Source organism: Enterobacter sp. kpr-6, assembly GCF_900116015.1.
Classification (GTDB): domain Bacteria; phylum Pseudomonadota; class Gammaproteobacteria; order Enterobacterales; family Enterobacteriaceae; genus Enterobacter_D.
The window spans coordinates 1-114,555 of record NZ_FOYH01000003.1 but is presented as its reverse complement, the minus strand read 5'-3'; the positions used below and the strand labels follow the sequence as shown (position 1 = coordinate 114,555).

103 protein-coding genes and 3 pseudogenes (1 of these 106 only partly in view) are annotated in these 114,555 nt (G+C 55.0%); 44 read left to right on the top strand and 62 right to left on the bottom strand.

Annotated elements, in window-relative coordinates:
• Positions 1-120, bottom strand: partial view of a 7-bladed beta-propeller protein YncE gene (locus BM373_RS09510; RefSeq protein WP_090461199.1) — the start only. 942 nt of this gene lie to the left of the window's left edge; the window shows 120 of its 1,062 coding nt (coding positions 1-120); the start codon lies at positions 118-120; its stop codon lies off the left edge, out of view.
• Between the two features lie 269 nt (positions 121-389).
• On the opposite strand from BM373_RS09510, the gene pqqU reads away from it, so the two are divergent.
• Positions 390-2,498, top strand: a complete 2,109-nt coding sequence (pqqU, locus tag BM373_RS09505) for a TonB-dependent receptor PqqU (RefSeq protein ID WP_090461198.1) — start codon at positions 390-392, stop codon at positions 2,496-2,498.
• A gap of 246 nt (positions 2,499-2,744) precedes the next feature.
• Here pqqU and BM373_RS09500 read toward each other — a convergent pair whose 3' ends face one another.
• The 4 genes from BM373_RS09500 to BM373_RS09485 all read right to left on the bottom strand — a co-directional run bounded on the left by BM373_RS09500 (position 2,745) and on the right by BM373_RS09485 (position 7,170).
• On the bottom strand, positions 2,745-4,385 hold the full coding sequence (locus tag BM373_RS09500) for a methyl-accepting chemotaxis protein (protein ID WP_090461197.1): 1,641 nt from the start codon (positions 4,383-4,385) through the stop codon (positions 2,745-2,747).
• A 194-nt stretch (positions 4,386-4,579) separates the two neighbouring features.
• Complete coding sequence (locus BM373_RS09495; RefSeq protein WP_090461196.1) at positions 4,580-5,239, bottom strand: GntR family transcriptional regulator; 660 nt, start codon at positions 5,237-5,239, stop codon at positions 4,580-4,582.
• Between the two features lie 253 nt (positions 5,240-5,492).
• Positions 5,493-6,530, bottom strand: coding sequence for an NADP-dependent oxidoreductase (locus BM373_RS09490; RefSeq protein WP_090461195.1), 1,038 nt, complete (start codon positions 6,528-6,530; stop codon positions 5,493-5,495).
• A gap of 64 nt (positions 6,531-6,594) precedes the next feature.
• A complete protein-coding gene (locus BM373_RS09485) occupies positions 6,595-7,170 on the bottom strand; it encodes a helix-turn-helix domain-containing protein (protein WP_090461194.1) in 576 nt (191 codons plus the stop codon).
• A 37-nt stretch (positions 7,171-7,207) separates the two neighbouring features.
• Here BM373_RS09485 and BM373_RS09480 point away from each other — a divergent pair, with 37 nt between their 5' ends.
• The 4 genes from BM373_RS09480 to BM373_RS09465 all read left to right on the top strand — a co-directional run bounded on the left by BM373_RS09480 (position 7,208) and on the right by BM373_RS09465 (position 8,876).
• On the top strand, positions 7,208-7,726 hold the full coding sequence (locus BM373_RS09480; protein WP_090461193.1) for a GNAT family N-acetyltransferase: 519 nt from the start codon (positions 7,208-7,210) through the stop codon (positions 7,724-7,726).
• The gene (locus BM373_RS09475) at positions 7,723-8,172 is read left to right on the top strand and encodes a DMT family transporter (RefSeq protein WP_090461192.1); all 450 of its coding nucleotides are present in this window, start codon (positions 7,723-7,725) and stop codon (positions 8,170-8,172) included. The genes BM373_RS09480 and BM373_RS09475 overlap by 4 nt, the downstream gene beginning before the upstream one ends.
• Before the next feature lie 102 nt (positions 8,173-8,274).
• Positions 8,275-8,496 (top strand): type II toxin-antitoxin system prevent-host-death family antitoxin, encoded by a 222-nt coding sequence (locus tag BM373_RS09470; RefSeq protein ID WP_090461191.1) that lies wholly within the window; start codon positions 8,275-8,277, stop codon positions 8,494-8,496.
• A complete protein-coding gene (locus BM373_RS09465) occupies positions 8,493-8,876 on the top strand; it encodes a type II toxin-antitoxin system death-on-curing family toxin (RefSeq protein WP_090461190.1) in 384 nt (127 codons plus the stop codon). Before BM373_RS09470 ends, BM373_RS09465 begins: the two co-directional genes overlap by 4 nt.
• Before the next feature lie 21 nt (positions 8,877-8,897).
• Here BM373_RS09465 and BM373_RS09460 read toward each other — a convergent pair whose 3' ends face one another.
• On the bottom strand, positions 8,898-9,131 hold the full coding sequence (locus tag BM373_RS09460; protein ID WP_090461189.1) for a DUF2526 family protein: 234 nt from the start codon (positions 9,129-9,131) through the stop codon (positions 8,898-8,900).
• A gap of 9 nt (positions 9,132-9,140) precedes the next feature.
• Entirely contained in the window at positions 9,141-10,736 is a 1,596-nt protein-coding gene (locus BM373_RS09455) for an ABC transporter substrate-binding protein (protein WP_090461188.1), read from the bottom strand.
• Positions 10,737-11,016: 280 nt separating this feature from the next.
• On the opposite strand from BM373_RS09455, the gene BM373_RS09450 reads away from it, so the two are divergent.
• Genes BM373_RS09450 through BM373_RS09440 form a run of 3 tightly spaced genes read left to right on the top strand, consistent with a single transcriptional unit; the run spans position 11,017 to position 17,561 of the window.
• Positions 11,017-12,408: an SrfA family protein gene (locus BM373_RS09450; RefSeq protein WP_090461187.1), complete on the top strand. Its 1,392-nt coding sequence runs from the start codon at positions 11,017-11,019 to the stop codon at positions 12,406-12,408.
• Between the two features lie 3 nt (positions 12,409-12,411).
• The gene (locus BM373_RS09445; RefSeq protein WP_090461186.1) at positions 12,412-15,390 is read left to right on the top strand and encodes a virulence factor SrfB; all 2,979 of its coding nucleotides are present in this window, start codon (positions 12,412-12,414) and stop codon (positions 15,388-15,390) included.
• Positions 15,387-17,561 (top strand): virulence factor SrfC family protein, encoded by a 2,175-nt coding sequence (locus tag BM373_RS09440; protein ID WP_090461185.1) that lies wholly within the window; start codon positions 15,387-15,389, stop codon positions 17,559-17,561. The genes BM373_RS09445 and BM373_RS09440 overlap by 4 nt, the downstream gene beginning before the upstream one ends.
• A gap of 124 nt (positions 17,562-17,685) precedes the next feature.
• Here BM373_RS09440 and BM373_RS09435 read toward each other — a convergent pair whose 3' ends face one another.
• Together BM373_RS09435 and BM373_RS09430 are read right to left on the bottom strand one after the other, a co-directional pair.
• A complete protein-coding gene (locus tag BM373_RS09435; protein WP_090461184.1) occupies positions 17,686-18,918 on the bottom strand; it encodes a putative acyl-CoA thioester hydrolase in 1,233 nt (410 codons plus the stop codon).
• 100 nt (positions 18,919-19,018) lie between these two features.
• Positions 19,019-19,192, bottom strand: a complete 174-nt coding sequence (locus tag BM373_RS09430) for a GhoT/OrtT family toxin (RefSeq protein ID WP_072568518.1) — start codon at positions 19,190-19,192, stop codon at positions 19,019-19,021.
• Between the two features lie 93 nt (positions 19,193-19,285).
• On the opposite strand from BM373_RS09430, the gene BM373_RS09425 reads away from it, so the two are divergent.
• Complete coding sequence (locus BM373_RS09425) at positions 19,286-19,960, top strand: hypothetical protein (protein ID WP_090461183.1); 675 nt, start codon at positions 19,286-19,288, stop codon at positions 19,958-19,960.
• Here BM373_RS09425 and BM373_RS09420 read toward each other — a convergent pair.
• From BM373_RS09420 to ydcS, 6 genes are all read right to left on the bottom strand, one after another.
• On the bottom strand, positions 19,957-20,130 hold the full coding sequence (locus BM373_RS09420; RefSeq protein ID WP_090461182.1) for a GhoT/OrtT family toxin: 174 nt from the start codon (positions 20,128-20,130) through the stop codon (positions 19,957-19,959). The genes BM373_RS09425 and BM373_RS09420 overlap by 4 nt on opposite strands.
• A 279-nt stretch (positions 20,131-20,409) precedes the next feature.
• Positions 20,410-21,834, bottom strand: coding sequence for an aminobutyraldehyde dehydrogenase (patD, locus tag BM373_RS09415; RefSeq protein ID WP_090461181.1), 1,425 nt, complete (start codon positions 21,832-21,834; stop codon positions 20,410-20,412).
• Between the two features lie 22 nt (positions 21,835-21,856).
• Positions 21,857-22,651, bottom strand: coding sequence for an ABC transporter permease (locus BM373_RS09410; RefSeq protein WP_090461180.1), 795 nt, complete (start codon positions 22,649-22,651; stop codon positions 21,857-21,859).
• The gene (locus BM373_RS09405) at positions 22,641-23,582 is read right to left on the bottom strand and encodes an ABC transporter permease (RefSeq protein WP_090461179.1); all 942 of its coding nucleotides are present in this window, start codon (positions 23,580-23,582) and stop codon (positions 22,641-22,643) included. Before BM373_RS09405 ends, BM373_RS09410 begins: the two co-directional genes overlap by 11 nt.
• A 1-nt stretch (position 23,583) precedes the next feature.
• Positions 23,584-24,597: an ABC transporter ATP-binding protein gene (locus BM373_RS09400; RefSeq protein ID WP_090461178.1), complete on the bottom strand. Its 1,014-nt coding sequence runs from the start codon at positions 24,595-24,597 to the stop codon at positions 23,584-23,586.
• Positions 24,598-24,600: 3 nt separating this feature from the next.
• The gene (ydcS, locus tag BM373_RS09395; RefSeq protein WP_090461177.1) at positions 24,601-25,746 is read right to left on the bottom strand and encodes a putative ABC transporter substrate-binding protein YdcS; all 1,146 of its coding nucleotides are present in this window, start codon (positions 25,744-25,746) and stop codon (positions 24,601-24,603) included.
• Positions 25,747-26,220: 474 nt separating this feature from the next.
• On the opposite strand from ydcS, the gene BM373_RS09390 reads away from it, so the two are divergent.
• On the top strand, positions 26,221-26,700 hold the full coding sequence (locus BM373_RS09390) for a DUF2778 domain-containing protein (RefSeq protein ID WP_090461176.1): 480 nt from the start codon (positions 26,221-26,223) through the stop codon (positions 26,698-26,700).
• Positions 26,700-26,966 carry a hypothetical protein gene (locus tag BM373_RS09385; protein ID WP_090461175.1) on the top strand — a complete coding sequence of 89 codons (267 nt, stop codon included), beginning with the start codon at positions 26,700-26,702 and terminating at the stop codon, positions 26,964-26,966. The genes BM373_RS09390 and BM373_RS09385 overlap by 1 nt, the downstream gene beginning before the upstream one ends.
• 61 nt (positions 26,967-27,027) lie before the next feature.
• Here the strand turns inward: BM373_RS09385 and BM373_RS09380 are convergent, their stop codons facing one another.
• The 3 genes from BM373_RS09380 to BM373_RS09370 form a co-directional block, all read right to left on the bottom strand.
• On the bottom strand, positions 27,028-28,437 hold the full coding sequence (locus BM373_RS09380) for an aminotransferase-like domain-containing protein (protein ID WP_090461174.1): 1,410 nt from the start codon (positions 28,435-28,437) through the stop codon (positions 27,028-27,030).
• An 80-nt stretch (positions 28,438-28,517) separates the two neighbouring features.
• Positions 28,518-28,802 (bottom strand): NadS family protein, encoded by a 285-nt coding sequence (gene nadS, locus BM373_RS09375; RefSeq protein ID WP_090461173.1) that lies wholly within the window; start codon positions 28,800-28,802, stop codon positions 28,518-28,520.
• A gap of 1 nt (position 28,803) precedes the next feature.
• Positions 28,804-29,136: a type II toxin-antitoxin system RelE/ParE family toxin gene (locus BM373_RS09370; protein WP_090461172.1), complete on the bottom strand. Its 333-nt coding sequence runs from the start codon at positions 29,134-29,136 to the stop codon at positions 28,804-28,806.
• Between the two features lie 261 nt (positions 29,137-29,397).
• Here BM373_RS09370 and BM373_RS09365 point away from each other — a divergent pair, with 261 nt between their 5' ends.
• The 3 genes from BM373_RS09365 to BM373_RS09355 are packed head-to-tail and all read left to right on the top strand — an operon-like array spanning position 29,398 to position 31,921.
• Entirely contained in the window at positions 29,398-30,783 is a 1,386-nt protein-coding gene (locus BM373_RS09365) for a cytochrome ubiquinol oxidase subunit I (RefSeq protein WP_090461171.1), read from the top strand.
• Positions 30,783-31,793, top strand: a complete 1,011-nt coding sequence (gene cydB, locus BM373_RS09360; RefSeq protein ID WP_090461170.1) for a cytochrome d ubiquinol oxidase subunit II — start codon at positions 30,783-30,785, stop codon at positions 31,791-31,793. Before BM373_RS09365 ends, cydB begins: the two co-directional genes overlap by 1 nt.
• Positions 31,793-31,921 (top strand): DUF2474 domain-containing protein, encoded by a 129-nt coding sequence (locus BM373_RS09355; RefSeq protein ID WP_090461169.1) that lies wholly within the window; start codon positions 31,793-31,795, stop codon positions 31,919-31,921. The genes cydB and BM373_RS09355 overlap by 1 nt, the downstream gene beginning before the upstream one ends.
• A gap of 92 nt (positions 31,922-32,013) precedes the next feature.
• Here the strand turns inward: BM373_RS09355 and BM373_RS09350 are convergent, their stop codons facing one another.
• Together BM373_RS09350 and BM373_RS09345 are read right to left on the bottom strand one after the other, a co-directional pair.
• The gene (locus BM373_RS09350; RefSeq protein WP_090461168.1) at positions 32,014-33,978 is read right to left on the bottom strand and encodes a peptidase U32 family protein; all 1,965 of its coding nucleotides are present in this window, start codon (positions 33,976-33,978) and stop codon (positions 32,014-32,016) included.
• A gap of 73 nt (positions 33,979-34,051) precedes the next feature.
• Positions 34,052-34,588 (bottom strand): helix-turn-helix domain-containing protein, encoded by a 537-nt coding sequence (locus BM373_RS09345; RefSeq protein ID WP_090461167.1) that lies wholly within the window; start codon positions 34,586-34,588, stop codon positions 34,052-34,054.
• Positions 34,589-34,679: 91 nt separating this feature from the next.
• Here BM373_RS09345 and BM373_RS09340 point away from each other — a divergent pair, with 91 nt between their 5' ends.
• The gene (locus BM373_RS09340; RefSeq protein WP_090461166.1) at positions 34,680-35,846 is read left to right on the top strand and encodes a benzoate/H(+) symporter BenE family transporter; all 1,167 of its coding nucleotides are present in this window, start codon (positions 34,680-34,682) and stop codon (positions 35,844-35,846) included.
• On the opposite strand, the gene BM373_RS09335 is transcribed toward BM373_RS09340, so the two are convergent.
• Positions 35,826-36,698, bottom strand: coding sequence for a helix-turn-helix domain-containing protein (locus BM373_RS09335; RefSeq protein ID WP_090461165.1), 873 nt, complete (start codon positions 36,696-36,698; stop codon positions 35,826-35,828). The two genes, BM373_RS09340 and BM373_RS09335, sit on opposite strands and share 21 nt — an antisense overlap.
• Before the next feature lie 183 nt (positions 36,699-36,881).
• On the opposite strand from BM373_RS09335, the gene BM373_RS09330 reads away from it, so the two are divergent.
• Positions 36,882-37,808 (top strand): DMT family transporter, encoded by a 927-nt coding sequence (locus BM373_RS09330; RefSeq protein ID WP_090461164.1) that lies wholly within the window; start codon positions 36,882-36,884, stop codon positions 37,806-37,808.
• Here BM373_RS09330 and BM373_RS09325 read toward each other — a convergent pair whose 3' ends face one another.
• Together BM373_RS09325 and BM373_RS09320 are read right to left on the bottom strand one after the other, a co-directional pair.
• Positions 37,809-38,477 (bottom strand): DUF3313 domain-containing protein, encoded by a 669-nt coding sequence (locus BM373_RS09325; protein ID WP_090461163.1) that lies wholly within the window; start codon positions 38,475-38,477, stop codon positions 37,809-37,811. It abuts the gene before it with no gap.
• A gap of 133 nt (positions 38,478-38,610) precedes the next feature.
• Positions 38,611-40,206, bottom strand: a complete 1,596-nt coding sequence (locus BM373_RS09320) for an ABC transporter substrate-binding protein (protein ID WP_090461162.1) — start codon at positions 40,204-40,206, stop codon at positions 38,611-38,613.
• Between the two features lie 114 nt (positions 40,207-40,320).
• Here BM373_RS09320 and pepT point away from each other — a divergent pair, with 114 nt between their 5' ends.
• The gene (gene pepT, locus BM373_RS09315) at positions 40,321-41,550 is read left to right on the top strand and encodes a peptidase T (protein WP_090461161.1); all 1,230 of its coding nucleotides are present in this window, start codon (positions 40,321-40,323) and stop codon (positions 41,548-41,550) included.
• On the opposite strand, the gene tehB is transcribed toward pepT, so the two are convergent.
• Together tehB and tehA are read right to left on the bottom strand one after the other, a co-directional pair.
• A complete protein-coding gene (gene tehB / locus BM373_RS09310) occupies positions 41,547-42,143 on the bottom strand; it encodes a tellurite resistance methyltransferase TehB (RefSeq protein ID WP_090461160.1) in 597 nt (198 codons plus the stop codon). The genes pepT and tehB overlap by 4 nt on opposite strands.
• The gene (gene tehA / locus BM373_RS09305; RefSeq protein WP_090461159.1) at positions 42,140-43,144 is read right to left on the bottom strand and encodes a dicarboxylate transporter/tellurite-resistance protein TehA; all 1,005 of its coding nucleotides are present in this window, start codon (positions 43,142-43,144) and stop codon (positions 42,140-42,142) included. Before tehA ends, tehB begins: the two co-directional genes overlap by 4 nt.
• A 112-nt stretch (positions 43,145-43,256) precedes the next feature.
• Here tehA and ydcK point away from each other — a divergent pair, with 112 nt between their 5' ends.
• Positions 43,257-44,237 carry a YdcK family protein gene (gene ydcK, locus BM373_RS09300; protein WP_090461158.1) on the top strand — a complete coding sequence of 327 codons (981 nt, stop codon included), beginning with the start codon at positions 43,257-43,259 and terminating at the stop codon, positions 44,235-44,237.
• On the opposite strand, the gene rimL is transcribed toward ydcK, so the two are convergent.
• From rimL to BM373_RS09280, 4 genes are all read right to left on the bottom strand, one after another.
• Positions 44,229-44,771: a 50S ribosomal protein L7/L12-serine acetyltransferase gene (gene rimL / locus BM373_RS09295; protein WP_090461157.1), complete on the bottom strand. Its 543-nt coding sequence runs from the start codon at positions 44,769-44,771 to the stop codon at positions 44,229-44,231. The genes ydcK and rimL overlap by 9 nt on opposite strands.
• A 105-nt stretch (positions 44,772-44,876) precedes the next feature.
• Positions 44,877-46,532, bottom strand: a complete 1,656-nt coding sequence (locus tag BM373_RS09290; protein ID WP_090461156.1) for a glucan biosynthesis protein D — start codon at positions 46,530-46,532, stop codon at positions 44,877-44,879.
• A gap of 232 nt (positions 46,533-46,764) precedes the next feature.
• Positions 46,765-47,544: a transporter substrate-binding domain-containing protein gene (locus BM373_RS09285; RefSeq protein WP_090461155.1), complete on the bottom strand. Its 780-nt coding sequence runs from the start codon at positions 47,542-47,544 to the stop codon at positions 46,765-46,767.
• Positions 47,545-47,556: 12 nt separating this feature from the next.
• Positions 47,557-48,726, bottom strand: coding sequence for a pyridoxal phosphate-dependent aminotransferase (locus BM373_RS09280; protein WP_090461603.1), 1,170 nt, complete (start codon positions 48,724-48,726; stop codon positions 47,557-47,559).
• A 112-nt stretch (positions 48,727-48,838) separates the two neighbouring features.
• Here BM373_RS09280 and BM373_RS09275 point away from each other — a divergent pair, with 112 nt between their 5' ends.
• The gene (locus tag BM373_RS09275; protein WP_090461154.1) at positions 48,839-49,690 is read left to right on the top strand and encodes a LysR substrate-binding domain-containing protein; all 852 of its coding nucleotides are present in this window, start codon (positions 48,839-48,841) and stop codon (positions 49,688-49,690) included.
• Here BM373_RS09275 and BM373_RS09270 read toward each other — a convergent pair.
• Entirely contained in the window at positions 49,677-51,182 is a 1,506-nt protein-coding gene (locus BM373_RS09270) for a carboxylesterase/lipase family protein (RefSeq protein WP_090461153.1), read from the bottom strand. The two genes, BM373_RS09275 and BM373_RS09270, sit on opposite strands and share 14 nt — an antisense overlap.
• A gap of 36 nt (positions 51,183-51,218) precedes the next feature.
• Positions 51,219-52,562, bottom strand: coding sequence for a 2-oxoadipate dioxygenase/decarboxylase HglS (locus BM373_RS09265; protein ID WP_090461152.1), 1,344 nt, complete (start codon positions 52,560-52,562; stop codon positions 51,219-51,221).
• 303 nt (positions 52,563-52,865) lie between these two features.
• On the opposite strand from BM373_RS09265, the gene BM373_RS09260 reads away from it, so the two are divergent.
• The 3 genes from BM373_RS09260 (at position 52,866) to BM373_RS09250 (ending at position 58,872) form a co-directional block, all read left to right on the top strand.
• Complete coding sequence (locus BM373_RS09260; RefSeq protein ID WP_090461151.1) at positions 52,866-53,789, top strand: LysR substrate-binding domain-containing protein; 924 nt, start codon at positions 52,866-52,868, stop codon at positions 53,787-53,789.
• Between the two features lie 126 nt (positions 53,790-53,915).
• The gene (locus BM373_RS09255) at positions 53,916-56,216 is read left to right on the top strand and encodes an FdhF/YdeP family oxidoreductase (protein ID WP_090461150.1); all 2,301 of its coding nucleotides are present in this window, start codon (positions 53,916-53,918) and stop codon (positions 56,214-56,216) included.
• A 286-nt stretch (positions 56,217-56,502) separates the two neighbouring features.
• Complete coding sequence (locus BM373_RS09250; protein ID WP_090461149.1) at positions 56,503-58,872, top strand: membrane-bound PQQ-dependent dehydrogenase, glucose/quinate/shikimate family; 2,370 nt, start codon at positions 56,503-56,505, stop codon at positions 58,870-58,872.
• 177 nt (positions 58,873-59,049) lie between these two features.
• Here the strand turns inward: BM373_RS09250 and BM373_RS09245 are convergent, their stop codons facing one another.
• The 5 genes from BM373_RS09245 to BM373_RS09225 form a co-directional block, all read right to left on the bottom strand.
• Positions 59,050-60,741 carry a methyl-accepting chemotaxis protein gene (locus BM373_RS09245; protein ID WP_090461148.1) on the bottom strand — a complete coding sequence of 564 codons (1,692 nt, stop codon included), beginning with the start codon at positions 60,739-60,741 and terminating at the stop codon, positions 59,050-59,052.
• Positions 60,742-60,896: 155 nt separating this feature from the next.
• On the bottom strand, positions 60,897-62,015 hold the full coding sequence (locus tag BM373_RS09240; RefSeq protein ID WP_090461147.1) for an S-(hydroxymethyl)glutathione dehydrogenase/class III alcohol dehydrogenase: 1,119 nt from the start codon (positions 62,013-62,015) through the stop codon (positions 60,897-60,899).
• Positions 62,016-62,046: 31 nt separating this feature from the next.
• On the bottom strand, positions 62,047-62,322 hold the full coding sequence (locus tag BM373_RS09235; RefSeq protein WP_090461146.1) for a metal/formaldehyde-sensitive transcriptional repressor: 276 nt from the start codon (positions 62,320-62,322) through the stop codon (positions 62,047-62,049).
• An 89-nt stretch (positions 62,323-62,411) separates the two neighbouring features.
• Positions 62,412-62,885 (bottom strand): hypothetical protein, encoded by a 474-nt coding sequence (locus tag BM373_RS09230; protein WP_090461145.1) that lies wholly within the window; start codon positions 62,883-62,885, stop codon positions 62,412-62,414.
• A 246-nt stretch (positions 62,886-63,131) separates the two neighbouring features.
• Positions 63,132-63,863 carry an SDR family NAD(P)-dependent oxidoreductase gene (locus BM373_RS09225; protein ID WP_090461144.1) on the bottom strand — a complete coding sequence of 244 codons (732 nt, stop codon included), beginning with the start codon at positions 63,861-63,863 and terminating at the stop codon, positions 63,132-63,134.
• Between the two features lie 99 nt (positions 63,864-63,962).
• Here BM373_RS09225 and BM373_RS09220 point away from each other — a divergent pair, with 99 nt between their 5' ends.
• A complete protein-coding gene (locus BM373_RS09220; protein WP_090461143.1) occupies positions 63,963-64,343 on the top strand; it encodes a winged helix-turn-helix transcriptional regulator in 381 nt (126 codons plus the stop codon).
• 117 nt (positions 64,344-64,460) lie between these two features.
• Positions 64,461-65,537, top strand: a complete 1,077-nt coding sequence (locus BM373_RS09215) for a mechanosensitive ion channel family protein (protein ID WP_090461142.1) — start codon at positions 64,461-64,463, stop codon at positions 65,535-65,537.
• 147 nt (positions 65,538-65,684) lie between these two features.
• Here BM373_RS09215 and BM373_RS09210 read toward each other — a convergent pair whose 3' ends face one another.
• The 4 genes from BM373_RS09210 to cybB form a co-directional block, all read right to left on the bottom strand.
• Positions 65,685-66,218, bottom strand: a complete 534-nt coding sequence (locus BM373_RS09210; RefSeq protein WP_090461141.1) for a hypothetical protein — start codon at positions 66,216-66,218, stop codon at positions 65,685-65,687.
• Positions 66,219-66,357: 139 nt separating this feature from the next.
• The gene (locus BM373_RS09205) at positions 66,358-66,654 is read right to left on the bottom strand and encodes a hypothetical protein (protein ID WP_090461140.1); all 297 of its coding nucleotides are present in this window, start codon (positions 66,652-66,654) and stop codon (positions 66,358-66,360) included.
• Positions 66,655-66,840: 186 nt separating this feature from the next.
• Positions 66,841-68,166, bottom strand: a complete 1,326-nt coding sequence (locus BM373_RS09200) for an MFS transporter (protein WP_090461139.1) — start codon at positions 68,164-68,166, stop codon at positions 66,841-66,843.
• Between the two features lie 195 nt (positions 68,167-68,361).
• Positions 68,362-68,892 carry a cytochrome b561 gene (gene cybB, locus BM373_RS09195; RefSeq protein WP_090461138.1) on the bottom strand — a complete coding sequence of 177 codons (531 nt, stop codon included), beginning with the start codon at positions 68,890-68,892 and terminating at the stop codon, positions 68,362-68,364.
• A 100-nt stretch (positions 68,893-68,992) separates the two neighbouring features.
• Between cybB and BM373_RS09190 the strand changes: the two genes are divergently transcribed.
• The gene (locus tag BM373_RS09190; protein WP_090461137.1) at positions 68,993-69,919 is read left to right on the top strand and encodes an alpha/beta hydrolase; all 927 of its coding nucleotides are present in this window, start codon (positions 68,993-68,995) and stop codon (positions 69,917-69,919) included.
• 173 nt (positions 69,920-70,092) lie between these two features.
• On the opposite strand, the gene aldA is transcribed toward BM373_RS09190, so the two are convergent.
• Together aldA and BM373_RS09180 are read right to left on the bottom strand one after the other, a co-directional pair.
• Entirely contained in the window at positions 70,093-71,508 is a 1,416-nt protein-coding gene (aldA, locus tag BM373_RS09185) for an aldehyde dehydrogenase (protein ID WP_090461136.1), read from the bottom strand.
• 223 nt (positions 71,509-71,731) lie between these two features.
• Positions 71,732-72,535: a YdcF family protein gene (locus BM373_RS09180; RefSeq protein WP_090461135.1), complete on the bottom strand. Its 804-nt coding sequence runs from the start codon at positions 72,533-72,535 to the stop codon at positions 71,732-71,734.
• A gap of 300 nt (positions 72,536-72,835) precedes the next feature.
• Here BM373_RS09180 and BM373_RS09175 point away from each other — a divergent pair, with 300 nt between their 5' ends.
• The 3 genes from BM373_RS09175 to BM373_RS09165 are packed head-to-tail and all read left to right on the top strand — an operon-like array spanning position 72,836 to position 76,996.
• The gene (locus tag BM373_RS09175; protein ID WP_090461134.1) at positions 72,836-74,491 is read left to right on the top strand and encodes an MFS transporter; all 1,656 of its coding nucleotides are present in this window, start codon (positions 72,836-72,838) and stop codon (positions 74,489-74,491) included.
• A 46-nt stretch (positions 74,492-74,537) separates the two neighbouring features.
• The gene (locus BM373_RS09170) at positions 74,538-75,620 is read left to right on the top strand and encodes an HlyD family secretion protein (RefSeq protein ID WP_090461133.1); all 1,083 of its coding nucleotides are present in this window, start codon (positions 74,538-74,540) and stop codon (positions 75,618-75,620) included.
• Positions 75,617-76,996, top strand: coding sequence for an efflux transporter outer membrane subunit (locus BM373_RS09165; protein WP_090461132.1), 1,380 nt, complete (start codon positions 75,617-75,619; stop codon positions 76,994-76,996). The genes BM373_RS09170 and BM373_RS09165 overlap by 4 nt, the downstream gene beginning before the upstream one ends.
• A gap of 354 nt (positions 76,997-77,350) precedes the next feature.
• Here the strand turns inward: BM373_RS09165 and hrpA are convergent, their stop codons facing one another.
• The gene (gene hrpA / locus BM373_RS09155) at positions 77,351-81,253 is read right to left on the bottom strand and encodes an ATP-dependent RNA helicase HrpA (protein ID WP_090461130.1); all 3,903 of its coding nucleotides are present in this window, start codon (positions 81,251-81,253) and stop codon (positions 77,351-77,353) included.
• Between the two features lie 202 nt (positions 81,254-81,455).
• On the opposite strand from hrpA, the gene azoR reads away from it, so the two are divergent.
• Positions 81,456-82,061, top strand: coding sequence for an FMN-dependent NADH-azoreductase (azoR, locus tag BM373_RS09150; protein WP_090461129.1), 606 nt, complete (start codon positions 81,456-81,458; stop codon positions 82,059-82,061).
• A gap of 50 nt (positions 82,062-82,111) precedes the next feature.
• On the opposite strand, the gene BM373_RS09145 is transcribed toward azoR, so the two are convergent.
• The 3 genes from BM373_RS09145 to BM373_RS09135 form a co-directional block, all read right to left on the bottom strand.
• Entirely contained in the window at positions 82,112-82,978 is an 867-nt protein-coding gene (locus tag BM373_RS09145; protein ID WP_090461128.1) for an aldo/keto reductase family oxidoreductase, read from the bottom strand.
• A gap of 154 nt (positions 82,979-83,132) precedes the next feature.
• Positions 83,133-83,315 carry a YnbE family lipoprotein gene (locus tag BM373_RS09140; protein WP_090461127.1) on the bottom strand — a complete coding sequence of 61 codons (183 nt, stop codon included), beginning with the start codon at positions 83,313-83,315 and terminating at the stop codon, positions 83,133-83,135.
• Entirely contained in the window at positions 83,312-85,951 is a 2,640-nt protein-coding gene (locus BM373_RS09135) for a YdbH family protein (RefSeq protein ID WP_090461126.1), read from the bottom strand. The genes BM373_RS09140 and BM373_RS09135 overlap by 4 nt, the downstream gene beginning before the upstream one ends.
• 209 nt (positions 85,952-86,160) lie before the next feature.
• Here BM373_RS09135 and BM373_RS09130 point away from each other — a divergent pair, with 209 nt between their 5' ends.
• Both BM373_RS09130 and hslJ read left to right on the top strand, forming a co-directional pair.
• Positions 86,161-87,150 (top strand): 2-hydroxyacid dehydrogenase, encoded by a 990-nt coding sequence (locus BM373_RS09130; protein WP_090461125.1) that lies wholly within the window; start codon positions 86,161-86,163, stop codon positions 87,148-87,150.
• An 86-nt stretch (positions 87,151-87,236) separates the two neighbouring features.
• Complete coding sequence (gene hslJ, locus BM373_RS09125; protein WP_090461124.1) at positions 87,237-87,659, top strand: heat shock protein HslJ; 423 nt, start codon at positions 87,237-87,239, stop codon at positions 87,657-87,659.
• 8 nt (positions 87,660-87,667) lie between these two features.
• Here hslJ and BM373_RS09120 read toward each other — a convergent pair whose 3' ends face one another.
• Both BM373_RS09120 and zinT read right to left on the bottom strand, forming a co-directional pair.
• On the bottom strand, positions 87,668-87,934 hold the full coding sequence (locus tag BM373_RS09120) for a putative hemolysin (RefSeq protein ID WP_090461123.1): 267 nt from the start codon (positions 87,932-87,934) through the stop codon (positions 87,668-87,670).
• A gap of 170 nt (positions 87,935-88,104) precedes the next feature.
• A complete protein-coding gene (gene zinT, locus BM373_RS09115; protein WP_090461122.1) occupies positions 88,105-88,755 on the bottom strand; it encodes a metal-binding protein ZinT in 651 nt (216 codons plus the stop codon).
• A 323-nt stretch (positions 88,756-89,078) separates the two neighbouring features.
• Between zinT and BM373_RS09110 the strand changes: the two genes are divergently transcribed.
• A complete protein-coding gene (locus tag BM373_RS09110; protein WP_256214614.1) occupies positions 89,079-89,432 on the top strand; it encodes an anti-adapter protein iraM in 354 nt (117 codons plus the stop codon).
• 122 nt (positions 89,433-89,554) lie between these two features.
• Here BM373_RS09110 and BM373_RS09105 read toward each other — a convergent pair whose 3' ends face one another.
• Positions 89,555-89,875, bottom strand: a complete 321-nt coding sequence (locus tag BM373_RS09105; protein WP_090461121.1) for an energy transducer TonB — start codon at positions 89,873-89,875, stop codon at positions 89,555-89,557.
• Positions 89,876-90,178: 303 nt separating this feature from the next.
• Between BM373_RS09105 and nifJ the strand changes: the two genes are divergently transcribed.
• Positions 90,179-93,703 carry a pyruvate:ferredoxin (flavodoxin) oxidoreductase gene (gene nifJ / locus BM373_RS09100; protein ID WP_090461120.1) on the top strand — a complete coding sequence of 1,175 codons (3,525 nt, stop codon included), beginning with the start codon at positions 90,179-90,181 and terminating at the stop codon, positions 93,701-93,703.
• A 159-nt stretch (positions 93,704-93,862) separates the two neighbouring features.
• Positions 93,863-94,075, top strand: a complete 213-nt coding sequence (locus BM373_RS09095; RefSeq protein ID WP_090461119.1) for a KTSC domain-containing protein — start codon at positions 93,863-93,865, stop codon at positions 94,073-94,075.
• A gap of 15 nt (positions 94,076-94,090) precedes the next feature.
• On the opposite strand, the gene BM373_RS09090 is transcribed toward BM373_RS09095, so the two are convergent.
• Positions 94,091-94,975, bottom strand: a complete 885-nt coding sequence (locus BM373_RS09090; protein WP_090461118.1) for an SDR family oxidoreductase — start codon at positions 94,973-94,975, stop codon at positions 94,091-94,093.
• A gap of 125 nt (positions 94,976-95,100) precedes the next feature.
• On the opposite strand from BM373_RS09090, the gene BM373_RS09085 reads away from it, so the two are divergent.
• The 4 genes from BM373_RS09085 (at position 95,101) to BM373_RS09070 (ending at position 99,075) form a co-directional block, all read left to right on the top strand.
• Positions 95,101-96,012: an AraC family transcriptional regulator gene (locus tag BM373_RS09085; protein WP_090461117.1), complete on the top strand. Its 912-nt coding sequence runs from the start codon at positions 95,101-95,103 to the stop codon at positions 96,010-96,012.
• A 241-nt stretch (positions 96,013-96,253) separates the two neighbouring features.
• The gene (locus BM373_RS09080) at positions 96,254-97,237 is read left to right on the top strand and encodes a DUF1852 domain-containing protein (RefSeq protein ID WP_090461116.1); all 984 of its coding nucleotides are present in this window, start codon (positions 96,254-96,256) and stop codon (positions 97,235-97,237) included.
• 27 nt (positions 97,238-97,264) lie between these two features.
• A complete protein-coding gene (locus BM373_RS09075) occupies positions 97,265-98,296 on the top strand; it encodes a methionine synthase (RefSeq protein ID WP_090461115.1) in 1,032 nt (343 codons plus the stop codon).
• Positions 98,297-98,493: 197 nt separating this feature from the next.
• Positions 98,494-99,075, top strand: a complete 582-nt coding sequence (locus BM373_RS09070) for a DUF4142 domain-containing protein (RefSeq protein WP_090461114.1) — start codon at positions 98,494-98,496, stop codon at positions 99,073-99,075.
• A gap of 81 nt (positions 99,076-99,156) precedes the next feature.
• Here the strand turns inward: BM373_RS09070 and BM373_RS09065 are convergent, their stop codons facing one another.
• The 8 genes from BM373_RS09065 to BM373_RS09030 all read right to left on the bottom strand — a co-directional run bounded on the left by BM373_RS09065 (position 99,157) and on the right by BM373_RS09030 (position 106,795).
• The gene (locus BM373_RS09065) at positions 99,157-101,085 is read right to left on the bottom strand and encodes a putative bifunctional diguanylate cyclase/phosphodiesterase (protein WP_090461113.1); all 1,929 of its coding nucleotides are present in this window, start codon (positions 101,083-101,085) and stop codon (positions 99,157-99,159) included.
• An 18-nt stretch (positions 101,086-101,103) separates the two neighbouring features.
• Complete coding sequence (locus tag BM373_RS09060) at positions 101,104-101,598, bottom strand: putative pterin-binding protein (RefSeq protein ID WP_090461112.1); 495 nt, start codon at positions 101,596-101,598, stop codon at positions 101,104-101,106.
• 463 nt (positions 101,599-102,061) lie between these two features.
• Positions 102,062-102,952, bottom strand: a complete 891-nt coding sequence (locus BM373_RS09055) for an NAD(P)/FAD-dependent oxidoreductase (RefSeq protein WP_090461111.1) — start codon at positions 102,950-102,952, stop codon at positions 102,062-102,064.
• Positions 102,942-103,394: an Rrf2 family transcriptional regulator gene (locus BM373_RS09050; RefSeq protein ID WP_090461110.1), complete on the bottom strand. Its 453-nt coding sequence runs from the start codon at positions 103,392-103,394 to the stop codon at positions 102,942-102,944. Before BM373_RS09050 ends, BM373_RS09055 begins: the two co-directional genes overlap by 11 nt.
• A gap of 64 nt (positions 103,395-103,458) precedes the next feature.
• Entirely contained in the window at positions 103,459-104,730 is a 1,272-nt protein-coding gene (locus BM373_RS09045) for a Y-family DNA polymerase (protein ID WP_090461109.1), read from the bottom strand.
• A 2-nt stretch (positions 104,731-104,732) separates the two neighbouring features.
• Positions 104,733-105,152: a translesion error-prone DNA polymerase V autoproteolytic subunit gene (locus BM373_RS09040; protein ID WP_090461108.1), complete on the bottom strand. Its 420-nt coding sequence runs from the start codon at positions 105,150-105,152 to the stop codon at positions 104,733-104,735.
• 237 nt (positions 105,153-105,389) lie between these two features.
• A complete protein-coding gene (locus BM373_RS09035; RefSeq protein WP_090461107.1) occupies positions 105,390-105,623 on the bottom strand; it encodes a hypothetical protein in 234 nt (77 codons plus the stop codon).
• Positions 105,624-105,880: 257 nt separating this feature from the next.
• Positions 105,881-106,795: a LysR substrate-binding domain-containing protein gene (locus BM373_RS09030; protein WP_090461106.1), complete on the bottom strand. Its 915-nt coding sequence runs from the start codon at positions 106,793-106,795 to the stop codon at positions 105,881-105,883.
• Between the two features lie 175 nt (positions 106,796-106,970).
• On the opposite strand from BM373_RS09030, the gene BM373_RS09025 reads away from it, so the two are divergent.
• The gene (locus BM373_RS09025) at positions 106,971-107,747 is read left to right on the top strand and encodes an SDR family NAD(P)-dependent oxidoreductase (RefSeq protein ID WP_090461105.1); all 777 of its coding nucleotides are present in this window, start codon (positions 106,971-106,973) and stop codon (positions 107,745-107,747) included.
• Between the two features lie 832 nt (positions 107,748-108,579).
• On the top strand, positions 108,580-108,972 hold the full coding sequence (locus BM373_RS09015) for a cell envelope integrity TolA C-terminal domain-containing protein (RefSeq protein WP_256214613.1): 393 nt from the start codon (positions 108,580-108,582) through the stop codon (positions 108,970-108,972).
• Positions 108,973-109,205: 233 nt separating this feature from the next.
• On the opposite strand, the gene BM373_RS09010 is transcribed toward BM373_RS09015, so the two are convergent.
• Positions 109,206-109,535, bottom strand: coding sequence for a hypothetical protein (locus BM373_RS09010; RefSeq protein WP_256214612.1), 330 nt, complete (start codon positions 109,533-109,535; stop codon positions 109,206-109,208).
• 279 nt (positions 109,536-109,814) lie between these two features.
• Here BM373_RS09010 and BM373_RS09005 point away from each other — a divergent pair, with 279 nt between their 5' ends.
• Together BM373_RS09005 and BM373_RS21950 are read left to right on the top strand one after the other, a co-directional pair.
• Positions 109,815-110,093, top strand: coding sequence for a hypothetical protein (locus tag BM373_RS09005; protein ID WP_090461102.1), 279 nt, complete (start codon positions 109,815-109,817; stop codon positions 110,091-110,093).
• A 171-nt stretch (positions 110,094-110,264) separates the two neighbouring features.
• A pseudogene (locus BM373_RS21950) lies at positions 110,265-110,429 on the top strand (site-specific integrase); the annotation flags it as partial.
• A gap of 288 nt (positions 110,430-110,717) precedes the next feature.
• On the opposite strand, the pseudogene BM373_RS21945 reads toward BM373_RS21950, so the two are convergent.
• A pseudogene (locus BM373_RS21945) lies at positions 110,718-110,831 on the bottom strand (helix-turn-helix domain-containing protein); the annotation flags it as partial.
• A gap of 33 nt (positions 110,832-110,864) precedes the next feature.
• A pseudogene (locus BM373_RS21940) lies at positions 110,865-110,936 on the bottom strand (hypothetical protein); the annotation flags it as partial.
• 312 nt (positions 110,937-111,248) lie between these two features.
• Between BM373_RS21940 and BM373_RS08990 the strand changes: the two are divergent.
• Both BM373_RS08990 and BM373_RS08985 read left to right on the top strand, forming a co-directional pair.
• The gene (locus tag BM373_RS08990) at positions 111,249-112,592 is read left to right on the top strand and encodes a DarT ssDNA thymidine ADP-ribosyltransferase family protein (RefSeq protein WP_090461101.1); all 1,344 of its coding nucleotides are present in this window, start codon (positions 111,249-111,251) and stop codon (positions 112,590-112,592) included.
• Positions 112,586-113,716, top strand: coding sequence for a macro domain-containing protein (locus BM373_RS08985; protein ID WP_090461100.1), 1,131 nt, complete (start codon positions 112,586-112,588; stop codon positions 113,714-113,716). Before BM373_RS08990 ends, BM373_RS08985 begins: the two co-directional genes overlap by 7 nt.
• 116 nt (positions 113,717-113,832) lie before the next feature.
• Here BM373_RS08985 and umuC read toward each other — a convergent pair.
• The coding region (gene umuC / locus BM373_RS08980; protein ID WP_143102641.1) for a translesion error-prone DNA polymerase V subunit UmuC at positions 113,833-114,555 on the bottom strand (723 nt) is incomplete at its 5' end.

Below are 114,555 nucleotides of genomic sequence, written 5' to 3'. Positions count from 1 at the left end.
ACCAACCGGCTGACGCAGCATTTCTTCAGCGGCGCTTGCATTAAAAGTACCGGCCAGAAGCAGTGAACCGAGGAACAGTGAACCACGCAGGCGCGGTGAGCTTAAATGACGTAAAAACATGACGACTCCCTTTGAGAACAAATGTATTGCTGCTTCACATCGCATCCAGCTAAGCGGAGTCCGGCTCCGCCTTTTTGTTATAGATGAGAATAGTAATCATTAATTTGTTAAATTGGGAGCATTTCTTGCTGAATCGGCTTTCATCTCCATAATTTCTCCTTACGACGGTTAACACATTGTGCCGTTTACGTTTTCAAATAATTTACATTACGGGTAACATGTCGCCACATGTTCCATTTGGTTCGTTTTTTAATTAACCGGTTCCACTCATGAAAATACCTTTTGCAGGCACGGCTACACTGCCCCTGATTCTGCTGCCAACGGCCTTTACGCCTGCGTTTGCTGCTGATGAACAGACCATGATTGTCAGCGCGACACCCACCACGATTTCTGAACTCGATACACCCGCCGCGGTCAGCGTGGTTCAGGGCCAGGATATGCGCCAGGCCACGCCGCGCGTGAATCTTTCTGAATCCCTCACCAGCGTGCCGGGTTTGCAGGTCCAGAATCGCCAGAACTATGCCCAGGATTTACAGCTTTCTATGCGCGGATTTGGTTCGCGCTCCACGTACGGCGTGCGCGGCATCCGTATGTATGTGGACGGTATTCCGGCCACCATGCCTGACGGCCAGGGCCAGACGTCTAACATCGACATTAATAGCGTTGAGAGTGTGGAAGTGCTGCGCGGGCCGTTCTTCGCGCTGTACGGCAATGCTTCCGGTGGTGTGCTGAACGTCACCACCGAAACCGGGCGTGAACCTGCCACGATTGAAGCCAGTAGCTATTACGGCAGTTTTGGTAGCTGGCGCTACGGCATGAAAGCTACCGGTGCAGTGGGCGATGGCACGAACGCGGGCGATGTGGATTACAGCGTCTCCACCAGTCGTTTTGCCACCCACGGCTATCGCGATCACAGCGGCGCGCGTAAAAATCTCGCCAACGCCAAACTCGGCGTGCGCATTGATGACGTCAGTAAACTGAGCCTGATTTTTAACAGCGTGGATATCAAAGCTAACGATCCGGGCGGTCTTTCTGAAAGCGAGTGGAAAGACAACCCGCGCCAGTCACCGCGCGCCGATCAGTACAATACGCGCAAAACCATCAAGCAGACGCAGGCCGGACTGCGCTATGAGCGCCAGCTCAGCGAGCACGACGACATGAGCGTGATGATGTACGCCGGTGAGCGCGAAACCACGCAGTACCAGTCGATTCCGCGCGCGCCGCAGCTCAATCCTACCCATGCAGGCGGCGTGATCGACCTCTCCCGTCACTATCAGGGCATTGATACCCGCTGGACGCACCGGGGCGAACTGCTCGTGCCGATGACCTTCACCACCGGTCTGAACTACGAAAACATGAGCGAAAACCGTAAGGGTTACGAGAATTTCGTGATGTCCGGCACCACGCCTGCGTATGGTCAGAAAGGCAATTTACGCCGTGATGAGCGTAACCTGATGTGGAACCTCGATCCGTATCTGCAAACCAACTGGCAGTTGACCGACAAACTGTCGCTCGATGCGGGCGTGCGCTACAGCTCGGTGTGGTTTGACTCAAACGATCATTACGTGACCGCCGCCAACGGCAATGACAGTGGTGAAGCGAGCTATCACAAATGGTTGCCTGCCGGATCGCTGAAATATGCGGTGACCGATGCATGGAATCTGTATGTGGCGGGCGGGCGCGGGTTTGAAACCCCGACCATCAACGAACTTTCCTACCGTTCCGGCGGGCAAAGCGGACTGAACTTTGCGCTGCAACCGTCCACCAATACCACCTGGGAAGTGGGCAGCAAAACCCGCGTCGGCAACGGCCTGTTCACCGCAGCGCTGTTCCAGACCGATACGGATAATGAGATCGTGACCGATGCCAGCAGCGGCGGGCGTACGACCTATAAAAACGCCGGTAAAACCCGTCGTCAGGGCGCGGAGCTGTCACTCGATCAACAGTTTGCCGGGAACTGGCACGCTAAAGCCGCGTGGACCTATCTGGATGCCACCTACCGCACCAACGTCTGTAACGACGGCGATTGTAACGGCAACCGTATGCCGGGCATCGCCCGCAATATGGGCTTTGCCTCACTCGGCTGGCAGCCGGAAACTGGCTGGTATGCAGGCACCGACGTGCGCTATATGAGCGATATCCAGGCCGATGACGAAAACAGCGCCAAAGCGCCGTCTTACACGGTGGTTGGCCTGAACACGGGTTACAAACTCAACTACGGCAACTGGAATATGGACCTGTTTGGTCGCGTTGATAACCTGTTTGACCGCGAATATGTTGGCTCGGTGATCGTTAATGAGTCTAACGGCCGCTACTACGAACCGGCTCCGGGGCGTAATTACGGTGTGGGTCTGTCGGTGGCGTATCGCTTCGAGTGAGTTGAGAGATCGACACCCTCACCCCGGCCCTCTCCCTTAGGGAGAGGGAGAAACCAGGCCCGTGCACAATCTTGAGGGAGAGGGAGAAAACCGCGTCCGCGCATGATCTGTCCCCTCTCCCTCAGGGAGAGGGAGAAATCGGGCCCGTGCACAATCTTGAGGGCGAGGGAGAAAACCGCTTCCGCGCACGATCTGTCCCCTCACCCTTAGGGAGAGGGTTAGGGTGAGGGTAAAAAGCGCCCTCCATTAAAACGTCGTCCACCCCTCGTCCGTCACCGCAGCCTGAGTACGAACCGGGGGTGCCGAACGCACCACCGCTGCCGGGCGCTTCGCCCCATCCCGATCCAGACGGAACGCCGCCACCAGTTCTTCCAGTAGCCGCGCCTGTTCCTCCAGCGATCCCGCAGCATGCGTCGATGCGCCCACCAGCGAGGCATTTTGCTGTGTGGTGCTGTCGAGTTCGCTCACCGCGCGGGAAATCTGCTCGATCCCCCGGCTTTGTTCCTCCGACGCAGACGAAATCTCGCCCATGATGTCATTCACCCGCGTTACTGAATGCACCACCTGCTCCATCGTTTCCCCGGCTTTTGTCACCAGCGTGCTGCCCGCACTGATGCGCGATACCGATTCAGCAATCAGCTGCTCGATATCTTTTGCCGCCTGCGAACTGCGCTGTGACAGACTGCGCACCTCACTGGCGACGACCGCAAAACCGCGACCCTGTTCACCTGCCCGCGCCGCTTCCACGGCTGCGTTAAGCGCCAGAATATTGGTCTGGAAAGCAATACTGTTAATCACCGCGGTAATGTCGGCGATTTTCTGCGAACTGCTGGAAATATCATTCATGGTGTTAACCACATCACGCATTACATTGCCGCCCAGCCCGGCGGTTTGCGAGGCTTCTGCCGCCAGTTTGCTGGCATGACGGGCGTTATCGGCGTTGTTTTTAACCGTGGCGGTCAACTCCTCCATACTCGCTGCCGTTTGTACCACCGCGGCAGCCTGCTCTTCGGTACGCGACGAGAGATCGGTATTGCCGTCGGCGATTTCACTGGCCGCCTGCGACACCTGCACGACGCTGTTGCGCACCTCGAAAATCATCTCCCGCAGGCGGCTATTCATTTTGCCCATCGCCCCGGTGAGCCGGCCCAGTTCATCGTTGCTGTTGGCGTGAATGTCTGAACTCAAATCGCCGCTGGCAATGCGCTCCGCCAGCGCCAGGTTGTAATTAACCGGACGGGTGATCTGGCGGATCACCCACCACGACACCAGAATCCCAATCAAAATGGCAATCCCGCCGATGGCACCGGCCAGCGTGCTGGAGCGATACGCCAGCTCATCGTTGTGCGCTTTTACCAGAGTGATAATTTGTTTAATCGACGCGCTGCTTTTATCGCCCGCGACTTTCACATGATCTTCCGCCACTTTCAGCTTTTGCTCGGCCGACGCGTACACCGCACTGTCACGAGCTTCCCCGCCCTTCTGTAGCGCCAGCAGTTCCGTGGTGGCCGCCTGCATTTCGCTGACACCGCTCTGGAAATCCTGAAGCGAAGCATCAATGGCGGTAATAATTTCCGCTTCCTGTGCTGTCCAGTTGAGCGTATTGGCGGAGTCCGTTAACTCTGCCGCGTGGCGCACATAGTTCGCTAAGGTCTGCCCGGATTTTTCATCAGCGGTGTAGAAAAACTTCAGGCGGTTAATTTTCGCCTGGAAAATTTCAATATTGATGTTGTAGATAAGATTGGTTTTTTCGTAAACGCTGCGTATTTCCTGAAAACGGAGCACGCTCATGACGGTCGCAACCGCCACCAGAAACAGCACCAGGCCAAATCCTACTGACAGCTTTTTACTGATTTTAATATTGCGTAATTGCTGGCTTAAGAACATCCCGAACTCCTTGCTAACCCAAAATGTTAGCGCCTGACAGCGCGCAGTCAGGTTATCGGCAAGGGATTTTGTTCATTCAGCACAACGGGAAAGGAAATGTCAGAAACGTGACGACGGTGCTTCCCCGACGCAAATTTGTCTGGAAAAGCACCCACTGAAAAGAGGTTATATTTATTAACCTGCGTAATTATCACTTAGCTGTCGAATTGCGGCAGCATAATAACTGCCCCGGTATCGATCATATTAATAATTGCCTGTTGACTGGCTTCACAATCTCCTCTTTCCAGGGCATTTAATAAATCATCATATGCATGCTGACCACGAGAGAGATCGTGAGAATCAGGATATAAATAATTAAAGCACGGGCCAATGCGCACCCAGAGTTGTTCAATCAACGCCGTTAATGTGGGCATTTGCGCATATTCATAAACGCGAAAGCGAAAAGACCGATTCGCCTGCAGAATCTGCTCAACATTACCGCTATTACGCGCTTCCTGATAAGAAGTATTTAATAACCGCAGATCGTTTAACTTTTCTGGCGTCATGGCAGCGCAGGCAACGCTTGCCGCCATGCCTTCCAGTTGCTTTCTTATCTGATTGATTTCTGTGTATCTTTCCCGTGTAACTTCCGGGACCAAAAACGCCTGGGCGGGGGTTGCATGTAAGGCACCCGCAGAAACCAGGCGCAAAAGCGCTTCCCTGACGGGAGTGATACTGGTTCCAAGCTGATCGGCAATTTCTTTAGTGATTAATCTTGCGCCTGGCTTAAGCGCGCCCACGATTAATGCACTTTTTAAACTCACTTCGACCTGCATAGTGAGGCTCATTCTTTGCGCTTTTTCCAAATCAAGCATATTCCTGTCCTGTCCCATACTTAATTATTTACAGCCCGCTGACAAAGTTAATTCCCTAATACAGATAGGATATATTATGTATTACTATGCCTGGTATGGAATGATCAAAATCGTGCTATATCAAAAAGTCATTACTTATGCACGTAAGTGGCTGTTGCGTGAGAGCATAACAGCGTGTTGTATGATTTAATTAAAGCTGTTTTTCCGAAAGTTGCACGAATTTTGATGGCGGCATTGACCGCCATCAACAATATCACTTGTCTCCGGCGACCCGGATAACCACCTTGCCGAAGTTTTTCCCTTCCAGCAGGCCAATGAAGGTTTCTGGCGCGTTTTCCAGACCGTCAGTGATGTGTTCGCGATACTGAATTTTGCCCTCTTTCACCCACGGCACCATCTCGTTGCGGAATTCATCAATGCGATGACCGTAATCCATGCCAATGATAAAGCCCTGCACCCGCATCCTTTTTTTCAGGATGGTGCCCATCAGCAACGACAGACGGTCCGGACCGTCGGGCAGATCGGTCGCGTTATAGCCGCTGACCAGCCCGCACACCGGAATACGCGCCGAGGTGTTGAGCAGCGGCAGAACCGCGTCAAATACCGCGCCGCCGACGTTTTCATAATAGATATCGATGCCTTTCGGGCAGGCCTGTTTTAGCTGTTCAGCAAAATCGTCTGCGCGGTGATCGATACAGGCATCAAAGCCCAGTTTCTCAACCGCGTAACGGCATTTTTCCTCACCGCCCGCCACGCCAACCACGCGGCAGCCTTTAATCTTACCGATCTGCCCCACCGTCGCCCCGACAGGCCCGGTTGCCGCAGCTACCACCAGCGTCTCACCCGATTTCGGTTCACCGATGTCCAGCAGCCCCATGTAGGCGGTAAAGCCCGGCATCCCGAGGATACCAAGCGCCCAGGAAGGATGCTCCGGGTTGGCGTCGAGCTTCACCAGCCCTTCGCCATCGGAGAGCGCGTAATCCTGCCAGCCGCTGTAGCTCACCACCCAGTCGCCTTCGGTATAATCAGGGTGCGAGGATTTTTCAACGCGGCTGACTGTGCCGCCGCACATCACGTCACCGATTTCCACCGGCGCGGAATAGGATTCTGCATCGCTCATGCGCCCGCGCATATACGGATCGAGGGAGAGGTAAACAGTGCGCAGCAAAAGCTGGCCTTTTTCGGGGGTAGGAACGTCTGATTCTTCTAAGCGAAAATTGTCGGCAACCGGTGCGCCGTGCGGACGTGATGCCAGCACCCAGCGGCGGTTGCGTTGCGGATCTTGACTCATAGCCTTCTCCTGTCAGTTAAACATCCATTAATATTAGAGCCTTAACCGCGATCCTGCTTTTACATTATGAGCCTGAATGATTCAGCCGCACCACCAGGTAGAGACAGGGCTCGTGACTCTCGTTGATAAAACGGCAGTCGTTAGGCGGGCCCAGCTCCAGACAATCCCCGGCTTTCATTTCATGGCGGGTATCCCCTTCCATAAAGACCAGTTCGCCCTGTTGCAGCCAGATAAGCTGTCTGGCCAGCGCATAAGATGAGGCGGGCATGGGAATATCGCTGCCCGGTGGCAGTTCGACCTGCACCAGGTCGATAGGCAGATCCGAGCGTGGCGACACGTGCCGCCGAAGATAATGGGTTTGCGGATCGCGCCACAGCGGCTGGTCGGCAAAACGCAGCAGCTTGCCTTCCTGCATTTCCGCCCGCGCAATGAGCGTGGACATGCTGATGCCAAACGCCCCGGCAATCCGCGCCAGCAACGCCGCCGTCGGACTGCTCTCTCCGCGTTCGATTTTGTGGATCATCGCCCGCGACACACCCGCCCGCCCGGCCAGATCGCTTAACGACCAGCTCCGCGACTCCCGCTCCACACGGATCCGCACGCCGATCCGTTGATTTATGTTGTCTGATATAGTATCCATATTGTAATACTATAGTGAACAATTCTGAGGTTCAACCATGACCATTCGTTTTGCCTGTAAAGAAGATTGTGTGGAGATTGCGGAAATCTACAACCATGCGGTGCTGCATACTGCGGCCATCTGGAACGATAAAACCGTTGATGTTGATAACCGTATCGCGTGGTTCGAAGCGCGGCAGATGGTGGGATATCCGGTGCTGGTCAGCGAAGAAAACGGTGCCATTACCGGGTATGCGTCCTTTGGCGACTGGCGCGCGTTTGAGGGGTTCCGCCATACGGTTGAGCACTCGGTCTACGTTCACCCGGATCATCAGGGCAAAGGTCTGGGACAGGCATTAATGATTGAACTGATTTCCGAAGCAAAACGCATCGGCAAACACGTGATGGTGGCCGGGATCGAAGCGCAAAATCAGGCGTCCATTCATCTGCATCAAAAACTGGGCTTTACCATCACCGCGCAGATGCCGCAGGTGGGGACCAAATTTGGTCGCTGGCTGGATCTGACTTTTATGCAGCTTCAACTGGATGACCGCCGCGAGCCGGACGCCCTGCCATGAATCAGTCGCTGACGCTGGTGTTTCTCGTGGCGGCAGGCATCGGGCTGGTAGTGCAAAACACGCTGATGGTGCGCATCACGCAAAGCGCTTCAACGGTGTTGATCGCTATGCTGCTCAATTCGCTGGTCGGCATCGTGCTGTTCGTTTCTATCCTGCTGATTAAATACGGGCTGGCAGGTTTCGGTGAACTGGCCGCGACGGTGCGCTGGTGGACGCTGATCCCCGGCCTTCTGGGATCGTTTTTTGTTTTTGCCAGCATCAGCGGCTATCAGTACGTGGGAGCGGCGACCACCATTGCGGTGCTGGTCGCCAGCCAGTTAATCGGCGGGCTGGTGATGGATATCGTAAAAAGCCAGGGTGTGCCGCTGCGGGCGCTGATTGGCCCGGTCTGCGGCGCACTGCTGTTGGTAATTGGCGCATGGCTGGTCGCCAGACGATCGTTTTAATTTAAAAAAATGATTACGTGTATTTTGTGACGACTGCGTGGACCAGAAATCATATCAGGACATATAATGCGTACATGTTTAATGTACCTGTAAGGTGTACCTGTGAAAACCCTCGCTCTGACCGAAGCACGCAAAAACCTGTTCGCCCTTTCCGCTGAAGCGGCTGCGGGTGAAACCGTAATTATGACTCGTCGTGATGGCAATGATGTCGCTCTGGTGAGTGCTAAAGAGCTGGCAGAACTTCGCCAGATACGCAACCAACAAAAAATTGACCGTCTGCTGGGCAAGCATCATGCATTAATGGTGGAGCTTGCTGACCGATGAGTTTTTATTCCCTTGCGCCGGAGTTGGTGATCCAGCTCCATGACGCCATTCTGTCAACCACCCATGGTCTGCCGGGCATTAAAGATCCCGAACTGGTGGACGCGGTGTGTGCCAGGGTACTGAATCTCACCCATTACGAAGGGGAAAACGACGTTTATAACCTAGCGGCGATGTATTTAATTGCTATCGCCCGCGGGCACGTCTTTAACGACGCCAATAAACGTACTGCTGCGGCTTCTGCGCTGCTGTTTTTATCTGAAAATGGTATAGAAATAGCAGATTCAATGCCGCTCGCTGATGCCACTGTTCAGGCTGCACAGGGATTGATGTCGGTGGAAGAAGTTGCGCAAGTATTGCGCCAGCTACCCCACGCAAGATGAGCAGCCAGCGCATATTTTAAATCACAGAATAGTGCCGCCTTTGGTGAGTTGCTCGCGGCGCGCTTCCGACTGTTCCTTGTGGTGATGCGTGCTGTGGGCAATGGCGATGCGCAGACGTTGCTGTTGTGCGTAACGATCTTCACGGCTGAGTGCCTGATCGTCGCTAAGCTCCACCAGCAACTCATTCATATGTGCAATCACATACTCGTTAATCGCTGCGTCAACCTTTGCAATCACCTCATCCAGATGCGACATACCTGCTCCTTAATTAATTTTGGCTTTTGAAAAATCACTGCCCATCAGGCTGACACTATAACCGCTCACATTGCTGCGGGTGGCATAAAATGTTTTGCCGTTAGCCAGCGTCAGCCATGGTGCCTGCTGGTAAAACACTTCCTGCGCCTGTTCGTAAAGTTTGGCGCGATCGGCAGGCACGCTGGTCAGTTTCGCTTTCTGCACCAGATCGTTGTAATCCTTGTTGCACCAGCGCGCGGCGTTGGAGCCGGTTTTGATGCTGTTACAGCCGAGCAGCACGTCGGCAAAGTTATCCGGGTCGCCGTTGTCCGACATCCAGCCAAACAGCGCGGTATCGTGCTCGCCTTTACGCATCCCGGAGAGGTACTCGCCCCACTCGTAAGAGACAATTTTTGCCTTCACGCCGACTTTCGCCCAGTCGCTCTGGATCATCTCAGCGATGCGCTTCGAGTTCGGGTTGTACGGACGCTGCACCGGCATCGACCAGAGTGTCACTTCAGTCCCGCTGGCAAGCCCGGCCTGTTTTAACAGCGCTTTGGCTTTCTCAGGATCGTACTCGTAATCTTTCAGATCTTTATTAAAGCCGAGCATATTCGGCGGCAGCGGCGATTTGGCCACCGTACCGGAGCCCAGGAACACCGCATTCACAATCGCTTTTTTATCGGTGGCGTAGTTCAGCGCCTGACGTACCAGCACGTTATCAAACGGCTTTTTCTCGGTATTAAACGCCAGATAGCCGACGTTCAGCGCATCCACGGAATGCAGGGTCAGATCTTTATTCTTTTTGATCTCCTCAAACTGCACCGGGGCCGGAGCCGGGATCACCTGGCATTCGTTGGTTTGCAGCTTCGCCAGACGCGTCTGCACGTTCGGGGTGATGGAGAAAATAAGGTGTTTGGTCGGCACCTCGCCGTCCCAGTAGTTCGGGTTGGCGATATAGCGGATCAGCGAATCCACTTTGTATTGCTGCAACGCATACGGCCCGGTACCAATCGGCCAGTTATCGACGTTTTCCGGGTTGCCTTTTTTCATCATCGCGTCAGCGTATTCCGCTGAGAGGATCGAGGCGAAATCCATCCCCCAGTCGGCAAGAAACGCAGCGTTCGGCTCATTCAGCACAAACTGGACGTGGTAATCATCAACCTTCTTCACCTCTTTAATCAGCTTATCGAGGCCCACATCATTGAAATACTCGTAGTTCCCCTGCGACACCTTGTGATACGGGTGATTCGCGTCTTTCTGGCGCATCACCGAGAACACCACGTCGTCGGCGTTAAAATCACGCGTCGGCTTGAAGTATTTGTTGCTGTTGAACTTCACCCCCTGACGCAGGGTAAAGGTGTACGTTTTGCCATCCGGGGAGATGGTCCACTCGGTAGCCAGCGATGGCACCGGGGTATTCTTCACTGGATCGAAATTAATCAGGCGGTTATAGAGCACCTGCGAGCTGGCGACGAACGTGGGGCCGGAGCTGGCAATCTGCGGGTTGAAGGACTCAGGCGACGCTTCAGAGCAGTAAATCAGCGTGTCGTTAGATGCCGCAAAGGCGCTTGCCGGTAAGAGTGTGCTCAGCGCCAGCGCGAGCAGGGTTTTCCCTGTAGACATGGTGATACCTTATGCTTTTTTATGTGTAGCTATGATCTCAGCACAGCATCCCGAAACTGGCAAATAACGAATCACTATCAGGTTATGCAAAAGCAGTTGTTTTCGCTGCGAAAGTAAACAGTGGCGCGCTTTTAATTTGCCTTAAGTCTTTTTCTTCCCGTCAAGAACAAAAACCCTGGTCAATACGACGAGAATTCAACGCTTTTGCGCTCTCTTCCACCGTTTGCTTGTAAGGCCATTGCGTAAAGTAGACGCGTGAAGAAGTCTATGGGATGAAAACGTGGCAAAAACTCTCTTGCGCAGCGGCGATCTGGATGATTTTCAGGCAGTTGGCGGCGGCGGTCAGGCCGTATTTGATTCGGCACTGCAAATTCGTGAAGCATTACGTCTGCGCAAACAGCAGGCGATGGTGGATTGTCTGGCAATTCCGCAGGTCAATGATGACGGCGATCGTGTGGACTGGTACTCGCCGGTCGACGGCCCGGCCATCTCCTGGAAAGCCGCCGATGAGGACGCCCGTTTTCGCGCCCTGCGTTACCTTGAAAGCACGCTCGACAGCGCGGCAAGTTTAAGCCGTAAAAGCCTGCAATCGGGAAAAACGGCGCAACAGCTGTTTGGTTCATTGCTGGCAAAAGCGCTGCAATTCCCCGGCAGCAACCATGTGTTTCTGGTGGATGGCAAACCGGTGATCACCTTCTGGGGCTTCGTCAATCTGAACGAAAGCGCCCGCGATGATGTGCTCGCCTGCCTGCGTGAAGAGAAAGTCCCGGAACCGGTAATCGAGATGATTCCAGAGCCGGAACCCGCGCCTGAAGAAGAAGAGGTGCCGCCTGCCATCACGTTCAGCAAAGCTGACGAACCGCTGATTGCCGCCGCGCCCGTGATTAAAACCGAGGATCACGTGGAGGCGGTGTATGAAAAACCGCAGCCTGCTGCCGCCCCGCGCCCGGAAGCGCCTGCGGCCGTCGTGGTCCCCGCTCCGGCCCCTGTCACACCTGCGCCCGCGCGTAAAAAACGCCCGGCTGCGCTCTGGGCACTGCCTGTGGCAGCCGTGGTGATTGCCGCCGTTGCCGGGCCTGTTCTCTGGCAACAACAGCAAACTCGCGCCCCGCAGCCGCAGCCGCAGCCGCAGCCAGCCGTCGCGGTCGCAGCCCCGGTTGCTGTCGCGCAACAGCCAGCGGCCCCTGCGCCGGTGCTCGCCGCGACGCTGCCGCTGCATCAGGCGGAAGTGGTCACCGCGAAAGCCGAAGTGGAAAAGCCTGCCCCGGCGGTCATTACCGCGATCCCGAAAGATGCGCTGGTCATGGATGCCCTCCAGGTAAAAACGGGCAATACACGTTTTCTTAATGGCAACTGGCGCGTGATGCTCGATATTAAAGACAACGCCACCGGCAAGCCGCCGACCCTGCGCTTCCAGATCCAGAATAATAAAGGCACAGCCCGACTGGTTCATGGTGATAACATCACCTGCCGCGCGGATCTCTTCTCCGGTCTGCACCAGACTGGCGAGCTGATGATTAAAAGCCGTGGCAATGCCCGTTGCAGCGATGGCTCCCGCTACCCGATGCCGGAAATCACCTGCACGGCGGGCAGCAATGACGTTGCACAATGTACCGCCCGTTACGACGCCAGGATTGTCGTGCCGGTGACGTTCAGAAAAACAGGTGCCTGATTTATGCTGGTGAATCTTTGCGACTACAAACAGAGCGTGACGCTGATTGCCAACAGCGGCGTGCAGTTTCTTGACTTCGGCCTGACGCCACAGGTGTCGGCTCACAACGGGCGCTTTGTGCGTAAAACCGCCAACGGCCCGCTGCTGCGCCTTGATTACGATCTGGCGAGCGAGCGCTTTACCCTCCCCGCCAGCAACGGCGGTCAGCCAGAAGTGGTCAAGCCGGAATCAACCATCGGGCTGATGCAGTCCCTCGCCGTCCTCGACGGCATCTGGCTGCCAATCCCCTTCCTGCGCTTTAACCCGCCGCGCACCTTTGTTGAAGGGCCGGATAACTGGGCGCGGGTGCAGATCCGTAAACTGAATACGCCAGACAGCGCGGGCAATACGCACCGCGTGACGCTGGCCCTCGACAGCCAGATCAACGACCTGTCACCTGCGGCCCTCTCGCCGATGGAAAACGACATCCTCAACGGCACGCGCTTTTCGCTCGCCTGGCGCGACGATGAAGTGGCGGATTTTCTCGACCAGACGTGGATTGACGGCTGGCTGCGCGAAGTCTTTATGCAGCACGTCCAGAACGAAGGCCGCAGCGAACGTGAAATCGCCCAGGCCCTGCGCGGCTTTGAGTACCAGGCACACTGGCTCAACCTGCTGACGCTGCTCGGCGAACAGCTCACCGTGCCGGAAGTGAAAATCGTCACTCACACCCTGAGCACCCCCGCCATTCCGGTGGATTTAATTCTTGATGTCGGCAACACCCACACCTGTGGGGTGATCATCGAAGATCACGGCGATGCCAACGACGGCCTGCGCCAGACTGCCGAACTTCAGGTGCGCTCGCTCAGCGAACCACAGTTTTTAAACGAGCCGCTGTTTACCAGCCGGCTTGAGTTCTCCGAAGCGCGCTTCGGCAAACAGCATTTTTCGGTGGAAAGCGGGCGCGAAGACGCGTTCGTCTGGCCGTCGATTGTGCGCGTGGGCGACGAAGCCCGCAGCCTGGCGATGCAGCGTCTGGGCACCGAAGGCAACAGCGGCATCTCAAGCCCGCGCCGTTATCTGTGGGATGAAACCCCGGTGCTCCAGGACTGGCGCTTCAGCCAGATGAACAGCAAATCCCAGCGCGAACCGCTGGCGACCGCCTTCCCGCTGATGAATCTGATGAACGACGACGGCCAGCCGCTCTACACCCTGCCGCTCGACGAACGTTTGCCGGTCTTTTCCCCGCAGTACAGCCGCAGCACGCTGATGACCCATATGCTGTGTGAACTGCTGGCGCAGGCGCTTGGGCAGATCAACAGCGTGGCGACGCGTCTGCGTCTCGGCTTCCCGGCTTCTCCGCGCCAGTTGCGCACCATTATCCTGACCCTGCCCTCGGCGATGCCGAAGCAGGAGCGCGAGATTTTCCGCCGCCGGATGTTTGAAGCCATCGCCCTGGTATGGAAAGCGATGGGCTGGCACCCGCAGGATGATGATTTCGCCAGCCGTAAACAGCAGGATAAAAGCGTCGTTCCCGTGCCGCGCATTCAGATGGAGTGGGACGAAGCCAGTTGTGGTCAACTGGTGTGGCTTTATAACGAAGCGATTTCCCATTTTGCCGGGCAGACCGAAAACTTCTTCGCCTCCCTCGCCCGTCCGGATCGCACCCCTGCACCGGGTGAACCGCCCGGACGTGCGCTGCGCGTGGCGTCGATTGACATCGGTGGCGGCACCACCGACATGGCGATCACCCATTATCAACTGGATGACGGCACCGGCAGCAACGTCAAAATCACCCCGCATCTGCTGTTCCGCGAGGGCTTTAAAGTCGCGGGCGACGACATTCTGTTAGATGTGATCCAGCGCTGCGTGCTGCCTGCGCTGCAAACCCAGTTGCAAAAATCGGGCATTACCGACGCCGCCGCACTGATGGCGACACTGTTTGGCGACTCCGGCCGCATCGACACCCAGGCGGTATTGCGTCAGCAAACCACCCTGCAACTCTTTATGCCGGTAGGCCACGCGATCCTCGCGGCGTGGGAATCGAGCGACATTAACGATCCGCTGGCCGGGCTGCACGCCACCTTTGGCGAACTGCTGAAACAGCAGCCGACCCGCAACGTGATGAATTACTTAAAGCAGGCGATCGATCCGGCCCTGCCGCCGGGATCGCCGGAATTTGATATTTTCGCCGTGCCGCTGCAGGTTAATTTCAGCGAGTTGCAGGCCGGGATGCTGTCCGGGCAGTTTACGCTCACCGCCCCGCTGCACGCGGTGTGCGAGGCAATCTCTCACTACTGCTGCGATGTGTTGTTGATCACCGGGCGTCCGGGCTGTCTGCCGGGTGTGCAGGCGCTGATCCGTCATTTACAGCCGGTTCCGGTCAACCGCATGGTGTGGCTGGATAAATACCGGGTGCACGAGTGGTATCCGTTCAGTCAGCAGGGGCGTATCGGCAATCCGAAATCCACCGCCGCCGTGGGCGCGATGCTGTGCAGCCTGGCGCTGGATCTGCGCCTGCCGCGCTTTAATTTCAAAGCCGCGGATATCGGCGCGTACTCCACCGTGCGCTATCTCGGCGTGCTGGATAACACCGTTAATACCCTGCGCGACGAAAATATCTGGTATCAGGATATCGATTTAGACAAGCCGGGCGCGAAGCTCGATGCCCGTCTGCACTTCCCGCTGCGCGGTAACGTTACGCTCGGTTTCCGTCAGTTAGCGAACGCCCGCTGGCCCGCCACGCCGCTCTATACGCTGAGCATTAACTCACCGGAACTGGCGAAAGCCATTGCGGGCGACGGCGTGCTTAACGTCCGCCTGCAATTCACCGGCGGCAGCAAAGCGCATGGCCCGGAAGCCTTTAAACTCAGCGATGCCTGGCTTACCGACGGCACCCCGGTGGACGCCGACGCACTGACGTTTAAACTCAATACGCTGGCCGATCGTCGTCACAGCGGCAGCCACTACTGGATCGACAGCGGGAGTGTGTACCTGAAATGAAAGCCCCAATAAAAACCACTCAGGCCTTAACCGCATGGGTGAACGAAACACGCCAGCACGCCCCGCTGCTGGATGATGACGCCGACGCCCTGCTGGCGCGGCTTTCCGCCATTTCCGCGCAGGAAACCGCGCTGATTCAGGCGACCGATTCCCCCTGCACGGTGGCGCTGTACGGGCACGCGCAGGCGGCCAAAGCGCACCTGATTGCCGCGCTGTGCAGCAGCGGTAATGGCCGGGTGAACGTCAGACCCGGCGAGAAAACGCTCGACTACTTTACCCATATCAATCCTGGTCACGCGCTGACGGGCATGGCGCTGCGTTTTAGCTGCCAGAGTCCGGCGCTGGACGACGCTTTCCCGCTGCGTCTGCACATTCTTTCCGAAGCGGAACTGGTTCAGGTGTTTATCGCCCATGCGCAGACCCTGACCGATCTGCGTCCGGTTGAGAAAAGCGTGATTGAAGATCGCCTGACCCAGTGGCGCGCCCTGCGTCAGCCGCAGCAGGTGCCGGGGATCACCGGAGAAGAAGTGGGCGCAATCGCCCGCTTCTGGCGCGCGACCGTGCCTGCCGCGCGTCAGCAACTGGACGATGGACTCTGGTATCAGTTTATCGCCCTGCTGCCGTCGCTCGATTTGCGTGCCCGCGCCAGCGCCTGGTCGCTGTTATGGGGCGAGCAACAGGAACTGACATCCCAGTGGCTGTCGCTTGCGCACACCCTGCATCAGACCGGCAATGCCCGCACGCTGGCTGCGCCGCTGAGTCTGCTGATTGATAATTTCGCCCTGCCGACCGAAGGCTTTTTAACGCCGATGCCGCCCAACAGCGCCGGGCTTCAGGGCGAAGTGGTGGTGCATCCGTGGGCGCAGGATCAGCTTCAGAATGCGGTCAGCATTCCGCTGGAGACGCTGGCGCTGATCGCCCGTGAACTGGTGCTGCCAACCGAAGACAGCGTGCTGGAAAACGTTGACGTGGTGGATATACCGACGCCCGCCCTCGATGCCACACCGGGGCTGGCCAACAGCAAATGCCGCTGGCTGCTGGAGAATTATCGCCAGCAATTGCAGCCGGATGTGCTGATGATTTGTAACGCCGCGCCCGCCCGCAGCGAAACCGCCCGCACCGCCCGCGCGCTGCTCAACTGGGTGAAAGAAACCCAGTCAGGCCAGGAAACCGCGCTGCCGGGGCTGGTCTGGGCCATCACTCCGCAGGATGCGCGCTTTACCGGGGCGCAAAATATGGATGAAACCGTGCAGCAACTGGTCGGTAAACCGGGCCAGTACTGGGGCACGCTACAGGCGCTGGACGCGGGCAGCCTGCAACGGCTGATCGAGTGGCTGTCGCAGGCCACCGCGCCGTCTGTGCGTACCCTGCGTCTGAAAGCGCTGCGCGATCGCCATCACCAGCAACTGCGCGATCTGATGCAGACCTGGCTTGCACCGCTGAAAGAGACGCCGGAAGCGCAGCGCACGCGCGCCGAAGGGGTGATCCGCGAATTGCAGACTCAGGCGAGCCGCCACGGGGAACTGCTCGACGGCCTGCTGCCGGACATCAAACAATTTGACGCCATCTGGAAAGTACAGCAGCCGCGTGAGGAAAAGGTCAGCGGTCTGTTTAGCGAAGCGATCGATCTCTTTGCTGAGGTGGGCGGCAGCGCCGAATCCCTTCCGGCGGCGCGGGATACCGGTCATCAGGCGCAGGCGATGTGGGTCAACCATCTGCGTCAGTGGAGTCGTAATGACGCCAACGCCGAGCGTTTAGGCTTAAGCAGCGCCGCGCTGCGCCAGGTGGCGGATATTCTGATTGTGACGGGCTATCGCCTGAATCTGGCGGAGCAGTTGCAGCAGGTGATGCAGCGCGATACTGCCTGTGCCGCACAGCTTCACGCGGCGGTGGGGAATTTTATTGCCTGGCTTGGGTATGCGACGCTGCCGGAAGATCAACGTCCGGCCAGCCGCATTCAGAAAGGGCGGGCGATTTTCAGCGCCAGCGCCCCTGCCGCTTCCGATGCCCGCCTGACGCGCCTCGGCGAACAGCCTGTGCACGCCGCCACGCGCTACGTGTACGACTGGCTGGTGGCGCTCTATACGCGCAGCAATGAAAACATCGGCTATCAGCACCCGCTCGACGTGCCGGTGGCGATGCGTAAAAAGCTGTTGAAGCTGGTGCCGTAAGGTGACTTCACCCTCACCCCGGCCCTCTCCCTGAGGGAGAGGGAGGTTTTAGTCCCCTCTCCCTCAGGGAGAGGGTGGTTTTAGTCCCCTCTCCCTGAGGGAGAGGGTTAGGGTGAGGGGAAAATCACCGCTCCCACAACCGATTAAACGCCGTATCATTCAACACCCGATTCCCCTGCGCGTTCGCCTTATACGGACGTGAGGTGGTGGCTGCCGCGCCCCATGGCGAGAGGCTGTCATACCCGGCATCAATCGTACTGTGCGCAATCAACGCCTGCCCGTTCGCCGTGTTGCCTGGGATGTACCCGGTTTTCCCTGCCCCTTGATCCCACGCCCGGCCCAGTTTCGCCTTAAAGGTGCCGTGATAACCGCTGTCGGTGGTAAAGCGGCTGTTCAGCACCAGAAAACCATACGGGTTATCCGGCAGCGTATTAGGCGCGAGCACGTAGGCTTCATGCGATCCGCGCGTGGAGACGGTGTGGAACTGTACGGTGTCAAACACCACGTTGGCGCGGCCAAAAACATAATCCACATCGCCTTCGATATAGCTGTCTTTGACCAGCACACGGCTGATGCGATCGGTTACCGCCTGATTTTCGCGGTTGCTGGTATTGAGATACGCCGTATCCTGACGCCCAATCAGCCGCACGTTTTCCAGTTGCACGCGATCGCCGTCGGTGCGCAGCGCCACGCCCTGATGCGTGCCGCCATCGACGGTATCAAGCAGCGCATTTACCACGCTCAGATTCGCAAGCTGGAAATCATTGCTCTGCGACCAGACCACCGCCGCGCAGTTAGTGCCAATTAGCTGTGTGGTTTTACTGGCGCACTGAGAATAGAGATACCAGGCGGGATCGCCGTCGCGGTACTGGTGCGCCGGATTCACCGCCTGGCGATAACGCGCGGGGGAGAACTGCGAATCAAGCGCCATTTCCAGGCGCACATCGTCAGGTTTGCTGCCTGCACCCACAATCGTAATGGGCGGCGCATCGGCGGGAATGTACACCGTGCCGGTGTAAACGCCGGGTTCAATGCGGATATATATGCGCGAGCGATCGTGTGCCTGACGAAGCGCAGCGTTAACCGCCTGCTGTACCGTGGTCCACGCGCTATTGGGCCCTACACGCCAGGGCGTACCGGCATTCAGTTTGATCGATTCAGGTTGCCACGGCCCGTCCGGAGCGGCGATTAACCCGCCCCTGGCGAAATAATTTTCTTGGGTATAGGGTGCGGCTTCCTGCGCCGTTAGCACCGGTCGCGTCGCGGTACCCGGCGCACCATTGCCCGTCGCACAGCCCTGTAACACCATTGGCATACAGAGCACTGCCGCCAGGCCCAACCCGTTCTTACCTGTCATATCCCCTCCAGATTTTTAAAACCAGAGGGCTGATAATAGTGGAACGTCGTTTTGATTAAAGACTAAGCGATCACGCTTTTGACACAGGCCGTTGAATCCCTTAGAAAAGGGAAATCAGCAGCGCGACGGGGAAGCTCATCGGCCAGGTCGAACCGACCAGAAAAGCGCTGAGAAAACGGATGCGTTTGCGATCTTTCGATAAAAACCAGGTGATCAGCGCGCTGATAGCGGCCATCACAGCGTAGAAAGCCAACATTTTTTGATAAAGCGTCATGCCTGCGAGTCACTCATTAAGGATAAAACGCGCGCAATATGCATGGTTTATTGATATTAATCAAGTTTTGCGGTTAAAACAGGAGCGTTTTCCATGACAGACAGCCTTAACCGGCTCTATGACGACACCAACCTCCGCACCCGTTCAGCATGGGCTGCGCATCCTGATACCGGGGCACGGCGCACGACTGAGCGGTATGCCAAAGACAAGTTCGCTCTGGCAACCGGGATCACCCCGACGGTAACGCCCGCCATCGCCGCGCTGTTGCAGGATCTGTATGCGCTAACCGGTGACGATCCGCTGGCGGATGTGATGCCGCTGACCTCGCTACATTTTACCTTTCTGGCTATCTCAGGCCCGATTTACCCGGACAGGGTGCCGCCCGTCGACATTGCCAGCCTGACCGATGCGTTTGCGGCGATTACGCCGCTTGAGGTAACGATTGGTGATTTGCGCCTCGTCGCGCTTCCCGATCAGCTTTTACTGGCGGGAACGCCGGATGCCGCGAGTCTCGCCAGCCGGGAAGCCTTCGTCACCGCCCTGCTCGCCAGCCCCTGGGCCGATGCGCTGGCGAAGCGCTACGCAGGCACCCCGCTGCCGCCTCCGTTCTGGCACAGCACGCTGTTGCGTTATGACACTGAACGCATGCCGCCATCTCTGCGGGAGTTTTTTGCATCGCGGGAACACGCCCGCTTTGGCGAGGTGAATGCGCCACTGAAACTGGCGATGGTCAATTACAACTGGAGTGATGCAACGGCGGTGGCTTAAAAAAGCGAGACCAGCAGCGCCATGGGGAAACTCATCGGCCAGGTCAGCCCGACCAGAATGGCCGCTACCAGCCGTACCCAGAGTTTGTCTTTGGTGAGAAACCAGGTGATGACGCCGCAAATGACCGCCATCACCATGTAGAAAATCAGTAACTTCAGATACAGAGTCATTATGGAATGCGCTCCCTGCGCGGTAAATCGGGTATGTTTTCACCCTCACCCTGGCCCTCTCCCTGAGGGAGAGGGGACGGATCGAGCGCGGGCTTGCCCTTCTCCCTCTGGGAGAGGGAACAGATCGAGCGCGGACCCGCCTTTCCCCCTCTCCCCAGGGGAGAGGGAACAGAGCGAGCACGAACCCGCCTTTCCCCCTCTCCCCAGGGGAGAGGGCCGGGGTGAGGGGAAACATTATCCCCGCATTCCCCTTTCACCGGGGCGATACCCGTCACACCCTCAGTGCTTGATCATGACATGGCGCACCACGGTGTAATCCTCCAGCCCGAACACCGACATGTCCTTCCCGTAGCCTGAGAGTTTTTGCCCGCCGTGCGGCATTTCGCTGACCAGCATAAAGTGGGTGTTAACCCAGGTGCAGCCGTACTGCAAACGCGCGCTCATGCGGTGCGCGCGGCCCACGTCTTTGGTCCATACCGACGACGCCAGGCCATATTGCGAATCGTTGGCCCAGGCCAGCACCTGATCCTCGTCGTCAAACAGCGTCACGCTGACCACCGGGCCGAACACTTCGCGCTGCACTATCGCGTCTTCCTGCTTCGCGCCCGCCAGCAGCGTCGGCTGGTAATAGTACCCTGCGCCGTCGTGCTTATTTCCTCCGGTGATCACCTTGATATGCGGCAGCGCTTTGGCGTTCTCCACCGCGCTGGCGACACGCTCCAGATGTGCGGCGGAACTGAGCGGCCCCAGTTCGGTAGATTCATCGTCCGGTGAGCCGATCTTCAGGCTGGCTACCGCCGCGCCGAGTTTTTCCACCAGCGCATCGTAAACACCTTTTTGCGCGTAAATACGGCAGGCAGCGGTACAGTCCTGCCCGGCGTTGTAGTAGCCGAAGGTGCGCACGCCCTCCACCACCGCGTCGAGATCCGCATCGTCAAACACAATCACCGGCGCTTTGCCGCCGAGTTCCATATGGGTGCGTTTCACCGACGACGCGGTATGGGCGATGATGTGCTCGCCGGTGGCAATCGATCCGGTTAGCGACACCATGCGCACTTTTTCATGCCCGGTCAGCGGATCGCCCACGGTTTTACCGCGCCCGAACAGCACATTGAGTACCCCCGCCGGGAAAATGTCTTTAGCCAGTTCCGCCAGTTTGAACGCGGTGAGCGGCGTGATTTCAGAGGGTTTAATCACCACACAGTTGCCCGCCGCCAGCGCAGGCGCGAGCTTCCAGGCCGCCATCATCAGCGGGTAGTTCCAGGGGGCGATAGAGGCCACTACGCCCACCGGATCGCGGCGGATCATCGAGGTGTGCCCTTCGAGATATTCTCCGGCGGCAAGGCCGTTGAGCGTGCGCGCTGCCCCCGCAAAGAAGCGGAACACGTCGACCACCGCCGGGATCTCATCGTTTAACGCACAGTGCAGCGGTTTGCCGCAGTTGAGTGATTCCAGCCTGGCGAATTCTTCCGCGTTGTCTTCAATCGCCTGCGCGAGTTTCAGCAGCGCTTCGGCGCGGGCTTTCGGCGTGGTCTGGCCCCATTCAGCAAAGGCGCTGTCAGCCGCGCACACGGCGGCATCCACCTGCGCGGCAGAGGCTTCCGCAATCTCAAGCAACACCTCGCCGGTCGCCGGATTATAAACCGTCTGCATCTCGCCTTCGCCGTTTACCAGTTCACCATTAATTAACAGTTGATGTTGCATAGCGTTGTCCTTTAAAGGTCAGTTATTTCCCGGTTTCGCCCTCGCGGGTGAGCCACCAGGCCCCCAGAATCGGCAGCATTGTCACCAGCATGACCAGCAGCGCCACCACGTTGGTCACCGGCACGTCGCGCGGGCGACCTAACTGGTTAAGCAACCACAGCGGCAGCGTACGTTCATGCCCGGCGGTAAAGGTAGTGACGATGATTTCGTCAAACGACAGCGCAAACGCCAGCATCCCGCCCGCCAGCAGCGCCGAGCTTAAATTCGGCAGCACCACATAGCGGAAGGTCTGCCAGCCGTTCGCACCCAAATCCATTGAGGCTTCCACCAGACTCCATGACGTGCGCCGGAAGCGGGCGATCACGTTGTTAAACACCACCACCACGCAAAAGGTCGCGTGACCGATCACGATGGTTAAAAATCCCGGTTCCAGATTCACCGTTTTAAATGCCGTCAGTAATGCCAGCCCGGTGATAATCCCCGGCAGCGCAATCGGCAGTAACAGCAGCAGCGAAATGGCGTTTTTGCCAAAAAAATCGCTGCGCCATAATGCCGCTGCAGCAAGCGTGCCAAGTATCAGGGCAATAACCGTGGCCAGCGCCGCAATTTTAAGTGACAACGTCACGGCGTCGAGGATATCCCCGCGCGAGGCCGCTACGCTGAACCAGTGCAGCGTCAGGCCTTTCGGTGGAAAGCTGAATGCCGCGTCCTCGGTATTAAAAGCATAGATGGCAATAATCGCGAGGGGGAAATGCAGAAAGATCACCCCGCCCCAGGCGGCGATTTTCAGGAACCAGGGTGCGCGTTCAGAGTGCATCGAATGCTCCCAGACGTTTCACGAACGCCAGATAAAGTGCAATCAAAACAATGGGCACCAGCGTGAACGCCGCCGCCATCGGCATGTTGCCAATCGCCCCCTGCTGGGAATAAACCATATTGCCGATGTAATACCCCGGCGGGCCTATCAGTTGCGGCACGATAAAGTCGCCGAGCGTCAGTGAAAAAGTGAAAATCGATCCGGCGGCAATGCCCGGAATGGCCAGCGGCAGCACCACGTAGCGGAAGGTCTGGCGCGGTTTTGCGCCTAAATCCGCCGAGGCCTGTAACAGCGACGCCGGTAAACGCTCCAGCGCCGCCTGCACCGGCAGGATCATGAACGGAAGCCAGATATAAACGAACACCAGAAAACGCCCGACGCCAGAAGTAGAGAGCGTACTGCCGCCCACCGCAGGAAGCGTAAGAAACGCCGCCAGCAGCGGCTGCAATCCCATGTGATTCAGGAACCACTGCGCCACGCCGTCTTTTGCCAGCAGCAGCGTCCAGGCGTAGGCTTTGACGATATAGCTCGCCCACATCGGCAGCATCACCGCGATGTAGAAAAAGGCTTTCATCTTGCCGCTGGTGTAGCGCGCCATAAACCACGCCATCGGAAACGCCAGAATCGCGCTGGCGATGGTCACCGCAATCGCCATGGTCAGGGTGCGCAAAATGATGTCGTAGTTGGCCGGGTTAAACAGCGCCTTAAGATTTGCCAGCGTCAGATCTGGCGTCACTGACATGGTGAAATCGTCGAAGGTGTAAAACCCCTGCCATAACAGCGTCAGCAGCGATCCGAAATAAACCACGCCAAACCACATCAGCGGCGGCACCAGCAGTAAAAACAGGCCCAGTTTTGGCCTGCGCCAGAACAGTCCCGACAGGCGCGAAAGCCTGCCTGCTGGCGGGAGGTGGGAGAGGCTCATCGTCATCTCACCCCTCGCTCGTCAACGGCACCATCGCGGCGCGTGACCAGGCGGCCTGCACCGTCTGACCGGGTTGCAGCAGCGGCGGCAGATGCGCGTCGGACAAATTGGCCTGACTGACCAGCAGCTTTTCGCCACCGGGCAGCTTCAGCTCAAACCGCGTAGCCGCGCCCTGATACTGCACCGCCTGCACCACGCCCTGCACCTGCACTTCACCCGCCTCGTTCAGCCGGATATGTTCCGGGCGCAGGGAGTAGATGCCCTGCATTCCGCACAGCGTGCCGGAAAGTTCAGCGCTAAAAACGTTGGAGGTGCCGACGAAGCCCGCGACAAACGGCGTGCGCGGGCGCAGATAGAGTTCGCGCGGGGTGTCGATCTGCTCAATTTTCCCGTTGTTGAACACCGCCACCCTGTCGGACATCGACAACGCTTCGCCCTGATCGTGGGTGACGAAAATAAAGGTGATGCCCAGATCCTGTTGCAGTTTTTTCAGCTCGAACTGCATCTGCTCGCGCAGCTTGAGATCCAGTGCGCCGAGTGGTTCGTCGAGCAACAGGACGCGCGGCTCGTTAACCAGCGCGCGGGCGATCGCCACCCGCTGACGCTGGCCGCCGGAAAGCTGCGACGGCTTACGCGTGTGCACAAATCCGAGCGCCACCTTTTCCAGCGCCTCGCGGGCGCGGGCATGACGCTGTTTTTTATCGACGCCTTTCACCATCAGCCCGTAGGCGACGTTATCCAGAATCGACATGTGCGGGAACAGCGCGTAATCCTGAAAAACGGTATTAACGTCGCGCTCCCACGGCGGCAGCCCGCTGGCTTCTTTATCGAAGATGCGGATCGTCCCGCCGGAAAGCTGTTCAAACCCGGCAATCAGCCGCAGGCAGGTGGTTTTGCCGGAGCCGGACGGCCCCAGCATCGAGAAAAATTCCCCGTCATTCACCGCCAGACTGACGCCATCCACGGCACGCACATCGCCATACCAGCGCGACACGTCCTGAAACTCTACGGCAAAGGTCATAGATTAGCGGCCACCCATAATCGCGATGTAATCCTGCGTCCACCGGCTGTACGGCACGAACTTCCCGCCCTCGGCTACCGGAGTTTTCCAGAAGGCGATCTTGTCAAAGAAGCCGTAACCGTTGGTGTCGCAGCCTTTTTCACCCAGTAAGGTGCTGGCTTTACAGCCTTCCGGCACCACAGGCAGCGATCCGAACCAGGCCGCCACGTCGCCCTGCACTTTTGGCGTCAGCGACCAGTTCATCCATTTGTAGGCGCAGTTCGGGTGTTTAGCGTCGGCGTGCAGCATGGTGGTGTCAGCCCAGCCGGTGACGCCCTCTTTCGGGAAGACGGTGGCAACCGGCTGATTTTCGCCCTTTAGCGCATTCGCCTGATACGGCCAGGCGCTGGAGGCCACTACGCCCTCGTTTTTGAAATCGCTCATCTGCACGGTGGTGTCGTGCCAGTAGCGGTGGATCAGCCCGTGCTGATCGCGCAGTACTTTCAGCACCGCCTGGTACTGTTCTTCCGTGAGCTGGTAGGGATCGTTAATGCCGAGATTCGGCTGGGTGGCTTTGACATACAGCGCGGCGTCAGCGATATAAATCGGCCCGTCGTAAGCCTGCACGCGGCCCTGATTGCTTTTGCCGTCCGGCAGATCCTGTTTTTCGAAGATTACTTTCCAGCTATCGGGCGCGGTGGGGAAGGTTTTGGTGTTGTACATCAACAGGTTCGGCCCCCACTGGTACGGTGTGCCGTAGACTTTACCGCCCACATTAAACCAGTCGCCCTTTTCCATGCGCGGATCGACGCTTTTCCAGTTTTCAATCAGCGCGGTGTTAATCGGCTGGACGCGCTTGCCCATGATCAGGCGCAGCGAGGCGTCACCGGAGGCGGTAACCAGATCGTAACCGCCTTTCGCCATCAGGCTGACCATTTCATCGGAGGTGGCGGCGGTTTTCACATTCACCGCGCAGCCGGTCTCTTTTTCGAACTGCGTTACCCAGTCGTATTGTTTGTCGGTCTGACCGCGCTCGATATACCCCGGCCAGGCGATAATATCCAGCCGCCCTTCGCCTTTGCCAATGGACGTTAGCGGTTCAGCGGCGTGTGCAGCCACCAGAGTCATGCCGAGCGAACACAGGCAGCCTCGGGCAAATTTATTGCTCATACGGTTTACTCCTGTCGCAAAGAAATGAGCGGCTGCCGTGCCGTAAAAATATCTCCTTTAATAAAGGTAGATTGCGCTTCAAAGCGGCAGAAAAATTTTGCTCAGGTTGTGACAGACTGCGCATTACCCTCTTTCGGAGTATAGACAAGGGGTTACGAACGTAGAGTTAGTTTGTGTTGCTATTCATATTTCATATGAATAGTGGAAATAAAGCCAGGGTAAACAATAACGAGAATAGGCCACATATTGATTTCTCATCATTTCTCTTATCGTTGAAATATTGATAGTGGTTATTTTTATTTTAAAACAGAGAAATCTCATTAATTGATTAATAATTTACATAGCACAAAATGGATAGCACCTCCCGGTAAAAGCCCCTATTAATTCACGTTTTTATATTCACAACTTCACACCATAGCAATTTTTTACACTGCTTAAACAACCTTCGCGGGAACATTCTCAAGGATTGTAATAATGTTAACATGCAGCTTTCATTTAAATGGCGGGCAAATGTCAACCCTAAACTGTCCGGGAGTGGGCTTTTTTCCCGCTTATTCAGGAAAGGCTGGGATGCATAGAAATAATCCAGATTCGATTAGCCAAAGTAAAAAGGGGCCGTTACCACCTGGAAGATATTACATTGTCAGCCGACCCCGTGGCGGACTGGGTTCTCGCTGGCATGATATGATTAAAGAGCTTGAAAGCGGCTCAAATCGTGACTTTTGGTTTGCCCTCTATCGCGATGATGGGCAATTAGATGACTTTACCTTTATTAAAGATGTCAGGCGCGGGGCCTTTCGCCTTCATCCCGCCGGGACGTCAGGAATTAGTGAAGGCTGTATTACGCTTTACAGTCACGCGCATTACAGAACCTTACTCCACGCACTATTGAACACGGCCCCGGTATCAATTAGGCCAGGACTAAAAGCATTCGGAATCATACAGGTAAATTGATGAAAGCAAAAACAGCTGTAGTAATATGGTTGAGCGAGCTGGCTCTACTGGTTGTGGTTTATTCTTTTTATTGTGCAATTGCACCTGATATTTGGCTTTACGATATATATACCGAACATTATGGTTTTGTCACTGAAGTTGAGTGGTATGATTGCTACATAATGGCTCTTATGATCCTGTCTGTCACAACGACCACCCTTTTGATCGCCGGGATTGCGTTTTATTTTCACCGAAATAATACAAGATCTTTGCCGGTCAATAAGTGACGCTTATTACACCATTAAAAAAGAGAACGGGATATTCAAAGAATAAGAATATCCCGTTTAATTAATTCAGTTCGTTGTAAATCAACTCACCCAGCAATTTCACCGCCTGTTCTTCGCGATGGCCCCAGCCCCACGAGGTGTTGAAACGGAAAAACGGTACCCAGGCGTCAGAGGTGGAAAACATCTTCCCTGGTGCGATGCTGATGTGGTGCGCCAGCGCCTGTTCACACAGCGCCCCGGCGTCGAGCGGTGCGGGCAGTTCAATCCATAAAAAATAGCCGCTGTCGCTGTGATGGATCTTCACTTCCGGCGGCAGATGGCGCAGTAGCGCCTGCCATGCCAGTTGTTTACGCTCGGCCAGCGCGCGGCGCAGACGCCTGAGATGGGCGTCGTAACGCTGGGTGGAGAGGTAATCCACCAGCGCAAGCTGCATCGGGGAACTGGTCGAGAGCGTGCTCATCAGTTGCAGTTGCTGAATGCGGCGGGCGTGTTTTCCGGCGGCGACCCAGCCGATGCGGAACCCGGCGACCAGGCATTTTGAGAATGACGAGCAGTGCAGCGTCATATCCTGGGTGTCCCAGGCTTTGGCGGGCAGCGGTTTTTCCCGCCCGTAATAGAGTTCGCTGTAGACGTCATCCTCAATCAGCGTGACGTTGTGCGCCGCCAGTAACGCCACCAGCCGCTCCTTTTTCGCCGCACTCAGGGTAAAGCCGAGCGGATTCTGGCTGTTGGTCATCAGCCAGCAGGCTTTGACCGGATACTCATTCAGCGCCTGGGCCAGCGCGTCCAGATCGATGCCTTCGGTGACGTCGGTTGCCACCGACAGCGCTTTTAATTTAAGCCTCTCCAGCGCCTGTAATGCGCCATAGAAACAGGGATTCTCAACAATTACCCAGTCGCCCGGCTCGGTCACCGCCTGTAAACTGAGGTTTAACGCCTCCAGCGCCCCGGCGGTGATCACGATCTCATCCGGCGAAATGGTCATCCCCTGCTGGGCATAGCGCCGGGCGATGGCGTGACGCAGCGCGGCATTGCCCGGCGGCAGATTTTCAATCACGCTCATCGCGGTGGCGGTTTTGCTGATGTTGGCTAACGAGCGGTTAAGCTGCTGCTGGGGAAAGAGATGCGGATCGGGGAATGCCGAACCAAACGGCAGCACGCGGGCGTCACAACTGGCCTGCAAAATCTCAAAAATGGTGGTGTTGATGTCGACCGCTTCATCGCGCATCACCTGCGCGGGCGGTGCGGGCTGACGCTCAACCGGGCGCGGCGCGACAAAATAGCCGGATTGGGGACGGGCAATGATCCGCCCCTGGCTTTCCAGTAACTGATAGGCGTGGCCGACGGTCATAAAGCTCATCCCGCTGTGCCGCACCTGCTCGCGCAACGACGGCAGCCGGTCCCCTGCCTGCCACACGCCCCGGTCAATCTGCTCCATGATTTGCTGCGCCAGCCGCTGGTATTTTTTCATCGTCATTTTTCGTTTGTCGGGCGGGATTAGGAAAACAAAAGCCCGCATAAGCGGGCGCGGTTAATCTTAAGCATCGGGCTTTAGTGCTCAGCCAGTTCACGGTAAAACGCAGGATTTGCCTGGATGGCGGCGAGGACTTTTGCCGCAAGGCCGGTGGGATTACGTCTTTTAGACTCCCAGCTTTTGATCGTATCAACGCTGGTTCCCAGCGCTTTTGCCATTTCGCTTTGTGAGACATTGAGATGTTTTCGGATAGCCTTAACATCAGCAATTTTAAAGCGTGTGACGCGGGGTGATACTTTAGTCCCATTTTTGATATCAACTGCCTCTTCAAGCGAGGTTTTTAACTCATCAAAAAAATTCATGTCATACCTCATCTTTCAGTAACCGGGTCAGTTTTTTAAGCTCTGCCTTTTCTGCATCGCTCAGGCTGTCTTTGACGTTTTTGGGATAAGCCATAATCAGCCAGATGATCTCTTTTGTCGCCAGAAAATAAATTACTCTGGCCCCGCCGCTTTTTCCCTGTGTGCCTGTTGCCATCCGGATTTTTCTCAGACCGCCTGTATTCTGGATTAGATCGCCTTTATCGGGGGTTTCAATCAGCTCCCGTTGTAGTTCCTTTAGATCATCATCCGTGGCTATCTGCTTTATCTGGCGCGTGAACATGGGCGTTTCAATAAATTCTGTCGCATGATTCAAAACTGACCTCCTTGTCTGGTGACAGAGTACACCTCAACGAGTACTAAGTACACTTTATATAATATCCGTGCCCGTTTCTCGCACTTACATTTCCTTAACCTAAACTTACCCTAGCCTCACATTGGCCGCTTACTATATCAGTTAAATGCAATCTGCCATAAATCTTAAACTGTTATCATAAAATATCGGGGATCTGCGTCTGCACGTTTGTTGCCCGGCTCATTACCATTAACACTAACAGCGGTATATCAGAGGGTGTGTATGTTTGGTCTTGATGCGTTTCACCTGGCGAGGATCCAGTTCGCCTTCACGGTTTCTTTTCATATTATTTTCCCGGCGATCACCATCGGCCTTGCCAGCTATCTGGCGGTGCTGGAGGGATTGTGGGTCAAAACCCGCAATCCGGTGTGGCGCTCGCTGTACCATTTCTGGTCGAAAATTTTCGCCGTGAATTTTGGGATGGGGGTGGTTTCAGGCCTGGTAATGGCCTATCAGTTTGGGACCAACTGGAGCGGATTTTCCCAGTTTGCGGGCAGTATTACCGGCCCGCTGCTGACCTATGAAGTGCTGACGGCGTTTTTCCTCGAAGCCGGATTCCTCGGTGTGATGCTGTTTGGCTGGAACAAAGTCGGTCCCGGCCTGCACTTTTTTGCCACCTGTATGGTGGCGCTCGGCACGCTGATGTCCACCTTCTGGATCCTTGCCTCTAATAGCTGGATGCACACCCCGCAGGGCTTTGAGATCCACAACGGCCAGGTGATCCCGGTGGACTGGTTCGCCGTTATTTTTAACCCGTCCTTCCCCTACCGCCTGCTGCACATGACCATTGCGGCGTTTCTCAGTAGCGCGCTGTTTGTCGGCGCATCGGCGGCCTGGCATCTGCTGCGCGGCAATAATTCGCCCGCCATTCGCACCATGTTCTCAATGGCGTTGTGGATGACGCTAATCGTCGCGCCGATTCAGGCGATGATCGGCGATATGCACGGCCTGAATACCCTTGAGCATCAGCCGGCGAAAATCGCCGCCATCGAAGGCCACTGGGAAAATAAACCGGGTGAAGCCACGCCGCTGCTGCTGTTCGGCATTCCCGATATGGAAGAAGAACGTACCCGTTACGGGCTGGAAATCCCGGCGCTCGGCAGCCTGATCCTGACCCACAGTTTCGATAAGCAGGTACCCGCGCTCAAAGAGTTCCCGAAAGAAAATCGGCCCAATTCCACCATTGTGTTCTGGTCGTTCCGCATCATGGTGGCGATGGGATTACTGATGATGCTGCTTGGCGTGGTGGCGCTGTGGCTGCGCTATAAACAGCGGCTGTACCAGTCGCGGCCCTTCCTGCATTTTGCGCTGTGGATGGGTCCGGCGGGGTTAATTGCGATCCTTGCGGGATGGGTGACAACGGAGGTCGGGCGGCAACCGTGGGTGGTTTACGGGCTGCAACGCACCATCGATGCCGTCTCCGGCCACGGTGATTTGCAGATGAGCATTAGCCTGCTGACCTTCTTTGTGGTCTACACCTCGGTGTTTGGCGTCGGCTACAGCTACATGGTGCGGCTGATTAAAGCCGGTCCACAGCCGCTGGATGAAATCCCTACGGATGGCCGCCCCGCTCGTCCTCTCTCCGCCACCCACGAGGAGTTCAAATAATGGGTATCGATTTGTCGGTAATCTGGTTTGTGATCATCGTCTTCGCCACGCTGATGTACATCGTGATGGACGGGTTTGATCTTGGCATCGGCATTTTGTTCCCGCTGGTGCGCGATGAAGACGACCGCGACGTGATGGTTAACAGCGTCGCCCCGGTATGGGACGGCAACGAAACCTGGCTGGTGCTCGGCGGTGCGGGGCTGTTTGGCGCGTTTCCGCTGGCCTACGCGGTGATCATCGATGCGCTGACCATTCCGTTAACGCTGATGCTGATCGGGCTGATTTTTCGCGGCGTGGCCTTTGAATTCCGCTTTAAAGCCACGCCCGCGCACCGTCCGTTCTGGGACAAGGCGTTTCTCGGCGGCTCGATCCTCGCCACGTTCACGCAGGGCGTGGTCGTGGGCGCGGTGATTAACGGCTTCCCGGTGGCGGATCGCACTTTCAACGGCGGGCCGCTGGACTGGCTGACCCCGTTTAACCTGTTCTGCGGCGTGGGTCTGGTGGTGGCGTATGCCCTGCTCGGCGCAAGCTGGCTGGTGATGAAAAGCGCGGGCGAATTACAGCAAAAAATGCGCCGGGCGGCGAAGCAGTTGCTGGTCACGCTGTTTGTGGTGACGGTGGCGATCAGCCTCTGGACACCACTGGCGCACCCGGCGATTGCCGAGCGCTGGTTCAGTCTGCCGAACATCTTCTTCCTGCTGCCAGTGCCGGTGCTGGTGGTGGTGCTGAGCGTCTGGCAGTGGCGCAGCCTGAATAATATGGATCACCACTCGTGGCCGTTTGTGCAGACGTTAGGGCTGATTTTCCTGGGCTTTAGCGGGCTTGGGATCAGCATCTGGCCGCATATTATTCCGCCGTCAGTCACGCTGTGGCAGGCAGCGGCCCCGCCGCAAAGCCAGGGCTTTATGCTGGTCGGCGCGCTGCTGATCATCCCGGTGATTTTGATGTACACCTTCTGGAGCTACTACGTGTTCCGTGGAAAAGTTAAGCCAGGCGAGGGGTATCACTGATGCGACAACCTTTGTGGAAGCGACTGTTATGGATGGTGGTGATCTGGGGCGGCAGCGTGCTGGCGCTGGGGGTAGTGAGTATGGGGTTCCGGCTGCTGATGAATGCAGCGGGGTTTAAGTCGCACTGAGTTTTACCCTCACCCTAACCCTCTCCCTGAGGGAGAGGGGACTAAAACCTCCCTCTCCCTCAGGGAGAGGGCCGGGGTGAGGGTTAAAACACTTATGCCCCTTTACGCTTCGGCAGCGTCTTCAGCAAATCCTCCGGACTCACCGACGCCACCACACTCCCCGCGTGCGGCATCTTCAGAATGTGGTTTTTGATTTTCCCCACCACGTGCATTTCACACGGGCGGCAGTCGAATTTCAGGGTCAGCACTTCATCCCCGTGCACCAGTTGCATCGGCGTCGCCTTCCAGCTTTTAATCGAGCCTTTCGCCTGTTTCGGGCACAAATTAAACGCAAAACGCAGGCAGTGTTTGGTGATCATCACCGGCACATCGCCCTTCTCTTCGTGCGCTTCATAAGCCGCGTCAATGAGCTGCACGCCATACTGATGGTAAAACTCGCGCGCTTTGGCATTGTAAACGTTCGCCAGGAACGACAGATGCGTTTCCGGGTAGACCGGCGCGGGCACTGACACCGCTTTACGGCTACCGCGCTCATACTGGTCAAGGCGCGCGGCATCGAGTAACTCCACCGTATCGCGGCGGAACTGATTAAGCAGGCTGTTCGGCACAAACAGCGCGCCCGGCAAATTCACCTGAATGTCGCGGGCGTAGTACAGCGACTGACCGAGCTTCGCAAGGCCGTCGTGTAACTGGTTCAGGGCTTTTTCCGCGTTGTTGGCTTCATCAAACTGACCGTCGAGCGTATGGGTGACGCTGATGCCGTCTTCACAGGTCAGGGTCAGGATCAACTGTTCCTGCCAGCCGCCGAGTTCAATATCCACCCCGATGCGGCGCTCGCTGGAGGTTTTGGTCAGCGCCTGCTGCCAGTTGTGATCGAGGTTGCGGTTCAGCGCCTGGTGTGGCTTCACTTTGTACAGATCGGCAGGCATTTCATTCGGGAAGACGCGGTAACGGTTTTCGGCGGTTTTCTCCACCGTATTGGCACGGAAACCGACGATTTCGCGTTTGATCATCACGTTCAGCCCGTCACCGTTCGCCAGCGGCTCGGTCACTTCCACATCCAGATGATCTTTACCGACGCGCAGCACTTCGCCCACCGGCAGACCGATAAATTTCGGCGAATCAAACGCGCCAATATCGGTTTTACGCGCATTCACGAAGTAATCCGTGCTGCCGCGATGGAAGGTTTTGTCGGTAGACGGAATAAAGAAATGCTCGGTGCGCCCGGCGGAGGAACGCGCCAGGTCGCCGCGATCTTCGATAATGGCATCGAGCATCTGGCGGTAATGAGCGGTGATGTTCTTCACATAGCTCATGTCTTTATAGCGCCCTTCGATTTTGAAGGAGCGCACGCCCGCGTCAATCAGCGCCGCCAGGTTTGCGGTCTGGTCGTTGTCTTTCATCGACAGGAGGTGTTTTTCATACGACACCACCCGGCCCTGATCGTCTTTTAAAGTGTACGGCAGGCGGCAAGCCTGCGAGCAGTCGCCCCGGTTGGCGCTGCGCCCGGTCTGGGCGTGGGAAATGTAGCACTGGCCGGAATACGCCACGCACAGCGCGCCGTGGATAAAGAATTCGATGGTGGAATCGGTGGCGGCGTGAATGTCATGGATCTGCTGCAAGTTCAGCTCACGGGCGAGAACGATTTGCGAGAAACCCACGTCCGAGAGAAATTTGGCTTTCTCGACGCTGCGGATATCACACTGGGTACTGGCGTGCAGTTCAATCGGCGGGATATCCAGTTGCAGAATCCCCATATCCTGCACGATCAGCGCATCCACGCCGGTCTGATAAAGATCGGTAATCAGCTTTTGCGCGGGTTCAAGTTCGTCGTCATGCAGAATGGTGTTCAGCGTCACGAACACTTTCGCGCCAAAGCGATGGGCGAACGGCACCAGATTTGCGATATCCGCCAGGCTGTTGCTGGCGTTGTGACGCGCACCAAAACCGGGGCCGCCAATATAGACCGCATCCGCGCCGTGCAAAATGGCTTCGCGAGCGATGTCGGTATCACGGGCAGGGCTCAAAAGTTCAAGATGATGGGGTTGCAGGCGCATAGGGTCTTATTATCCATGAGGAGCAAAATGGCGGCTATTGTAGTGATATCGGGCCGCAGACCAAAACACTTTCTCACCGCACGCTGGCGGGATAATGGATAAGCGAATGAAACTGCACGGTTTGCCCGCTGCTGTTGCGATAGGCATGGGGTTTGTCACCCGCGAAACGCACGCCGCTGTCTGCCACCAGCGTTTGCCACTGCCCGTCAATACACATATCAAGCTGGCCTGAAATCACAATCACATGTTCGATCACGCCCGCTTCGTGCGGGGTGGATTCACTTTGCGCACCGGGAGCCAGAGTGATGGAAAAGAGATCGAAGTGCAGTTGCGTATCCCACGGGAACAGCGGCGTGATGACCATCGCCTGCTGGTCGGGATCGTAGGGTTGCGGTGCGGCATCCGGGGCGGCAATAAACGTAGAGAACGGCACGTTCAGCCCGGTGGCGATTTTCCACAGCGTCGCCACTGTCGGACTGGATTCGTTGCGCTCGATCTGCCCAAGCATCGCCTTCGATACCCCTGTTTCTTCTGCCAGACGCGACAAACTCCAGCCGCGCCCCTGGCGCAGGGTTTTTAACGTCGCGGCTAAATAGTGTGCCAGTTCCATTTTCTCTCCCGTATCGGCAATGCGTTCTTTCTTGTGCGTTATAGCGCCCAGTGATACTTTCCCTGAACGTTATAACGCACAAGGAGCAACAATGCGCCTCTCTTCTGTACCCTTTCCCACCGCGCTTGCGGGCTTTGTCGCCGTGCTGGTGGGCTACGCCAGTTCCGCTGCCCTGATCTGGCAGGCGGCCTCCGGCGTCGGGGCAAGCAGCGCGCAAATCGCGTGCTGGATGACGGCGCTGGGGCTGGCGATGGGCGTCAGTACGCTCGCGCTGACGCTCTGGTACCGCGTGCCGGTGCTCACCGCCTGGTCCACGCCCGGTGCGGCATTGCTGGCGACCAGTCTGCACGGTGCCACCCTCAATGAGGCGGTAGGCGTGTTTATCTTCGCCAACGCGCTGATTGTGCTCTGCGGCGTCACCGGGCTATTCGCCCGCCTGATGAAAATCATTCCGCATTCGCTGGCGGCGGCGATGCTGGCGGGTATCTTACTGCGTTTTGGTCTGCAAGCCTTTACCCATTTGGATGGGGATTTTCTTATCAGCGGCAGTATGTTACTCGCATGGGTACTGTGTAAAGCGTGGCTGCCGCGCTACGCCATTGTCGCCACTCTGATTGTGGGGGCGCTCGCAGCGTGGCTTACAGGTGACGTTGTCACGCATAATCTGGCGTTCAACGTCGTGATGCCAGAATTCACCGCGCCGCACTTTACCTTCACCACCCTGATTAGTGTCGGCGTTCCGTTTTTCCTCGTGACCATGGCCTCACAGAATGCGCCGGGCGTGGCAACGATGCAGGCGGCGGGTTTTCATGTGGCCGTTTCACCGCTGATGATATTTACCGGCGCGCTGGCGCTACTGTTTTCCGTGTTCGGGGTCTATTCCATCTGCATTGCCGCGATCACCGCCGCCATTTGCCAAAGCCCGGATGCGCACCCGGACGCCAGCAAGCGCTGGCTCGCCGCCGCTGCCGCCGGGGTGTTTTACCTGCTTGCCGGGATTTTTGGTGGTTCGATAACCGCGCTGATGGCGGCGCTGCCGTTAAGCTGGATCCAGACGCTGGCGGGGCTGGCGCTGCTCGGCACCATTAGCGGCAGCCTGCATCAGGCGCTGGTCAATGAACGCGAGCGCGATGCGGCGATTGTCACCTTTCTGGTCACGGCCAGCGGCGTGACGCTACTCGGCGTCGGGTCGGCATTCTGGGGGTTGGTTGCCGGGGGAATTTGCTATGCCGTGTTTTCAGGTGCGCGACGGGCGTAACTGCGAGGGCGTCATGCCCTTCACGCTTTTAAAACGGTTGCTGAAATGGCTGGCAGAGTTGAAGCCGCAGGCCAGCGCGATTTCGGTCAGCGACAGCGTGCTGTGGCGCACCAGTTGCTCCGCCTGCGCCATCCGGCGCTGCATCACATACTGATGAGGGGCCAGGCCCATCGACTGGCGAAACATGCGCGCAAAATGGTATTCACTGAGCGCCGCTTCGCGGGCCAGGCAGTCGAGCGTCAGCGGTTCGCCGAGGTGCGCGTCGATATAGCCCAGCACGTTGCGTAACACCGTCGGGGCCAGCCCGCCCGTGACCGCAGGCAGACGCCAGTTCACGTTGGTGTAGCGTGAAACCAGATGGGTTAATAACAGCGTCGAGGCGGTGCTGAGCGCCAGTTGATTAGCCTGCTGCTGCCAGTCGCAGCCGAGCAGAAAATGGCGGTACAGGGCGGTGATTTGCGCGTCCTCACCAAACATCTGTTCGTTCAGGCTGAATGATGCCGGACTGCGATCCCAGACCTGCTCGCCGATAGTACGCAGGTGCTCATCGGTGCAGTAGAGATGCACAAACGACAGATCATCGCGGATATCCCAGCTCGATTCGCTCTCTTTTGGCATTAAACAAAACCGGTCCGGCCCGCCGCCGTTTTTCCAGCCGCTGCTGGTTTTGTGGTAGCTCTCGTAGCCGTCGGCAATGTACAGGCTCAGGGTGTGATGATCGCAATACTGGGTGATGTGATCGCGCTTGTTCGACCACGCCGCCAGTTGCATACCGGTGTTGAGGGCGACGGAGTCATGAAGCACCGCGTTGTGTTTGCGCAGGTTTTCAAAAGCACGATAGTTTTCGGACATAACGGCGATAACAATGGGTTAACAAGAATTTCAGTCTAGAGAGGATGCCCGGCGGTTACCAGCGTTTGTCCCCTTCTGCGGTAAAAAAGCGCAAGATTTTGCAAGTCCGCCGCAGCCTTATGCAAGCCCCCCGCCCGTTCACGCCGCACACTGCGTACAGGATCACAACGAAAGAGAGAAACAATGAACGCAGTGTTATACAGCCTGGTGGTAGTGATTTGGGGTACCACGTGGATAGCGATCTTCCTGCAACAGGGAACGGTGGCCGCACCGGTATCGATTTTCTGGCGGTTTGCGCTGGCGACCTTTGCCATCATGGTCGTCCTGAAGGTTATGCGCCGCCTGCGCACGCTGGCGCTGCGCGATCACCTGTTCTGCGTGTTGCAGGGCGCGTGTGTCTTCGGTTTTAACTTCTGGTGTTTTTACACCGCCGCCGCCTGGATCAACACCGGGCTGGAATCGGTGATTTTTTCTATGGCGGTGCTGTTTAACGCCGTGAACAGCTTTCTGTTTTTCGGCCAGAAACCCCCTGCCCGTTTTTTCCTCGCGGCATTGTTGGGGTTAACCGGGATTGTGGCGCTGTTCTGGCACGATCTGGTCGGCCAGGGGTTAAGCGGCACACTGCTGATGGGCATCGGCCTGTCGGCGCTCGGCACGCTGGGTTTTTCTATGGGCAATATGATTAGTCTGCGTCATCAGCGTAACGGGCTGGAAACCATGACCACCAACGCCTGGGCGATGCTCTACGGCACGCTGATTATGGGTGCGATTGCGCTGATCCGCGGCGATGATTTCACGCCGGAATGGACGCTGAGTTATCTCGGCGCGCTGGTCTATCTGGCCCTGTTCGGCTCGGTCATCGCCTTTGGCGCGTATTTCACCCTCATCGGGCGGATTGGTGCGAGCAACGCCGCTTACAGCACCCTGCTGTTTCCGCTGGTGGCGCTGACCATCTCCACGCTGTTTGAAGGCTACGTCTGGCATATGAATGCGGTGTTTGGGCTGGTGTTGATTCTGCTGGGGAATCTGGTGATGTTTGCACGCCCGGAGAAGTGGTTTCGCGGGCGGTATAGCGCAGGCCCGGCGAGCGTTGCGCCGCCGGGCAAGTGATTATGGCTTTGTGGGCTTAAACATCGCGGCGTCTGTCACCATGTCATCAACCACCTGTTTTAAGGTGTCCACGGTCAGCGGCGTGTTTTCGTTGCTCAGATCTTTGCCTTCACCCAGGCGGACAACCTTCAGCACCGGCTGGTTGGTGGCGGCATCGATCAGCTCGCCCTCAAAATAGAGGTGCGTATCCATGGTGCGATGGCCAGTTGCCACCTGCGTCCCGGCGATGACCAGCGCGACCGGCAGCACTTCATAGAACTGTAGCCCTTCTTTGCTGGTATCAACGCCGGTGATTGCGCCGCGGAAAATCAGGCTGTGAATGCCCGGCGCAGGCACCAGCGGTTTGCGCTGTGCGGCGACGGTTTGCAGGCGGGTATTCACGTAATTCAGGAGTTTATCCAGCGTCTGCTGGCTGACCTGATCGGTCGGTTTCGGGGCGGGATAATAGGTTATCGGCTGGAAAACGATGCTGTCGTAGTTATCAAGATTGTAGTTCGGGTCCACCCAACGCATCACCGGTTTACCGGTAGCGGAAGTGGTTTGTTGCAGCGTGGCGTAATCTTTTAAAAACCCGGAATACTGTTCCGGCGGCGTGACTTTTGGCGCGCAGCCAGCCAGTGCGAGCAGGCCGGTGAGCACGGCCACTTTACATAAAGTATTGGTACGCATGAAGATTCCCTTTGAGTGCACAAATGCAGGCGGCGTTATAGCAAATCAATGCCTTAGCTGTTGTGACCAAAAGAGTGCTGGCGGGGACTTTAAGAAAAAAAACCACCTGCGGGTTAACGCAGGTGGTGTGATTTTATTTGTCCAGATCGACCTGGTAAAAAATATGTTTTCCGAAAGGATCTATTTCGTAGCCTTTCACCTCTTTGCGCACCGGTTCAAAGATGGTGGAGTGCGCAATCATCACCGCTGGCATCTGATCGTGCATCATCTGCTGCGCCTGGGTGTAAAGCTCGGTACGTTTTTGCTGATCGGTTATCGCTTTCGCGTCGCTAATCAGCTTGTCGAACGGCTGATGGCACCATTTCGCCGAGTTCGATCCGCCGTCTGCCGACTGGCAGGTAAACAGCGGGCCGAAGAAGTTATCCGGGTCGCCGGTGGCCGTTGTCCAGCCCATCAGCGCCGCCTGATGCTCGCCGCCCTTCACGCGTTTTAAATATTCGCCCCACTCGAAGGTCACGATTTTTGCCGTCACGCCGATTTTCGCCCAGTCCGCCTGGATCATCTCCGCCATGCGTTTGGCGTTCGGATTATACGGGCGTTGCACCGGCATCGCCCACAGGTCGATGCTCATCCCCTTGTCAAAACCGGCCTCTTTCAGCAGCGCTTTGGCCTGCTCCGGCGAGTAGTCGTAATCTTTCAGGTTCGCATCGGCGCTCCAGACGCCCGGCGGCAGCAGGTTTTTCGCCGCTGTTCCGGTGCCCTGGAATACCGCATCAATAATGGCCGGTTTGTTGATGGCCATCGCCAGCGCCTGACGCACTTTCACATTATCCAGCGGCGCTTTTTGCGTGTTCAGCGCGAGGAAACCGGTGTTCAGCCCGGCTTTGCTCATCAGGTTAATGTCCGGGTTTTTCTTCATGCGCGGCAGATCGGCGGGGTTCGGGAACGCCATCACCTGACACTCATTTTTCTCAAGTTTGGCGTAGCGCACCGAAGCGTCCGGGGTGATGCTGAACACCAGACGGTCGAGCTTCGCCTTGCCCTGCCAGTAATCCGGGAAGGCGGTGAACAGAATGCGTGAGTCTTTCTGATACTGCGCCAGGCGGAACGGCCCGGTGCCGATCGGCTCCATATCGACGCGCTCCGGCGTGCCCGCTTTCATCATCGCATCGGCATATTCGGCAGAGAGGATCGAGGCGAAATACCACGCCAGATCCGCCACAAACGGCGCTTCCGGGTGCGCGAGCGTAAAGCGCACGGTGTTGTCGTCCACCTTATCAATGGCGGTGATCAGCTTGCCGAACTCCAGGCTTTCAAAGTTGGAGTAGTTGCCGTTTGAGACGTTGTGATACGGATGTTTCGGGTCTTTTTGCCGCATAAACGAGAAAATCACGTCGTCGGCGTTAAAATCGCGCGTCGGTTTAAAGTATTTATTACTCTGGAATTTCACCCCTTTACGCAGATGGAAAGTGTACGTTTTTCCGTCTTCGCTCACATCCCAGCGCTCGGCGAGGCTCGGTTCAAGCTCAGTGGTGCCGACCTTAAATTCGACCAGGCGGTTATACACCGGCACGGCGCTGGCATCCACGCTGGTGCCCGAGGTGTAAAGCTGGGGGTTAAAATTCTCCGGCGATCCTTCTGAACAGTAAACCAGTGTCTTCGCGCTTACCGTGGTGCTGACCGCGATTGCGCCCAGCGCCAGCGCTATTTTAGAGGGTTTGCTTATCATGTTTATCCTGTCTTTTTTGACGGCGGTGAAGTTTTGCTTGTTGTTTGCCCTGTCATACATAACATTAAAAGGAACTTGCAAACACCTGATAAATCGAATAAAGAAGGATTCACTATGTCATCGCCGCTCGCCAGTCAATTAACCCAACGCTTCTTCCGCTACCTCGCCATCACCAGTCAAAGCGATGCCGCTGCCACCACTTTACCGACCACGCCGGGCCAGCATGAGATGGCGCGCGAACTGGCTAACGAACTGGAAACGCTGGGTTTAAGCGACATCGTGATTGACGATCACGCCACCGTCACCGCCGTGAAAAAAGGCAACGTGCCAGGCGCGCCGCGCATCGGTTTTATTACCCATACCGATACCGTAGACGTCGGATTGTCGCCGGATATTCATCCACAGATCCTCACCTTTTCTGGCACAGACCTCTGCCTGAACGCGGAGCAGCAAATCTGGCTGCGCGTGGATGAGCACCCGGAAATCCTCGCCTACCCGAATGAAGAGATCATTTTTAGCGATGGCACCAGCGTACTTGGCGCGGATAACAAAGCCGCCGTCACCGTGGTGATGACGCTGCTGGAAAACCTCACCGCAGAGCATCAGCACGGCGATATCGTGGTGGCGTTTGTGCCGGATGAAGAAGTCGGCCTGCGCGGGGCGAAGGCGCTGGATCTGAAACGTTTTGACGTGGATTTTGCCTGGACCATCGACTGCTGCGAACTGGGTGAAATCGTCTATGAAAACTTCAACGCGGCGCAGGCGCAGATCCGCTTCACCGGCGTGACCGCGCACCCAATGTCCGCCAAAGGCGTGCTGGTGAATCCGCTGCTGATGGCGACCGATTACATCAACCATTTCGACCGCCTGCAAACACCGGAGCACACCGCTGACCGCGAAGGCTACGTCTGGTTTAACGGTATGGAAGCCGTGCAGGGCTATGCGGTGCTGAGTGCCAGCATTCGCGACTTTGATAAAGCTCGTTTTGAGGCGCGTAAACAGCAGATTGGCGAAGTGGCGGAACTGATCGCCCAGGCGCACCCGACGGCCAAAGTCGAATTTGAAGTGACCGACGTTTACAGCAACATCAGCAATGCGATTGGCGAGGATCGCCGGGCGGTGGATCTGATTTTTGAGGCGATGGAACAGGCAGGCGTGACGCCGAAACCAACACCGATGCGCGGCGGCACCGACGGCGCGGCGCTCTCCGCGAAAGGCATTCTGACCCCGAACTTTTTCACCGGCGCGCACAACTTCCATTCGCGCTTTGAATTCCTGCCGCTGAAATCCTTCGAGGCCTCTTACAACGTGGCGCTACAGCTCTGCCTGCTCGCCGCGCGTTAAGCGCTTTTTCGCGCCAGAAGCGTGGCAAAGCGTAATTTGATGCGGTTACCGTTGGCGTCGGTGCGGTGTAACTCACCGACGTCTTCGTTATATTTCAGTTGCTCCCAGCCCGCGTAATAATCGCGCAGCTCCCCTTCTTTAAAGGCAAAAGGGAAACCCACCGTGCACGGGTAATCCGCCGTATCCATCGCCGCCACGATCAGGTTGTAGCCGCCAGGCTTCGTGCAGCGCTGCATATTGGCGATCAACCCCGGAATGGTTTTCGCCTCTAAAAACATCATCACCACGGTTGAGAAAATAAAATCGTACTCGCCGTCAAAGGTCAGCGTGTTGAGATCTTTAATGGCGATATCGAGGTTATCCAGCCCTTCCGCCGCCTTAATGCGCTCCAGATTGGCGATGCTGGCCGGGTTTTTATCCCACGCCGTCACGTCGAAGCCGTTGGCGGCGAGATAGACGCTGTTGCGCCCGTTGCCACAGCCCAGATCCAGCGTTTTGCCTGGCGGAACCTGGGCCATGGCTTCAAGAATTTCAGAGTGCGTGCGGGTCAGGCCGTAGGTCTGGGTGAAATAGTTTTCATCACGAAGGGTCATGGTTTGTTCCTGGATTTTAAAAGCGTTATGGGATCGACGCGCGTTAACAGTTTGCCCTGCCATAACAGCTTCAGCGTCTGCAACATCAGCAGGGCGATAATCAGATTGGTGAACAGAAACAGCGGCAGCGCCAGGGTGTGAAAAAAGCCCGGCCCCACACTGTGGCCCAGATGCAGCCCGGTGGACGCCAGCGCCGACACGCCGAATGAGAAGCTCCAGAAAGTGGCGTTAAACGGCTGCGTGAGGTACCACGGCAGCAGGCGCAGCGTGAACAACAGTTGCAGCAGGCCATAGCCAAACAGCATTTTGGCGAGCGTATCCGCCTCGCCGCCGTTGACGCTTAACCAGGCGTTACAGGCCACCAGCGCGGGCGCAAGCTGGATGCCGAGCGAGGTACGCTGGGGAACAGGCAACTCGCCGGCGCTGCGCAACCGTTGCAGGATCACCGGCTCCAGGCTCAGCCAGGAGAAGATCCCCGCGCCGAGAAAGACAATCCCGGCATCGTGAAAGCCGAGCGCGCCGCAGGCCATGGCGCTGATAAAGTTATTCGCCACCGTCGGCAGGTAAAGCCCCGGCGTGGTGGCCTCCTCCGGATGCAGCCCGCGCCACAGCCCCGCCGATTGCCAGGCGGCATACGCCAGTTGAATGCTCACGCCAATACCAAACAGCACCAGCGACGCCGGGCGATACCAGGGCACAAAACCGATAGCCACCAGCATGGTGGTGGCCGGAAACAGGCTGACAAAACTGCTCATCACCGGATGGCGGATCTCTGCGATCACGCTGTGGGGAAAGCGCAGCAGCCGGGTAAGAAACGCCAGCGCCAGCAGCGCCCAGATGAGCGTTGCCAGCATCACCAGCCCCTCGCCCACCCGGTCCGTCACCGGCCAGATGGTGCTGGCATAGCGCCAGGCGAAGCCCATGCCAATGATCCCGAGCACCATGCCGAAGTAGCCGGCAGGCAGATTGAGTACCTTTTTACTCACAATTTTTTTACACATTTTGTTGAATAATTAAAATGTTATTTGAGATGCATTTTATGGAAAATCACGCGCAATAGCCAGCGGCGCAAAATTTGCTACGTTTAGTGGAGACCATTACGGAAACTCTCCAATGAATAAATATCAGCTCAGTGATGAGCGCCGCACATTTAGCTATTTTGATCGCGGCGAAAAGCACAGCGTCACCCTGCGTCAGATTATTGCCCTGCGTGATTTTAATGATGTCACCGCAGGCACCCCCGGCGGCTGGGTGGAAGATGAAAACGCCCTTTCTCAGGAGGGCGACTGCTGGATCTACGATGAAAACAGTCTGGTGTTTGGCGCAAGTCAGGTGCAGGGCAATGCGCGCATTACCCAGCCGTGCATTCTGCGTGAGGGCGTTATCATCAGCGAGAACGCGTGGGTGGACGCGGCCGAAATCAGCCACGGCGCACAGCTTTCCGGCAGCGTGCTGGTGCAAAAATCAGTGGTGCGCGGCGAGTGCCAGCTCTGTGACGAAGCCCGCATTCTCAACGGCAGCGAGATTATTGCCGCCAAAGGTTTAACCCCGGATCGCCATCAGCTCCTGCGCATTTATCAGCGGGCGACGGTCAACCGCTCACGGGTAGTGCATCAGGCGCAAATCTACGGCGACGCGATGGTGAGTTACGCCTTTATTGAGCATCGCGCGGAAGTGTTTGATTCCGCCCTGCTGGAAGGCAACGAGGAGAATGATGTCTGGGTCTGCGACTGCGCCAAAGTGTACGGCAACGCGCGACTGGTGGCGGGCCTGGAAGAGGATGCGATCCCGACGCTGCGCTACAGCGCACAGGTGGCAGAAAACGCCGTGGTGGAGGGCAACTGCATTTTAAAGCATCACGTGCTGGTGGGCGGTCACGCCAGGCTTAACGGCGGGCCGATTCTGCTGGATGACCGGGTAGTGATTCAGGGCGAGGTGAAAATCACGGGCAATGTGCTGATCGAGCATCAGATTGAGATCAGCGGCGAGGCGGTGATCGAGAGCAACGAGCACAACAGCATTCACCTGCGCGGGCCGAAGGTGATCAACGGCAGCGAGCATATCACCCGCACGCCGCTGATTGGCTCACTCTGAACGGTCGATGATGCGCGCGTAGATGTTCTGGTCGTGGTACGCGCCATTCAGAAATTCCGCTTCCTTCAGGCACCCTTCGAGGGTGAACCCGTTGCGCAGCGCCACCTGGTTGCTGGCCTCGTTCGCCACCCGGCATTTGATCACAAAGCGACGGATCGTGCCGTTCTGCACGTAGTAATCGATAAACGCCTGCAACGCCTGGGATAACAGCCCCTGCCCCTGATGATCTTCGTCGATCCAGTACCCGATGTAGCCGGTTTTATTCAGCGGCTCAATGGAATTAAACGACAGCACGCCGATGATGCGCTGGTTAAACATCAGCAAAAACATTTTGGCGTAGCCGCGCTCGTGCAGCATGACGTTGCTTTGCGCGTTTTTGAGTGAGTCCTCTTCACTGCCCACAAACTGCGGCCAGTTTAAAAACTGTTGCAGCCAGGTTTTGTTTTTCAGCACCAGTTGGTGGAGTTCGGGAACAAAACGCTCGTGGATGGCGGTGAGTTGCAGGGCGTCGGAGACGGGGATGGTTTCGGTCATTGTTTTACCTTGTGGTTTCGGTTTCGCCCCTCACCCTAACCCTCTCCCACGGGGAGAGGGGACAAAACCACCCTCTCCCTGAGGGAGAGGGTCGGGGTGAGGGTCTTAGCGCATCACCCTGTCGTCAACATAGTTGCGCTTATCTGCCGCAGGCGGGAAATACTGGTACAGCCAGGTTTCGCTGATCGCATCACCCTGGCAGCGCAGGAACATGCGCATGTCCACCGGGTCGGTAGCATCATTGGTCGGATACCAGTCAAACTGAATACGGTAGCCGTCGATAGGCTCCACGTAGAGAATTTCCACCTGCTTCGCTTCACCGTTGGAGAGCGTAATCACCGGTTCTATGCCCTTCGGTGCGGAGGCTTTAATATCACCGCCAACAAAATCCACCGCGAAACGGCGCGCCCAGACTTTCGGGAAGTGCTCGCCTGGTGCCCAGCCTTCCGGGAAGCCGCCCATACCCGTGCGGGTCGCCAGTACGCGGGCCATCGGCGTATGCACCGGCGGCTGCGCGCTCCAGAACAGGCGATACTGGAATTCCAGATCGTCGCCCGCTTTGATCGGCTTTTCCGGCTGCCAGAAGCAGACGATGTTATCCAGCGTTTCGCCGGTGGTCGGGATCTCCATCAGCCCCACCGCGCCTTTGCCCCACTTGTTACGCGGCTCCACCCACAGACTTGGACGCTTGTTGTACCAGCCCATAATGTCCTGATAGTGGGAGAAATCGCGGTCAAGTTGCAGCAAACCGAAGCCTTTCGGGTTGTTATCCTGATAGGCGTTGAACTGCAATTTTTGCGGGTTGTTCAGCGGGCGGCAGATCCACTCGCCGTTGCCGCGCCACATCGCCAGGCGGTCGGAATCGTGGATTTGCGGGTGGATGGTGTCGCACATCCGGCGCTCGTTGTTGCCGCAGCTAAACATGCTGGTCATCGGCGCAATGCCGAGCTGTTTGATGTCTTTACGCGCATACAGGTGGTTATCCACCTCCATGATCACCTGGCTCTTCTCGCAGTGGATCACGAACTTATACGCACCGGTCAGGCTCGGGCTGTCGAGCAGGGCGTAAACCGTAAAGGTGGTGTCATTCGCCCCGGCGGTTTCAAACCAGAACGAGGTGAAATCCGGGAACTCTTCCGGCGTATCGGTAAAGGTATCGATCGCAACGCCGCGTGCCGACAAACCGTACTGATAGGTGCTGTCCACCGCGCGGAAATAGCTCGCGCCGAGGAAAGAGACGATATCGCGGCGCGCCAGTTCCGGGGCTTTGAAGGCGCGGAATCCGGCAAAACCGAGATCGCTCTGCCCTTCTAACTGCTTCGTGTCCACACCCGCGTCGTGATAGTTGAACAATTCAGGGCGGAAATGGATCTCACGCGCCTGATGGTTCACCGGATCGAGGGAGAACATCCGCACGCGGCGACGAAAGCCCATGCCGACGTGGAAGAACTGCACGTCAAGCTGGCGGTCGGGAATGTTATTCCACAACGAATGCTGCGCGTCATACTGAATGCTGTTGTACGCCTGCGGCGTGAGCGTTGCCAGCGTCGCAGGCAGTGCTTTGGGTGCACCGCCCCACGGACTTTGTGCGATATCGTGCGCCATGGATTGCAACACGGAAAAATCGAAGCGACGGCTCTGACCGTCGGCGATATCTGAATCCGCCGCAAAAGCCTCGCGCGAAAAGAGAGAAGCGAGTCCGGTTGTCCCGCATGCAGCGGCCAGAGCCATTGAGGATTTAATAAAACGTCTGCGGTTCATGCCTGAGAATACGTCCTTTTGGTCGTGTGAAAGGATCTCTGCCAGAAAGCCTGCGCGGCAGAAAAAACCCGTCCACTCTAGACAATAATCATTCAGAATCCAATGGTTGGTTAACGATCGCGGGGACAAATCACGCTTTTTTGAATGTCGAGGGGAAAAGGCTGATTCGAAGGTAAAGAAAGGTATAAAAAACCCCCGCCCGTACATCAGCGGACAGGGGCAAAATTGAGGCTTATTGCGTGCTTACACTGACATCAATACCCGGAAAGTATTTAGCGGCAAGCTTTGTTATCGTGCCGTCGGCACGGACTTTATCTATGGCGGCGTCAAGCTGCTTTTTGCTGGCCTCATCGCCTTTACGCAGCCCAAAACCGATGCCGCTGCCGAGGATCGTATCGTCGGACACTGGTTTACCGATAAATCCAAAGCCTTTGCCTTGTGGTTTGCTGAGGAACCCGGCCTGGCCTGCGGCAGACATCACCAGCGAGGCGTCAATCCGCCCGTTTTGCAAATCCGCCCACGCCATATTCTGATCTTTATACGACACTACAGTGACACCCTGCTTTTCCCAGTGCTCTTTGGCATAGGTTTCCTGAATGGAACCTTGCAGTACGCCGATGGTTTTCCCCTTCAGTCCTTCCGGCGTCGCTTCCATCCCGTCGCCCGCTTTGCCCACCAGTTGGGAAGGAATGCGATAGATAGGCTGGGTGAAATCGATGCTTTGCTTGCGTTGATCGGTAATGTTCATCGCCGAGTTAATGGCATCGAATTTTTTCGCCATCAGGCCCGGGATCAGCGCATCGAATGAGGTCTCCACCCAACTGCATTTCAGCGCCGCCGCCGTACAAATCGCCTTACCCAGTTCGATATCAAAACCTTCCAGTTCGCCTGCGGCGTTGCGGCTTTCAAACGGCGGGTATTCCGCTTCCAGCCCGTAACGTAATTCTGTGGCAGCAAAAGAGGACAGCGAGCAAAGCAGACCCATTCCCAGACAGAGTGCTTTTAATTTCATCAATAACGCTCCTTAGCGTGGCTTAACCCGACACAGGGCCTGCGCCCCTGCCCGTAATGTCGCCTCGTCTTTCGCAAAAGAGAGGCGGATCAGTTTGTTATCCGTCCCGTCGGTATAAAACGCGGATAACGGAATGGTGGCAACACCGTATTCAACAATTAATCGCTTAACTAACTCGCTGTCACTTTCATCGCTGAAATGGCTGTAATCGGCAAGCAGGAAAAACGATCCGGCACTCGGTAACAGACGGAACGGCGATTCCGCCAGCAGCGTTTGCAGCAGGTCGCGCTTGCGCTGATAAAAGGGAGCGAGCGAAAGCCAGGTCTGCGGATCGTTCATATGTTCAGCAAAGGCGTACTGCATCGGCGTGTCGGCGGAGAACATCAAAAACTGATGCACCTTGCAGATCTCCTCCATCAGTTCGTACGGGGCGACGCAGTAGCCCACCCGCCAGCCGGTGACGTGATAGGTTTTGCCAAACGAGGAGATAATCACGCTGCGCTGGGCCAGCTCCGGGTGCGTGGCCATGCCGTGATGCGGTTCGCCGTCAAACACCACATGCTCATACACTTCATCGGACAAAATCACGATGTCGGTGTTGCTGGTGAGCCGCGCCAGGTGCGCCAGATCCTCTTTAGAAAACACCTGCCCGCTGGGATTGTGCGGCGAGTTAACAATGATCATCCGCGTACGTGGTGTAATGGCGGCGCTTACTTCGTCCCAGTTGACCTTAAAATCGGGCACCGTGAGTTTGATGGCGACCGGCGTTGCGCCCTGCAAGCGCACAATCGGCGCGTAGCTGTCGAACGATGGCTCAAAGTAAATCACCTCATCGCCCGGATGCACCAGCCCGCTGATGGCAGAGTAGAGCCCTTCGCTGGCGCTGGCGGTGATCAGCACTTCGCGATCAACGTCATAACGGGTGCCATACAGCGTGGCGATTTTATCTGCGATCCGCTCTTTCAGGGTGCGCAGGCCGGTCATGGCGGCGTACTGGTTATGCCCTTCCTGCATCGCGCGGGTAACGCCCGCAATCAGTCCGGCGTCACAGGAAAAGTTCGGCGCGCCCTGCGAAAGATTAATGGCGTTGTGCTCAGCGGAAAGCTGGCCGATCACGGTAAAAATAGTGGTGCCAACATCGGGCAGTTTTGAGCGGGTTTGCACCGGAGTACGCAACGTCATCATGGTTCCTTTCTGGGTAAAATTGCATAACCATTCAAACCAAAAGTCGATTGAGCCGACAACCGAATTGTTGTCATAATAGCCATGACAAAAACGCATACCTGGAGTCGCCATGCCCTCCCGCACGTTACCGCTTAACGCCATCAGCGCATTTCTGATCACCGCCCGCCACCTGAATCTGACCCATGCGGCAAAAGAGCTTTGCCTGACGCAGGGCGCGGTGAGCCGCAAAATCGCCTCGCTGGAGCAGTGGTTTGGTTTCCCGCTGTTCGAGCGTCACGCCCGCGGTTTGCACCTCTCACCGCAGGGCAGCGCCCTGCTGCCTGAACTGCAGGTGGCCTTTGAGCAACTGGCAACGGTGGCGGAAAAAGCCCGCCAGCAGCAGACGGTGGTGCGGCTGAAAGCGCCGACCTGCGCGCTTCGCTGGCTGGTGCCGCGCCTGCTACGTCTGGAGCGGACCGCGCCGGATCTGCAAATCGCCCTGACCACCACCAACGATCACACGGTGAATTTCAAAACCGAGCCGTTCGACGCGGCGATTGTGTTTGGCACCCAGCTCAGTGCCGGAGATTTCCTGTTTGAAGAGGCGCTGACCCCGGTGACGGGCGGTGATATCGCCGCGCCCGCTGATCTGAGCACGCTGACCTTTCTGCACCCTACCCGCGATAACACCGACTGGTCGCTGTGGCTGACCAGCCAGGGGATCTCCCGCGCGGTCATGAAAAAAAATCAACACTTTGACACCATGGATCTGGCGATTGGTGCCGCCATCCAGGGCTTTGGCGTGGCCATTGCCGATGAAACCCTGGTGGCGGAAGATTTACGCGCCGGACGGCTGGTGCGCCCGTTTGCCGCCAGTATCAGGACCGGCGCAAGCTACCGGCTGGTGCTGCGGGAATCGCACAGCAAAGCGGCTGGACTGGCGAGTTTCCGCGAGGTGATGCTGGCGGTTAATCCAGCGTAACGTGATGACGCATGACGCGTTTAAACAGCGCCATTCGCGCACGCATGAAACGGTTAACCAGCTTAAATCCTGCATATTTATTCAAACCGATGCGCAACAGCCGATCCTTACCGCGCACGCTTGCCGCCCAGCGTACAGGGCCGGAAAGCACCTCGCACTGGTGGGCTTTACGGGCAAAACTGGCCCAGTAATCCGCGACGTGGGCGGCAAAGGCCAGGTCATTTGCGGTGACGTACTCTTTGGCGGGTGAAATCTGCCCAAGCGTGTCAAAGACATAGGGCACTTCGTTGCCGTGCCAGGCCCCGTGCGGGTAGGTGTCGTGTTCCGCTTCTGCCACATAATCAAACCAGTAGCGCCAGCACGGTTGATTAAGACGCTGCTGCGCTTGCATGACCACGTATCCCATGGTGGTGAACGCCATGTCGCGGCACACCTGGCGTCCCAGTTCCACATCCCCTTTCACGCCGGGATAGAGCAGTTTGATCAAGCCGAGGCCAAACCGCCGCTCGCGTCGCAGCTTCTGAATTTGCCCGGCGAGATCGACGCCAAACACCGCCATCACACTCGCTTCATCGCTGTTCGAGCCGATCATGACGGGCATCGGGTGCTGACGGGCGTGGAAGAACATATCCAGCATCGGCTGCGGCAGCACCGCATCGCCGACTATCGGCGCGGGCGCAATGGTATGCGGCGCGACCAGTTTCCAGAAGGCGTCAGCGGGCAGATCGCGTAACTGTTCTGCCGTGGCGTTTTCAAGTCCGAGATGTGTTGCCACCGCCTCACCCTTCGCCAGCGCGTGTTCGCGGGCGGTATCAGGCAGCGAATAACCGCTCTGAATAATCGCTTTGTGAAACAGATCTTTTGCCAGCGGTGACACCTGCAGCGACAGCACGCTGCGTGCGCCTGCGGATTCACCAAACAGCGTGACGTTACCGGCATCGCCGCCAAAGGCGTGAATATGTTCTTTTACCCAGCGCAGCGCGGCGATCTGATCGAGCAGCGCGAAGTTATAAAACGTCTCCCCCGCTTCTGCTTCCAGCGCCGGATGGGCAAAAAAACCCAGATGACCGAGGCGATAGTTGACCGTCACAATCACCACATCCCGACGCGCCAGCGCACTGCCGTTATAGGGTGGCAGACCGCCCGCGCCGATGGTAAAGCCGCCACCGTGCAGCCAGACCATCACCGGCAGTGGTTCCGTGCGGGCGGCAGGTGACCAGATATTTAAATAGAGACAGTCTTCTGAGAAACGGCCCGGATCGCCGCCGCCCAGTTCCCGGCAGTAATCGCTGTTCTGCCAGCTTGAAGCGGAAAAGGCGTCGGCGACGTAAGGCGTGTGCGCCTTTTCTAACGGCTGCGGCGCACGCCAGCGCAGCGCGCCAACGGGGGGCTGCGCATAAGGAATGCCACGCCAGACGTGCACGTCATCTTCGGCAAGACCAATAATGTTCCCCTGGCGGGTTTGCGCCACCGGGGTGGAGGAATTTTCCATAACCCTGTTTGTTTCCTTTACCTGACAGTCTGGCAGTTATAGCAGACCGCAACGCCGTTTGCTGCGATCCTCTGCCGCCTGGTAAAGCTCAAACTCATCCAGCACCGCCGCGCCGAGCGCCTGTTCGAACGACGCCCGGCTGGCGTTACCGTGCTGACGTTGCTGGGTTTCGTTGCCCAGATTGGACTGGAAAATCCCCGCCGCGCTGACCGGGAGGAAATCTTCATAGGTGATGGGTTGCGCCATCAGCCAGCCGCGTTCAATCAGCGGCTGCGGATCGTCGCCGGGACCAAAGGACTGGCGATGCGCTTCCCCGGTCGGCGTCAGCCGATAGCGGAAATAAGCCAGTCCCTGATGGCGCAGCAGCATTTCGCTGTCGGGGAAGGCTTTAAACACCTCCTGCAAATGGAACTGGTGCGTCAGGTTATCTTTTGCGGTTCCGGCCTCAGCCAGCAGGCGGTCATACAGCGCCCGGCCTTTTGGCGTCAGGGCCACACCGCGCTGTTCGATTTCACCGAAGCGCGCGGTATGGGTTCCCTCTTCTCTGCCGGTAAAAGAGACCGCTTCTTCCAGCGCCTTAAAGCTGGTCTGACGCAGCAGGACGGGCACTTCCCGGCGCGGCGGGCCTTCGATCAATACTTTCGGTTCAATGCCATATTCCGGCATCAGCGACTGCACCTGGTCGATATCCAGCGTGCGCGGCGTTAAGTGATTAATGTGGCAGCCAGGGAAGCACACCACATCGGCAATCAGCCGGTGCTCATTGTGCAGCGCAAGATACGTCTCGTGATCGACCGTCGCATGACGGTGCCAGCGGAATGTTTCCAGCGCCTCGCGCACAAATTCACTGGCTTCGGTCTGGGTAAACCCGCCCTGTCGGGCATGAAGATCGAGCAGCGCGAGGCAGCCCGGCGTAAAAATATTGCGCTTATCAAGAATGGTGGCCGCCCGCTTGCGCAACGCCTCGTTTTCGATCAGCTCCAGCCGCAACAGCGAGGTAAACACGCGAAACGGATTTTTGCACAGCGAGGCGTCATCAACAGGCCGGAACGCGGTGGAATGCACCGGCACGCCCGCCTGAGAAAGATCGTAATAGCTGACCGGATGCATCCCCATCACCGCAAACATGCGCCGCAGCGTCGCCAGTTCCGAGGCCTTGCCCACGCGAATCGCCCCGTGGCGCTCGACGTTAAGCCGCGCCAGTTCATCGGCATTTGCCAGTTGTTCATGCAGCTTAGGGTGATGTTCCAGCACCGCCAGATTCACATCCGCTACCAGTTCCAGAAGCGTGCCGTACTGCGGCACTTCCTGTTGATACATTGCTGACATAGCCTGAGAAAAGGCTTCCCGAATGTCATCTGCCGCGACGATCTCCGCCATATTTATTAGTCTCCGGTTGATATACCTGGAGTGTAGAGAAGGCTGCCAGCACGCGCGGGAAGAATTTACAAAGTGTGATCGCGGCAAAAGAGAGAAGAACGCTGGCTTGCATAACGAAATCTTATAGAGCCGGACCCGGAATTTACTGGCGCATGGCCCACCGTCAGCGCGCGAAAAAAAGCGCCAGCCCGAAAAAGCGTTTGTAAGTCAAATGGATTAAATGTTAATAATATTTTGCTAGCAGGTTATCAATATTAAACAACTTCTCTTGTCATCCACGGCGCTCTGTTTTTAACATTACTTATGGAAAAAAATGGTCTGTTTAGTCAGCGCATCCGCTTGCGCCACCTTCATACGTTTGTCGCCGTCGCTCAACAGGGAACCCTGGGGCGCGCGGCTGAAACGCTTAACTTAAGCCAGCCTGCACTCTCAAAAACCCTGAACGAGCTGGAACAACTTACCGGAACGCGGCTTTTTGATCGCGGACGCATGGGCGCGCAACTGACGCTGGTGGGTGAACAATTTCTTACTCACGCCGTGCGTGTGCTCGATGCGCTCAATACCGCCGGGCAATCGCTTACCCGCAAAGAGGGCGCGAAGAATGATGTGGTGCGCATCGGCGCGCTACCCACCGCCGCACTGGGCATTCTGCCCGCCGTGCTCGGACATTTTCATACCCATATGCCGCACATCACCCTTCAGGTGGCGACCATGAATAACCCGATGCTGCTGGCGGGCCTGAAAACCGGCGAGCTGGATATCGGCATCGGTCGCATGTCTGACCCGGAACTGATGAGCGGGCTGAATTACGAACTGCTGTTCCTGGAATCGCTTCGTTTAGTAGTGCACCCGCGCCACCCGCTGCTGGCGGATACCGTCACCCTGAGCCGCGTGCTGGAGTGGCCGGTGGTGGTCGCCCCGGTCGGGACTGCGCCGCGCCAGCACACGGAGGCGTTACTTGCCTCGCAGGGCTGCACGCTGCCGTCGGGCTGCATTGAAACACTCTCCGCCTCGCTCTCCCGCCAGTTGACGGTGGATTATAACTACGTCTGGTTTGTGCCATCGGGTGCGGTAAAAGATGACCTGCGCCGACAGACGCTCTCCGCCCTGCCGGTTCCCGCGCTGGGTGCCGGTGAGCCTATCGGCATCATTACCCGCACCGACGCCGCCTTCTCGCCCGGCGCGCAAACCTTGCTTGCGGCAATCCGCAAATCGGTGCCGGAGTAAAGCCCCGCCGCCTGTTGCGCAATCAGTGACTTTTTTGTTAATTGTGTGATAAAAAATGGTTGTTGATTAAGGGTTGTTGTTACAGGGTATAGACTGCTGTGATGCAACCCGCTGTCAGGAAGAGCCATGAAATTCAAATCCGCGATTAAACCCTACCACGCTGCTGCCGGTGGTCTGGGGTCCCTTGAAGCCACCACCCGCTTCGTGATTGACAGCAAAAATGCCTTAAAAAACATGCGCAATTTACTGCGCATGAATAAAGCCCGTGGCTTTGACTGCCCCGGCTGCGCCTGGGGCGATGACAACAAAAGCACCTTCAGTTTTTGTGAGAACGGCGCAAAAGCCGTTACCTGGGAAGCGACCCGCCGCCAGGTTGACGCCGGATTCTTTGCGCAACACAGCGTCAGCGCTCTGCGCCAGCAAAGCGACTATTTCCTTGAATATCAGGGGCGTCTGACCGAACCCCTGCGTTACAACGTCACAACCGATCGCTATGAACCCATCGCCTGGGACGATGCGTTTGCGTTGATTGCGCAACGGATTCAGGCCATGGACAACCCGAACCAGCTTGAGCTGTACACCTCCGGGCGCGCCAGCAATGAAGCCTCGTACCTGTATCAGCTTTTTGGCCGGATGCTCGGCACCAATAACTTCCCGGACTGCTCCAATATGTGCCACGAAGCCAGCGGCACGGGGCTAAAACAGAGCATCGGCGTCGGCAAAGGCACGGTGCACCTGAATGATTTTGAGCAAGCCGATGCGATTTTCGTTTTCGGGCAAAACCCTGGCACCAATCACCCGCGAATGCTGCACAGCCTGCGTCATGCCGCCGATCGGGGTGCGCAGATTGTGACCTTCAATACCCTGCGTGAACGCGGGCTGGAGCGCTTTGCCGATCCGCAAAAACCGCTTGAAGTGGTGACGCCGATGGCGGGCACGATCAGTTCCGCCTATTACCAGCCGAATCTTGGCGGTGACATGGCGGCAGTGCGCGGAATGGCAAAAGCCCTGCTCGACACCCAGCGCCAGCGCATTGCCGCAGGCGAGCCGGGGATTTTCGATGAAGCCTTTATCAATCAGCATACCCACGGCATTGACGGCTGGTTTGCGCAAATTGACGCGACGAGCTGGCAGACCATTGAACGCCAGTCGGGTTTAAGCGAACAGCAATTGCGCGACGCCGCCCGCGTCTGGCAGCAGGCGAAACGGGTGATCTGCACCTGGGCGATGGGGATCACCCAGCATAAACACTCCGTGGCGACGGTCCGGGAGATCACCAACCTGCAACTGCTCGGCGGGCATTTAGGCAAGCCGGGCGCGGGGCTGTGCCCGGTGCGCGGTCACAGTAACGTGCAGGGTAACCGCACGATGGGGATCGACGAAAAACCGCCCGCCGCCCTGCTCGACAGCCTGGCACGGCATTTTGATTTCACCCCGCCGCGCGAGCCCGGGCACCACACGGTTGCGGCAATTGAAGCGATGCTGCGCGACGAAGTAAAAGTGCTGATTGCCCTTGGCGGCAACCTCGCCGCCGCTGCGCCCGACACGCCACGCACCTGCGAGGCACTTACGCGCTGCGGCCTGACGATATATATCAGCACCAAGCTGAACCGCAGCCATCTGATGCCCGGCGCAGAGTCGCTGATTTTGCCGACCCTTGGGCGCACGGAAGAAGATATGCAGGCCAGCGGGCGGCAGTTTATTACCGTGGAAGATTCCTTCAGCATGGTGCACGCCTCCGAAGGGATCGGGAAGCCGCTGAGTACTCAACAGCGCTCCGAAACGGCGATTGTCGCGCACATTGCGCACGCCACGCTCGGCAGCAGCAAGCTGGACTGGCTGGCGCTCGCCGATGATTACGGGCGCATTCGCGATCATATTGCCGCCACGCTGCCAGGTTTTGACAATTTCAACGCCCGCTGCGATGAGCCCGGCGGATTCTGGCTCGGTAATGCCGCTGCTGCGCTGCGCTTTTCCACGCCGTCGGGCAAAGCGGAGTTCAGCGCCGCCGCCCTGCCTGATTCCGTCTGCCCGGCGGGCGATGACGCGCCGTTTGTGCTGCAAACCCTGCGCTCGCACGATCAGTACAACACCACGATTTACGGCCTCGATGACCGTTATCGCGGCGTGTACGGTCAGCGCGATGTGCTGTTTATGCATGAGGACGATATCGCCGCGCTGGGCCTGCACGATGGGGATCGCGTGGATATTGAAACCGCCGCCACCGACGGCATTCTCCGCCGGGTGGAGAATTTCAAACTGGTGGCTTACGACATTCCGCGCGGCAATCTGGCGGCCTATTACCCGGAAACCAACCCGCTGGTGCCGCTCTCCCGCTTTGGCGACGGGACAGGCACGCCAACGTCGAAGTCGATCCCGGTGAAGGTGACAGTTGCGCAACCGCGGGTTTCTGCGCGGATAGCCTGAGTTTTCACGTTCAGCAGACCCTCACCCCGACCCTCTCCCTCAGGGAGAGGGCCAGGGTGAGGGTGTCCCTTCCCCATACTCAAATAATGCGAAATTAATTTTTAACAATTGCGCTAACCAATTTAACAGTTTTATCATACCGCCTCTTTCACCATATGGTTCATTCACTTTCATTTAACGGTTTCAAAAACCATAAATGTGAGTGCTATTACCTTCATTCAAAATATTTAACCCCAGTAAATTACCGATTTGGTTCATTTCTGGGCGAGTGTTTCAGGAGAACGTTATGGAAACAGGCAGTACGCCGCGCGGGATGATTCGTGTCCTGCAGTGGCTCCTTGCCGGGCTGATGATCCTCATCGGTCTGGCGATTGGCATTCTGGGAGGTAAGCTCGTCATCGTGGGCGGCAGTTATTACTTCCTGATCATGGGGATTGTGATGGTGTGCGCGGGGGTGCTGATCTTCCGCTCTAACGCCAGCGGCATTGCGCTCTACGGGCTGGCGTTTATCGCCTCCATCATCTGGGCCGTCAGCGATGCCGGATGGGATTTCTGGCCGCTGTTCTCCCGCCTGTTTACCTTCGGCGTGCTGGCGTTTTTAGCCGCGATCCTCTGGCCTTATCTGTTCCCTTCTGCCAGTAAAAAACCTGCGTTTGCCCTCGCGGCGATCATTGCGCTGGCGCTGCTGGTAAGCGCTGGCTGGATGTTCAAACCGCAGACGCTGGTTACCGCCAGTGAAGCTGTGCCGGTCAAACCGGTCGCCGCAGGCCAGGAACAAAAAGAGTGGAAGCACTGGGGGAATACCACCCACGGCGACCGCTTCGCCGCGCTGGATCAGATCAACAAGCAAAACGTTAATGATCTTAAAGTCGCCTGGGTCGCGCACACTGGCGACATTCCGCAGAGTAACGGTTCGGGCGCGGAAGATCAGAATACCCCGCTGCAAATCGGTGACACGCTGTTTGTCTGCACGCCGTACAGCAAAGTGCTGGCGCTGGATGTGGATACCGGTAAAGAAAAATGGCGCTATGACAGTAAAGCCACTGCCCCCAACTGGCAGCGCTGCCGGGGTTTAGGCTATTACGAGGATACTCAGGCCCAGGCCGCACCGCAGGCGCAAAGCCCGGTGGCCGCCTGCCCGCGCCGCTTGTTCCTGCCAACCACCGATGCACGTCTGGTGGCGATCAACGCCGATAACGGTCAGCTTTGCGATGATTTTGGCGATCGCGGCGTGGTGGATCTGAGCGTCGGCATGGGCGAAATCAAACCGGGTTACTACCAGCAAACCTCCACGCCATTAGTGGCGGGCAATGTGGTGGTAGTCGGCGGTCGCGTGGCGGATAACTTCTCCACTGGCGAACCGCCGGGCGTGGTGCGCGCCTATGACGTACATACCGGTAAACTGGCATGGGCCTGGGATCCGGGTAATCCGGCGCTCACCGGGCTGCCGCCGGAAGGCCAGACCTATACGCGCGGTACGCCGAACGTCTGGTCGGCGATGTCTTACGACGCGAAGCTGAACCTGATTTATCTGCCGACCGGCAACGCCACGCCGGACTTCTACGCGGGTGAGCGTACAGCGCTCGACGATAAATACAGCTCGTCGATTGTCGCGGTGGATGCTGCCAGCGGTCAGGTGCGCTGGCATTATCAGACCACGCACCACGATCTGTGGGATTTCGATTTACCGTCGCAACCGCTGCTCACCGACCTGCCGGACGGTAAAGGCGGCACCACGCCGGTGCTGGTGCAGACCAGTAAACAGGGCATGATCTTTATGCTCAACCGTGAAACCGGCGAGCCGGTGGCGAAGGTTGAAGAGCGCCCGGTTCCGGCGGGCAAGGTGAAAGGCGAGCGCTACTCTCCGACGCAGCCATATTCTGTGGGGATGCCGATGATCGGCAACCAGACGCTGACCGAATCGGACATGTGGGGTGCCACGCCGATCGATCTGCTGCTGTGCCGCATTGAGTTTAAAGCGATGCGTCATGAAGGGGTTTATACCCCGCCGGGTCTGGATCGCTCCCTGCAATTCCCCGGCTCGCTGGGCGGCATGAACTGGGGCAGCGTCTCCCTCGATCCGAACAACAGCCTGATGTTTGTTAACGATATGCGTCTGGGTCTGGCGAACTATATGGTGCCGCGCGCCAGTGTCGCGAAGAACGCCAGTGGGATCGAGATGGGCATTGTGCCGATGGACGGAACGCCGTATGGCGCGATGCGCGAGCGTTTCCTCTCACCGCTGGGTATTCCTTGCCAGAAGCCGCCGTTCGGTACGATGTCGGCGGTGGATCTGAAGTCCGGGAAGCTGGTGTGGCAGGTGCCGGTGGGGACCGTGCAGGACACGGGACCGCTGGGTATTCGTATGCATCTGCCGATCCCGATTGGGATGCCGACGCTGGGCGCTTCGCTTTCCACGCAGTCCGGTTTGTTGTTCTTCGCGGGGACGCAGGATTTCTATCTGCGCGCGTTTGATACGGCAACCGGGAAAGAGATCTGGAAATCGCGCCTGCCGGTCGGCAGCCAGTCCGGCCCGATGACCTATGTGTCACCGAAAACGGGTAAGCAGTTTATTGTGATTAATGCAGGTGGGGCGCGTCAGTCAGCGGATCGCGGTGATTATATTATTGCGTATGCGTTGCCGGATAAGGCGTAAGGCGGGGGTCACCCTCACCCTAACCCTCTCCCTGAGGGAGAGGGAATGGATTGTGCACAGACTTAACTGAGGGAGAGGGAATTTTACACCCTCACCCTAACCCTCTCCCTGAGGGATAGGGAATTCTGCCCCCTCTCCCTCAGGGAGAGGGCCGGGGTGAGGGTCATTTAACTCAACTCAGAACGTTTCCCAGTGATCGCCCGCAGGCGTTACCGCTGCCGGTTTCGGCGTAAAGCCCTTCGCGGCAACCGGTTTTTCTTCGTGCTTCTGTGACGTCTGTTGCAGGCGGAAGGTACCCACCGCTTCGGTCAGACGGGCGGCCTGCTCTTCGAGCGACGATGCCGCGGCTGAAGCCTCTTCCACCAGCGAGGCGTTTTGCTGGGTCACGTTATCCATCTCGGTGATGGCCTGGCTCACCTGCTCAATGCCCTTACTCTGCTCGTCAGACGCCGCGGCGATCTCCAGCATAATGTCGGTCACGCGTTTAACCGCATCCACGATGTCGCCCATGGTATTCCCGGCGGCGACCACTTCACCCGAACCGCGCTCGATAAGCGTCACGGATTCGCTGATCAGCGCTTCGATCTCTTTCGCTGCCTGCGCACTGCGGCTGGCAAGCGTACGCACTTCGCTGGCAACCACCGCAAATCCACGGCCCTGCTCGCCTGCGCGCGCAGCTTCTACGGCGGCGTTCAGCGCCAGGATGTTGGTCTGGAACGCGATGCTGTTAATGACCGCTGTGATCTCAGAGATTTTCTTCGAGCTGGCCGTGATGTTGCCCATCGTCTGCACCACGCCGGAGACGATTTGCCCGCCTTTGGTGGCTTTGCCGGAAGCGTCGCCCGCCAGCTTGCTGGCATGATGCGCGTTGTCGGCGTTCTGTTTCACGGTCGCGGTTAACTGCTCCATGCTGGCGGCTGTTTGCTCAATCGCCGCAGCCTGCTGTTCGGTACGGGAAGATAAATCGGTGTTACCGGCTGAGATTTCGCTGGTACCACGATAAATCTCTTCTGCGCCCTGGCGTACCGTGCCCACGGTTTGCACCAGCGCACGCTGCATGTTTTGCAGATGACGCGACAGCACGCCGATTTCGCTGCGTCCGGTCGCTTCTTCAGGCAGCGTTAAATCGCCTTTTGAAATGTGTTCAATGCGTTTTGCAGCATGTTGCAGCGGCTGGATCACCGTGCGGCGCAGAACGATAAAGGTGATGAGGGTTAATACCAACGCGATGATAAACGCGCCTGCCATAAACATTAGCCCAAGCTGTGTACGGCTGTGCGCCAGATCGCTCAGGGTGTTTGCCCGCTCGGTGCGGATCTGGATGGCTTTGAGCAGGACCTCGTTGTAAGCGGTATCGAGCGGTCGTGCCTGCTCGTTTTCATGGTTGATGATGGCTTCGAACATGCCGTTTTTGGCATATTTGAGCATCGGTTGCAGCCCGTCGATATAAGCTTTGAAGCGGGCATTCAGTTCGCCATCAATCGCTTCGTCTGCCGCAGTTTTCACACTGCGCTGCATGTAAGCGTTAAATCCGTCCTGCGATTGTTTAATGCGTTTTTCAGCTTCCTGGATGTTCATTTTCATGTCATCCATTTCGGCAATACGGCTCGCCGCACCAGCATGGATCATGTTGATTCGCGCAGTTCGTAGGTGGTTAGAACTGTTCGATAATCCCATTCGTACCTGAATTTCTTCTGTCACATCGCGCTGATCGTGGTCTGCCTGTATCAGGAAGTATCCCGCAAGCCCTGCGCTCAGTGCAAAAAGCAGCAAAATGCCGCTAAGAATCGCAGAAAACAAGGGAACTAACCGGATATGGTGTAAAAAACCCACGGGTTGCGGTCTGTTTATAGCTGCTGTGTTATCCATGGCTATCGACTCTCTTATAGGAAAGATGCGTAAAACACGCCTGTAAAAAGAGTCATCGGCAAATCAGCATTTTATCTTATAGCTAAAATCGCCAGCCAGATCACAAATCTGAAACAATCAGAAGAGAGCCAGCGGTAAAACCGCTGGCAGAGGCATTAGTTATCGCCGAAATGGATAACGGTGCGGATAGATTTGCCTTCGTGCATCAGATCGAATGCTTCGTTGATCTGATCGAGCGGCAGGCGGTGGGTAATGAACGGATCAAGCTGGATTTTGCCTGACATCGCATCTTCAACCATGCCCGGCAGTTGGGTACGGCCTTTCACGCCGCCAAACGCAGAACCGCGCCAGACGCGACCGGTCACCAACTGGAACGGACGGGTTTTGATTTCCTGGCCCGCGCCCGCCACGCCGATGATGACGCTCTCGCCCCATCCTTTGTGGCAGCATTCCAGCGCCGCGCGCATCACGTTCACGTTGCCGATGCACTCGAAGCTGTACTCCACGCCGCCGTCGGTCATTTCAACAATCACATCCTGAACCGGTTTGTCGTAATCGTTCGGGTTGATGAAGTCGGTTGCACCCATTTCGGCTGCCAGCTTGAATTTTTCCGGGTTGGTATCGACCGCCAGAATGCGGCCTGCTTTTGCCTGCACAGCGCCCTGGATGACCGCCAGACCAATGCCGCCAAGCCCGAACACCGCAACGTTGTCACCCTCTTTTACCTTCGCCGTGTTGTGCACCGCGCCGATACCGGTGGTGACACCACAGCCCAGCAGACAGACTTTATCCAGCGGGGCCTGCGGGTTAACTTTCGCCAGCGAGATTTCAGCTACAACGGTGTATTCACTGAAGGTGCTGGTGCCCATATAGTGATAGATCGGCTCGCCATTGTAGGAGAAGCGCGTGGTGCCATCCGGCATCAGGCCTTTACCCTGGGTGGTGCGAACGGCCTGGCACAGGTTAGTTTTGCCGGATTTACAGAACTTACACTCGCGACACTCGGCGGTGTACAGCGGGATCACATGATCGCCCGGTTGCAGGCTGGTAACGCCCTCGCCCACTTCAACAACGATACCGCCGCCTTCGTGACCGAGCACCGCCGGGAATACGCCTTCCGGATCATCACCTGACAGGGTGAACGCATCGGTATGGCACACGCCGGTGTGGGTAATTTTTACCAGCACTTCGCCTTTTTTCGGCGGTGCGACATCAATTTCAACGATCTTTAAAGGCTGACCTGGCCCAAAAGCAACGGCTGCACGTGATTTCATAGAGTCTCTTCCCTTACTGGAACGGTAATGATTATTTTAGATAAGAGCGCAAAAGATGGCCGACTTCCGCCATCCTGACTGCACGTTGATCCGGCGTGGTATCGCCGGTAACCAGCTCATCTTTGAGGTGAATTTCGACCATTTCGCCCATCAGACCATTCGCCGCACCGCGTACGGCGGCGATCTGCTGCAAAATGGCCAGGCACGGTTCGCCGGATTCCAGCGCACGCTCAAGCGCATCAACCTGGCCGCGTATGCGACGAACGCGGGTGAGGATGCGCTTTTTATCTGCAGGTGAATGTGGCATACGCCCTCCTGTATACTGTAGGGGGGTATAGTAACAGAATTTCTAAACTATTGTGAAATTTCTCTTTTGTTACCTGGCAATATGTACGTTTAACGACGATTTGATCGCGTTGCCAGGAAAACCACTGCTGCTCCGATAGCCACGATGAGCGTATCTTCAATCAGGCCGCTTCTGGTCTGCCCTATCTCTTCTATGGCCTTTTTGCGTGCCGCAAGCGATGCATAGGCAAGTGGTACAGCGGTAGAGACAGCAATCGCGGCCCCGGCTTTTTCTTTTCCGCTGGGAGCCAGCGCAGCACCCGCAATCCCTGCACTGGCCACGCGTGCAGTCAGCCCCAAAAATACGGTGCGGTCCGGCGCTGACTTCATCTTGTCGCCAAAAAGTTCACCTACACCCATCGCCAACGCGCCGTATTTGAATAGCGGACGGTCCAGCAGTAAAATACGGCCCGGTGTGTCGCGTCTGGCAATACGTGCTGCAGCGATGGCCGCCATTGGCGTCATGGAACGGCAACTGGCGACAAGGCCAATCAGGGCGGAATAAACAAAACTGGTTATTTTCATTCTTTATCTCCCGGATGAATAAAGGGTTTTTACTTCTTTACGCGTTCTTAGGGGGGACAGGTCATTAACGTTGCGTGACCTCGTATGCAAATGATCGCTGCAATAGTCAGTCAGTATAGATGAAGGGCTTAAGACAGCCGCCATGAGGGAGTGGGAAGCAGAAGAACGGGTGCCGAACGTCCGCTTCAACTCAAAGCGGACATGTTTTAAAGCCACTATCAGGGCGAATTCTGCGTACCTGACTTCCTAAACCTGCGTCAGCCCGCCATCCACACAGATTTCTGCGCCAGCTATATAGCTGCTTTCGTCACTCGCCAGAAATAATGCCGCATTAGCCACTTCTTCCGGTTTACCCATCCTTGATAACGGAATGGCGCTGATTATCCCGTTACGCAGCTCTTCGGAAGCAGCCTGCATCATATCCGTATCGACAGGACCCGGGGCGACCACATTTATGCGAATCCCCCTGGCGGCAAGCTCACCGGTCCACGTGCGGGCAAAGGAACGCAATGCCGCTTTACTCGCGCCATATACGCCATATCCGCGGGTACCAATGACATCGGCAACCGAACCGATCAACACGACACTCGCCCCCTCTTTCATCAGGGGAAGTGCTGCCTGAAGAGCAAATAACGGGGAGCGCACATTCAGGCTGAAAATAGAATCAAAATGCGCCGGGGTGACGTCATCAATAGTCGCGTATTCCGCCATGCCCGCGTTGATGACCAGAACATCTATCTGAGCGGACTCAGCTTTAATGACGTCAACGATACGGGTCAGTTCGCTTATCTGGCTGACATCAGCACGTAGCGGCCTGGCGTTGCCATTAATTGTCTGGCTGGCTGTTTCTAAATCCTCATTTCGGCGCGAGGTGAACCAGGTGGTTGCCCCTTCACGGGCAAATCGCTGGCTGATAGCAAGACCAATACCTTTTGCGCCGCCCAGGATCAGGGCCACTTTATTCTCTAACCTTTGCATCTGCTAACTCCTGTTGGGATGGAAAACAGATGATATAATTTTTATACTTAATAACAATTACGCACTTTGTTTATACCAGGTATCGCGGAGTATATCGCCATGCATAAGATTGATTGTAATAGCCTGAAAGAAGTAGGAAAAACCCGGCCTGTCCTTGAGCACATCACCAATAAATGGTCAATTTTAATACTCACCGTTCTGTGCAGTGAACCCGCACGCTTTAACGAACTCCGTCGCCGTCTGGATGGGATCACACACAAGGCCTTGTCTGACGCGCTTAAGCGGCTTGAGCGCAATGGGCTGGTGCATCGGAAGGTGCTGCCTACTTCGCCCGTGAGTGTGGAATACAGCCTGACCGCACTGGCAAAGACGCTACAGGAACCGTTTAGTGCGCTGTATGAATGGGCGCTCAGGCACGGGCCTGAGGTGAGCCAGGCTCAACTGGAATATGATTCCCGGCATACCGAAGAAGTGTGCTGAATTTTTCTATACTTATGCGCGTCTGTCAGGCACTCAGCAGAAAGCTGCCGGACAAGGTGACTGATTTTTTAAGCGATCTGATAACGTCAGGTTGTTGGCAGAAAATAAGGAGAAAGCATGCCTTTTTTATTTGGTGAGTTATCTGGCGCTCCGGCATGGGTGCCTGCTGTATTGCTCGTCACAATCTCCCTCGCGGTGGGTTTTCTCGCGAGATTTATACTTCTGCTATTCATTCGTTACTGGCAGAGTCGTGACAGAAAGCTCTTTAAATCACTTGAGAAACACCTTCGCGGATCGATGTTTCTGTTCATTCCCCTGCTGTTCATACGCGTAGGGATTAATTATGTCCACATCCAGCCTGAATCGCTTGGCTTTATCAGGACGACAACGAATATCTTTATTATCCTGTCATTTTGTTCAGTGCTGGTCCGACTGATTAACGTTGCTCAGGATATGCTTTTTATCCGTTATGACATTAATATCTCGAATAATCTTCGTGCCAGGAAAATTCGCACGCAGATAATGTATGTTAAGAAAGTCGCTATTGTCATACTCGTGCTGCTCTGTCTTTCTATGATTTTACTCAGCTTCCCTGCCGCCCGAAAATTTAGTACGACCATTCTGGCCGGTGCCGGGGTTGCCGGATTGATCATTGGTTTTGCGCTGCAAAAGTCGCTTGTCAATTTGTTCGCCGGAATTCAGATCGCCTTTACGCAGCCAATAAAAATTGATGATGCGGTGGTGGTTGAAAAAGAATGGGGCTGGATTGAGGAAATAAACCTGACGTATGTTGTGGTGCGTCTCTGGGATCTGCGTCGGCTGGTGTTGCCAATTACCTACTTTACCGAAAATCCCTTTCAGAACTGGACCCGAAATAATGCGCAAATTTTAGGTTCTGTTTTTCTTTACCTTGATTACTCCATGCCCTTACAGCCTCTGCGCCAGCACTTTGAAAAAGTACTCAATGAGACAAAGCTCTGGGATAAAGAAACTCAGGTGCTTCAGGTTACCGAAACGACTGAAAAAACCATGACCATCAGACTATTGATGACCGCCCAGAATTCACCGACGGCTTTTGATTTACGCTGTCATGTGCGGGAAAAAATGATTGAGTTTATTCAGCAGAATTACCCGCAGAGCCTACCTCATGTCCGGGCGACACTGACCGCTTCCGTAGCCTCAGAGAGCGAGTAATTATTTTCCGCATTCGTTCCTTGCTCGTAAAAACTAAAGGCCCTGCTTTGCAGGGCCGATTCAAGTGAATTCTTTTGTGCATGCTCAACAGGTTTATGGCTGAAAAAATGAGTGCCACAAAAGCCTGGTTTGTCAGGAAGATTTATCTCAGCAATCCCATCCAAGCTGCTCGCGAATCGCTTTACGATAAGGCGTTTCAAACTCGGCTGGCACCCGCCGGATATAATCCTGCGCATGTTCAAGCGTTTCGCCTTCAAGTGTTCGAAGATACTCCAGCGCATCGTCTACGCAGGGAATACGTCCCTCAAGGCCTTCAAGTCGTGGCGGCAATGCCGTCCAGATCACCGCATCCAGTCCCTTTTCTGCCATCCATTGGGCCAGATCGCCTGTTGGATTGCCTCGAAGTATCAGTACACCAATGCCATCTTCACGCGATGCCGGAATTTGCTCGCGCTCGCGCAGCGCCAGAATCGCCTGTTGCAGCGTTTCGACGTTGAGTAAAGCCCAGTACACCTGCACGGCCGGAGCATTTATACACACCGCCGTCGCCAGTTCGCCGCCATCACCCACGCGGGAAAACTCAATCGGCATATCAGGGCCATCCCGATGCCAGTCCCCGGCCAGCGGCAGTTGTTGTGGTTTCCAGATTAACGATCCCCAGCCAAGACATGCAATTTTCACTTATCCGCACCCTTCTTATTTCTGCCGTTATCATGTTTAGCAATTGAAAGTGCTAACCGATATCGCCTCGCTTAGCACTTTAATCTTAGGATGCGCAGTCAAAAGCGCCAGGGAACGTTATCGCCGGTTGAGAAAGGGATTAACCATTATTGGCTTCACGCCACTGTTTAATCATGTCATCGGTAACTTCATCTTTATAGCAAATGGGCGCGTAGCCTCCGGCCTTACTCCAGGCGCTGCGCTTACCGCACGAACTCCCGTTGCGCGCACGGTTAAATGGACAGGCACAGGTCCCCGGATACTCAGCAATAGACTCCTGAATAATCCTTTCTTTAATTTGTGCGTCGGAAAGCGAACTGCTTTCTGCAAACGCAATGTCCGCTGTAAAAAAACTCGCCCCTGTTATTAAAACCAGTAATAACGTTTTTATTTTCATTGTAATAACTCCGTATGTGAATGGAGTCGGTAAAATAGATCTGAAATTTCTTTCGCTTATTGATTGAAAACAACACTCATCATGAATGCTTCCAGTCTTTAATTTGAATGAGTGCAGTCAAATAACGCGAAAAAATAATAAACGGCGCAAAGAATAAGGAAAATATATTCTTTGCGCCGTTTAGGGTTAACGCTTAAGCGGCAGTCCTGCCGTTTCTTTCGCGCGCATTACGGTCAGGAAGGTAATCAGCGCCGCGCCCATCACGTAGAACGCCGGGGAGAAGGGATTGCCGGTTGAGGTAATAAGCCAGACTGAAAACCACGGCGTGATGCCGCCAAAAAAGGCGACGGCAAAGTTATAGGCAATTGATAAACCGCCGTAGCGGATGCTGGTCGGAAAAAGTTCCGCCATCGCCGCGCTGCATGCGCCGTCAAACGCCGCGATAAACGCGCCGAGCATCAGCATCGCCAGAATCGCTGAGAGCATATCGCCGTTAGCCATCACCATCATCGCCGGGTAGCTGAACAGAATAAATCCGCCGCAGCCCGCCAGCATCAGCGGTTTGCGCCCAAATTTATCCGACAGCAGCCCCATGAACGGCACCATCACCGCAATCGCAAACAGACCAATGGTGGTAATCGCGTAGGCGTGAAGTTTTGAGAAATGCATCTGTGTGGATAAATAACTGGGCATAAAAGTTTGCAGCGTCCAGTGGCCCACGGCTTTGATCACTACAAAGCCGACGCAGAACAACAGCGCGCGCCAGGCGGTGGTGACGGCAGCGCGCAGCGGTTGCGCCTGCGTCTGTCCCTGCTTCGCCGCGGCGAGAAACTCCGGGGAATCCTCCAGATGTTTACGCAGGTAGAGCCCCACCCAACCCAGCGGCCCGGCGATCAGGAACGGAATGCGCCAGCCCCAGTCGTTCATCGCCCCTTCGCCGAGCAGCGCGGTGAGTAAAAACACCAGCCCGGAACCGGCCACGAACGCCATAAAACCAAAGTTATCGATCCAGCAGGTAAAGAAACCGCGCCGGGCGACGGGCGCGTATTCCGCCAGAAATGTCGTTGCGCCGGAGCTTTCTCCCCCCGCCGCAAATCCCTGCACCAGACGGGTGATCACCAGCAGCACCGTCGCGGTAATGCCCACCTGGTGATAGGTCGGCAGCAGCCCCATCACAAAGGTGGCCCCGGAGGTGAGCAAAATCACCGTGGCGAGGATCTTCTGCCTGCCCACCCGGTCGCCCAGTGAACCAAAATAGAGGCCGCCCAGCGGACGCATAATAAAGCCCGCGCCAAACACCGCAAACGATGAGAGCAGTGCCACAGCCGGATCGCCCGTCTGAAAGAACTGCAAGCCGATAATCGCCGCAAGCGTGCCGTACAAACCAAAATCAAACCATTCAACAAAATGGCCAACCCCGGTCGCCAGTAAAACTTTGCGTAGTTTTCGCGAATTCGCCGTTTCTTCCTGCATATCCACCTGCGTAAAAGATTGCTCAACTGGCTGCGTCATACCCCCTCCTGGACCCATACTGTTTCTATAATAGATATACTCTCTACTCTTTCTGACGGATTTATGCTCAGCCAGGAGCGATAAAATGTGAGCTACAACCGGGAAAGGCGATAAAAAACGCGCCGCGATCACATTTCCCGGACTGATGAATACAAAAAAAGCCCCGCCGGAGCGGGGCCAGTAAGTCGTCGCTGATTAGCGGCGCTTGTATGGCAACATACGACGTAACGTGTTGTCTTTCCAGAAATAATGGTGCATCAGCGCCGCAAGCGTATGCAGACCGACCACGTAATAGCTTACCGTAGCGAGCGTGACATGATAATCCTTAAGAATATCAACGAGGTCAAAATCCGCTTCCACCGCGTGTGGCATGATGATGCCGAAGGCAATCCAGTTGTTGCCGCGGAACCACATCATCAGCAGGCCGATGATCGGCAGCGCGATAAACAGCAGATAAATCACCAGATGGCCAAGATGCGCAAGCCCGGTGAGCATCGGTTTAGGCTTAGGCACGATAGCCGGTGACGGCGTTTTCAGGCGCAGCAGCAGACGTGTCACCATCAGCACCAGAATCGTGATGCCGCAGGAGACATGGACGATATTAAAGTAAGGCCGGAGGTTGCGTGGCGCGTATCCGCGAAACTCCATGGAGCACCAGGTGAAAATCACCAACAAAAACACCAGCCAGTGGATGGTAATTTGTAAGCCTGAATAGTTGCTGCGCATGCATTTTCCTGAAACAAAACAGTGAGAAGAAAAACATACCTGGCTTTAATTAAAAATTCATTAACTTTTCAGAATCCCTTTACACGTAACGGAGAACCGCATGAAGACATTGAGTCATTCTGACCTGCTACAGCGTATGGAAGAGGCGGTCGCGCGCGCCGTGACCTTTCCCGTCTGGCCGACGGGAGAAGCGCCGGGTGCCGCCGTCAGCCCGGTGACGTTTCATCTTGAGGAAAATCACACCGGGCCGAGCGCCTTTGACCGCTCGGTGACCGGCGTGCGGGGAGCGCAAATCACCGTTTATGCCCCGGAAAAACCCAACGGCGTGGGGATCCTTGTCACCCCCGGCGGCTCCTATCGCCGGGTGGTGCTCGATAAAGAAGGCAGCGCCCTCGCCCCGTTCTTTAATGCGCGCGGCTATACGCTGTTTGTGATGACCTACCGGATGCCCGGCGACGGTCACGCGGAAGGGGCCAATGCGCCGCTGGCAGATGTGCAGCGCGCCATGCGCCTGCTTCGCGCCAGAGCAAACGAATGGCATCTGGATGCTAAAAAACTCGGCGTGATGGGCTTTTCCGCAGGCGGGCATGTTGCAGCAAGCCTGGGCACCCGCTACGACGAAGCGGTTTATACCGCGATTGATGACGCCGATAACCAGAGCGCCCGCCCTGCTTTTATGGCGCTGGTCTATCCGGTGATCACCATGCACAAAGAGATCGACCATCCGGGTTCGCGGCATGAACTGATTGGCGACACGCCGACGGCTGAACAAATTCACCATTATTCTCTGGAAGAGCGGGTAAGCGCCGATACGCCGCCGACGTTTTTACTGCACGCGGTGGATGACCCGGCGGTGAAAGTGGAGAACAGCGTGGTGATGTTTAGTGCCTTGCGCAAACTCGGTGTGCCGGTGGAGATGCATCTGTTCGAGCAGGGCCAGCACGGGTTTGGCATCCGCGATGCGCTGGGGCTGCCAGTGGCGTTGTGGCCGGAGCTGATGATGGAGTGGATTGGGACGAAGGTGTGATTCACCCTCACCCCGGCCCTTTTCCTCAGGGAGAGGAGGAACACCAACCCTCACCCCGGCTTTTTTCCTCAGGGAGAGGAGGAACACCGACCCTCACCCCGGCCCTCTCCCTCAGGGAGAGGGAGCAAACGTCCCCTCTCCCCTGGGGAGAGGGTTAGGGTGAGGGGTAGACCTCAGCACTGCAAATAAACCATCTGCGTCTGCAAATACTCATTCAGCCCGTGCTTACCATCCGCCCCGCCGATCCCTGACTTACGCCAGCCCGCGTGGAACCCCTGCATCGCTTCAAAGTTCTCGCGATTCACATAGGTTTCGCCGAACTTCAGCCCCTTAATCGCTTTCATCGCCGTATTAAGATCGCGGGTATAAATCGATGACGTCAGGCCGTAGTCGCTGTCGTTGGCCATCGCCAGCGCCTCGTCCAGCGTGTCAAAAGCGACCACCGGCAGCACCGGGCCGAAGGTTTCTTCATGCATGATGCTCATCTCCTGCTGCACATCGAGCAGCAGCGTCGGCGGGTAGAAATAACCGCTCCCTTCAACCGCTTTACCACCCAGCACCACTTTTGCCCCCTGCTCCACGGCGCGGGCAACTTTTTGCTCCACGCGCTCAAGTGCGGCAGCGTTAATCAATGGCCCCATCGCAATATCGTTGCGCTGCGCCGGATCGCCATACTGCACCGCTTTCATCGCCTCACCCAGACGATTCACAAAGCGGTCGTAAATGCCCTTCTGCACATACACGCGCTCGGCGCAGTTACACACCTGTCCGGTGTTGATCACGCGCGAATCGACAATCGCCTTCACCGCCAGTTCCAGATCGGCATCGTCCATCACAATCGCCGGGGCTTTACCGCCCAGTTCCAGACACACTTTGGTGATGTTTTTCGCAGCCGCTGTCATGATTTTCTCACCCGCGCCGACGCTGCCGGTCATGCTGACCATCGCCACTTTCGGGTTGCCCGCCAGCTCCTGACCGACCGTTTCACCGCGCCCCAGCACCAGGTTAAACACCCCGCGCGGCAAGCCGATTTCATCGACGATTTTGGCGAAGGCAATCGCGTTGTTTGGCGTGAATTCACTCGGTTTGATGACGATGGTATTACCGGTGATCAGCGCCGGAGCCAGTTTGCGGGCGATCAGGAAGAACGGGAAGTTCCACGGCAGAATGCCGGTGGTCACGCCCAGCGCGCGTTTAAATACGAGGATATTTTCACCCGGACGGTCGCTTTGCAGGATCTCACCTTCGTAACGGCGCGCCCACTCCGCCATGTAATCGATGTAGTCGGCGGTAAACGCGACTTCCACCTCAGCCAGTTGCTGAATTTTGCCGCCTTCAGCGACGATAAGCGCACTGATTTCACTCGCCCGCTCGCGGATCCCGGCGGAAATTTTGCGTAACCACCCGGCGCGTTCGATAGCGGGCAGCGCTTCCCATGCTGGCTGCGCGCGTTCGGCGGCGTCGATGGCTTTACGCGCGTCTTCGGCGGTACCGTCCGGGATGCGTGAAATCAACGCTTCCGTCGCCGGGTTAACGACGTCTAACCACGCGTCGCCCTGCCAGGTGACAAACTGACCATCAATATACATGGGGTGTTATACGGGTGCTGTCATGACCTGCTCCTGTAATGGCATTGTTTTTAACAAGTGAAATCATTGTTAAAAATCTACAGCCAGCCGGACCATTTCCCACTCTGATGGGCCGGATTTGTGAGGTCACGCAAAAAAGAGAAAGGCTTTAGCAACAAAATAGTTACATGAAAATCAGGCGAAATGACCGTTTGCGACAGGGCGAGCGCAAACGGTCAACGGATCACAGCAGCGCACGTTCTTTCAGGGTGGCGGTCAGGGTCGGGTCCGCCAGCATCGTGCACCATGCCGCTTCGATTTCTGCCGGGAAATCAACGTGCACAATAAAGTTGCGCCCGCGCGGGCCATAGCCCTGCTCATCATCGCGCAGGCGCGGCACCTCGCCCATTAGCAGGGAAAGATAGCGCTCGACGGGCCACAGCCCTGCCGATGGCGTGGCAAAGCGCAGGCCACGGGCATCATTCGCCAGAACGGGCGTCACGCCGGGGTAGCTCAGCCAGCGGGTGTCCAGTCCGCTGATTTCTGCGGCACGGGCAAAGGTCGCCATCGTGCGGCGCTGCATGGTGGGGTCCTGAATCACCAGCGCGGTGTTCAGTGTCATGCCGCGTGCGCGCAGTAGTTCACAGGAAAAGTGCGCGTTTTCTCCGCAGTTGGTGGATTTATCTTCAATCAGGATCCGATCCGCCGGAATGTTCCAGAACTGGCGGGCGATGTCGGCCAGGATCGCCGCTTCGCTACGACCGGTAGTGCGCAGGGCGTTATAGCGCGGGTGACGGGCAATCGCCGCATAGAGAAACGTGGTGGAGTGCCCCACGCCGCCGCTGATTAAAAGCGGCATGGTGCCGCCAGCGGCGATTTTACAGGCCGCATCGATGGTCGGGATCACCGCGTTACCCGCCAGGATTACGCAGTCAGCGTTTACCGGTTGCGGTTTACCCTCGAACGCGTTATTTGCCAGCCAGCGTCCAAGCGTGTTGGTCGCGGCCAGCACAGGCTCCGGCAGATGCGGAAAGTGAGTGTTGATCATCGTACCTCCTCTGAAATCCTGTTCAGAATAAGGGGTCAGAAAGAGATAAACAGCAGATCACTCTTAATCACCCGTTACGAAACAAGCAATTATACGCGTCGTCTGCGTCATTACCGCTATACACTTTGCGGTTTCAAAAAGGTGCAAAATGTAAACCGGTTACGTGACGTTGTCACACTTCGTATTCATCTGACTTTTGTATTCTCACAATTCATAGGCTTGAATTATGATTTACAGAAGAAGTAGAATCCTTAGCCCCCTAATAATTCAACACCGTGCGCTGTAATGAGGTCATAAGTCATGCGTTTGCCAAAAAGCGATCCCTATGCGCCACGAGAATGGGCTCCGCATGAAAAACCCATGCTGCTCGGCTCCCCTTCCACGCCGTTTCACACCACGCCAAAGCGCATCGCTTATGGCATTGTCGGGCTGCTGGTCTGTCTGACGGGAGCACTGGGTAACGCCATGGTGACGGCAAACCTGCAAAACTTGCAGGGCTCGTTTGCCGCCTGGTCAACGGAAATCGCCTGGCTGCCGACCGTCTATGTGATGACCAACGTTTCCATCAACCTGTTGCTGGTGAAGTTTCGCCAGCAGTTTGGCCTGCGCGCGTTCACTGAAGGCTTTCTGGTGATCTACGTGCTGGTGACATTCTTTCACCTGTTCGTTAACGATCTCAGTTCCGCGCTGATGGTGCGCGCCGCACACGGCATGGTGGCGGCGGCGCTCAGCTCGCTCGGCATTTACTACCAGATCCAGGCCTGGCCCGCGAAGCATCGTTTAAAAGCCTTAACCATTGGCATTACCGGCTCGTCGCTGGCGATCCCCATCGCGCGGCTATTTTCCACCGAACTTTTGCAGATCGACGAATGGCGCGGACTGTACTTATTTGAACTGGGCCTGGCGCTGATCTCACTGGCCTGCGTGATCGCCCTTAAATTACCGCCGGGCGATCGCAAGAAGGTGTTCGAAAAGAAGGATTTCATCACCTTCATGCTCTTCGCCCCCGGCATGGCGCTGCTCTGCGCGGTGCTTTCGCTCGGGCGGCTGGACTGGTGGTTTGAAGCGCCGTGGATTGGCTGGGCGCTGGCCGGGTCGCTGGTGCTGATCGTCAGCGCGATCGTCTTTGAGCACAACCGCAGCAATCCCCTGCTCAACACCCGCTGGCTCTCCAGCGGCAGTATCGTGCGTCTGGGGCTGATTATGCTGCTGATCCGTATCGTGCTGGCGGAACAAAACACCGGGGTCATCGGCTGGCTGCAATATGTCGGCCTGCAAAATGAGCAGATGAACACCCTCGCATGGGCGATTCTGGCGGGGATTGTCTGCGGGATTGTTGCCAGTTGCCTGACCATCAAACCGCAGCGCCTGGCGTGGCCGATTGTCACCGCGCTGGCCATGATGATTGTCGCGTCGCTTCTCGACAGCCAGTCCAACAGTCTGACCCGCCCGGATCAGCTGCTGTTAAGCCAGTTTCTGCTCGGCTTTAGCAGTGCGTTTTTCCTTGCTCCGGCGATGCTGGCGGGCATCGGCGGCGTGGTGGCTGAACCGCGTAACCTGGTCAGTTTTTCGGTGCTGTTTGGCATCAGCCAGAACCTTGGCGGTCTGCTGGGTTCGGCAATCCTCGGCACCTTCCAGACCTGGCGGGAGAAATACCATTCCAGCCTGCTTGCCGAGCAGCTCACCACCTTAAATCCGCTGGTGAATGACCGCCTCCAGCTTTACAGCCAGATGTACCGGAACCTTATCGGCGACAGCACCCTGCTGAACGTCCAGGCGGTGAATCAACTGCAAACGGCGAGCGCCATGCAGGCAAATATTCTGGCTTACAACGATACTTACCTGCTGACGGCGACCATTGCGGCAGGCACGCTACTGTGGATCGTCTGGCGGCTGCTGCGCCTGCGCATCACCGCGCGTCTGGCGCTGAAGCGGGCAATGCAGCAAAAAGCATGAACACTAAAAACACAATAATGAAACACGAAAGACATCAGGAGTGGTTATGAGTCAGCAGGACGCCGCCCAGGAGCAGGCACACACCCGCAGTAATCTGCGCATCGTTTCGATTTTTGCCGCCGCAGCGATTGGCATTGTCGGCGTGCTGGTGATCCTTTACGCCTGGCAACTGCCGCCGTTTACCCGCCACGCGCAGTTTACCGATAACGCTTACGTACGCGGCCAGACCACCTTTATCAGCCCGCAGGTTAACGGTTACATCACCGACGTGAAGGTGCAGGATTTTGCCACCGTAAAGCGTGGCGATCTGCTGATGCAGATTGACGACCGCATCTACACGCAGCGCGTGCATCAGGCGCAGGCGCAACTGGCGATGAAAGTGGCGGCGCTGAACAATAACCTTCAGCAACGGAAAAGCGCGGAAGCGGTGATCAAACGCAACGAGGCCGCCCTGCAAAACGCCCGCGCGCAAAATCTGAAAACCCAGGCGGATTTGAAACGGGTGAAGGATCTCACCGCCGACGGTTCGCTTTCGGTGCGTGAGCGCGATGCCGCACTCGCCAGCGCCGCGCAGGGCAACGCCGACATTGCGCAGGCCGCCGCAACGCTTGAGATGTCGCGCCAGGATCTGCAAACGACCATTGTGAATCGTGCGTCGCTGGAAGCGGATGTGGAAAACGCCAAAGCCGCGCTGGAGCTGGCGCAAATCGATCTGCAAAACACGCGGATTGTCGCCCCGCGCGATGGTCAGCTTGGGCAGATCGCCGTGCGCCAGGGCGGATATGTCACCGCCGGTACCCATTTAACGTCTCTGGTGCCGGCCCTGCACTGGATCATCGCCAACGTTAAGGAAACGCAACTGGCGAATATCCGCGTCGGCCAGCCGGTGCGTTTTACCGTTGATGCGCTCAATGACGCCACTTATCACGGTCGGGTGCAGAGTATTTCTCCGGCGACCGGCGTTGAGTTCAGCGCCGTGACGCCGGATAACGCCACCGGTAACTTTGTGAAAATCGCCCAGCGCATTCCGGTACGCATTGAGATTTCCGGCAAACCGGAGGAGCTCGCGCGCTTACGCCCTGGCATGTCGGTGCAGGTGCATATTGATACCAGGGAGGAGAAACAATGACCTTCCGCCCTGCATTGCTGGCACTTTGTGTGGCACTGGCAGGCTGCCAGTCGGTGGACGTTGCCCCCGCGAAGCCTTCATTAACCATCCCTGCCGCCTGGCGCACCGCCATCGGCCCGCAAAGCCCGGTGGAGGGCGTGTGGTGGCGTAATTTTCACGACAGCCAGCTTAATCAGTATGTCGATCGGGCCCTGCGGCAAAACACTGACGTGCTGATCGCCCGCGAGCGGATCAACGAATATCAGGCGCGGGTGTACGGCAGTGAGGGGAATCTCTTCCCGACGCTGGACGCGGGCCTGAGCGTGACGCGGGCGCGTTCGCAGTCGGCCGCCACCGGGATGCCTGCCCACAGCATGCTGTACCGGGGGAACTTGAGCGCCAGCTACGATGTGGATCTGTGGGGCGCGAATCGCAGTGCGACCGATGCGGCGCGGGCCTCGCTCGACGCGCAAAAAGCGGCTGCGGCGGCTGCCGATCTGAGTGTGGCGACCTCGGTGGCGTCCGGTTACATCACTTTGTTGTCGCTGGACGAACAGCTTCGCGTCACGCAAGCCACGCTCACGGCGCGCGAGGAGGCCTATAAACTGGCAAAACGTCAGTTTGAAAGCGGCTACAGTTCGCGGCTGGAGTTGATGCAGTCCGATTCTGAATTGCGTGCCACGCGGGCGCAGATCCCGCAGTTGCAGCACCAGATCACCGGGCAGGAAAACGCCCTGAGCCTGCTGCTCGGCGAGAATCCCGGCGCGGTGCCGCGCACGGGCGGGTTTGATAATCTGACGCCGTTGCGCATTCCGTCGCAGTTGCCGTCATCGCTGCTGGAGCGCCGCCCGGATATCGCCCAGGCCCGGCAGCAATTGCTCGCCGCCGACGCCACGCTGGCCTCATCGCAGGCGCAGCTTTTACCGTCGCTAAACCTGACGGCGGGCGGCTCGTACCAGGCGGATACTCTGCCGAATCTGCTGGATAACCCGCTACGGCTGTGGAGCGTGGGCGGCAGCATTCTCGCCCCGCTGCTGAACCGCCAGGCGCTGAATGCGCAGGTGGATGTGTCGATGTCCCAGCGCAATCAGGCGCTGTACAGCTATGAAAACGTGGTGCGTAACGCGTTTAAAGAAGTGAATGACAGCCTCGACGCGATTGCGCGTTTGCAGGAACAACTGGACGAGTTGCAGGCACAGGCAGAGGTCGCCCAGGAGACGCTGCGCATTGCGCAGAATCGCTACCGGAATGGGTATTCGTCGTATCTGGATGAGCTGGACGCCCAGCGCACGCTGTTTTCAACGCAATTGAGCGTGGTGCAGGTGAAGAATAATGTGCTGCTGGCGCAGGTGGATTTGTACCGGGCGCTGGGGGGTGGCTGGGTGGCGCAGGATTAGGTTGACAGACCCTCACCCCGACCCTCTCCCTCAGGGAGAGGGAGAACACCACCCTCACCCCGGCCCTCTCCCTCAGGGAGAGGGAGAACACTAACCCTCACCCCGGCCCTCTCCCTCAGGGAGAGGGAGAACACCACCCTCACCCCGGCCCTCTCCCTCAGGGAGAGGGAGAACACCACCCTCACCCCGACCCTCTCCCTTAGGGAGAGGGAGAACACCAACCCTCACCCCGCCCCTCTCCCTCAGGGAGAGGGGGAAAGGCGGGTCCGTGCTCGATTTGTTGGAGAGAGGCGAGTCCGCGCTCGGGCTGTTCCCTCTCCCTGAGGGAGAGGGTTAGGGTGAGGGTCTACTCTTTTACTGCGCAACCTGCTCCATCGCCTGCAAAATCCGCTTATCAGAAATCGGGTACGGCGTCCCAAGCTGCTGGGCAAAATAGCTCACCCGCAACTCCTCGATCATCCAGCGGATCTCTTTCACGTCCTCGTCGTCACGACGCGCGGGCGGGAGTTTGTTCAACCACTGTTGCCACGCCTGCTGTACGCTTTCAACCTTCAGCATTTGCGCGCGGTCGCGGTGGGGATCGACAGCCAGTTTTTCCAGACGGCGTTCAATGGCGTTCAGATAACGCAGCGTGTCGCCCAGGCGTTTAAAGCCATTCCCGGTGACAAAACCGCGATACACCAGCCCGCTCATCTGCGCTTTCACGTCCGACAGACCCAGCGCCATGGTCATGTCCACGCGCCCTTTCAGCCGTTTGTTAATGTTGAACACGGCGGTCAGGATCTGCTCGACCTGTTTGGCAATCTCCACTACGGTATCGTTCAGCTCCGCACGCACTTTCTCATGCAGCGAGGCATAGCCCTCTTCCGTCCACACCGGGCCGCCCGCCTCAAAGATCAGCTTGTCGACGCCGCAGGAGATGCAGTCGTCGATCAGATCCAGCACTTTGCCGTAAGGGTTAAAGTACAGCCCCAGCTTGGCTTTGTTCGGCAGCTTCTCGTGCAAATATTTAATCGGCGACGGAATGTTTAACAGCAACAGGCGACGCAGACCGCGCCACATCTGCTGTTGCTGCTCCAGCGGATTATCAAACAGCTTGATCGCCACGCTGTCGCGCTCGTCCACCAGCGCAGGCCACGCCTTCACTTTGTAGTTACCGCGCTTCTGCTCGTAGCTTTCGGCCAGGGTGCCAAAACTCCAGATATGCAGGCCGCTCTGCTCGATGCCGTCATCGGCCACCGCGGAGAGCGTCTCCTGCACTTTGCCTTTTAACGCTTCTTTCAGCGCTGTCAGGTCACGGCCTTCCTGAAGTTTCTTGTTTTTGTCATCCACCACGCGGAAGCTGATTTTCAGGTGATCGGGCACCTGTTCCCACTGCCAGGCTTCGCGATCAACGGTTACCCCGGTCATCCGACGCAGTTCGCGCTCCAGCGCGTCGAGCAACGGCAGTTCCAGCGGCGTGACGCGCCCCAGGAATGCCTCGGCGTAGTTCGGCGCAGGCACAAAGTTGCGGCGCACCGGTTTCGGCAGCGATTTGATCAACGCGATAATCAGCTCCCGGCGCAGGCCCGGAATTTGCCACTCAAACCCGGCGTCATCGACCTGGTTTAACAGCGGCAGCGGAATGTGCACCGTCACACCATCGGCATCTGCGCCCGGCTCAAACTGGTAGCTCAGGCGCAGCTTGAGGTTGCCCTGATGCCAGAAGTTCGGGTAGTCGAGCTTACTGACCGATTCTGCGCCCTCTTTGATCAGCATGTTCTTTTCAAAGTTCAGCAGATCCGGCGTTTCCCGGCTCGCCTGCTTCCACCAGCTATCAAAATGGCGGGCGGAAATGACGTTATGGCTGATGCGCTGATCGTAAAATTCAAACAGCGTTTCGTCGTCCACCAGAATGTCGCGGCGGCGCGATTTGTGCTCTAACTCCTCCACTTCCGCGCGCAGTTTGAGGTTGTCGCGGAAAAAGGCGTGACGCGTCTGCCAGTCGCCTTCCACCAGCGCATGACGGATAAAGAGTTCGCGGCACAGCGCCGGGTCAATCTGGCTGTAATTCACTTTGCGGGCGGCGACAATCGGCAGGCCGTACACGGTGACTTTTTCGGTGGCCATCACCGCGCCCTGCGCCCGCTCCCAGTGCGGTTCGCTGTATGACCGTTTCAGCAGATGCTGCGCGACCGGCTCGACCCACTCAGGATCGATACGGGCGGCGATACGCCCCCACAGACGGCTGGTTTCCACCAGTTCCGCCACCATCGTCCACTTCGGCGGTTTCTTGAATAAACCGGAACCGGGGAAGATGGAGAAACGGGCGTTACGTGCGCCGGTAAATTCCTGTTTATCGGCATCCTTCATGCCGATATGCGACAGCAAGCCGGTCAGCAGCGCGATATGAATCTCGCGGTATTCTGCCGGTTCGCTGTTCACCGGAATGCCGAGTTCTTTCACTACCTGGCGCAACTGGGTGTAGATGTCCTGCCATTCGCGCACGCGTAAATAGTTTAAATAATCGGTACGGCACAGGCGGCGGAACTGGTTCGAGGAGAGCGCTTTTTGCTGCTCGCCGAGGTAATTCCACAGGTTAACAAAGGCCAGAAAATCGGACTCTTTATCGTGGAAGCGGCGGTGTTTTTCATCGGACGCCTGCTGTTTGTCCATTGGTCGTTCGCGCGGATCCTGAATCGACAGCGCCGAGGTGATGATCATCGCCTCGCGCACGCAGCCCAGTTTTTGCGCTTCCAGCACCATCCGCGCCAGGCGCGGGTCAACCGGCAGTTGCGAAAGCTGACGCCCCTGCGGGGTCAGTTTGTAGGCGGTTTGCTGCTCGTCGGTGGTGATCGCGCCAAGTTCTTCCAGCAGGCGTACACCGTCCTGAATGTTACGTTTATCCGGCGCTTCAACAAACGGGAACGCGGCGATGTCGCCCAGTCCCAGTGCGGTCATCTGCAAAATAACCGATGCGAGGTTGGTACGCAGGATTTCCGGATCGGTAAATTCCGGACGCGACAGGAAATCATCTTCCGAATAGAGCCGGATACAGATCCCTTCGGAGACACGCCCGCAGCGACCTTTACGCTGATTCGCCGACGCCTGCGACACCGGTTCAATCGGCAGGCGCTGTACTTTGGTGCGAAAGCTGTAGCGGCTGATGCGCGCGGTGCCGGGGTCGATCACGTATTTGATGCCCGGCACGGTGAGCGAGGTTTCCGCCACGTTGGTCGCCAGCACGATGCGCCGCCCGCTGTGGGGCTGGAACACCCGGTTCTGCTCGCTGTTCGACAGTCGCGCATAGAGCGGCAGCACTTCGGTGTGGCGCAGATCGCGTTTGTTCAGCGCATCGGCGGTGTCGCGGATTTCGCGCTCGCCGCTCAGGAAGATCAGGATATCCCCCGCGCTCTCCTGGCCCAGTTCGTCCACGGCATCAAAAATCGCCTGAAGCTGGTCGCGCTCGGTGTCGTCGGCCTCCTCCACGATCGGACGGTAGCGGACTTCCACCGGGTAGGTGCGCCCGGAGACTTCAATAATCGGCGCGTTGTTGAAATGGCGCGAAAAACGTTCCGGATCGATGGTCGCGGAGGTGATGATGATTTTCAGATCCGGGCGCTTCGGCAGAAGCTCTTTGAAGTAGCCGAGCAGGAAGTCGATGTTCAGGCTGCGTTCGTGCGCTTCATCGATGATGATGGTGTCGTACTGCATCAGCAGCCGGTCCTGCTGGATCTCGGCCAGCAGAATACCGTCGGTCATCAGCTTGACCATGGTGTTGTCGCTGACGTGATCGCTGAAACGGACTTTATAGCCGATGCAGCCGCCCGGTTCGGTTTTCAGCTCTTCGGCAATACGGTTCGCCACGGTGCGCGCCGCCAGACGACGCGGCTGCGTGTGACCAATCAGCCCTTTCACGCCCCGCCCTAATTCCATGCAGATTTTGGGCAGCTGCGTGGTTTTACCGGAGCCGGTTTCGCCCGCGACAATTACCACCTGGTGATCGCGCACCGCTTCCAGAATATCCTGCTTCTTCTGGCTGACCGGGAGGTTCTCCGGGTAATCAATCGTCGGACGCGATGCCTCGCGCAGCAGGACTTTCTCTGCCGCCTGGCTTATCTCTTGCGCCATCGCCTGGTAGATGGCCTGTTGTGCTTCAGGATTTTTAACCTTCTTCACACCGTGCAGGCGACGGGCGAAGCGCGCGCGGTCGCGCAGCATAAGGCCATCAAGCTGTTGATTCAGGGCGGCGAAGGTTAATCTGGACTGTTCTGTCATAGTGTTATCGGGGCAGTACACTGCCGATCAAATGTCTCGTAAGCGATTGCTGTAGATTACCATATTGCCGCTTTTCGTGCCTTGTTCAAAAAATTCGAACATAGGCTTCGATATATTGCGCTATTCATCCAGCAAATAAGTGAATAGAGTGACAGTCATTACTGGGGGCTAACCTCATCAAAAACAACTAAAGGAATCACCCATGAGTAAAGTATTAGTGCTTAAATCCAGCATTCTGGCAGGGTACTCTCAGTCGGGTCAGCTGTCTGACTATTTCGTTGAGCAATGGCGTGAAAAACATCCGGCGGATGAAATCACCGTTCGCGATCTGGCAGCGAACCCGATTCCGGTGCTGGATGGTGAACTGGTTGGCGCGCTGCGTCCCTCCGACGCTCCGCTGACTCCGCGTCAGCAGGAAGCCCTGGCGCTTTCTGACGAACTGATTGCTGAGCTTAAGGCGCACGACGTGATCGTGATTAACGCCCCGATGTACAACTTCAACATCCCGACACAGCTGAAAAACTACTTCGACTTGGTTGCGCGTGCCGGTGTGACCTTCCGTTACACCGAAAACGGCCCGGAAGGTCTGGTGACCGGTAAACGTGTGGTGGTCGTGTCCAGCCGTGGCGGTATCCATAAAGATACCCCGTCTGACCTGGTAGCTCCGTACCTGAAACTTTTCCTGGGTTTCATCGGCATTACCGACGTGAACTTTGTGTTTGCTGAAGGTATCGCTTACGGCCCGGAAGTGGCGACCAAAGCGCAGACCGACGCTAAAGCCGCGATCGACAGCGTGGTTGCAGCCTAAGCCGCAAAATTCATGCCCGGTGGCGAACCGCCGGGCATATCAATGCCAAATCAGCCAATACTCGCCAGCGTCTTCAGCACATCCTCACTGAGTTCCAGATCTTTTGCCGCCATGTTTTCCCGCAGATGCGTCACCGACGAGGTGCCGGGGATCAGCAGGATATTTGGCGAACGCTGAAGCAGCCAGGCCAGCGCCACCTGCATCGGCGTCGCGTTCAGGCTACGCGCCACGTCCGAGAGCGTTTCAGACTGCAACGGCGTAAAGCCGCCCAGCGGGAAGAACGGCACAAAGGCAATCCCGTCTGCCGCCAGCGAATCAATCAGCGCATCATCGTGGCGATGGGCGATGTTGTACTCATTTTGTACGCAGACGATCTCAGCAATCGCGCGGGCTTCCGCAACCTGGGCAGCAGTGGCATTACTCAGTCCCAGATGCTTAACCAGCCCCTGCTTTTGCAGATCGACCAGAACGTTAAAGTTTTCCGCAATCGATCCTTCCGCCGGGCCATGCCCTTCCGGCGGCATCACCCGCAGGTTCACCACGTCCAGCACATCCACGCCTAAATTGCGCAGATTGTCATGCACCGCCTGTTTTAATTCCGCAGGCGAAAAGGCGGGCAGCCAGGCCCCTTTGTCGTCGCGACGCGCGCCGATTTTAGTCACGATGACCAGATCGTCGCCATAAGGATGCAGCGCCTCACGAATGATCTGGTTGGTAACGTGCGGACCGTAAAAATCGCTGGTATCGATATGATTCACACCTAACGCCAGCGCTTCGCGTAACACGCTGATGGCCGTATGGCGATCTTTCGGTGGGCCAAATACGCCCGGTCCGGCCAGTTGCATTGCGCCGTATCCGAGCCGGTTGACCGCCCGATCGCCGAGGGTGAAGGTATTATTGTTTGCTGTGCTGTTCATAATTCCCCTTCTGGTTTTTGTCATTTCTTGGCTTTATCAGTATATGAAGGATGGTGGGGTCAAAAGTTGGCATTCTGTGCACAACGCAGGCAGCGTTTTTTACCTTCAGCGAAGGAATAAATAATGGCGCGCGGAAAACCGTTCTCGCTTACGACTAGCGCGACTCACCATCAGTGTGCAGCAGCGTTTCAATCTCTTTATCCGCTTTAATGTGGATATCGTGCTCAATTTTCACGTTCATGTTGATGGTGATGGGCTCTTTCGGTGCCGCCACTTCTATGCGCGGCGTGCAGCCCGACAGCCCAATGATCAGCATGATGGCGATTACGGATTTCATTGTTTTTCCTCACATTCCTTGCCAGGCAGACAGTGGGGCATCGGCACGGTCGCATGTTGCTCCAGCTTTGACTGTAAATTGTCGCCAAAGCGCAAACTCTCCCACAGGGCAAACACGTTCTCTTCGTGGTTATAGTTCAGATTCACGATGTTACTTTTGCCATTCAACCGACTGGTGCCGGTGATGGCGGCCTGCATGTTCAGTAAGCCCTGGCTGTCCAGATTAATTTTCGTCCATGACCGGGTGATCTCCATATAGCGCAACCAGTTGATGGCGGCCCCTGCGGCGATATTATTGTTGGCTAACGCGTCGGCGGTGTCTTTATCCAGGCGCAGCGTCATTGGCCCCGGATTATTTAACCAGCCGTCTTTAATGATCCATTTTTCATTATCAAGCCACAGCGGTAACGCGCCGTTAAATGCGCCGGACATGGCAAGCTGTTTGACCTTAATGGCGGTGGTCACCTCGCTTGAGGAGATATTTTGCAGGCGTAGCAGCGCCGCATCGTGCTGTGGTAACCGTAGCTGTTGCAGCGTAATTTTACCGCCCAGCGCATCCACGCTGACATCGCTCAGCGTTAGCGGATTCTCTTCGCTCCAGGGGTAAGCCCCCTCTAAATCGGCGGTGAAGTGGGTTAAAGTCACCTGGTTTACGATTTCACCGATGCGCAGCGCAACCGGCCCGCGCGTGCCCAACTGCCAGGTGGCGTCGCGCAGGCGGAACGGCAGCACAAAATCAACGCCGTTAAGCTGGTTGTCCGGCATCCATAAACTGCCGCCTTTGATGACGCCGTGCCCGCCCGCTTCGAATCCCTGCCCGGCCGCGGCGGAAAAAGCGACCTGCGCGTAAAGTTTGCCTTCGCGCAGGTTTATTTTCGAATCCGGGGGAATGAGCGGCTGAAACACGGTCAGCGACTGGGGCGGCCACCACGCCTGACCGCGCAGTCGCTCGCCGTCCCAGCGACCATTGACCCGCACCGGGCCGATCGCGTCGGCATGCAGATCGCCTTTGAACTGAAAGAGGGTCGGATCGCTGCCTTTGACGCTGAAGTTGAGCGTCGAAGGTGGCAGTGCGCCGCCCCCGCTGAAGGTTGTTTGCCCGGCATCCAGCACCAGCGAACCGCTAAACTGCGGGTTTTGCGCGTCGCGCAGCCAGCGAATCGGTGCATCCAGCACCAGCCGGGGCTGGCTGACGCGCATGGCACCATACTGCAACTGGTCGAAGCCGGTTGAGAGATCGGAGAGTAAAATCTGCTTGTCCTGCCATTCACCTTTTCCGGCCACATCCCAGCGCGCCTGCATCGGGGTGAAGTTTCCGTCGCCCCAGTAGCGCCACTGCCAGAGGCCTTTATCCGGGAGGAAATTCGTTGCCCGTCCGTCAAGGTGCAGGACGAAGTCGCCCAACTGATTTTCATGGGCGCGCAAAATAGCCTGTAGCCGCCCTTCCACGCCCTGACGGGTGACTTTTACGCCCGCCAGCGGCCAGCGCACTTCGTCAATATTCAGCGAAACAATAATTCTGCCCCGCGAACGCAGTAACGCACCGGGCGCAAAGGCCAGCAGCGGATCGCTCAGACTGCCCGTCAGTTGGGCGGGCAGCACAGCATACAGAATCAAATCGCCCTGTTTGGCCTCGCCGGTAAGCTGCATCGGCATGGCGCTATTTTCCATGCCGAGACGCCCGGGCCCAAACGTGAGTACGGCGTTGCCTTTGCCCGCGTCGCCCTGGGTGAGCACGTTCAGACGCCCACTGATTTGCGCCTGCTCCAGCCCCTTTTTCCAGTCGGCGACCTTCACTCCCACACGGCCTCCGAGCGGCATCCCCTGATACGGCCAGCTCCAGCGCCCGTCGCTTAAAGTGAATTGCTCGTCGGAGAGCTGCCACGGCAGATCCAGCAGGGGATCGGGCTGGCCGCGCGCCATGACAATCAGCTGCCCCTGCCTGTCGCGCCAGTCTATTTCAGCGTCCAGCGGTTCCGGGATGTGCGCCACGCTCAGGGTGGTGCTGGCGTGACCACTCACCGGCAGGCCATCGGGCACCAGCGGCAGCGTGAACTCCCCCGCCAGTTTCAGCGGCGGCTGGTTTTCAAACAGCGCCAGTTCAAACTGTTCAACCGTCAGCGCCTGGCCGTGCATCCGGGCCTGTACGCTAATCCGGTCGCCCTGATAGCGTAGCTGCTGGTTTTCGGGCGTCACGGCGAGGGAGAGTTTGCCTGCCCAGGTCTGCCAGGGTGAGACGGTGAGCGTGTCCACCGTGACCCAGGCAAAGGGCAGCATCGCCTGCCACTGGGCCAGCGTGCGCGGGGCAGCAGGGGTGGATTCGCTTTGCGGAAGTTTGCTCAGGCAGTCAGCGTTGAGTGTCAATGAGCTAATATTAAGTTGCCAGCGGCTGGGGTGCGTGAGGTCAGCATTTTTCACCACCGCCAGCGTACAGTCGTCGACCAGGTAGCGCAGATCCGGGATAAGCAGCGCATGGCGCGTTAAGCGCGGGCTCTCTTCAAAGGCGATACGGGTGCCCGCCGGTAGCCAGATCCCTGCAAGCGTCGGTACCCATTTCGCGAGGGTAAGCAGCAGCATCAATGGCAGCAGAATGATCAGTAAAAGAAGTGCGATGGCGGCTTTGTATTTACCCTTCATGGGCAGTTAATGTCCTGATTTACGGTTAAATTATTGTTTGCCGTAGCATTATTATCACACAGATGCGCACGCTGATGAAGTCAGCGCGAATTTTAAGCATAGATGTTCCGCAATTATTCGCTATGTCTATGTTAATCAATTATTTTGTAATAATTGTATGATTATTTTAATCATGTTATCGTGAGATTAAAATCACTGGAGAAAGTCTTATGAAACTCGCGGTCTATAGCACAAAGCAGTACGATAAAAAGTATTTGCAGCATGTAAACGAGGGATATGGCTACGAACTTGAATTTTTCGACTTTCTGTTAACTGAAAGAACAGCCAAAACCGCTACCGGCTGCGATGGTGTCTGTATTTTCGTGAACGACGATGGCAGTCGTCCGGTTCTCGAAGAGCTCAAAAAGCATGGCGTGAAGTTCATTGCCCTGCGCTGCGCGGGCTTCAATAACGTCGACCTTGAGGCGGCTAAAGAGCTGGGCCTGAAAGTGGTGCGCGTTCCGGCCTATTCGCCGGAAGCGGTGGCAGAACATGCCGTCGGGATGATGATGGCGTTGAACCGTCGTATTCACCGCGCTTATCAGCGCACCCGCGATGCTAACTTCTCTCTGGAAGGTCTGACGGGCTTTACCATGTACGGTAAAACCGCAGGCGTGATTGGCACCGGCAAGATTGGCGTTGCGGCACTGCGTATTCTGAAAGGGTTTGGTATGCGCCTGCTGGCGTTTGATCCTTACCCGAGCGCTGCCGCGCTGGATCTGGGTGCGGAGTACGTTGACCTGGCGACCCTGTTCGCCCAGTCGGATGTGATCTCCCTGCACTGCCCGCTGACGGAAGATAACTACCATCTGCTGAATCGCACCGCATTTGAGCAGATGAAAGATGGCGTGATGATCATCAACACCAGCCGTGGCGGACTGGTCGATTCTCAGGCGGCCATTGAAGCGCTGAAAACCCAAAAAATCGGCGCGCTGGGTATGGATGTGTATGAAAATGAGCGCGATCTGTTCTTTGAAGATAAATCCAATGATGTGATCCAGGATGATATCTTCCGCCGCCTCTCCGCCTGCCATAACGTACTGTTTACGGGGCATCAGGCGTTCCTGACCGCAGAAGCGCTGATCAGTATTTCTGAAACCACGCTGGAAAATCTCCGTCTGCTGGCAAACGATGAAGCCTGTCCGAACGCGCTGGTCTGACCCCGTTAGTTTAAGAATATCCTGCAAGACACCCACAGTGGGCCTGATAAAATCGGGCCTACTGTCATGGCACTTTGGAAATCATTATGAAGAAATTTATCGCCTTAACCGCACTCAGCCTGGTGCTGGCAGGCTGTGCTCGTGACGGCAAAGTCTCTGTGACTGCTGATGAACTGATGCATCACCGTTTTGTACTGGAAAGCGTGAATGGCAAGCCGGTGACGCCGGGTGAAAATCCACCGGAGTTAAGTTTTGGTGAGAAGATGCACCTGTCCGGCATCATGTGTAATCGTTTTTCCGGTGAGGGAAAAGTATCTGATGGCGCGCTGACCGCTAAAAATCTGGTGATGACGCGCATGATGTGTGCCGATCCGCAGCGTAATATGCTGGATCACACATTCAGTGAAATGATGAATAAAGGCGCTCAGGCCGACCTTACCGAGACGCAGTTAACGCTGACCACAGCAGAACAGACGTTAATCTTTAAACAGGCCGACCCGACTAAATAATCAGTAAATCAGTACGTGCCGCAACTGCCCGCCGCGAGCGATTGTTCGCTACAGCGTTTACCATTGGGCAGTGCGCACATGCCCATTGCCGAGCCATCAAGTTGCCGTGCGACGGAGAGCGATCCGCCAATCATTGCGCAATTGGCCTCGCCGGAACTGGACATCGCAGCCCGTAATCCTGGCGCAACATGCGCGGCTGTTGCCTGCTGCTCCGGCTCGCTGCTACAGGCTGATAATAATAACGCTGCACACCCTACCCAAAACGCTGCACGCATCTTCTCTCCCCCTTCGGTTTAGCAAAACCTATGCATAATAGGCAGCACGGCCTCCGCCGTCGAGAGACAAACCACGCTTTTATGCACCGACACCGAATTTTTTTGCTACCACTTATGTAAAAAAACCCGCCGTAGCGGGTTAACGTATTGATGCGGATGATGATACTCACTCAGTGGTGCAGCATCTCATCAACCACCTCTTCTTTCATTAACTGGTACGGATAATAAGTCGGCCAGTTGTCCATTTCTTCAAGCAGTGCTTCCTGAGAGGTGCTGCCCATGAAAATATGGAAGTGCGCAGATTTACGCGGAGCGATGGTGTGATCGCTGAACTGCACATATTTAGGCGCGCTGCTGCTGGCATCCTTACATTCGAACAGATAACGCACGCCTTTTTTACCGGAGGTATAAGTGAGGATTTTATGACCCGCGTAATCATATTTGCAGGAGCTCACTTTATCGCCGGTATGAAATTCCATCACGCCATTTTCAATGCCCAGGGTATCAATTTCAGTGGCGTAACCTTTGCGGTAATATTCTTTATATTCTGCCGCTGTTTTACTTTTATCCTGTTCGGCTTTTTTCTTAAACACCGGATCGAGATCGCCGCTAACCAGTAACGGATAAACCGACTGCCACATCCCTTCCCAGTCGCTCAGATTTCTGTCTTTGACATCTTTATTATCAAACTCGCCGTTAGCGGCTTTCTGCTCCATTTCACTCAGCGGTTTACCGTGCGAGTGATGACCATGAGCAAATGCCTGATTACTCAATAAAATCGCGCCCAGAGCGAATGCTAATTTTCCATAATGCTTAGCCAAAATGTGATCCTCAGTCAGATCAAGAAAAACGCGATGTTATAGTATAACATTTCACGTTTCAAGGCAGATTTTGCATTAGATAACGGGATCTTTAAATGTGAATAATTCGCAGACAAATAATATATAAGCCTTATCTTATCTGGAGGTTGCTATTAAATGCCACATGTTGCCGTTAAATCAGCGATACATTTTGTGTAAGTAAAATTATAGAAATTTATCTTTTGTAAACTTAAGAATTTAACGTTAATCCTGATAGACACATTTAACTTAGGGGATATGATTGTCGCGGGGGAAAAGGAGCGCTGTAAATATTTCAGGAGAACATGGTCAATATGGAATGGTTTATAAAACAAGCTGTCGTTTGCTCGAAAACGGGTACCGCCTTTGCTATAGCATCTAATCTGCGTAATTTAAATCTCATCTTATGGTATCGCGGCGATTATTTTTTACAGAAAGGCAATACTCTCTCAATCACCTCTTTTGGTCTTATCGTTAATGGTAAGACCCGGAACTTACAATTGCTGCACGTCTTTTCCTTTTCACATTCATTATGGGCTTCATTAACCCAGAATCTGGATTGCCCTGGAAACACTTACCCCATGATACGTCATTGTCCAAAAAGACCAGGCTGCCTTTTTAAACACTGCCCTTATGGCGCTATGCTGCCACATCAATAATTAATTGATACTGCATAAGCGTTCTTTTTTCTCTATTTTGTACGACCTGCAAGCCCGGCATTAACCTTCTGTCTCTTACTTTCATAGCGTAATGCCGGGCTTTGCGACCCTGTTTAACGTCCTTAATTGACCTTAAATGTGACTGTCTTCCTGACGACTCCAGGCTTGCCGGGCTCATACCGACATTTTTTTATCGCTGACTGGGTCGTTTTAAAGAAAATTTCATCACCCGTCGTTGAGACTGAATAGACCTCGCCTTTTGCGTTTACCCACGCGGTATAATTAACTGAACCTGAAATCCGCAATGCCAACGCTTTTACTGGCATTACCGGCACAGGACAACTTATCACTACCGGCTTATCTGAATTTGCTGCTTCCTCTGCCGCAACCGTTCCAGTCAAAACAAGTCCGCTTATCAGGAGCGCTATATTTTTCATCAACATGATTATTCCTTCTGTTTTTTTTACATAATAAGGCAGAGGCATTCTGAATCATATTGATTAACAGCAAGGTTCTTTATCACGCTTAAGAAAGTGCTACTTCCGGGAAAATGCCACGCGTTTTTTTACAGTATCTTTTTGTCATCGTGCGCCACAAGTGACGGGTGGTATATCCGCAGATCAAAAACTCATGGGCCTGTGCTGTCTATACTGAAATAAGGCCGAATAAGAAAGAACTGAACGGAAACGTCGCCATTAGCGCATAACGACTTTTCAATCTTACAGTTAAGCAATGAGAGCAAGCCTATGATCACAATTGACGGTAACGGTGCAGTCGCTTCAGTGGCGTTTCGCGCCAGTGAAGTCATCGCTATCTACCCCATCACGCCCAGTTCCACGATGGCTGAGCAGGCCGATGCCTGGGCCGGGAACGGCGTGAAAAATATCTGGGGTGACACGCCTCGCGTGGTGGAGATGCAGTCTGAAGCGGGCGCGATTGCCGCTGTTCACGGCGCGTTGCAAACCGGGGCGCTGTCCACATCATTTACCTCGTCGCAGGGTCTGCTTCTGATGATCCCGACGCTGTACAAACTGGCCGGTCAACTGACGCCGTTTGTACTGCACGTCGCCGCCCGCACCGTGGCGACGCACGCACTGTCTATTTTTGGCGATCACTCCGATGTCATGGCCATTCGCCAGACCGGTTGCGCCATGCTGTGCGCCAGTAGCGTGCAGGAAGCGCAGGATTTCGCCCTGATTTCCCATATTGCGACGCTAAAAAGCCGCGTGCCGTTTATCCATTTTTTCGACGGTTTTCGCACCTCACACGAAATTAATAAGATCACCCCGCTGTCGGACGACACGCTGCGCAGCCTGATGCCGCAGGATGACATTACCGCTCACCGCGCGCGGGCGCTCAATCCTGAACACCCGGTGATTCGGGGTACCTCCGCCAACCCGGACACCTACTTCCAGTCGCGCGAAGCCACCAATCCCTGGTACGACGCCGTGTATGACCACGTCGAACAGGCGATGGATGATTTTGCCGCCGCCACCGGGCGATCCTATAAGCCGTTTGAATATTACGGCCATCCGCAGGCGGAACGGGTGATCGTGCTGATGGGTTCCGCCATCGGGACCTGCGAAGAAGTGGTGGATGAATTACTGACGCGGGGCGAAAAGGTCGGCGTGCTGAAAGTGCGTCTGTATCGCCCGTTCTCGGCGCAGCATCTGCTGGCGGTGTTGCCGCACAGCGCGCGCAATATTGCCGTGCTGGATCGCACCAAAGAGCCGGGCGCGCTGGCGGAGCCGCTCTATCTCGACGTGATGACCGCACTGGCAGAAGCCTTCAACAATGGCGAACGCGATGCCCTGCCGCGTGTGACGGGCGGGCGCTACGGGCTGTCGTCGAAAGAGTTTGGCCCGGAGTGCGTGCTGGCGGTGTTTAACGATCTGCGCGAGGCGAAGCCCAAACCGCGCTTTACCGTCGGCATTTACGATGACGTAACTAATCTGTCGTTGCCGCTACCGGAAAATACCCTGCCGTCGAGAGCGAAACTGGAAGCGCTGTTTTACGGCCTCGGCAGTGATGGCAGCGTCTCGGCGACCAAAAACAACATCAAGATTATCGGCAACTCCACGCCGTGGTACGCGCAGGGCTATTTTGTCTATGACTCGAAAAAAGCGGGCGGCCTGACGGTTTCCCATCTGCGCGTCAGCGAGCAGCCAATCAATTCCGCTTACCTGATTTCGCAGGCGGATTTTGTCGGCTGCCACCAGCTTCAGTTTATCGATAAATACCCGATGGCCGAGCGCCTGAAACCCGGCGGTATTTTCCTGCTCAATACGCCTTATGCGCCCGACGAAGTATGGTCGCGGCTGCCGCAGGAAGTGCAGGCGACGCTGAATCAGAAAAATGCGCGGCTTTACGTGATCAACGCGGCGAAAATCGCCCGTGAATGCGGCCTTGCGGCGCGTATCAATACCGTAATGCAGATGGCGTTTTTCCATCTCACGCAAATTCTGCCGGGCGACAGCGCGCTGATTGAATTGCAGGGCGCGATTGCCAAAAGCTACAGCAGTAAAGGCACGGAACTGGTGGAACGTAACTGGCAGGCGCTGGCCCTGGCCCGTGAATCGCTGTTTGAAGTACCGCGGGAAGAGATCAATGCCACCAGTCCGAACCGCCCGCCGGTGGTGTCCGATGCTGCGCCCGATTTCGTTAAAACCGTGACTGCAGCGATGCTGGCAGGTCTTGGCGATGCGCTGCCTGTCTCTGCCCTGCCCTCGGACGGCACCTGGCCGGTCGGCACCACGCGCTGGGAAAAACGTAACATCGCCGAAGCCATTCCGATCTGGAAGCCGGAGATTTGTACCCAGTGCAACCACTGCGTCGCCGCCTGTCCACATTCGGCGATCCGCGCCAAAGTGGTACAGCCGGACGCGCTGGAAAACGCGCCCGCCTCCCTGCAATCGCTGGATGTGAAATCCCGCGATATGCGCGGGCAAAAATATGTGCTTCAGGTCGCCCCGGAAGACTGCACCGGCTGTAATTTGTGCGTCGAAGTTTGCCCGGCTAAAGATCGCCAGAACCCGGAGATCAAGGCCATCAATATGATGTCGCGCCTTGAGCATGTTGAAGAAGAGAAAGTGAATTACGATGCCTTCCTGAACCTGCCGGAAATCGACCGCAGCAGCCTGGAGCGCATCGACATTCGCACCTCGCAGCTCATCACCCCGCTGTTTGAATACTCCGGCGCGTGCTCCGGCTGCGGCGAAACGCCGTACATCAAACTGTTAACGCAGCTTTACGGCGACCGGATGCTGATTGCCAATGCGACCGGCTGTTCATCGATTTACGGCGGCAACCTGCCGTCCACGCCCTACACCACCGATGCCAACGGGCGCGGCCCGGCGTGGGCAAATTCCCTGTTTGAAGATAACGCCGAATTTGGCCTGGGCTTCCGCCTGACCGTCGATCAGCACCGCCAGCGCGTGATGCGTCTGCTTGATGCCTTCGCGGAGCATATTCCGGCGGAACTTAACACGGCGCTGCACGCCGACGCCACGCCGGAAGTCCGCCGTGACCAGGTGAGCGCGCTGCGTCAGCACCTGGCGGAGGTTGAAGGTGCGCAGGAGTTACTGACCGATGCCGACGCGCTGGTGGACAAATCCATCTGGCTTATCGGCGGCGATGGCTGGGCGTATGACATCGGCTTCGGCGGCCTGGATCATGTCCTGAGCCTGACGGAAAACGTCAATATTCTGGTGCTGGATACGCAGTGCTACTCCAACACCGGCGGCCAGGCCTCAAAAGCCACGCCGCTCGGCGCGGTGACAAAATTTGGCGAGCACGGAAAACGCAAGGCGCGTAAGGATCTTGGCGTCAGCATGATGATGTACGGTCATGTGTATGTGGCGCAGATTTCGCTGGGTGCGCAGCTTAACCAGACCGTGAAAGCGATTCAGGAAGCGGAAGCCTACCCCGGCCCCTCGCTGATCATCGCTTACAGCCCGTGCGAGGAACACGGCTACGATCTGGCGCTGAGTCATGATCAGATGCGTCAGTTGACGGCGACCGGCTTCTGGCCGCTGTATCGCTTCGATCCACGCCGCGCGGATGAAGGAAAAGTGCCGCTGGCGCTGGATTCGCGTCCGCCGTCCGATGCGCTGGCCGACACATTAATGAAAGAGCAGCGTTTCCGCCGTCTGAACGCCCAGCAGCCGGAGGTTGCGGAGCAGCTATGGAAAGATGCCACGGCGGATCTGCAAAAACGCTATGACTTCCTGGCGCAGCTTGCCGGAAAAGCGGAAAAAAGCTCTACGGAGTAGTTAACCGTCACGATGCCCGGTGAACATCACCGGGCATCAGACGCATGCGGCTGTTATTCTTTTTTTATATGGCTTATTGCCACTTCATGGCTAAAAAGGGGTGATGGTATTCACCCGTTAAATGATAACCTTGCGTGATACCGAACAGAAGGATCCTGCGTGCGTCATCATCCTGTTACCTCATCCCGAATCGCCTCTGTGGGTTATGAAGAAAGCACCCGCACGCTCGAAGTGCGCTTTCATAATCGCAGCGTCTATCAATATCACGGCGTACCGTCGCGTATTTTTAACGTCTTCCTGACCGTGGTGTCCAAAGGCCGCTTTTACGACGGCGTGGTGAAAGGCAAATACCCGGAGCACCGCATTGCCTGAGCGTTAACGCACAACTCAAAACAGACGCATTTGTTGCAGATCGGTCATTAAATCGGGGCCCTGCGGTTGCCAGTTCAGTTGGTGCTGAGTCAGGGCACATGAGGCTGACATATCCTGAACCACAAAGTGACTCATCCAGCCAAAATGATCCGCAGCTTCGGAAGGCTCAAGGCGTACAACAGGCACGTTCAGGCGCTGACCAATGGTTTCAGCGATTTTCCGCAGCGTAATTCCCTCTTCAGCAACGGCGTGATAGCGGCCAGGACGATGCTTTTCCAGTGCCCGCACATAGAGCAGCGCGGCATCGCTGATATGCACCGCCGACCAGCGGTTCTCGCCCTCGCCCACATACGCGGAAACTCCTTTTTGCCTGGCGATTTCAATCAGCGGGGTGATCAAACCCTGCTTGGACGTGTCATGAACCTGCGAAAGCCGCACTACAGAAACATTTACGCCCTGTTCTAATGCCGCCATTGCCGCCTGTTCCGACGCCTTACGCGGGTTCTGATGTTCAGGATTGAAATAGTCTTCAACAGCCAGCCGGTTTTGCCCTGCTGACCCCATCGCCACGCCAGACGTGATAATCAACGGCCGTTGCGTTCCTTGCAGCGCGTCGGCCATCGCCGCAATCGCCAGCCGATCCTTTTCACAGTTCGCCACGAAGCGGGAAAAGTCGTGAACAAAAGCAGTATGGATGATGCCGTCGCTTAACATTGCGCCACCGCGCAGACTGTCATGATCTTCCATATCGCCAAAATGTGCCTGTGCACCGGCAGCCGCCAGTTTTTCAGCACCCTGCTGGCTTCGGGTGAGTCCGGTGACCTGATGCCCGGCAGCAATCAACTGCGCTGTGACCGCCGTGCCGATAAAACCGGTCGCTCCCGTAAGAAAAATACGCATAGTTAGCCCGCCCTTATGTCAGTAATGGATTGCTGTTGCAATCCGCTACGGCTACTTTAGGGGCAGCCCTTAATACGGTCTATGTCAGAAAGTCGCTGTTTTATGTCTCATCGTCCGGAGTGCGTATGGATCCACTTTCGCAATTGTTGTCGCTTCTCAAACCAGAAAGTTATGTTACGGGCGGCGTGGTGCTGGATCCCGGCCTGGCGGTTCAGTGGCCCTCTCATGACGGCATCAAATGTTACGCCGTGGTATCGGGCGAGTGCTGGCTGTCAGTTGAAAATGTTGCCGACCCGATACGGCTTACCGCCGGAGATTGCTATCTGCTGCCTCCCGGTCCCCCTTTCCGGCTGGCGACGGATCTGGCCTCAAAACCTGTCGATTTCCGCTCAGTGCGTAAAGCTATGACCTCAGAGATGGCCGCTAAAGCTGACGAAAAGTCGGGCTGTTTTCTTGTTGGCGGACATTTTCTTCTGGCGGGTCGCGCGGCTAATTTGCTGTTGGGATCGCTGCCACCTGTCGTGCATATCAACAACGACACGGACCGGGCGGCGATGCACTGGGCGCTGGCAAGAATGGCTCAGGAAGTGCGGGAGCCGCAGCCAGGCAGCAGTATGATCGTGCAACAACTGGCGTTTATGCTTTTGATTCAGGCGTTGCGGCTTCACGTCAATGACGGCGCTGAGACGAGTCATGGCTGGCTTGCGGCGTTAAGGGATAAGCAACTGAGTGTCGCCATTGCCTGTATGCATGATAATCCCGGACATCACTGGACTCTGGGCACGCTGGCAGCGCAGGCAGGCATGTCACGCTCTGCTTTTGCAAAACACTTTAAGGAAACTGCAGGAACCACACCCATTGAGTACCTGACGCAATGGCGAATGCTGCTGGCCTGCGACCGGTTACAGAATTCAAACGATCCCCTCCTGCGCATCGCGGCCTCCGTAGGCTATGAGTCCGAAAGCGCTTTCGGGAAAGCGTTTAAGCGCGTGACAGGCTGCTCTCCCGGAAAATTCTGCGCCCGCAAAAAGCGTTAAAACCTCCCCGCTGTAGAGGTTGTGCATCTGGCTGCTGCACCAGGACTAAACCTGAGTGCGCACGCGATCGTGAAAATGGTTCATGTTGCAGTGAAATTTAGTCGCTTTCACTCGTGCAGCGGCTCTGGCATAACATCTGTAATGTTAACGTATTAGCAACATGAAAACTGAGCAACGGCTATTTTTTAGCAATAAAGAATAGATTCAGTTTTTGTGTCGGCGTTGAGGACGCAAGATTATTATGAATAAAGATTTCACCTTCACTATTAAGCGCAGTCGTTTCGACGAAAATTATAATCCCTCAGAAAATACGCGGATTACGACCAACTTTGCTAACCTGGCCCGTGGGAAAAATCGCCAGCAGAATTTACGCAATACGCTGGTGATGATTGATAATCGCTTCAACACATTGGCGCACTGGGATAATCCCAAAGGCGATCGTTATTCTGTTGAGCTTGACATTATCTCTGTTGAGATGAACATTCGTGCTCAGGAGAATCTCAATACCTTCCCGGTGATCGAAATATTAAAAACCACGGTGATTGATAAAAAAACCAATGCGCGGATTGCCGGTATTGTCGGAAATAATTTCTCTTCATATGTTCGGGATTACGATTTTAGCGTGTTGCTGTCAGAGCATAATAAACACCAGGCTGAGTTTAGCATCCCCTCTGATTTTGGTGAGTTGCACGGCAATATCTTCAAACACTTCGCCACCTCAGATGAATTCAAAAATAACTTTAGCAAACCGCCTGTGATATGCCTCAGCGTATCGAATAAAAACAGTTATCACCGGACCGGGAATGCGCATCCTGTTTTAGGCATCGAATACCAGCAAAACGGCTCTTCCTTAACCGAGGACTATTTCAAAAAAATGGGCTTGCAGGTTCGCTACTTCATGCCTGCGAACAGCGCTGCGCCGCTGGCGTTCTTCTTCTCGGGCGATTTGCTGAGTGACTACACTTCCCTTGAGCTGATCGGCACCATCAGTACGATGGAAACGTTCCAGAAAATTTATCGCCCTGAGATTTACAATGCGAACTCGGCCGCGGGGCAATACTACCAACCCGATCTGAATAACCAGGATTATTCATTAACCAAAATTGTTTATGATCGGGAAGAACGGAGTCAATTAGCCATTGAACAGGGAAAATTTACTGAAACGCATTTCATCAAACCCTATAAAAATATTCTTGAGCAATGGTCTGCTGACTACGCCAATTAATTAACCAAAAATATAAGGTCACCTGTTATGAAAACATTGCTCCCCACTTCTACTGCGGGCAGTTTGCCTAAACCATCCTGGCTTGCACAACCAGAGACGCTCTGGTCGCCCTGGAAATTGCAAAATGAGGAATTAATCGAAGGGAAACGTGATGCTCTGCGTTTATCTCTGGAGGATCAATGCCGCGCGGGAATTGATATCGTCAGTGATGGTGAGCAAACGCGTCAACATTTTGTCACGACCTTTATTGAGCACCTCAGCGGCGTTGATTTTGAAAAACGGCAGGTGGTTAAAATTCGTAATCGCTATGAGGCGAGTGTTCCGACCGTCATTGGTGCTGTGACGCGTCCAAAATCAGTCTTTGTGGAAGATGCTAAATTTTTACGCCAGTTAACCACGCAACCTATTAAATGGGCTCTGCCTGGCCCGATGACAATGATCGACACACTGTATGACAGCCATTATAAAAGCCGCGAAAAACTGGCCTGGGAATTTGCAAAAATTCTCAATCAGGAAGCCAGAGAATTAGAGGCTGCGGGTGTCGATATTATCCAGTTTGATGAACCTGCATTTAATGTTTTTTTTGATGAGGTAAATGACTGGGGGATTGCCGCATTAGAAAAGGCTGTTGAAGGACTTAAATGCGAAACCGCCGTACATATCTGTTATGGCTATGGCATTAAAGCGAATACAGACTGGAAAAAGACGCTGGGATCAGAGTGGCGACAATATGAAGAAGCGTTCCCCAAACTGCAAACGTCAAATATCGATATCATCTCACTGGAATGCCATAACTCGCGTGTTCCCATGGATCTGCTTGAACTGATTCGCGGTAAAAAAGTGATGGTCGGCGCGATTGACGTGGCAACCAATACCATTGAAACACCCGAAGAAGTCGCCAGCACGCTACGCAAAGCCCTTGAGTTTGTTGATGCCGACAAACTTTATCCTTCGACCAACTGTGGGATGGCCCCTTTATCCCGACGGGTCGCCAGCGGTAAGTTAAATGCGTTAAGTGCAGGTGCTGAGATAATTCGCAGAGAGCTCTCATCGAAATAAGAACGTCGATTTTTACTCCTGTTTTTATTCCTGAATGGTTGTGGGGTTTTGGAGCGTTAAGGGTTAAGTCTGGGGCCTGGTCGGAGCAGCTATCATTAAATCCACTATACTCATTATTGCAGTTGTCATTTATCTGTGACGCTGTGCACGGTGAATGACCTTACATTGACCCTACCCATGACCATCAGGAGAACAACATGCAGAAAAGTAAAACCTTGAAAGGGCTGCTGACCGCATCAGCAGTAATCGCTATGTTCAGCACTGTTGGCGTGCAAGCTCAGACGACGTCAAACGCTGCGCAGAGTGGCGCGGCAAGCCAGACCGAAGCGGGCATGAAGCTCAGCGCCGGTGACGAAAAAGCGCTGAAGGATATGGCACAGGCCAATATCAATGAAATCGCCGCCGCCAAAATCGCACTGGATAAGGCCCAAAGCAGCGACGTTAAATCATTTGCTCAGAAGATGGTCGATGATCACGGCGATGCCCTGAGCAAAGTACAGGCGGTCGCCGGGAAAAAAGGCGTAACGCTGCCGACTGAGCCGGATTCTGCGCACAAAGCGATGGCCGAAAAGCTGGAAAAACAGAGCGGCGATGCGTTTGACAAGATGTATATGGAAAACGCGGGCACCAAAGATCACAAAATGGTGCTGTCAAAACTGAAAAGTGACGCCATGAATATCAAAGACCCGGATGTGAAGGCGCTGGCCGACGCACATACGCCGGTCGTTGAGCAGCACCTGAAGTCCGCCGAGCAGATGTCGATGAAATCCGGTAAATAAGCGGATTGGTCGATGCCTTGCTCATGACCACTTAGAAAAAACCGCAGCCCTGAATTCACGGGTACGAGGGACGTTTGTGATTTAACCGTTCCTGATTTCCCCGCTGATACAAGGCTGTGGTTTTCCAAACAGATATCCCTGGGCGAAATCGCAGCCCAGCGCCTGAAGGCTTTCCAGTTGTTCCTGCGTTTCAACCCCTTCCGCAACAGCTTTCATATTGAGCGATTTCGCCATACCGGTGATGAGTCTGATGATGTTCAGGGCGTCTTCCTGAGTCGATATCGAATGCACGAAAGACTTGTCTATTTTGATCTTATCGAAGGCAATCCTGCTCAGCCGCGACAGAGAAGAGTATCCGGTACCAAAATCATCGATGGAGATTTTCACGCCCAGCGCTCTGAGTTTGTTAAGGGTATTCATCGGCGTATTGCTCTCAGTAAAGAGAGAGGATTCCGTCACTTCCAGTTCCAGACGTTCAGCCGGGAGCCCTGTTTCTTTCAGAATGGAGAGCACTATGCCGGCAAAGGCACTGCTGCTTAGCTGAACAGGCGAAACGTTGACTGAAATTTTAGCCGGAACCGCCCAGGTTGCCGCTTCCCGACAGGCCATTTCAAGCACCGATTTCCCCATCTCGTTAATCATGCCGGTTTTTTCAGCCACAGGAATAAAGCTATCCGGCGACAGCAGACCTTTCAGAGGATGGATCCAACGAATAAGGGCTTCATAGCTGTAAATTTCCCGGCTGAACGAATCAACGATAGGCTGATAATAAACCACGAACTCTTTATTCACTAAGGCCATTGCCATATCGTGTTCAAGGGTTCTGCTTTCCTGTAGCTTTTCTAGCATGTGTTGCCGGAAGACTTTTATCTTTCCGGAACCTTCATTTTTGGCTTCATAAAGCGCCAGATCGGCAAATTTATAAAGATAGTCGGAGCGACGTTCAGTTTCAGAGATAACAATACCAACACAGCTGGTTATATTTATAATCGCGTTATAAATCGTGTAAGGCTGGTTGATAAAATCACCTATTTTTTGGGCGAGTGAAACAGCGCGACTCTCTGTCAGGCCACTGGAGAGAAACGCAAATTCATCCCCACCTAAGCGATACAGCGAATCTGACGTCAGGTTCATCGAATTCAGGCGTTCGGCTATCTGGCGTAATAACATATCACCGGCATCGTGACCATAGGTGTCATTGACCTCTTTGAACCGATCTAAATCAAACAACATCACCGTCACAGAATTATTATTTTTTTCTGCGGTCTCAATGGCTTTATTTAAACTTTCCCAGAAAAAATGACGGTTATTCATCCCGGTCAGCGAGTCGTGATAAACGTCATATTCCAGTTTGGCATTCTGGATTTGCAGTTTTTCTTTGGATTTCTGCAACTCTTCTGCAAGGCTTTTAACCTGCTGATGCGCCTTCAGGATATTTTTGTTCTGGAAAAATATCAGCACACCCAGTATCGCACTCAGTATGATCAGCAGCACCGACGTCGCTGAGTAAATATAATACAGCGTTTGAATTTTGAGGTTGGCGTTATTAATCGAGTTAACGTCTTTGTTTAATGCACCGGATGAAAAGCGGCTGAGCGGCGCATCAAGCGAATGCATTCCTTTCAGATAGGCCTTCAGCTCTGGCCGGCTCATGTCTTCAAGATGAACATCCAGATATTTAAGCGTTTTTTCAAACTGTAAAGCCAGTTCATGATGCGCTTTATTGCTGTCGATATAATGCCCCAAATCCCCTTCTTTCATCAGATCGCTCTGGCTGAGCATAATGTCGAGACGCAGGCGCACATCATCGAATTTCACTGTATCGTCGGTAGCGTAAAGACCGAGCCAGGATTCGAATCGATAATATTCTGATACCAGTTGTGCAGCCGACCATGAATCGGTGTATTGCGTCAGTTTCTGTAACTCTTGTTGTCTTTCGTGTACAAGGAAAGAGATATAGGCGGTAGAGATAAAAAGCGAAAATATAATGCCAGCTAATATTCTGTTCATAGTGATCGTCTGAACTCCCTATTCAATATTGATTTTGCTAACCTGCCAGGCCGATCTTGAATAAAAAAGCTGGTTGTTGAGTTCAGGCATACTGTCATAGGGATACACAATAAATAACGGGCCTTTATCACGGATACGCATATATTCGCCGTTGATTTTTAAAGCAAGAATAACATTGTATTTCTTGAAATCGCTGACAGGGATAACGGTTGTGTAGTCATTGAGCGCAGTGACCTTAACAACAGAACCTTTCGCCCCGACATAATCCATGAGCTTTCGCATTGGGATACCCGTAAAGGTAGTGCGCCCATTATACCAGGGAGAGTTGGTCTGGAAACTTACTATGCCCAGTTTCTCAAGGCTGGCGATATCAAAAACGGCTTTCCCGTCTTCATTTGTATTTTCTATATTACCGGTCAGGGTTAAAAGGACTTTACCAGTAGGTTTGGAAAGCTCACCAGCGCATACCTGGGTGACGACCATAAAGCTTAACAACATGATAATTAACCGCATTCTAAACTCACTTATCTACCGGATGTAAAAATATTATAATTTAGTTATTAGGCTATTTATATATGTTGGCTTGCTATTATTGAAACAATAAGCTCATTCTCATTATAACGCATTAAAATCAACATGTTAACCTTTCCTCGCTTTTTAATATTGATTAAAAAATATCAGTATCGTTATTTGAGGCACGCTACATTTCATTGTAGCCGTACAAAAATGTTTCTTGTTTAATCGACGCAAAAAAAACACGCATAAACCCAAAGGCTATTTATTTGTACAGCCATAGCAGACGTTTTGCACTGCAAGCTGGCACGCTTCCGGAGCCGACATGCGGCGTATCGGTACAAGACGTGGCGGAAAGGTGGGAGATAAATGAGTGAATGCTTTATGAGGCTTTGCGGTAAACGATAAGCAGAACGCCCGCGCTATTTTAATGAATGGAAAATAAGCGCGGGCTCAGGGTACATCAGGCTGTCTGGAAAATTAACGAGCGGTGGATGGCAGCTCCGGCCCAGGCCCCGTCCCCCACCGCCAGCGATACCGAATGCGGCACGCGCGCCACATCACCGCACGCAAACGCGCCGGGCACCGAGGTTTCTTTCATGCTGTCACTGCTGATTTGGGTGCCAAACACTGTCTCTTCCAGCTTGCAGCCAAGCGTCTGCGCTATGTCGCTGGCAGGCTGGTTTTTTGGCCCGACAAATATGCCGGCGAAAGACAGGACACGGCCATCTGCTGTTTCGATATCGGCATGATTAACCAGCCGCTTTATCGGTGTGGTTTCAATTTTTACGCCGCGCCGGTGTAAATCAGCACGGATCTCTTCGTCGGGAGTGAATACGTAGTTCGTAAAGAACGTCACGTTGCCCCACTCCGCGACCATCTGGGCCTGGTGGGCAGACATTTCACTCGTCGCGATGACGGCAAGTTCTCCCTGATTAAGCTCATAGCCGTGGCAGTAGGGACAATGAAAAACATGCTGTCCCCAGCGCTGTTGTAAGCCCTCTATCGGCGGCAGGATATCTTTTACGCCAACGGCAAACAGCACGCGGCGCGCTTCAAAGGCGTCACCGGACAGCGTTTGCACCCGGAAAGCCTCTTTTTCACCGAGCACCTTTTCTGCCGCCCCCTCGTGCCACTGCAAAGAAGGATAACGCAGCAGTTGCTCGCGTGACTGTTCAAAAATCAGCGCCGGATCGACGCCATCCTGACCAAGAAAACCGTGTGAGTGACTGGCAAAACGGTTCCGTCGCATTCCGGCATCAATAATAAGAACCTGACGACGGGCCCTTACCAGTTGCAGAGCAGCAGCCATACCGGCGTAGCTGCCACCAATGATGATCACGTCATATTTCATTCTTACCTCTAACGTTGCGGTTGATATTGCGCTTTTCAGCATCGGCAAGCAGATCGCCCAGTTTGATACGGCCGAAATGCGCCAGCAGAAGCGCTTCCGCCTCGTCAAAGGCATCACCGAGCGCAGCATTCACCGCCTGTTCGATCAGGCATTCTGGTCGTTCATTACGATTACCGATCGCAAAAATCGCCGGTTCGCCCAAAACGTCGTGCAACTGACGCAGGGTGACATCGGTAAGTTTGTCGGTCAGCGACCAGCCGCCGCCGTGACCGGCAATCGACGAGACCAGTTGCTGTTTGCGTAAAAGACCCATCATGCGCCGGATAACGACCGGGTTGGTCCCGGCGCACTGCGCCAGTTGTTCTGACGTCATGGGTCTGGTATGGAAGTGCATATGCAACAAAATGTGCAGCACTGTTGAGAGTCGGCTGTCTTTTTTCATGTAACTAACGTTATTACGAATTAGCGATCGTGGCAAGGATAACGTGCCCGGCGTTTCAGATTTCTCAGCGCACGCACACTACCATCGCGTCCGTTAAGCGCGTGGTGTAGCGCGGCGAGAGCATTTCCCGTTTCATCTGCCACTCCTGCGCAATCCCCTGCCCGGCAAAAAAAAGCGTTCCCCGTCCCTGTTTTTTATTCAGCTCATCCAACGCCTGCATTAATACCTCGCTGTGCGGCCGCGGTCGGTGCTCATCGAACAAATCAAGCTGCGCCACGCCCTGGCTGAAGAAATCCCCCAGCATGACGCCCGCTTTTTGATAATGCAGCCCTTCCCGCCAGATCGCGTCCAGACAGCCGATTGCGGCCTGGATAATGTCCCGGCTGTCGTGAGTGGGAGTGAGAAGTTTGATGGCGGCGCTGTTGCCGTAATAGGGTTCGTCGGGGGCAAATGGCGACGTTTTGACAAACGCGGAGATAAAACGGCAGTACTGGTGCTCTTTGCGCAGCTTTTCCGCCGCCCGCGATGCATGGCTGCAAATCGCCTGCCGCATATGTTCGTACTGCGTCAGTCGCACGCCGAAGCTGCGGCTACAGACAATCTCCTGTTTGAGCGGAATAAATTCGTCAAAGGCCAGGCAGGATTCGCCGCGCAATTCCCGCACCGTTCTTTCCACCACCACGCTGAAATGTTTTCTGATAAAGCGGATATCCGCATCGGCAAGTTGCAGGATCGTTTTGATGCCCATGGCGTCGAGTTTTTTTGCCAGCCGCCCGCCGATGCCCCAGACCTCGCCTACCGGCAGGGCGGCCATCAGCTTACGCTGCCGCGCCTGGTTTGAGAGATCCACCACGCCGCCCGTTTGCGACCAGCGCTTGGCGGCATAGTTGGCGAGCTTTGCCAGGGTTTTGGTTTGCGCGATCCCCACACCCACCTGCAGATGGGTATTCAGCTTAACGCTCTGACGAATGGCGTGGCCAAAATCCTCCAGATCGCAGCAGTTGCGCACGCCGGTTAAGTCACAGAAGGCTTCATCGATGGAATAGATCTCAACCCCCGGACACATCGCCTCCAGCGTATCCATTACGCGCTTGCTCATGTCGGCATACAGCTCGTAGTTGCTGCTAAAACAGGTCACGTTATTGGCGCGAAAAAGATCCTTTTGTTTAAAAAACGGCGCGCCCATCACCACATTCAGTCGTTTCGCCTCGCTGTTGCGGGCAATCACGCAGCCGTCGTTATTACTGAGCACCACCACCGGCTTGCCCCACAGATCGGGCCGAAAGGCCGTTTCGCAACTGACGTAAAATGAATTCACATCCACTAACGCGAACATGATTAGCGCCGGGCTTTAATAATAAAAGTGACCACGCCGAAGAGTTCCAGCGTGTCTTCATTCAGGATGGGAATAGGTCTGTAGGCACTGTTGAGGGGATTAAGTTGCAGGAAGGGACGAAGCTGTAATTGTTTGACGGTAAATTCACCGTCCACGGCGGCGATCACAATATCGCCATGTTCTGCTGTAAGCGAAGAGTCCACCACCAGCATATCGCCATCGCTGATGCCGCCCTCCAGCATTGAATCCCCCGCGGCTTTAACAACATAAGTCGAATTAGGATGGGCGATCATAAAATCATTAAAATCGATACGCTGTTCAACATAATCCTGTGCCGGAGAGGGAAAACCACAGGGAACTAAATCACCGAATAAAGGTAGCGCGGCAACGACGCGCAATTCAGCGGGCTGGTAGAACTTCATGGTGAGTCACCTTATTAATATGATTTACTGTGTATTTATACAGTAGATTTATCTATTAAGGGGATCAAGTCTCTGTCAGGAAAATTGCGCGCGCCGGGCGTGCCGGATATCGCGGAAAAGGATTAAGAATTAACAGGTTAACGGGATGTGTAAATTTTCACGGCAGCGGTGCGATTGCTCAGTTCATATACTGAACCGCCCGAAGGCGGCTCAGTATTAGAGAGATTCGGGTTACTTTTACCCAAATCTGTGTGCCTTATTATTATGGAATAAACTTCCATCACAGTGCATTGGCCCTATTCGGCCGGCTTCTATCAGTAACTCTTCAAGCACACCTTCAACGGCCTCGGCACCATGTTTTTTACGCAGTAGATCGATTTGCTCTTCAATGGACGTTCTGTTTGCATCGCCACGTAATGCAGACAAGAGCATTTGCGACGCCCACCGTTTCACTTCAGGATCTTTAAGCATAAAACCTCCTTTACCCGCTATGGGTAAGTAAAGTTTAGCTTAGGGATCGCGCGTACCGGATAAAGGGCACAAAATGTGAGGGGGCTAAGAGGTTCATGCGGGGCTACGACGGATATTACATGGCGTCGTTGCCGGTGATTATCAGAAAGCCAGGCCGCTTCAACAAATCAGAGAATTTTTGCGGAGCAGAGAAGAAATTCTATGTCGTGATGTCACGTGGCTAAATTCCCGGGCTGCGTAAAACCTGCGGTGACCGATCACGAATAGCCTGAGACAACGTCCTGAAGAAGCCAGTCGTGAAATACTTTAACTTCATCACGCATGACATTATGTTGCGGCGTGACCAGGTAGTAAGACCACTTGAGCGGCCAGCGATGGTCAGGATGCAACTGAACCAGTTGCCCGGTTTCAATAAGTTGCTTCACCAGGGCGTAACGAACAACGGCCACGCCCCGGCCGCTCAGGGCCGACAAAATCACGGCTGAGGTGGAGTTAATATGCAGGCCGCTTTCACGGGCTTCTGGCGCATTAACCGCGCTCAGAATATCGTCCCATGATGGAAAATCCGCACCGGGATGCGGCGTATCATCATGGATTAATTTTTGTGTGGCGAGCCATTCACCGCAGGCCATTTTCTCCGGTGGTACGAGGCGCGGGCTGCAGACCAGCACCGCTTCTTCATCCATCAGCCAGGTTTTATTCACGCCGGGCCAGTCTCCCTGCCCGCAGCGAATGCCGATATCCGCTTCGCCATGCGAAACGTCCATCAGCTTCTCTGTGACATTAAGCCGCAGATCGATAGTTTCATGCATTTCTGAGAACCGGTTCAGCCGCTCCATCAGCCAGTTCATCATCAGGACCTGAGAAGCGGTGACCACAACAACCGAGCGTGCGCGGCGTCCGCGAAGTTTATTTAATCCGGTTTCCAGCTTGTCCAGCCCCTGCGTGATGTCCTGCAGAGCGTCCTGCGCTTCATCAACGAGCGTCAGGCGCGCCTTACCTGTGCGGGTACGGCGAAGAAGCGGGTGCCCTACCCACTCTTCCAGCGAGCGGACAAGCTGCCCTACGGCAGCGGGCGTGACGCCCAGTTCCTGTGCCGCGCCGGTAAAACTGCCGTGGCGGGCGGTGGCTTCAAAGGCGTGGAGCCATTTCAGTCGGTTTAGCGATCGCATTGCAGGTATCCTGATCCATTTTTTTCTCAGCATACATGAACGAGAAAGATTTTCTTTCCTGTATCGCAATTTCTTCTGAGTCGTCAACACGGATTCAGGGTGGCATTCTGATTTCACACGATGAGAAGCTGGGCTTTTCATCAAGGACAATCAGATGATTTTAAAGAGGTTAGCGATGAACGCATCTTTTGCCGGTAAAAAACTGTTAGTGGTCGGCGGTACAAGCGGTATGGGCTTCGAAACAGCGAAGCGGGTCCTGAAAAACGGCGGCAGCGTAGTGCTTGTTGGCAATCGCCAGGACAAAGCCGAGCAGGCCCGCCAGGCGCTGGCGGCAGACGGCCAGGTTTCCCTTATCGTTGCCGATCTGATGAAAGAAGAAGGCATGAAGCACGTGGTGGATATCATCAATGCCGAACATAAAGACATCAGCCTGCTGGTGAATGCGGCGGGTGTGTTCTTCCCGAAACCATTTACGGAGCACGAAGCATCAGATTACGACATGTATATGAACATTAACCGTGCGACCTTCTTTATCACCCGTGATGTGGTGCGCAACATGGTGGAGGCCGGTATCAAAGGTTCAATCGTAAATATCGGTTCTATGTGGGCGCAGCAGGCTATCGGTGCCACCCCGTCTTCAGCGTATTCCATGGCAAAAGCCGGTCTGCACGCGCTGACCAAAAACCTGGCGATTGAGCTGGGCGAAAAAGGCATCCGCGTCAATGCCGTTTCTCCGGCCGTGGTTCATACGCCGATTTACGAAGGCTTCATTCCTAAAGAGGATGTGAAGGATGTGATGAACAGCTTCGACAGCTTCCATCCCATTGGCCGCGTGGGTACGCCGGGCGATATCGCGGAAACCGTGGCTTTCCTGCTTTCTGACAAGACTGGCTGGGTCACCGGCGCTATCTGGGATATTGATGGCGGCGTGATGGCCGGCCGTAACGCCTGATGACAATGCCGCACGTGGCTTTCCATGTGCGGCACTGGAGTCATTATGCAAATGCAGACTGCAAGCGACCGGGGAAACCGTGGCAATGGTCGCTGCCTGTAATGGGGTGGAAGTCGATTCAACGCGGCAGCAAAACGTGCTGGCATCAATTCCAATTTTGAGTTTTACACATTTAAGTATTCTGATATCTATTATCGCTTATACACCTGTCAAACGGGGAGCTGGCCACGCAGCTCGCTTACTCAATGAGTAAAAGGTACTTTTAGATCCTAAAAGCCCTTGATCCCCAGAATACTAAACACTCCAATTGCCAAACCCAATATGCCGCCACCGACCAGGCACATTCTGAACAACCTACGTGCATTAGAAAGATTAAATTCGACAGGCAAACCGTAGTAGAAATATGCAAAAATCTCCGAGCCAATATAACAAACCACCCCAATTAGCATCATACTGAAGACGCAAATTACAGCAACCAAAAATATAAATAATATCGCCCTCACCTCTTATTACTCCTTTAATTTCTTTTTTTTAATTTTTATTGATTGTGTATCTAAATCTGTAGGCCCGGCAAGCATCAACAGCACACTAGCCATTTTACACCATAGATGGGCATTTTTAACCATCAGGCTGTTGTAAATGCCCACTGCTCGTTCAAAGCGGACATTTAAAAGTTGCTTGAGGTTATTAATAGGGAATCAGTAAAAGCTTAATCACGACTTCGTCATCGCCAGAAAGGGCAGTTGAAAATGTGCCCGTAATGGCAGAATAATATATCAATGTTCATGACGAATTTAATGGAAAGAGGGTGAAGGGAGTGAGGGCGAATGAAATGGTAATGAAAATTTTTATGCTGGCATTTGTGGTCAGTCTGGCAACGGGTTGCGTGCCATTAAAACCTTCTGGATGTCATAAACCTACTGCAAGGGCTAGTTGCGGTTCTGGCAACTGGGATGATCAGGATGAATGGGGCGCGCAAGCACGGGCTATCAGAGCAGCGATAAATGCAAAAATTGCTGAGCCACAAAACTGGGAAGGGAAGAAATGCAGGTTGCATATAGAATTTGCGCAGAATGGCACGGCTTTAAAAATATCAACCAGCGTCGGTAATAAAGCCTATTGCGAAGCGGTAAAATCAGCAGCCCAGAAAGCCACATTTCCAGCCTTCACGAATCAGGAGGTATACCGCGATTTTGAAAAATCTCGCTTTGATTTGCGCGGTTAGTCATACCATAGACATGGCTTTACGCTCGTAGCGAACCTTCAGATCGGTCAGTTTGTCCGCTCAGTGCCAGGAGCGGACGTTCTTGAGCAACTGGGAGTCATCGGCGAGGAATTGCGAAATGAGCGTTGAAGTTATAAGTGGCACTTTCTCTACCCTGCCTGTAGTACGTTATTATCACCGTTAAGGAAGAACTGAGATTAGTGCCATGCGCCCAGTCGTCGCTATGAATCCGATTAACGTAGCCGTTCTATCTCTTTGTCCCAATATCGAATTTCGTTCTGCAATAGCTGGTATCTGGACTTAAGCTCGCTGGATTCTCCATTCACATCGACATTTTGGTAAAAACGTTGTTTAACGTCCGAATCAAGGGCATCCCACATCATCAAAAATGAAGCTTCCTGCGCCTGTTTTTTACGTCGCTCAGCATAGTTACGTTCTGATCGCTTTGTCGCATCCACGTATTCGAACGCTAAAATGAGTAGCATCAAAAACGTCGTCACTACGATGGTGAGGGGGGCGTTCAGCTTGAAATAGTAGATAGCAACTGCATCAAGGATAATCACTATCGCCGTGTATATAAATGATATGAGTAATGCCTTAGATAATCTTCCCATGATCGGGTGCTCAACCTTCTAAGTGAGTCTGTAATGGACAGGAGAGTATACACCTACGCCCTTTTTAATTCTGAACATCCTCGCGCTTTAACGCATCTTCGCCGGTAGACATTTTGAGGTTCCAGATACTGTTTTTGGGCATATCGAGGCGGCAGCGAAGGGACAGCATTGCAACGCTTCTTTGCGTGGCTATGTTATGCTTCAAACCAATGAGTAAGGAGGCTGACCATGCGAATAAATACCAAATACAGACTTGGAATTCTGCTCTACCTTATGGCAGCACATGCCGTTGCCCTGCCACTGATGGCCCTGATTTTAGATCTGTTGATTGGGGGTAGCCTTATTGATATATGGAAAGGTTCATATTCCTTCTCTGAGCTGCTTAAGCATCGCGAGGGGCTTTATCTCATGATGGCAGGACTAGGTACTGCCACAGGATTTGTCTACTGGTTCTTTTTTTACAGAAAATACCAGCATTACGACCCCATGGATAAATACTTTAAGTAGTTACTGGCATTGCCTGGTCAAAACTTCGATTCTCTCTCTGAGAGTGAAATAATCCCTTTCAGCGGCCAGTATAAGTGCATCATCCATACCATCTTCGCCTCGGCATCTATAAAGGACTGGATAGCACCCGCTCCATCGTGCTGAGGAGGCACGGCGCGCTTGAGCATCAGAAAAATTCACGTTGTCTTTATGCCCTGGATTCGTAATGGAGAGTAAAAGGCCCCCTATTCTCTGTCCAGCGTGGGAAGCCGATTCAACGCGGCAGCAAAACGTGCTGGCATTCGCCGCCGTAATCCGTACCATACACGCCATACTTATGCTGGCCTCCTGCCAACGTGTTTAATAGTGTTGCCCCCTGGCGCTCCGGAATATCAGACAATGCATCAGACCCAAGACGTTAACAAGAAAGAACAGTACAACCTGAACAAGCAGCGCTAATCACTCCAAATCATTGGTAATGTTAATATTTTAATTATATTCAAACACTTAAAAACGGTAGTTATCTACAATAAGCACCGATAAGATACATTCTTACTGCCCCATTTCATGCCCCATGATGCGTTTTGCCCCAAGGTTTGCCCCATCACATCACCGGGAAGTCATCGACTCATCTTCCGCAGTTAGTTAAAGATTACCAGCCGAAAATTTACGATAGAGAGTTGACATTTCCACATCATAAATCATTACCACGCGGTGGCGAGTTTCCCCGGCCGCAATCAATCTTCCAGCCTCAGCCCACTACTTATCGGCTTACTGACTCCAATACGACCTTCAGCGCGCTCTGACAATCGTCACTTCTGCAAGCCTTGTCATATAACGCGGCGAGAGCATTTCTCTTTTTGTTGAGCTTGCCCGTCAGATTCATCAGCGCGTCGGAGTTAGCCCGCGGCTTGCTGGCAGCAAGCCGGCGAGTGGCATAACCCCTCCCTCACTTGATGCAATTGGTTATGATTTAAATGTCCGCTTTGTGCCATAAGCGGACATTCGCCTCAGGTAGAGAAACCATCAAATTCGAAGTTAGCCTGTTTGCTCGTTATGGCAATTATGCGGGTTATAAGTAAGTTTTTTTGCTTTATCACGCTAGAGCTATTGCAAAAATTTCTTAGCTATGGATGATTATTGTTGCCATGTTAACTTTAAATTAAGGACTAATTTATGGAGTTTCCAGCAAGTCTCAAAGGAAGATATGCATATCATTTCACCTGTCTATACAACCTTGAATCGATAATCGAGAATGGACTATTGTGTACAAACTTAAAAAATGAACAGAATATAACTCATCATAATGTTGCCGAGCATGGGATACAAGGAAGAAGAAGCACTATGCAGGTACCGTGTTCTAATGGGAACTTTGTTCACGACTATGTCCCTTTTTACTTCTCAAAAAGAAACTCCATGCAACTTGCGGTAATAAATAAAAAAAATGTAGACCAAGCGTTTCTTATTTACTTTGCAATCCCATTGGACATTATTGTTAAAAATGCTGGCGCTGTATTTTCAGATGCTTCAGCAAACACAGATGTGCCGCCAAAATTTTATAATTCTAAATCACTAAATATGCTTAACTCTTTAAACTGGGATGCTATTGATAGTAAGAAATGGTCGTGCCCGTCAGAGATGTATCGTCATCAGAAGATGGCAGAATTACTTATTCCCGGCAGCATTAATATATCAGAACTGGATCATATAATAGTTTGGAATGGATGGATTAAGGATAAAGTAGTGGAGGTATTTAAAAACAAAGGAATACAACCACCTAAAATTAAGTATGATGAGGATCACTATTACCTAAATTTTTACGATGGCAAAAGAAAATCAATTGTGACTGGGCCATACTTTTTAAAAAAGGCCATGGAAGAAACAATTGAAAAAATATATAAAACTGATAATAAAATCAATAAGTATAAAAGTCTGCGTGATGCACTAGATGCAATTGAAAAAAAATTCTCATCAATAAAAGAACTTGATGATATCGACGGGTTAAAGGCCAGCTATTGGCCGCACACTGATGATGTTGGCACGCATAGCAGAAAAGTTGCAGGTGCTCTCGAAGAGTTCAATGAATATAATGGACTGTCTGATGCTGATAAAGAAATTGTTCTTATTTCCGCATACCTACATGATATAGGTAAAGGGCCGAAGTCTCGCTGGGGGCAAGATGGAATGACTAAAGCTGATAATGACCATGCTGCAAAGTCCTTGCCTATGTTAGAGCGAATTCTTACTGAAGATATTGGCGGACTAAGTGAAGAGTCAGTAAGAAAGATAGTAACACTAGTAACTTATGACGACTTAATTGGTGACATCGTTGCGAAGGACCGTGATGAAAAGCAATTGATTGATATAATCAAAAACGAAAATGACTTGAAAATGCTCATTGCTCTATCAAAAGCTGACATGAATGCAATCAATCCTGAATGGGTAACAACCCACAATAAATCAATAGCAGATTTAGAATCGAGAGTACTGTGTGTGATTAGGAGTAATAGCATATGCTAGAGTTTGTTAAAGGAAACTTCTTTGATTTTGATGCCGATATTAGAGTTAACACAGTTAATTGTGTAGGTGTCATGGGGGCGGGAGTCGCTCTAGCCTTCAAAAACAAATATCCTGAGATGTTCAAAGAGTATGTCCGTCAGTGCAAAGCTAATGAAATATTGCCTGGAAAACCTAGCGTATGGAAAAAAGAAGACATGTTTTCAAAAGGAATTGAAATTATAAACTTCCCTACCAAAGATCATTGGCGAAACCCATCTGAGTACGAATACATTGAAAGTGGTCTCATCTGGCTTTCTGAATATGTAAAGAACAAAGAAGGTTTGACGATAACACTACCAGCTCTCGGCTGTGGGCATGGCGGATTGGATTGGAAAAAAGTTAAAAAGCTGATTATTCATTACCTTGCGGAAACGAAAAGCAATATCTTGGTCTTTGAGCCAGAATCTTCAAAAAATGCTGGAATAGAGTCATTCATTACATCTAACAAACTTGTAGAACTTGAAAATCTAGGTGTAAGTGTAATAAGGAAAAATGAAAAATCTTACCCACCAGGGTTGCTTCGATATACAGAAAAAGACCTCTGGTTTTTCGGTAGAATAATTACAGAGTTCGATATTTCTTTGATCTCAAGTACCAAACCTAATGAGCAAGAAAAAAAGGTCGTCCTAAAATTAATAGAACACTGTAAAATAAACCGCCTTAGTATTTTGTTTGGCGGATCTTCTTTTGATAAGAAAATGGCATTGCACTCTATTAGACAAGGAGTTGAAACTGGAATTTTTTTGCCGAGCGGAATTTCATACTCAGCAGAAAAAAATCGGGAAAAAGGTGCTACGGATAACATATCTGTTCTTTCAATAGGTGATCCTTTTAAATCATTTGATAGAAAAGCCTACATGCCGTCTGTTATGGGGCGAATGTTTATCTGCAAGTCAGTTATTTTCACCACTGAAAGGTTGAAATGGCTAGAAAAACAGAGGAGTGAAATTATAAGTGGTGGGATAAAATCGTATTTCATGAAATACGAAAACCTTCAAGAGGAGGATTGTTTTGCTGCAATCAATATAAACGCGAAACCAATCAAACCATTTGATGGTGAGCAAATTTCAGAGATCAACTTCTGAGAGGTGTTGCAGCTAACTTATTAATAATGTCCGCTCCTCGCTCATAGCAGTCATCGGCCCTGTTTAAACAGGGCTGGATTAAACTCTAAAAATAGATAACTAATTTTTTCAAATTATCATTTGGCTCGTACAACTGGCAGATCCATCCACCTCGTCGTATAGCATGGAGACAGCATTTCCCTTTTCATCTGCCACGACTGCTGCACACCCTGCCCCGCAAAATACAGCGTGCCCTTCCCCTGCTTATTCAACTTGTCCATTAACGTCATCAGCGCATCACTGCCCGCTCTCGGCGCATAATCGTCAAACAGATTGAGCTGGGCTACACCCTGGCTGAAGAAGTCCCCCAGCATGATCCCGGCTTTCTGGTATCTGTGGCCATCGCGCCATATCGCATCCAGACATCGCGTTGCGGCCGCGATAATGTCGCGGGTGTCCTGCGTTGGCGTGAGCAGTTTCGTGCCAGCCTGGTTGCCGTAATACTGCTCTTTTAATGCAAAGGGCGAGGTCTTCACAAAAACTGAAATGTAACGGCAGTACTGATGTTCGCTGCGCAGCTTTTCCGCCGCCCGCGCTGCATAACTGCATATTGCCTGGCGCATCTCGTCGTAATCAGTAATGCGCTCACCGAAACTACGGCTGCTGACGATTTCCTGCTTGGCTGGAGCGAACTCCTCGAGCTCAAGGCAAGATTCGCCGCGCAGCTCCCGCACGGTGCGCTCCAGCACCACGTTAAAGTGTTTCCTGATAAAGCGGATATCTGTGTCGGCAAGTTGAAGCGCTTTTGTTATGCCCATGGCTTCCAGCTTTTTCGCGATGCGTCTGCCCACGCCCCACAC

What these genes read in the sequence shown, in the direction of transcription:
- pqqU (WP_090461198.1), top strand. Translation starts at nt 390, where the DNA reads ATGAAAATACCTTTTGCAGGCACGGCTACACTGCCCCTGATTCTGCTG.
- BM373_RS09500 (WP_090461197.1), bottom strand. Translation starts at nt 4,385, where the DNA reads ATGTTCTTAAGCCAGCAATTACGCAATATTAAAATCAGTAAAAAGCTG.
- BM373_RS09495 (WP_090461196.1), bottom strand. Translation starts at nt 5,239, where the DNA reads ATGCTTGATTTGGAAAAAGCGCAAAGAATGAGCCTCACTATGCAGGTC.
- BM373_RS09490 (WP_090461195.1), bottom strand. Translation starts at nt 6,530, where the DNA reads ATGAGTCAAGATCCGCAACGCAACCGCCGCTGGGTGCTGGCATCACGT.
- BM373_RS09485 (WP_090461194.1), bottom strand. Translation starts at nt 7,170, where the DNA reads ATGGATACTATATCAGACAACATAAATCAACGGATCGGCGTGCGGATC.
- BM373_RS09480 (WP_090461193.1), top strand. Translation starts at nt 7,208, where the DNA reads ATGACCATTCGTTTTGCCTGTAAAGAAGATTGTGTGGAGATTGCGGAA.
- BM373_RS09475 (WP_090461192.1), top strand. Translation starts at nt 7,723, where the DNA reads ATGAATCAGTCGCTGACGCTGGTGTTTCTCGTGGCGGCAGGCATCGGG.
- BM373_RS09465 (WP_090461190.1), top strand. Translation starts at nt 8,493, where the DNA reads ATGAGTTTTTATTCCCTTGCGCCGGAGTTGGTGATCCAGCTCCATGAC.
- BM373_RS09460 (WP_090461189.1), bottom strand. Translation starts at nt 9,131, where the DNA reads ATGTCGCATCTGGATGAGGTGATTGCAAAGGTTGACGCAGCGATTAAC.
- BM373_RS09455 (WP_090461188.1), bottom strand. Translation starts at nt 10,736, where the DNA reads ATGTCTACAGGGAAAACCCTGCTCGCGCTGGCGCTGAGCACACTCTTA.
- BM373_RS09445 (WP_090461186.1), top strand. Translation starts at nt 12,412, where the DNA reads ATGCTGGTGAATCTTTGCGACTACAAACAGAGCGTGACGCTGATTGCC.
- BM373_RS09440 (WP_090461185.1), top strand. Translation starts at nt 15,387, where the DNA reads ATGAAAGCCCCAATAAAAACCACTCAGGCCTTAACCGCATGGGTGAAC.
- BM373_RS09435 (WP_090461184.1), bottom strand. Translation starts at nt 18,918, where the DNA reads ATGACAGGTAAGAACGGGTTGGGCCTGGCGGCAGTGCTCTGTATGCCA.
- BM373_RS09430 (WP_072568518.1), bottom strand. Translation starts at nt 19,192, where the DNA reads ATGACGCTTTATCAAAAAATGTTGGCTTTCTACGCTGTGATGGCCGCT.
- BM373_RS09425 (WP_090461183.1), top strand. Translation starts at nt 19,286, where the DNA reads ATGACAGACAGCCTTAACCGGCTCTATGACGACACCAACCTCCGCACC.
- BM373_RS09420 (WP_090461182.1), bottom strand. Translation starts at nt 20,130, where the DNA reads ATGACTCTGTATCTGAAGTTACTGATTTTCTACATGGTGATGGCGGTC.
- patD (WP_090461181.1), bottom strand. Translation starts at nt 21,834, where the DNA reads ATGCAACATCAACTGTTAATTAATGGTGAACTGGTAAACGGCGAAGGC.
- BM373_RS09410 (WP_090461180.1), bottom strand. Translation starts at nt 22,651, where the DNA reads ATGCACTCTGAACGCGCACCCTGGTTCCTGAAAATCGCCGCCTGGGGC.
- BM373_RS09405 (WP_090461179.1), bottom strand. Translation starts at nt 23,582, where the DNA reads ATGACGATGAGCCTCTCCCACCTCCCGCCAGCAGGCAGGCTTTCGCGC.
- BM373_RS09400 (WP_090461178.1), bottom strand. Translation starts at nt 24,597, where the DNA reads ATGACCTTTGCCGTAGAGTTTCAGGACGTGTCGCGCTGGTATGGCGAT.
- ydcS (WP_090461177.1), bottom strand. Translation starts at nt 25,746, where the DNA reads ATGAGCAATAAATTTGCCCGAGGCTGCCTGTGTTCGCTCGGCATGACT.
- BM373_RS09390 (WP_090461176.1), top strand. Translation starts at nt 26,221, where the DNA reads ATGTTAACATGCAGCTTTCATTTAAATGGCGGGCAAATGTCAACCCTA.
- BM373_RS09385 (WP_090461175.1), top strand. Translation starts at nt 26,700, where the DNA reads ATGAAAGCAAAAACAGCTGTAGTAATATGGTTGAGCGAGCTGGCTCTA.
- BM373_RS09380 (WP_090461174.1), bottom strand. Translation starts at nt 28,437, where the DNA reads ATGAAAAAATACCAGCGGCTGGCGCAGCAAATCATGGAGCAGATTGAC.
- nadS (WP_090461173.1), bottom strand. Translation starts at nt 28,802, where the DNA reads ATGAATTTTTTTGATGAGTTAAAAACCTCGCTTGAAGAGGCAGTTGAT.
- BM373_RS09365 (WP_090461171.1), top strand. Translation starts at nt 29,398, where the DNA reads ATGTTTGGTCTTGATGCGTTTCACCTGGCGAGGATCCAGTTCGCCTTC.
- cydB (WP_090461170.1), top strand. Translation starts at nt 30,783, where the DNA reads ATGGGTATCGATTTGTCGGTAATCTGGTTTGTGATCATCGTCTTCGCC.
- BM373_RS09355 (WP_090461169.1), top strand. Translation starts at nt 31,793, where the DNA reads ATGCGACAACCTTTGTGGAAGCGACTGTTATGGATGGTGGTGATCTGG.
- BM373_RS09350 (WP_090461168.1), bottom strand. Translation starts at nt 33,978, where the DNA reads ATGCGCCTGCAACCCCATCATCTTGAACTTTTGAGCCCTGCCCGTGAT.
- BM373_RS09345 (WP_090461167.1), bottom strand. Translation starts at nt 34,588, where the DNA reads ATGGAACTGGCACACTATTTAGCCGCGACGTTAAAAACCCTGCGCCAG.
- BM373_RS09340 (WP_090461166.1), top strand. Translation starts at nt 34,680, where the DNA reads ATGCGCCTCTCTTCTGTACCCTTTCCCACCGCGCTTGCGGGCTTTGTC.
- BM373_RS09335 (WP_090461165.1), bottom strand. Translation starts at nt 36,698, where the DNA reads ATGTCCGAAAACTATCGTGCTTTTGAAAACCTGCGCAAACACAACGCG.
- BM373_RS09330 (WP_090461164.1), top strand. Translation starts at nt 36,882, where the DNA reads ATGAACGCAGTGTTATACAGCCTGGTGGTAGTGATTTGGGGTACCACG.
- BM373_RS09325 (WP_090461163.1), bottom strand. Translation starts at nt 38,477, where the DNA reads ATGCGTACCAATACTTTATGTAAAGTGGCCGTGCTCACCGGCCTGCTC.
- BM373_RS09320 (WP_090461162.1), bottom strand. Translation starts at nt 40,206, where the DNA reads ATGATAAGCAAACCCTCTAAAATAGCGCTGGCGCTGGGCGCAATCGCG.
- pepT (WP_090461161.1), top strand. Translation starts at nt 40,321, where the DNA reads ATGTCATCGCCGCTCGCCAGTCAATTAACCCAACGCTTCTTCCGCTAC.
- tehB (WP_090461160.1), bottom strand. Translation starts at nt 42,143, where the DNA reads ATGACCCTTCGTGATGAAAACTATTTCACCCAGACCTACGGCCTGACC.
- tehA (WP_090461159.1), bottom strand. Translation starts at nt 43,144, where the DNA reads ATGTGTAAAAAAATTGTGAGTAAAAAGGTACTCAATCTGCCTGCCGGC.
- ydcK (WP_090461158.1), top strand. Translation starts at nt 43,257, where the DNA reads ATGAATAAATATCAGCTCAGTGATGAGCGCCGCACATTTAGCTATTTT.
- rimL (WP_090461157.1), bottom strand. Translation starts at nt 44,771, where the DNA reads ATGACCGAAACCATCCCCGTCTCCGACGCCCTGCAACTCACCGCCATC.
- BM373_RS09290 (WP_090461156.1), bottom strand. Translation starts at nt 46,532, where the DNA reads ATGAACCGCAGACGTTTTATTAAATCCTCAATGGCTCTGGCCGCTGCA.
- BM373_RS09285 (WP_090461155.1), bottom strand. Translation starts at nt 47,544, where the DNA reads ATGAAATTAAAAGCACTCTGTCTGGGAATGGGTCTGCTTTGCTCGCTG.
- BM373_RS09280 (WP_090461603.1), bottom strand. Translation starts at nt 48,726, where the DNA reads ATGACGTTGCGTACTCCGGTGCAAACCCGCTCAAAACTGCCCGATGTT.
- BM373_RS09275 (WP_090461154.1), top strand. Translation starts at nt 48,839, where the DNA reads ATGCCCTCCCGCACGTTACCGCTTAACGCCATCAGCGCATTTCTGATC.
- BM373_RS09270 (WP_090461153.1), bottom strand. Translation starts at nt 51,182, where the DNA reads ATGGAAAATTCCTCCACCCCGGTGGCGCAAACCCGCCAGGGGAACATT.
- BM373_RS09265 (WP_090461152.1), bottom strand. Translation starts at nt 52,562, where the DNA reads ATGGCGGAGATCGTCGCGGCAGATGACATTCGGGAAGCCTTTTCTCAG.
- BM373_RS09260 (WP_090461151.1), top strand. Translation starts at nt 52,866, where the DNA reads ATGGAAAAAAATGGTCTGTTTAGTCAGCGCATCCGCTTGCGCCACCTT.
- BM373_RS09255 (WP_090461150.1), top strand. Translation starts at nt 53,916, where the DNA reads ATGAAATTCAAATCCGCGATTAAACCCTACCACGCTGCTGCCGGTGGT.
- BM373_RS09250 (WP_090461149.1), top strand. Translation starts at nt 56,503, where the DNA reads ATGGAAACAGGCAGTACGCCGCGCGGGATGATTCGTGTCCTGCAGTGG.
- BM373_RS09245 (WP_090461148.1), bottom strand. Translation starts at nt 60,741, where the DNA reads ATGGATAACACAGCAGCTATAAACAGACCGCAACCCGTGGGTTTTTTA.
- BM373_RS09240 (WP_090461147.1), bottom strand. Translation starts at nt 62,015, where the DNA reads ATGAAATCACGTGCAGCCGTTGCTTTTGGGCCAGGTCAGCCTTTAAAG.
- BM373_RS09235 (WP_090461146.1), bottom strand. Translation starts at nt 62,322, where the DNA reads ATGCCACATTCACCTGCAGATAAAAAGCGCATCCTCACCCGCGTTCGT.
- BM373_RS09230 (WP_090461145.1), bottom strand. Translation starts at nt 62,885, where the DNA reads ATGAAAATAACCAGTTTTGTTTATTCCGCCCTGATTGGCCTTGTCGCC.
- BM373_RS09225 (WP_090461144.1), bottom strand. Translation starts at nt 63,863, where the DNA reads ATGCAAAGGTTAGAGAATAAAGTGGCCCTGATCCTGGGCGGCGCAAAA.
- BM373_RS09220 (WP_090461143.1), top strand. Translation starts at nt 63,963, where the DNA reads ATGCATAAGATTGATTGTAATAGCCTGAAAGAAGTAGGAAAAACCCGG.
- BM373_RS09215 (WP_090461142.1), top strand. Translation starts at nt 64,461, where the DNA reads ATGCCTTTTTTATTTGGTGAGTTATCTGGCGCTCCGGCATGGGTGCCT.
- BM373_RS09205 (WP_090461140.1), bottom strand. Translation starts at nt 66,654, where the DNA reads ATGAAAATAAAAACGTTATTACTGGTTTTAATAACAGGGGCGAGTTTT.
- BM373_RS09200 (WP_090461139.1), bottom strand. Translation starts at nt 68,166, where the DNA reads ATGACGCAGCCAGTTGAGCAATCTTTTACGCAGGTGGATATGCAGGAA.
- cybB (WP_090461138.1), bottom strand. Translation starts at nt 68,892, where the DNA reads ATGCGCAGCAACTATTCAGGCTTACAAATTACCATCCACTGGCTGGTG.
- BM373_RS09190 (WP_090461137.1), top strand. Translation starts at nt 68,993, where the DNA reads ATGAAGACATTGAGTCATTCTGACCTGCTACAGCGTATGGAAGAGGCG.
- aldA (WP_090461136.1), bottom strand. Translation starts at nt 71,508, where the DNA reads ATGTATATTGATGGTCAGTTTGTCACCTGGCAGGGCGACGCGTGGTTA.
- BM373_RS09180 (WP_090461135.1), bottom strand. Translation starts at nt 72,535, where the DNA reads ATGATCAACACTCACTTTCCGCATCTGCCGGAGCCTGTGCTGGCCGCG.
- BM373_RS09175 (WP_090461134.1), top strand. Translation starts at nt 72,836, where the DNA reads ATGCGTTTGCCAAAAAGCGATCCCTATGCGCCACGAGAATGGGCTCCG.
- BM373_RS09170 (WP_090461133.1), top strand. Translation starts at nt 74,538, where the DNA reads ATGAGTCAGCAGGACGCCGCCCAGGAGCAGGCACACACCCGCAGTAAT.
- BM373_RS09165 (WP_090461132.1), top strand. Translation starts at nt 75,617, where the DNA reads ATGACCTTCCGCCCTGCATTGCTGGCACTTTGTGTGGCACTGGCAGGC.
- hrpA (WP_090461130.1), bottom strand. Translation starts at nt 81,253, where the DNA reads ATGACAGAACAGTCCAGATTAACCTTCGCCGCCCTGAATCAACAGCTT.
- azoR (WP_090461129.1), top strand. Translation starts at nt 81,456, where the DNA reads ATGAGTAAAGTATTAGTGCTTAAATCCAGCATTCTGGCAGGGTACTCT.
- BM373_RS09145 (WP_090461128.1), bottom strand. Translation starts at nt 82,978, where the DNA reads ATGAACAGCACAGCAAACAATAATACCTTCACCCTCGGCGATCGGGCG.
- BM373_RS09140 (WP_090461127.1), bottom strand. Translation starts at nt 83,315, where the DNA reads ATGAAATCCGTAATCGCCATCATGCTGATCATTGGGCTGTCGGGCTGC.
- BM373_RS09135 (WP_090461126.1), bottom strand. Translation starts at nt 85,951, where the DNA reads ATGAAGGGTAAATACAAAGCCGCCATCGCACTTCTTTTACTGATCATT.
- BM373_RS09130 (WP_090461125.1), top strand. Translation starts at nt 86,161, where the DNA reads ATGAAACTCGCGGTCTATAGCACAAAGCAGTACGATAAAAAGTATTTG.
- hslJ (WP_090461124.1), top strand. Translation starts at nt 87,237, where the DNA reads ATGAAGAAATTTATCGCCTTAACCGCACTCAGCCTGGTGCTGGCAGGC.
- BM373_RS09120 (WP_090461123.1), bottom strand. Translation starts at nt 87,934, where the DNA reads ATGCGTGCAGCGTTTTGGGTAGGGTGTGCAGCGTTATTATTATCAGCC.
- BM373_RS09110 (WP_256214614.1), top strand. Translation starts at nt 89,079, where the DNA reads ATGGTCAATATGGAATGGTTTATAAAACAAGCTGTCGTTTGCTCGAAA.
- BM373_RS09105 (WP_090461121.1), bottom strand. Translation starts at nt 89,875, where the DNA reads ATGTTGATGAAAAATATAGCGCTCCTGATAAGCGGACTTGTTTTGACT.
- nifJ (WP_090461120.1), top strand. Translation starts at nt 90,179, where the DNA reads ATGATCACAATTGACGGTAACGGTGCAGTCGCTTCAGTGGCGTTTCGC.
- BM373_RS09090 (WP_090461118.1), bottom strand. Translation starts at nt 94,975, where the DNA reads ATGCGTATTTTTCTTACGGGAGCGACCGGTTTTATCGGCACGGCGGTC.
- BM373_RS09085 (WP_090461117.1), top strand. Translation starts at nt 95,101, where the DNA reads ATGGATCCACTTTCGCAATTGTTGTCGCTTCTCAAACCAGAAAGTTAT.
- BM373_RS09080 (WP_090461116.1), top strand. Translation starts at nt 96,254, where the DNA reads ATGAATAAAGATTTCACCTTCACTATTAAGCGCAGTCGTTTCGACGAA.
- BM373_RS09075 (WP_090461115.1), top strand. Translation starts at nt 97,265, where the DNA reads ATGAAAACATTGCTCCCCACTTCTACTGCGGGCAGTTTGCCTAAACCA.
- BM373_RS09070 (WP_090461114.1), top strand. Translation starts at nt 98,494, where the DNA reads ATGCAGAAAAGTAAAACCTTGAAAGGGCTGCTGACCGCATCAGCAGTA.
- BM373_RS09065 (WP_090461113.1), bottom strand. Translation starts at nt 101,085, where the DNA reads ATGAACAGAATATTAGCTGGCATTATATTTTCGCTTTTTATCTCTACC.
- BM373_RS09060 (WP_090461112.1), bottom strand. Translation starts at nt 101,598, where the DNA reads ATGCGGTTAATTATCATGTTGTTAAGCTTTATGGTCGTCACCCAGGTA.
- BM373_RS09055 (WP_090461111.1), bottom strand. Translation starts at nt 102,952, where the DNA reads ATGAAATATGACGTGATCATCATTGGTGGCAGCTACGCCGGTATGGCT.
- BM373_RS09050 (WP_090461110.1), bottom strand. Translation starts at nt 103,394, where the DNA reads ATGAAAAAAGACAGCCGACTCTCAACAGTGCTGCACATTTTGTTGCAT.
- BM373_RS09045 (WP_090461109.1), bottom strand. Translation starts at nt 104,730, where the DNA reads ATGTTCGCGTTAGTGGATGTGAATTCATTTTACGTCAGTTGCGAAACG.
- BM373_RS09040 (WP_090461108.1), bottom strand. Translation starts at nt 105,152, where the DNA reads ATGAAGTTCTACCAGCCCGCTGAATTGCGCGTCGTTGCCGCGCTACCT.
- BM373_RS09035 (WP_090461107.1), bottom strand. Translation starts at nt 105,623, where the DNA reads ATGCTTAAAGATCCTGAAGTGAAACGGTGGGCGTCGCAAATGCTCTTG.
- BM373_RS09030 (WP_090461106.1), bottom strand. Translation starts at nt 106,795, where the DNA reads ATGCGATCGCTAAACCGACTGAAATGGCTCCACGCCTTTGAAGCCACC.
- BM373_RS09025 (WP_090461105.1), top strand. Translation starts at nt 106,971, where the DNA reads ATGAACGCATCTTTTGCCGGTAAAAAACTGTTAGTGGTCGGCGGTACA.
- BM373_RS09015 (WP_256214613.1), top strand. Translation starts at nt 108,580, where the DNA reads ATGGTAATGAAAATTTTTATGCTGGCATTTGTGGTCAGTCTGGCAACG.
- BM373_RS09005 (WP_090461102.1), top strand. Translation starts at nt 109,815, where the DNA reads ATGCGAATAAATACCAAATACAGACTTGGAATTCTGCTCTACCTTATG.
- BM373_RS08990 (WP_090461101.1), top strand. Translation starts at nt 111,249, where the DNA reads ATGGAGTTTCCAGCAAGTCTCAAAGGAAGATATGCATATCATTTCACC.
- BM373_RS08985 (WP_090461100.1), top strand. Translation starts at nt 112,586, where the DNA reads ATGCTAGAGTTTGTTAAAGGAAACTTCTTTGATTTTGATGCCGATATT.